A 115,343-nucleotide genomic window follows, 5' to 3' on the forward strand; every position below is an offset into this window, starting at 1 on the left:
CCTATATCGTTTCAGCTGAAGGTAAATTATACAACGGAGCTTCAATAACCATTAAATAAGCAGAACAGATGAAAGAAGGTTTAGCAGGAAAAATAGCCAAGAGCTTTATAGGCTCTAAGCTTACAGTGCTCCTTATGATTGTGTTTATGGTCATTGGGGTCTATAGTTCATTTTTAATTCCTAGGGAAGAAGAGCCACAAATTGATGTGCCTATGGCTGATATTTTTGTGGGGTATCCTGGCGCTAGCCCAACTGAGGTTGAGTCGCGTGTGATCAAGCCCTTGGAAAAATTGATTAGCAATATCAAAGGGGTAGAATATGTGTATTCTACGTCTATGAAAGAGCAGGGAATGGTGATCGTTCAGTTTTATGTGGGCGAGGACATCGAGCGTTCCTTTGTAAAGCTGTACAATGAGATTAACAAACATATGGATCAAATGCCACAGGGGGTAACCATGCCTTTGGTGAAAACGCGTGCCATAGACGACGTGCCTATGTTGGGATTGACCTTGTGGAGCGAAACTTATGACGATTACCAATTGGGACAAATGGCCCAAGAGCTTCGAAACGAAATTGAAAAGGTAGGAGATGTTGCCATTACCCATAAAATTGGAGGACGCGACAGACAGCTTCGTGTGGTTTTGGATAAAGATAAATTGGCAGCTAGTGGATTGGACTTTTTGGAAGTATCCAAAATGATTCAGGCCAATAATGCCCAAATGGGAGCAGGAAGCTTTGATAAGAACGATACCGAATTTTTGGTGAGCTCCGGAGATTTCCTAAAAACCGTGAGCGATGTTGAGAATTTGGTGGTAGGTGTTCAGGATAACAAACCTATTTACCTAAAGCAGGTTTCCAAGATCATCGACGGACCAGAAGTGCCAGTCAACTATGTGAGTTTAGGATTTGGACAGGGAAGTGAAAAGGCAGCTGAGTTTCCTTCGGAATATGCAGCGGTAACTATTTCGGTAGCCAAAAGAAAGGGTGCCGATGCCATGAAAATTGCCGATGTGATCCTCGACAAAGTATCGCATTTGGAAAGAACCTTAATTCCTGACGATGTGCATGTGGAAGTTACCCGTAACTATGGAGAAACCGCTTCACATAAAGTGTCGGAATTGTTATTGCACCTTATCGGTTCTATCATTGCTGTAACCTTTGTGGTAATGTTGGCCATGGGATGGCGTGGTGGTTTGGTGGTGTTTTTATCGGTGCCTATCACTTTTGCCTTGACCTTGTTGAGCTACTACATGCTGGATTACACATTGAATAGAATTACGCTTTTCGCTTTGGTATTCGTAACGGGTATTGTGGTTGATGACTCCATTATTATAGCAGAAAACATGCATAGGCATTTCAAAATGAAACGCTTGCCGTTTAAGCAGGCCGCCTTATATGCGATCAATGAAGTTGGAAACCCTACTATTCTAGCGACTTTCACGGTAATTGCTTCGGTATTGCCAATGGCCTTTGTATCTGGATTGATGGGGCCTTATATGGCACCAATGCCAATTGGGGCGTCCATAGCGATGATTCTGTCTCTGTTTGTAGCCTTGACCATCACACCGTATTTAGGGTACATATTTTTACGTGAAAAGGATAACAAGCAGCATAAAGAGAAAACTGAGAAGCCTCTGGAAGATACCTTTATCTTCAGAATGTATAACAAATTTGAGCGCCCCTTATTGGAAAACCGCTTCAAACGTTGGATGTTCCTAGGGTTTACCTTTGTCTTATTGCTAGGGTCTATGGGACTGTTTATGACCAATTCCGTAGCGGTGAAAATGTTGCCTTTTGATAACAAAAATGAATTTCAGGTGGTAATTGACATGCCGGAAGGCACCACTTTGGAGCGTACTGCTATAGTGGCTCAGGAAATTTCACAATATCTTTCTACTAGGCCGGAAGTGGTGAGCTATCAAAATTATATTGGGACTTCAGCGCCAATTACTTTTAATGGATTGGTAAGACACTACGATTTGCGTGGTGGTAGCAATATGGCTGATATTCAGGTAAACCTTATTGATAAAGGGGAGCGTAGTGCACAGAGTCATGATATTGCCAAGTTACTGCGTCCGGATATTCAAAAGATTGCGGCTAAGTACAATGCCAATGTGAAATTGGTGGAAGTACCGCCAGGGCCTCCAGTTTTGTCAACCATTGTTGCTGAGGTGTACGGTCCAGATTATGATGAGCAAATTGCTATTGCCGACAGCATTCAAACCATTCTTAAAAATACCGATGATGTGGTGGATATCGATTGGATGGTAGAAGCAGATCAGGTGGAGTATGAGTTTGTTATCAATAAGGAAAAGGCCATGTTGTACGGTGTGGCTCCGCAGCAGATTACACATACCTTGAATTTGGCTTTGTCCAATCGTGCGATTACCAATTTGTACGATGAGGATGCCTTCCGTCAAGTTGGTTTGGTGTTGAGTTTGGATGAAAAAGAAAAGTCCACCATTCAGGATATTGCCCAGTTGCAAGTGAAATCTCAAATGGGGAATATGGTATCCATTAGTGATTTGGTAGACATCAACCCGGTAACCCGAGCTAAGAGTATCTATAGAAAGAACCAAAAGCGTGTGGTATATGTATTGGCCGATATGGCTGGAACTTTGGAAAGCCCTGCCTATGCCATTTTAGGAATGGAAAAGAAACTGAAAGAGATCGATTTACCTGAAGGCTATGCTTTGGAGGAATTATACATCAACCAACCCGAGTTTGAAGATGACTATACTGTAAAATGGGATGGTGAATGGCAAATTACCTTGGAAGTATTCAGGGATTTGGGAATTGCCTTTATGGGAGCCATTATCTTGATCTACATCTTAATTGTAGGTTGGTTCCAAAACTTTAAAGCACCTGTGGTAATGATGGTGGCCATACCATTATCATTGATCGGGATTATTTTAGGACACTGGATTATGGGGGCATTTTTTACTGCGACCTCATTTATCGGAATGATTGCCCTTGCGGGAATCATGGTACGGAACTCGGTATTGTTAATTGATTTTATCAACCTAAGAGTAGCCGAAGGGGTGCCACTGAAACAGGCTGCCATTGAAGCGGGAGCTGTGCGTACCACGCCAATTTTGTTAACGGCAGGTACGGTAGTAATTGGAGCCTTTGTGATTTTGTTCGATCCTATTTTCCAAGGGTTGGCAATCTCCCTAATGGGAGGGACTATTGTGTCCACAGTATTTACCTTGCTGGTAGTGCCATTGGTATACTATATGATAGAGCGTAAAAAGCATAATTAAAAAACACAGGAAATGAAATTAGTAATAGTTACGGCTGTAGAAGACTTTCAAAAGGACGTCTTAAAACTCTTTAGGCAAGCCAATATTGAGAGTTTTAGTAGTTCGGATATTGATGGTTATAAAAACGTACCCGCTGTATTGGCAACTAGCAGTTGGTTTCCGGGAGAATCCAGCGGAAATGAGTCCATCTTGTTCTTCTCCTTTACAGAAGAAACCAATATAGACCTATTGTTTAAGTTGATAGAGGAATTCAACAGCCATATGGAAACCAATAACCCAATAAGGGCGATTGTTATTCCTATAGAAAAGAGTATTTAACACTAAAAATATAAAGTTATGATGAATAGATATATCCGTGTTATTGCAGGGACGTTTATAATTATTAGCGTATTGCTTGGCATGTTTGTAAACGAAAATTGGTTATGGTTTACCTTATTTGTAGGGGCCAACTTGTTGCAGTCTGGAATTACCAAATGGTGTTTGATGGAGGACATCCTTTCAAAGTTTGGTGTAAAGAAGGAAGGCGATTGTTGCGCTTCCAAATAAAGGTTGTTTTTGGTTACTGCAAAACGCCCACTGAACACAGTGGGCGTTTTTTCTTCGGCATAGAGCAATAGGGCAGATGACTATATGATATGCCTTTTTTATATATCTAAACCGTTTCAATTTTTAAAGAAGTCATAGTCAGCGATCCCGCAACCGGCTTATCATTAAAAAGAGTTACTTTTTCATTTTTGTCCTTTAGGGCCAAGGTGTAAAGCAACGGCAAATAATGTTCTGGGGTAGGGATGGCTAAATCAAAGGCCTTTCCTTGAAACCTGAAGTTGATAAGGTTTTGGTGATTGTCATCCAGAATATAGCTTTTCATTTTTTCATTAGCTTCAGTCGCCCAATCGTATGCAAATTCTTCATTAAGTTTATTCCAGGCCACCATACGAAGGTTGTGAACCATGTTTCCACTACCTATAATCAAAACGCCTTTATGGCGAAGTTTTTCTATTTCCTTAGCCAATTCATAGTGATATCTAGGAGATTGCGTATAATCAATACTCATTTGGATGACAGGGATATCTGCATTAGGGTACAGGTGCTTGATAACACTCCAAGCGCCATGGTCCAGTCCCCATTTTTCATCCAAACCAACATTTGTTTTGGTTATTAGATTTTTGGTTTCCTGCGCCAATTCTGGGCTGCCCGGTGCGGGATATTGCACATCGAACAACGCTTGGGGGAATCCACCAAAATCGTGAATGGTAGGTGGGGTTTGCATGGCCGTAACAAAGGTACCTTTAGTTTCCCAGTGGGCCGAGATACAAAGAATGGCATTGGGACGAATGAGCTCTTGACCTAATTTTCTAAAGGCCTGCACAAATTCATTTTCTTCAATGGCATTCATGGGGCTACCGTGACCTAGGAATAATACAGGCATTTTGCCTGTATTACTCATGGATGCGGTCATTTTATTTAAATCTTTTAAATTCATACTAGCACTTATTAAAGGTAATAACGCCAAGGATTTTAAGAATTTTGTTCTCTCCATTTCATAAACAATTTATGAAACTTGTTTTACAAATTGCACTTCTGCTAAAATTCTAACCTCTTCGCCAACCAGAACACCTCCTGTTTCCAAAGCGGCATTCCAATTTAATTCCCAGTCTTTACGATTTATTTTTCCTGTGATTTCCAAAGCCAATTTTTCATTGCCCCATGGATCTTTATTGGTTCCGCCGTAGGTGACATTTAAAGCTACTTCATTACTAATGCCTTTGATGGTAAGTAAGCCTTTCAGTTTGTATTCATCATCATCTACTTTATTGAAGGATTTGCCTTCAAAAGTAATGGTTTCGTGGTTTTCAACATCGAAAAAGTCAGCGCTTTTTAGGTGGGTGTCCCGTTCGGTGTTGTGAGTGGAAATAGAACCAGCCTGAATGGTTGCCGTTACTGGTGTGTTAAAGAAATCGTCTCCATTTACAGAGGCTTCAAACTCGGTGAAACTTCCTTTGACATTAGAAATCATTAAGTGTTTTACTTTAAAACCTATTTCGCTGTGTGTTGGGTCTATAACCCATGTTGTTGTTGCCATTTGATAAAAATTTTAATTACTGTTTCTAGTTTATTTGATATGTTTTTTGTGTTATTGAGCAAGTCCTATTTGTCTCATAAAATCTTGATTGTCGTAGAATAGGTATTCTTCAATCATTTTACCGTCTTTCCAATGACCTATGGTTGCCATTCTCAATTTGAATTTTTTGCCAGTTGGAGGTATGGTTTTTCCATCACCAATGGGCATTGGTTCTGAAAAAGTTCCTTCTAATTCGCCTATTACCGCGGTCCAATCGCCACTGCCAAAGCGTACAGGGTGCTTTTCGATTTTTGTATCGGGAGCAAAAATGAACATGGGTTTTAAATCGTCTATATGAGAAGGAAACAACCCTTTTGTAGTGCTTCCGTCTGCATTGTACACTACAATATCGTCAGTATGGCTATGGCTGAATTTGTCCCATTTTTGATTGGTAAAATACTCAAAGTCTAGTGTGTCAAAAGTAGCTAGCCGCTGCTTTATTAAAGCTTCATTGGCTTTATAGCCTTGCAACTCGGCTTCTAACTTGTCTAGTTTAGTTTGAAGCTCGTTGGTGTTGTTTTGGGAACAACTGCTAAACAATGTTACGGCCACTAGCGTAACGATTGTTAGAATTCTTGAATTTTTGAATGTTGTTTTCATGTGTAATCATTTTATTTATAGCTGATTAAATTGCTGATACAAAGATGAAAACAATAAGCGGTTTAGTTGTTACACTAATCGGAAATAGGATTGTAGATTTAGGAAACCAATATTTTTTTCATGTCGTCTCTAAATTCACTGGGGGATTGTCCTGACTTTTTTTTGAAGACATTAGAAAAGTATGAATTTTCATTGTAGCCCAAATCATAGGCTATTTCTGAAATGGTTTTGTCTGTGGAAATGAGCAAGTTTTTGGCCTCAATGAGTTTTCTGGTCTCAATAAGTTCCGATACGCTTTGCTCCATGATGTTTTGACATATCATGTTGAGGTTTCGTGAGGACATAAAGAGTTTTTCGGCATAAAATTCTACACCAACAGGGCGGTGGTAGTTTTCCTCCAGAATAGTGAGAAAGTTTTTAAAGGTTGTATTTTGTGTTTTTTCCAGGGGTTCGTTTGGGGTTTCCAGTTTTTTGCGTTCTACCTCAATCATTGTAAAGAGAACACTCAATAGCTGTCTTATAATAGCATAGTTAGGAGTACCTTGTTGGGTTTCTTCAAAGATCATTTGGCAGAGCTTTACCAAACGTTCTGTGCAATAGTCCTTGTTTAATTTTAAATTGGCTTGATTATGGTATAGCGAATAAAGTTGAAAGGTGCTTTCTGGGATAAACTCACTTTTAAAGCGAAGGCTCCAAATGTCGCACTTGCCATTGATAGCTTTGGGAATGACACGGTGCAATTTACCTTTGGTAATAAAGCTCACAAACGGAGCTTCGATAGTTTTGGAGTTAAAGTCTATAAAGTGTTCCAATTCACCTTCAAGGCCAATAAGCAGTTCCTCAAAATCATGATTGTGTGGTTCATCTGGTTGTGAGGCTATTTTTTCGGCCTCGGCGGCATCAACTTTAAAAATATGGAACAGTTTGTTCATTTTGGAACCAATTGAAATTAGCTTGAATTAATGTTTGATAGCTAACAGAAATATACAAAAAGGATTCCGTATCAGGAACCCTTTTTGTGTAATGTTTAAAGTGCTTGCTTAACCGATTGGGTCAAAGAAGTTGTGGGTCTTCCCAAAAGTTTTGACAATTGCTGTCCATCGTCAAATAAATCACCTCGTGATGCAGAAACATCCCAACTAGCTAAACCTTTGGCCAGTCCTTCTGGAGCTCCAGCTTCCAATAAAATAGCGGCGTATTCTTCTTCCGGTAGATTGTTATAGGAAATGGTTTTTCCTGATTGTTTCGATATTTCTTCGGCAAGGTCTGTTAAAGTGTAGCTTTGGTCGCCAGCAAGCTCCAATGTTTTACCCTTGTAGCTGTCATCTGTGATTACAATGGCCAAAGCTTCGGCATAATCCAATCTAGCAGCCGATGAAATTTTTCCATTTCCCGCGCTGCCAATAAAAGCCCCGTTTTCTAACGCATTTGGTATAGAAGCAGTATAGTTTTCAGAATACCAACCGTTGCGTAAAATTGTAGCATTAATACCGGAGTCGTTGAGTGCCTGCTCTGTGGAAATATGTTCGCCTGCCAAACTTAATGAGGAAGTGTCTGCGCGTAGCAAGCTGGTGTAGACAATCCAATTAACGTTCGATTTTTTTGCAGCGTCAATAACATTTTGGTGTTGGCGAGCTCTTTGACCTATTTCGTTAGCCGAAATAAAAACCAATCTATCAATGCCTTCTAGAGACTTTTCTAAACTTGAAGGATCATTATAATCGAATTTGCGTGTTTTGACACCTAAATTTTTGGCTTTCTCTGTGGACCGAACTAAGGCTACTAAATTCTCAGATTGTTCTCTTTTTAACAATTCCTGTACCACTAATCCCCCTAATTGACCAGTAGCACCTGTTATACCTATTTTCATAATGTTTGTATATTAAAGTTTCTGTTGTATATTTGATTTATAAAAGTATTTAACTAACTTTTAGTAAGTCAAATATACTATGTAAGTTTTTAATATGCAATAGGTTACGATTTCGTTAAATACTTACTTTGAAGTTAGTTATAGTAATAATCAGTCTTGTATGGAAAAAGAAAATTTGAAAAAATACAGTAATGTAGAAGAATGTCCGGTTAGAAATGTATTGGATAAGATTGGTAATAAATGGTCATTATTGATTCTGCTGATCTTGGAAGAAGAAAAAGTATTACGATTTAATGAATTGCATAGTTATATAGTGAGCATCTCTCAAAAAATGTTAAGTGTGACCTTGAAAAGTTTGGAAGCCGATGGGCTGGTAAAGCGCACTATTTACCCTCAAGTGCCCCCTAAAGTGGAATACGAGTTAACAGAAAGAGGCAGCTCTTTATTGCCACATATTCATAGTTTGGTAGCCTGGTCTAAAGACAATATTAGAGATATTAAGCAGTCCAGAAAAGACTATGAGGTAGTATCTCAAAAATAACAGCCCTTTTAAAATAGTTATTTTGTAATGTAGCCAATTGCTACAGGCTTTCTTTGGTAAAGAATGTAATTTAAATAGAGATTTACGACTCCTTATAAGAGCACAAAGGAATTTTAAGTGCAGTAATCACTATAAACCCCCGAATAAGAAAACGAATGAACACAAAACAAACCGCCTATTCTATTTTGGAATTAGCATTGATATCTAAAGGACAATCGGTGCAACAAACGTATAAAAATGCCGTGGCGCTGGCGCAAAAAGCGGAAGCCTTGAACTATACACGAATTTGGTTTGCCGAGCACCATAACATGATGGCTGTGGGTAGTAATGCTCCAACGGTGTTAATAGGGCATGTGGCCCAGCAAACTTCAAAAATACGCGTGGGGTCTGGAGGGGTGATGTTGCCTAACCATTCTCCTTTAATTGTAGCCGAGCAATTTGGTACACTCGGGAATTTATATCCCAATCGTGTTGATTTAGGTTTGGGGCGAGCTCCAGGAACCGATCGTGACACGGCTATGGCCATAAAATCAGATTTTTTGCAGGCCTCGCATTCCTTTCCTAAGGATATAGAACAGATTCAGGCTTTTTTTTCAAAACATAATGAATTGGCAAAAGTTAGGGCTGTGGTTGCGGAAGGAGTAGACGTACCTATTTATATTTTGGGCTCTAGTACGGATAGTGCTCATTTGGCTTCCAGAAAAGGGTTGCCATATGCCTTTGCTAGTCATTTTGCGACAGCACATTTAGATGAGGCCTTAGCTATCTACAGGGCGCAATTTGTGTCTTCCGAAGTTTTGGAACATCCATATGTCATTGCTGGAGTAAATGTAATTATTGCTGAAACAGATGAAGAAGCCAAGCGATTGCAGACCTCTTCCTTGCGCATGATTATTGGGATGTTTACAGGAAAACGCGATTATTTGAATGCGCCAACAGACATGACACCAGAATTAAAGGAAATTATGCAACATCCATCTATTCAAAACATGATTAAATATAGTTTTGTGGGAAGCAAGGCAACTGTAAAAAAACAGGTTGAGGCTTTTTTAAAGCAAACTCAAGCAGACGAACTTATAATATCTACAAATGTTTATGATATCAATGATAGATTATATTCGTTGGAAAAGTTTGCAGAGGTGATGCAAGAGGTAGGTGTGGTAGAGGTTGAATAGAAGATAGATGAAAACCTGTGGCTGAAATAAGGATATACAATTTACGTATTGTACCTCCAAATCCCATTTATGAGCGGGTTGTTGCTTTTAAAAAGCAATTTATAGATGCTTTTGGTCCGCTGCAATATTCCAAATCCAAACCTCATGTTACCTTGGTACAGTTTGAAATGGACGTGGACTATGAGCCCTTATTGATAAAGTATTTTTCCGCTCTGTCTGATATGGAGACGTTTAAAATGACTATTGAGGGGGTTGCTGCGTTTGAAAAAGGATCCAAGGTGTTACTTTTAAAGATAAGTCCCTCCAAAAATTTTGAGCAATTGCTAGCTCAAATCAAAGTGATATGGAGAAGGGATTTACATAGAGGGCTAACTGCATTAAAAGTATCCAATACACCACATATCACGATTTCAAAGACAAAAGATGTAACTACTCTCCATAAAAGCCTTGAACTATTTAAGGACATTGCTTATTTCAAGGAATTTGAAGTCAATGAACTTGTTTTATTGTCAAGGCCTCATGGAAAGACTTGGGATTGGGAATGTCATATACCATTATCTTAACACCTTTTTTAGGTGTTAATGATTGGTTGTGTGTGTCAGTTTACTGCTTTTTTAGGTCATGTTCCCAATATGCACCGCTTATGTCGGTCATTTTAATGGTGTATTTACCATTTGGTAGGTTGGCTAATATACTATCGCTCAAGTTTAAGGTTGCTTTCGCTCCCAAAGGAACAATTAGACTGTGGGCTCCCGGTTTTACTTTGGCTATATAGTAATTTGAAATTTGATAGTTCATTAGTAATGACAAATCTGTTTGAGATAATTGAAATACAGGTTTCTGCTGATCATCCAATAATTCTATACCAATAATCCAAGCGCCGTAAACATCGACCCCTTCAGTTCTAAAAACATCAAAAGACAGGGTTTGATTGTTCAGTTTTCCTTGGGTAATCTCAAGTTTTGGTTTTACTGATTTGTTATGGAGGGTGCCCCAAAGGCCTCCGTGAAATATCTGGTTGGTCATTAGGGTAATTCCCAAAACGCAAAGAGAGCCCATCAATACAAATCTTGAAAACACTTGCTCTCTAATAGGGAGGGGGCCTGAGCCTAACAAGGCGAACCATTTCTTTGTTATGAATGAAAATCGCTTCTTGAAAAAATAATGGTCTACAGAATATGTACCACTACCGGTAAGAAATAATACAAAGCCGGCAGCAATTCCTAAAACACCTATCTGCCATTCGTCTAAACAGGTTGTTCCTATCCAACCCGAACCAAGCAAAATTCCCATAGCAAGACCAAAAACCCCTATGCTCATTAATCGAGTAAATATGCCTAAAAGAATACCAAGTCCCACAATGCCCTCAATGATGGTAAATATTACCATGTTAATCCATAAAATATCTGGGTTTTCCACCAAATATTGAATTATGGGCTTTATTCCCAATGCATGGGGTAAAAAGTGGTTGAATTTCTCGCCAATGTAACCTGCTGCCTCAGGGTCAAGTTTGTCTGCAAGGATAGTGCGTCTCCAAAAGGCTGAAAAATAGGTCCAGCCAACCACAAGCCTTAACGCTAGTACTAAAAGGCCTGAATCGTTTTTTATAGTGATTTTATTCATATTATGAGCTTAAATAGTTAGTGTTATGAATCCTTGTTTAAGGAGTTGAAATCCATACAGAATTCCGTTTTCTACTATTGTTATGTTTTTAGGAAGTTTGGTGATGTCTACATTAAATTTTTTTAGGGAAATGCCACAGGCAAATACTTTTACGTTTTGAGATGAGGCCTCTTTTAAAAGTGCTTCAAATGCACTATTATTGGGAATGTCGCTTACCGTTTTTCCGCAGATTATCATATGAAAGTTGCCATAGGTTGGGCCGTCTTCCTGTTTTAGCTCATTGGCTGTTAATAAAACCGGTTTGAGCTGCTGCAGGTTTTTTGATAGGATTAAATAATTGTGTTGTTCTGAATTGTTGTCCTGAGCCTTCATTTTTGATGTGTTGAGGCTGAAAAGACAGATACTAAATAAATATAGAATTGTATGTTTCAATGTTTTTAAGTTTTGCGGATTTTGTTAAATACCATTAAGAATGACGAGCTCATAGGCTGTGAAATACATGAGCCTAGGCAGCAGTAGCGCTAGACTGTAGCTGCTCGTATAACCTTTAAAAGGTCATTCTTAATGTTTGATAATCAGTTTTGATTCCTGATTTAATAAATAGGAAAATGGTGTGGATTAAATATAATCCTTGAAGTTTCTGTATAAAATATAGAGAGGAACACCGTAGATGGAATGCGTCAAAGTGTAGCCTAATGTTAAAGGCTTGTTTTGAAGCGCAACTGAAGAGGTGAAACTAGAAGTGTTGCCATGTTCCAAATCTGGAGTGTACTTCTTCGAGACTTTCGTGCTGCTTGCAATTTTGAAATCTGTAGTGTAGGAGCTACAATGCGCATTGCTAAGCGTTGTTTTGCTTTTGTTGCTCACCTCGGTTTGAGGAAGTTTTAACTGCACCTGAACAAAGTTTCTGACCTTGCAAGGTGTTAGTAATAGCAAAAATGCCAATACCAACATTGGATATAGCGCACGGCCTGCTTTTGTATGTAATGGCTCACTCACATTACAAACATAGAAAATATTTATCTGGGAATTAGAGAGGAGTTTCTTAACAATTGTTAAAAGATAGTTTTAGTAGTATTTTCTTTAATGAAATTCACCCTTAAAACGGTTGTATATTGATTGCTAAAGAAAGATTATGTCTTCATGGTTTCTAAAGTAACAACTTTCCATTGAATTTTATGATATAGATTATAACGTGCTTTTGTTGCCTTCAAAATAGCCGTGAAAATAAAGTGAATACTCATATGGTGTTGTTTTTAAGATGTTGTATTTTAGAGTGTTGTTTTGGGGTTTTTGGGGTTCGGATGTTTGAATAGGAAGTTGGTTAAGGAGTGCGCTAAACTTTTGAATAGATCTTTTTGTAGAAATTTTCACAAATTTTTAATATATCAAATCACAATAATAATAGTAATACTATTAGATTTGTGTTTTTAACAATTATTGAAATGATTAATTTGCTGCAAAACTTTAAAATTGAAGTCCCCAAAGGCATCTATATTAAGGATCCTGAGACGTCCGATTTGGGAAAACGCATCGTTAAGCATAGCATTGAACTGATTGATGAACTAGGTTTTGAGCAGTTCAATTTTAAAAAGCTTGGAACGACTATCAATTCCAATGAAAGTTCTGTTTATCGGTATTTCGAGAGTAAGCACCATTTGTTGATGTATTTAACCTCTTGGTATTGGGTTTGGATTGAGTATCAATTGGTGTTGGAGACGTTTGCGTTAAAAGATCCAAAGGAAAGACTTGAAAAGGCTATTGAGGTATTAACAAGGACTACCGAGGAGGATAGTGATTTTGCACATATCAATGAGGTGCTGCTTAATAAAATAATCATTAAAGAAAATGCTAAAGCCTACTTAACCTGTGATGTCGATAGCGAGAATGAGGAGGGGTTCTTTATGCCCTTTAAGCGGGTGGTGAAACGCTTTGCAGAAGTGATTCAGGGCTATAACAACACTTACCAGTTTCCGTTGAGTCTGGCCAGTTCTACGGTTGAGGGAGCTTTGCATCAGCACTTTTTTACAGATCATTTTAAGACATTAACCAATAATACCGAGCCTACATCGGTAACCCAATTTTATACCAGCATAATCTTTAAAACACTAATGCATGAAGAATAATAACAGTTTGTCACCTTGGAAACGTTTTTTAGGTTTGGTTCAGTTAGAACGGGAAGACATTTTTAGAGTTGCTTACTTTGCGATTTTTGAAGGTATTTTGGCCTTGACATTACCTCTGGGGATTCAAGCCATCATCACGCTTTTACAAGGAGGTCAAGTGTCTACTTCATGGATTGTATTGGTGGTTTTGGTAACTTCTGGTGTGGCCTTTACGGGTATTTTAAGGCTTTTTCAAATACGAATTATTGAGAGCATCCAACAGCGGATTTTTGCTAGGGCTTCTTTTGATTTGGCATATAGATTTCCAAAAATAAAGATGAACCAGATGCGCAATTACTATTTGCCTGAATTGGCAAACAGATTTTTTGATACGCTAAGCATTCAAAAGGGGTTGTCTAAAATTTTAATTGATATCCCATCTGCATTCTTACAGGTTATTTTTGCCCTTATTTTATTGTCATTTTACCATCCATTTTTTATTGTATTCGGTTTACTGTTGATGGGGCTCATTTTTGTAGTGTTTAAATACACGGCCAAAAAAGGTTTGGATACCAGTTTGAAAGAGTCTAAATACAAATACAAAATGGCGCATTGGCTCGAGGAAATTGCCCGTACCGTAATTAGTTTTAAGTTGTCAGGCAAAACCAGATTGGCCCTTAATAAAACGGATGATTTGGTCTATGACTATGTAAAGTCAAGAGAGAACCACTTTAAAATTTTAATGCTTCAGTTTAAGCAAATGATTGGTTTTAAAGTTGTGGTTACCGCAGGATTGTTATTGGTAGGTGGATATTTAGTGCTTAACCAACAAATGAATATCGGGCAGTTTGTAGCCGCAGAAATTATTATCATTTTAATTATTGCTTCTGTCGAAAAACTCATTTTGGGCTTGGAGTCCTTTTATGATGTATTGACAGCTATCGAAAAATTGGGACAGGTGGTTGATAAGCCTGTTGAAAATCAATATGGAGAGGAAATTGGAGCGGCCAGACCATTTACTATCGAACTTAAGAACGCCGGCTACCGGGTAACCAATCGCACAAAACCAATTTTAGAACACATTTCCTTTAAGATTGAACCAACGGACCGTGTGTTAATTCAAGGGGAAAGTGGGTCTGGAAAGTCAAGTTTGTTACAGCTCATTTCTGGGGTATTGGCCCCAACAGATGGCTACATCTATATTGATAATTTGTCTATAGAAAGCCTGCATATTAATAAATACCGATCGCATTTAGGAATGGTGCTTTCTGAGGAATCTCCTTTTGAGGGAACCATTAGGGAAAATGTAACTTTTGGGGACACTGATATAACCGATGAATCCATTTTCGGGGTGTTTGAAAAATTAGGGTTGACTTCCTTTTTAAAACGACAACCTAAGGGATTGAATACGCTATTGAAACCTGAAGGGAAGCAGATTCCGTACTTTATTTCGGCTAAGTTGTTATTGGCTAGGGCTATATTAAAAGATCCTAAGGTTCTAATATTAGAAGAACCTTTAAAGCAATTTAATATTGAAGAATCAGAAAAAATCTTTGAATATTTATGTGATGCCTCCAACCCTTGGAGTGTAATTGTAGTGAGTAACCTAAATGTCTGGAAGCGTATGTGTAACAAACACATTATTCTTGAGGACGGTCATGTAATTAACCTGTAAGCGCTATGTTGAACATTTCAAATAATAAAGTCTCAGAATTTTTGGATCTGGAACAATTCAAGTCCGGTCAAGCTACCTTGCATAAAAGCCATCATAGACTGTTTAGAAGGGTGTTATTGGTGAGTACTATTTTGTTGATTATTATTTTGTTTCTACCATGGACACAAAATATTACCAGCAAAGGTTTGGTAACAACCTTAAAGCCCAACCAGCGGCCGCAGACCCTTCAATCGCCTATACCAGGTCGAATTGATGCTTGGTTGGTTCAGGAAGGTGATTTTGTAAAGAAAGGGGATACCATTCTTAAAATATCCGAAATCAAAAGTGACTATTTTGATGAGCAATTAACGGATCGTACAGGCGATCAAATAAGGGCTAAGTCAGCTTCTGTTCAAGCTTATAGGTCCAAAGTAGGAGCTTTGAAAAATCAATACACAGCACTACAACAAGAGCAAGTGTTGAAATTGGAACAGGCCAAGAACAAGTTGCTTCAATCCAAATTAAAGGTGGAATCAGACAGTATTGATCTGGAAGCTATAAAAATAAAAGCCAATATTGCCCAAACTCAATTTGAAAGAACTGTAACCCTTCAGGAGAAAGGTCTTAAAGCGGTGAAGGATGTGGAGGAATACCGAAACAAACTGCAGGAGGCTAATGCCAAGTTGATTTCTCAGGAAAACAAATGGTTGGCTTCCAAAAATGAAGTAATCAATTCCGAATTGAATATTTCTACAATAAGAGCTACTTATGGGGATAAATTGGCCAAGGCACAGAGTGATTTGTTTTCGGCCGAATCAAATGCACTTGATACCGAAGCGCAAGTATCCAAGTTGGAAAATAGTTTAGCCAATTACGAAAAACGTAATAGTTTGCAGTACATCACGGCGCCACAGGATGGTTATATCAATAAGGCTATAATATCTGGAATAGGGGAAACCTTTAAGGAAGGTGAGCCTTTGGTAGGGATTATGCCAGCTAATTATGAACTCGCTGTAGAAATGTATGTAAAGCCCATAGATTTGCCACTGTTGCACAAAGGAGAACATGTACAGGTAGAATTTGAAGGTTGGCCTGCTATTGTGTTTAGTGGATGGCCTAATGTTTCCTATGGTACGTACGGGGCGCATATAGTAGCTATTGAAAATTTTGCTAGTCCAAATGGTATGTATCGGGTATTGATTACTCGAGATCCAGATTATGGGCCTTGGCCGGAAGCCCTTCGGGTAGGTTCAGGAGCTAAAACAATAGCGCTTTTGGAAGATGTGCCAATTTGGTTTGAATTGTGGAGACAGATCAACAGTTTTCCGCCAAATTTTTATGCACCATTGGGTCCCGAAGCAGCACAAAAGAGCGATTTAAAAAATAACTCCAACAATTAAGAATTCATAATGGTTTTTAAAAATATACAATTTCCAAACGGCTCATCGGTACTCGTTACACTGTTCTGTATATTGGGGTTTACAGTTCAGGGACAGGTTGTTTCTGATAGTGTTTTTACCTTGGAAGAATATTTGGGTTATGTAAAACAGTACCATCCTATTGTGAAACAGGCGCAATTAATGGCGAGCGAAGGGGAAGCTAAACTTTTGAAGGCGCGAGGTGCCTTCGACCCTAAGATAGAAGTAGATTATAACACAAAGGAATTTACGGGGACCGAATATTATGATAAGCTCAATGCAGCCTTTAAAATTCCCACTTGGTATGGAATAGAACTAAAGGCCAATTACGAAAACAATGAAGGTTATTATTTAAATCCTGAAGCCACGGTGCCAGAAGATGGGCTGTATAGCGCAGGGGTGTCCATGTCTTTGGCTAAAGGATTTTTGGCTAATGAGCGCATGGCAACCTTAAAGCAAGCAAAGCTGTACAGGGACATTAGTTTAAACAAGCAGAGTTTGGCTGTAAATGAGGTTCTCTACAAGGCAGTGGAGACCTATTTTAGCTGGTTAAAGTACTACCAGGAATACCAAGTATATACCTCTTTTCAAGAGAATGCTCGGGAACGCTTAGCTAATGTAGTGGTTAGTTTTGAAGCAGGGGACAAGCCTGCTGTTGATACTCTGGAGGCAAGTATCAATTTTAAAAATAGAGCTCTGGATGTTGAAAAATCCAGAATCAACTATGTGAAATCCCAATTGGAACTTTCCAATTATTTGTGGTTGGAAAATAATATCCCTGTAGAATTGGATGCTAGTCTGCTGCCAGATGAAAACTCTTTTTTTATCGCAGATCAAGTTTTAAATAGTAGTTTATTGGAGGTTAACGAAGAACTTTTGGAAAATCACCCCAAAATACAGACAATCAATTTGGAAAAAGAGCAATTGATTTTAGAAAAACGACTGAATACAAATAACCTTTTGCCTAAAATAGACGTACAATATAATTTTTTAACAAGCGATTATGAACGGATTAATTCGTTGACTACCCATAATTACAAGGCAGGGCTTAATATAAGTATGCCGTTGTTTTTGAGAAAGGAACGCGGTGACTTGAAGCTAACTAAATTGAAACTACAAGATGTGGAGTTTAGTTTGTCGGCTACAAAGGTAAGTTTGCAAAATAAACTTAACGCGGTGCAACAAGAAATAAGCTCCTATGAAACTCAAAGCAATATAGCTCAAAATTTGGTAGATGATTATACCCAATTGGTAGCTTTTGAAGAAGAACGTTTTGAATTGGGAGAGGGCTCCTTGTTTTTGATCAATTATAGAGAGGCCAAATTAATTGAAACGGAATTAAAGCGTATTGATATTAATAATAAAGTATTGGTGACAAAGGCTAAGTTTGCCCAAATATTAAATACCTTGGAGTAGATTAGATAATGTTCCCGAGATAAAACAACTCTTACTATCTAATGGTTAATTATGCTTTGGAGCAGGTCATAGTTTAACCGCATCCTTTTTCAGTTATCTTTGTAAAGGTTTCGCATATGTTCATTTTGGGAATTTTGGGGCTGCGAAATCGGTAATCCATAAATAGTTCAGCTTTTCAATTAAAATGTAACCTTATTTGAATTGAGAATACATGCCAAAATATCTCAAATAAATTATGATTGTTATGGACAATTCTACAGGGGCTTCGCAGCACAGGCTTTTTGATTTTTTAATAGGAGACAATATTAATAAGTTGCCTGAAAACTTTTTGCAATATAAAAAAGAGGATACTTGGCTACATTATCCGCCAACTCAATTCAAGGAGAACGTCTTTAGTCTAGCAAACTCTCTATTAGTAAAAGGTATTAATGGCAATGGATCTACTGTAGAAGAAAGATCTAAAGTTGGATTGATTTGTTTTTCATCGCCAGATTGGCTTCTTATTGATTTGGCGGTACAAGTTACTGGGGCTGTTTTGGTGCCGTTGTACCCCAACATTTCAAAAACTGAATTAGTGGCCATTTTTAATGAGGCAGCTTTGGAAGTTTGCTTTGTAGAGGATATGGAATTGTACAATCAGCTAGATTCCATAAAACAGGATCTTCCAAAACTCAAAGAAATATATGTAATCAACACTTCGGAGGCTTTACTTAGCTGGAAACAGTTGATACTGCCTTTTTCCAAAACTATTTATGAGAATGTTTTAACCTACGCCAATAAAGTTGATGAAACGGATGTTTGTACCATTATTTATACATCTGGTACCACTGGGACTCCCAAAGGCGTGATGTTGTCACATAAAAATATCTATTCCAATATGGAAGCTGTTTCCTCTGAGGTGTTTGAACATTTAATTCTAGATAAAAAACAGGCCCTTAGCTTCTTGCCACTAAACCATGTTTATGAAAAAATGGCATTGTATGTTTACATCTATAATGGTTTTACAATTTCATTTGCCGAAAACGTTGGCAAAGTAGTTGAAAATCTGCAAGAAGTGAAACCTTATATGTTTTGTGCAGTTCCCAGACTTTTGGAAAAGGTTTATGAAAAAATAATTTCCGTTGGAGAAGCACAAAGAGGATTTAAAAGAAATATCTTTTTTTGGGCAGTTAAATTGGCTAATCGATTTGAATTCAATCAAAAATTATCCATTTCCTATAAGCTTCAACTTAGGCTTGCCGATATACTTATTTACAAAAAATGGCGGGATGCCCTTGGAGGTAATGTAAAAGCCATAATTATGGGCGGAGGAGCTTGCCAACAAAGGTTAATACGTGTGTTTGGAGCTGCAGGAATTAATGTTGTGGAGGGGTATGGGCTTACGGAAACATCTCCAATCCTTGCTTTTAATCGTGTTAATGATATACAACCGGGAACTGTTGGAATGCCATTGAAGTCCGTGGAAATTAAGTTTTTGGAGGATGGGGAAATCTGCTGTAAGGGTGATAATGTAATGCAGGGGTATTTTAAACGTCCTGAAGAAACCCAGAAGGTATTGAAGGATGGTTGGTTTTGCACTGGAGATATAGGTGAAATGATTAATTCAAAGTATCTCAAAATTACCGATAGGAAAAAACAAATGTTCAAGACTTCTGGAGGAAAGTATGTTGTGCCACAGCCTATTGAAAATAAAATGAAAGAAAGTTTTCTAATTGAACAGATTATGGTTGTTGGAGAAGGTCAAAAGTTTGTTTCAGCATTGATAGTTCCCAATTTTTCAGGTTTAGCAGATTGGTGTCGAAAACATGGAGTCCTGTATAAAGGAAAGGAAAGTGCTTTAAAATCTGAAAAAATACGAGCGCTTTATAAAAGTATTATCGACAGATATAATCCTTTATTTAATCATGTTGAACAAATTAAAAAGTTTGTATTGTTACCGGAAGAGTGGACGGTTGACAAAGGAGAGCTTACCCCAAGTATGAAAATAAAGAGAAAGGTCATTTTAAAAAATCATGAAAATGACATAGCTCAACTTTACGGTCTAGAGTAAAATGTATTGCTACATCAAAAAAAAGGTTTTTTTAGGTTAGGATTTATTTGCTAATTGTTTTTGAGCTTGTTTGCTGATATACAAAAGCATATAGTTATGTGGCTCACTGTTAAACTTGAGTTCCATTACAAATTTTCAAATTATTTAAAAATATTTTTACAAAGACTGTAACAAATTACTTACTTTAACTACAAATTAATAGAGCTAAGGAATAGCGCAGACGCCTCAAGTCTGTTAGGAATTAACCAACCAAATCAAGGCTTTATAATGAGCTTTTATATGGTATTCCCTTACAAACAATAAACGTCTTCACCCTTAACCAATTTACGATTCCATGCTGCTAGCTTGGGTGAAAATGCAGATTCCAATTTTTAACATGGTTTAAGTGTTATAGGCTCTATTTATAGACTTGTATTTCAATTTTAAATTTTCATACACCATGGACTGGTTTGCTGCTCTTGATGCTTTTAGCAAGTTTTATTGGATCATTGCCTTAATAGGCTCTTTAGTATTCCTTTTTATTATGGCTTCTACCTTTTTGGGAGCCGATGGTATAGATGATGTGGAGGACGTAGATGCAAGTATCGATACTGATACAGGTATTGAATTTCAGTTTATAACCTTCAAAAACCTTATTGGGTTCTTTACCATTTTTGGATGGAGCGGAATTGGCTGTATTGAAGCTGGTTTGTCAAAACCTCTCAGCATCATTATTTCCTTAGCCTGTGGACTGGCAATGATGACCGTTATGGCTGCCATGTTTTACTATATGAAAAAATTAACCGATAGCGGTACCCTTAATTATAACAATGCCATTGGAGCTGTTGGTGAAATTTACCTCACTGTTGGTGCTAATCGGTCTAGAATGGGTAAGGTAAGCATTAGAGTACAAGGGACATTGAGAGAATTGGAAGCTCTTTCCGATTCTTTATTCGAATTAAAATCAGGTACCATTATTAAAGTGGTGGATGTTACCAGCAATGGCATATTAATCGTAGAAGAAACCAAAAAACCTATACAACCAATAAAATCAGAAATTTATGAACTACCTTCTTCCTCTGCAAAGCTTTAATCTAGCTTTCCCCATGACAGTAGTATTTGCTGTCCTGTTTATTTTTGTCTTATTAATTATCTTAATAAAGCGTTACAAACGCTGTCCCTCAGACCGCATTTTAGTAGTTTACGGTAAAGTTGGAGGTGGCCAGTCTGCCAAATGTATTCACGGTGGAGCGGCCTTTATTTTACCGGTGATACAAGACTATGAATTCTTGGATCTTACGCCTATTTCCATTGAAGTTAACTTGGTTAATGCTTTGTCCAAACAGAATATTCGTGTAAATGTGCCATCACGCTTTACCATTGGTGTGTCTACAGAACCTGGAGTTATGCAAAATGCAGCCGAACGTCTTTTGGGGCTTGGCCTTCAGGATATCCAAGAATTGGCCAAAGAGATTATTTTTGGACAATTACGCTTAGTTGTGGCTTCCATGGATATTGAGGAAATCAATTCCGATCGTGATAAATTCTTGACCAATATTTCCCAGAGTGTAGAGTCCGAATTAAAGAAAGTAGGTCTTAAACTTATCAACGTAAACATTACCGATATTGTTGACGAATCCGGATATATTGAAGCCTTAGGGAAAGAAGCTGCAGCTCATGCAATCAATGCTGCTCGTAAATCGGTAGCCGAGAAAAATAGAGATGGATCTATTGGGGAGGCCAATGCAGTTCAGGATGAGCGCACCCAAGTGGCAGCCGCAAATGCCCAAGCGGTAGAAGGAGAAAACACCGCTAAAATTGCTGTAGCCAATTCCGATTCCTTACGCCGTCAGCGTGAAGCAGAGGCAGAGCGTGTTGCAATTGCAGCAGAAAAGGTACAGGCTGCAAAAGCTTTGGAGGAATCTTATGCTGCGGAGAAGGATGCTGAAATAGCCAGAGCAGAACGTGAACGTTCTTCACAAATGGCAGACATCATAGTTCCAGCTGAAATTGACAAAAGCAAAGTTGAAATCGACGCTGAGGCTGAAGCCGAAATGATTCGTCGTAAAGCAAAAGGTGAGGCGGATGCAATTTTGTTCAAGGCACAAGCAGAAGCTCAAGGACAGTATGAAATCCTTACAAAGCAAGCTGCCGGTATGGAACAAATTGTAAAGGCGGCCGGGAATAATTCGAAAGATGCTGTATTGTTGTTGATTGCCGATAAATTACCAGAATTGGTAAGACTGCAGTCTGAAGCAATTAAAAATATCAAAATCGATAAGGTTACTGTTTGGGAGAATGGAAGCAATAATGGAGATGGCAAATCTTCTACAGCAAACTTCTTATCTGGAATGTATAAATCAGTGCCACCTTTACAGGAAATGTTTAATATGGCAGGAATGGAACTTCCTGAATATTTAAAGGGGAAAGATCCAAAACCTTTAAACGGATCAGCTCCTGAAACAGCAGCTGTTAGTGAAGTGGAAACCACAGAAACAGAGTAAAAAAACAAAAAAAGATCCGCTCAATGAGCGGATCCTTTTGTTGTAGGGATGACTCTTTGGATACTTCAAAAAGACATTGAATTCCATATTACGTTCGGAAAAATTGAAAAAGCTATACAAAGTACAGTTTATGAAGGAAGAAGTGGCCTCTTAATTAATCCTCTTTTTTAAAGTATTTATTTAATTTTCTAAGAGGTAATGTTCATTTCCCGTTAGGTATAGAATTACAATATAGGATAGCATAAAGACAATCATGAAGATTGTGCCAACCAAAAGGAATATTGAAAACCGAAACATGAATTGCTTTAAATTCAATTTGAACAGTCTTATAAGGCAGTAAGAAATGTAGATGATTTGTAGCGGCAGGGATATAAACAGAGCAATATCATTGTAATGAATACCAAAAGAGGATAAAAGAATGATTAAAATAGCCCCATAGATAGACGTTTGGGATATTAGGTATAAGTAGATTACCAGATGTTCGGTGTAGTTGAAGGTTCTAACATTATAAAACACCACTCGGGATATGAGTGCGTGCATAGGAATGTAGAGTATGAAGACAAAGGATTGATGCTCCATCACAAAATCCGTATTCTTTTTTTGAAGTTCAGCAGAAGCTCCATGAGTTAAGGTGCCCAAATCAAAAACCTTTGGAAAAATATGAGCCAGTATAAAATATTGGATTCCTAAAACGGTCAGGGCAATGGCGAAATAGCTAATGACGTCCACATATTTTTTTCTTACACCATTTATGTAGCCAATAATGACATCTTCTGGCGCTCTAAAAAGAGTTAAAAAGGTTTGTATAAATAGATTGTCGTAGTTTAGGAAAGTCTCCGTAAAATACTCCAATAAATTTTTTATGGTCAGTCGATTTTTAATGACTTTTCCACCACATTGGTTGCAATATAAACTAGCCGAAGAAAGCGGTGTATGGCAGTTTTTGCATTCCATCGTCTATGCTAAGTCGCGTTTGAGCATATTTATTAAATCATCGGAATCTTTAAACATGATGAACTCCCCATTTTTAATGTAGGATATTTGTCCAGTTTCCTCACTTACTACCAAAGCCAAGGCATCGGTTTTTTCTGTGATACCTATTGCTGCTCTATGACGTAAACCAAAACGTTGGGGGATGTTTTTTTCGTTGTTTACGGGTAAAATAACACGTGTAGCTTTTACTACATTGTTTTCAATGATGATAGCACCATCATGTAATGGACTATTTTTAAAAAAAATACTCTCAATAATAGGTTGGGTTACGCCAATGCTCATGGAATCTCCAGTTCCTGTTAAAAAGTCTAGATTGTTATTGCGTTCCAAGACTATCAGGGCTCCTGTTTGTGTAGCGCCCATTTTGGTACAGGCATTGACAATGGCAGAAATATCTGTGTTGGTTTCCACTTCATTTTTTAGGAATTTCATCTTACTGAAAATTTTCCGTTTCCCTCCCAGATTTGTAGAACCTACCATCAACAAAAACTTCCTGATTTCTGGTTGGAATACGACAATCAATGCAATAATCCCCACTTTCATGAAACCATCGAAAATGTTGTGGAGCATTTTCATATTGAGTAAATCTGTGATCTTCCAAACAGAGTAAATAATGATAATCCCTATGAAAATGTTGATGGCTACAGTGCCTTTAACGAGTTTGTAAACATAGTAAAGTAGAATGGCCACTAGAAAGACGTCAATAAAGTCTACAATACTAAAATCCCAAAATTTTAAGTTCTCCAAGGCGTAGGTGTTTTTGTAAATTTAAAAAAATAAGATTAATAAATAAATTCTCTACGATCTATTGTAATAGGACCGTTTTCTGAGTAGGAAAGCACAGATTTTAATGAGATATAGTCCTGAAAGGTGTTATGCTTTTCAATTGCCAGGATTAGGGTTCTTGGGCTGTTTTGGGCGTATAAAGAATCTTGAAGCGTATTAGTGAGCTGTTCCAAATTGGTATTTAATAGGTCAACATTGGAACTTATAATTTCTATATGCTCTGTATCGTGGTATTTTAGCAGGGATATACTTTTAGTTTCAGAACTATCAGGAGTTCTAGGTACAATGGTGTCGTAAATTACTTCAGTGAAATCTATGAACCCTAAATTTTGAATGCTGGTATCATTACAGGTAAAGTAGTTCTTGGCATTTTCGTTTTTATGAAGCTCGGCATTACGCTTTTTATCTTGTAAAAACATGATTTTAGGAATGGCCTGTTCCAAAGTCAATCGCTTGTCTACATTAATCAGCCAATTGGTGGTGCTTATCAAATTTTTGCGGTTCAGTTCGATACTGTCGGGCAAAGTTTCATCATAAAATAGGTAAGCGGCAGATACATCATGGATTTTAGTGATGCTGGCATGTTCAATTTCCGGTAACATAACCAGTTTGTCATTGCCACAAGACAAGCATAGCAAAACGATAAGCAAGCTGAAATACTTCATATTGAGATTAAGAGTTTAGTTGATTAAAAAGTTGCACACATTCCATAGCTTCCTTGACATCATGTACACGCAAAATGGAAGCCCCTTTTTGTAGGGCAATGGTGTTTAAAACCGTTGTGCCGTTTAAAGCGTGTTCTGGAGAGGTGTCCAAAACTTTGTAGATCATCGATTTTCTGGAAATACCTACCAAAAACGGAATGTCCAAATTTTTGAAGAGTTCCATGTGTTGTAACAGCTCATAGTTTTGGGTTAAGGTTTTAGAAAACCCAAATCCTGGATCGGCAATAAGGTCGTGGATACCCAAAGCTCTTGCGGCGGCCATACGCTCTGCAAAATAGAACAGAATATCCTTGGTTAGGTTTTCATATTGGGTGTGCTGTTGCATGGTTTGCGGCGTCCCTCTCATATGCATCATGATGTATGGCACATGAAGTTTTGCCATGGTAGCTAACATGTTCTCATCCAATAGGCCCGCTGAAATATCATTGACCAAAGCGGCACCTGCTTCAATACAGGTTTTGGCCACCTCACTTCTAAAGGTATCTATGGAAATCAAGGTCTCAGGAAATTCTCTTAAAATCAATTCTACAATAGGAACGCTGCGTTGCAATTCTTCGGTTTCAGGAACATGCTCGGCATTGGGACGCGAACTGTAAGCACCCAAATCGATAAATGTGGCGCCATCCTCAAGCATGGAGGCCACTTTGTCCAGAATATCCTTTTCATTTTTGTAGCTCCCGCCATCGTAAAAAGAGTCGGGGGTTACATTTAAAATCCCCATTATTTTGGGAGTTGAAAGCTCTACAAGTTGTCCTTTGCAATTTATGGTCATGGTTTTTAACGAAGAATGAAGTGTAAAATTAAGGCGCTTATTTGAGAAAAAAGCAAATCCCGAGACATTTTTGGGCATGGCCCAAACTTTAAACCTTAAACTTTGATGTTTAAAGTTTTTTATGCGAAATTTACGGAAAATTAAATGTATTCAATGCAAGAAACTTCAAAACAATACGATGAAGTCATTGCCACTTGTAGAGCCCTTTTTATCAATAAAATGAAAGATTATGGGAGCGCGTGGCGCATTTTAAGACTTCCTTCCCTTACAGATCAAATTTTTATAAAAGCCCAACGCATTCGCGGATTACAGGAAAACGACGTAAGAAAGATTGACGAAGATGAAACCAGTGAGTTCATTGGAATTATCAACTATTGCACGATGGCTTTGATTCAATTGGAGAAGGGTGTGGTTGAAAAACCAGATCTATCTGTTGAGGAAGCCACTAAATTGTATGATGAAAAGATTGCTTTGACCAAACAACTCATGATGGACAAAAATCATGATTATGGTGAGGCTTGGAGAGATATGCGTGTGAGCAGCCTTACGGATTTGATCCTTCAAAAATTACTTCGTGTAAAAGAAATCGAAAACAATAAAGGCAAGACCTTGGTAAGCGAAGGCATTGATGCCAATTATCAGGATATGATTAACTACTCTGTTTTTGCCATGATTCATTTAACCCAATAAGCTTTTTATGAAATTTATAGTAAACATTTGCCGGCTCTTGGTAGGGGCACTTTTTATTTTTTCAGGATTTATAAAATTGAACGACCCACTAGGGTTTTCCTATAAGCTTCAAGAATACTTTAGCTACGACGTGTTGAACATCCCTTCCTTAGAGCCTTATGCCTTGGGGATTTCGGTATTCGTTGTGATTTTTGAAGTGGTTTTGGGAGTGTTCCTTTTGGTGGGCTACAAGCCTAAATTCACTGTATGGAGTTTGTTGGGCATGATTGTGTTCTTCACATTCTTGACGTTCTACTCAGCGTATTTTGATAAGGTTAAAGACTGTGGTTGTTTTGGAGATGCCATTAAACTAACCCCATGGGAATCCTTTACAAAAGACGTGATTTTGTTGGTGCTAATATTGGTGCTATTCTTCAATGTTAGGTATATCAAGCCAATCTTCAGTAAGTTGGGAGTGACCATGGTGTCGCTATTGAGCTTTATTGTGTGTATGTGGTTTGCCTATCATGTGCTTATGCATTTGCCTGCTATCGATTTTAGAGCCTACAATATAGGAAGCAATATTCAGGAAAAAATGAGTATTCCAGAAGGTGCTAAAGAGCCAGTTATGGAATGGAAATGGTTGTTTAAGGTGGATGGTGAAGAAAAAGAATTTGTGACCAACGGAAGTTACCCAAGCGTAGATGGGGAATACATCAGTGTGGAAACAACGGTGATTGAACCTGGTTACGAGCCAACTATTTTGGATTTCTCCATAGAGTCGGAAGAAGATGACTTCACGGCACATTTTCTTGAAGAAGACCATTTGGTAATGGTGGTAAGTTATAGCTTGGAAAGTGCCGAAAAAGAAGGGTTGAATGCCCTAAAAACAATTACGGATCAGGCTATTGAAAATGGCTATACCGTAATTGGATTATCGGCTTCGGGGACTCCTGTAAAGCAAAAGATAAAAGAAGACTATAAATTGGATTTCGATTTTTATTTGTGTGATGAAAAAGTGCTGAAAACCATCGTGCGTTCCAATCCAGGAGTGTTGGTATTGGAAAAAGGTACCATCATGCAGAAAGTACATTGGAACGATGTTGATGATTTAGACCTTCCTAAAGTCGCCCGCAAGCCAGAACCTAAGGTTGAAAAAGTGCCAGAAGAGCATATTGTGTATTTTATCAATGATGAACGTGCTACCAAGGAGGCTTTTGATGCTTTGGATTCTACTATGATCCAACAAATGGAAGTTATCAAGGACAGCACTTTGTTAAAAGAACTTGAGTTGGAAGCTGATGAGCAAGCCACAGGAGCTATAAAAGTGACCCTTAAAGACAACTAGCTGCTTGGTCAATTATCTGTTAAATAAAATATGGTATGCGCTGCTCACTTTGTTTGGAGTGGTAACCGTTATATTCTTTTTATTTAATGTATTGCCAGGCGATCCTGCCCAAATGATGTTGGGGCAAAATGAAGATAGTAAGCAATTGGCGGCCGTTAAGGCAAAATATGGTTTTGATAAGCCTATTTCTACCCAATATGCTTACTATTTAAACGATTTGTCTCCGGTGTCTTTCCATTCTACAAACCCAGAGGATTATACCTTTTTAAGACCTGGAAAATATTCGGCGATGCCACTTTTTGAAGTCGGTAAGACCGATGTTGTTTTAAAACTACCCTATTTACGGGAGTCCTTTACCAAACAAGGAAAAGAAGTCAGTCAAGTGATTGCTGAGACGCTCCCAAATACGTTTGTGTTGGCTATTTCAGCCATAATCATCGCTATAGGAGTGGGGATATTTTTAGGAATAGTATCTGCACTTTGCAAAGACCAATGGTTGGACAAGGTTATTCAGGTGTTGAGTACTTTGGGCATGAGTGTCCCTTCATTTTTCAGTGCCATTTTGTTCGCTTGGTTTTTTGGTTTTGTATTACATGAATACACCCATTTGGAAATGACCGGAAGCTTATATGAAATGGACGATTTTGGCGAAGGCATCCACATAAAATGGAAAAACTTGATATTACCTTCCATTGTTTTGGGGATTCGTCCGTTGGCAGTGGTCATTCAATTGATGCGAAATTCCTTGTTGGAAGTATTTAACCAAGATTATATCAGGACGGCTAGAGCTAAGGGACTGAGCGAATTTCAAATTATAAAAAAACATGCCCTCAAAAATGCCATGAATCCTGTGGTAACGGCTATTTCCGGTTGGTTTGCCTCGATGTTGGCAGGCGCTGTTTTTGTGGAATATATTTTTGGTTGGAACGGTTTGGGAAAGGAAATCGTAAATGCCCTAAACACTTTGGATCTCCCCGTTATCATGGGTTCGGTGCTGATTATTGCCACCCTCTTCGTAATTATTAATATTTTTGTAGATATTATTTATGCTTGGTTGGATCCCAAGGTGAAATTGGAATAGGGGCTGGGCAACAAAACAGTAATGTTATGAAAGCAATAAAAGTTTTAGTTCTGGTTCTTTTGGTGTGTATTGGCTGTAAAGCTCAAGATGACCCCGCGACATTTTCAGAAACGGCATTGAAGGACACATTTTTAACACTTGAAGGGCAGGAACTGGCTTTTGAAGAAATATTAGCAAAATACAAAGGCAAAACTATTCTAATAGATGTTTGGGCCTCTTGGTGCAAAGATTGTCTACAAGGCTTGCCTAAAGTGAAATCTTTACAACAGCAGAAAAAAAATGTGGTTTACTTATTTTTATCATTGGATAGGTCTGTAGAATCTTGGAAATTTGGAATTGAAAAATATGGCGTAGACGGAGAGCATTACTATATGCAATCTGGAAGGAAAGGGGATTTTGGGAATTTTGCCAATCTGGACTGGATTCCAAGGTACATGGTCGTGTCACCAAAGGGAGATATAAGACTTTTTAGAGCGGTGCAGGCCAACGACCCAAAGATTCTTAAAGCATTGAAATAAAAACAAAAGTTTAATTAATAAAAATCCTTCAGCAGAAGGTTAGTATTGAAATGAGAAAACACATTGTAGCAGGAAACTGGAAAATGAACAATGATTTGTCTATGACGGAGACATTGATTTCTGAACTGAAAAAACAAACTATTACATCGGATGCTGAAGTGATGATTGCTCCGGTATTTACCAACCTATGGCCAGCCTATCAAGCTTTAAAGGATAGCGATATAGGAGTAATTGCGCAAAACATGCACTTTGCAGAAAGTGGAGCCTATACAGGGGAGGTAAGTGCTGATATGCTTAAAAGTGTAGGGGTTAAAACGGTTATCCTAGGACATAGTGAACGAAGAGAGTATTTTAACGAAACAGACGAGCTGTTGGCCAAAAAGGTAGATGCCGCTTTAGCAAATCAAATGCGTGTTATTTTCTGTTTTGGAGAGGAATTGGCAGAAAGAAAGGCAGGCAAAGAGCAAGAGGTTGTAGGGTCTCAAATTGCCAATGCATTGTTCCATCTGGATGCTTCGGCTTTTAAACATATTGTTTTGGCCTATGAGCCTGTTTGGGCCATTGGTACAGGAGAAACCGCTTCGCCAGAGCAAGCTCAGGATATGCATGCCTTTATTAGAAAAACTTTAGCCGATAAATATGGCGCTGAGGTTGCCGATGAGGTTTCCATTTTATATGGAGGAAGCGTAAAGCCAGCTAATGCTCAGGAGATTTTTTCTAAGCCTGATGTTGACGGTGGATTGATTGGAGGGGCGTCATTAAAAGCAGATGATTTCTTTGCCATTGTAAACGCCTTTTAAAGACTAAATGATATTTACAAATAAAGAATCCCACAGCCGGTATAGAGACTGTGGGATTTTTTTTATGAAAACGTTAAAAAGTGTGGTGGCTATTCTAGGTTTCCTAAATTTGCAAAAATTTTAACTATGTCTGAAATATACATTGGGTATGAATTTAAGGTGGCTCCATTAAGTCCCGGTACCGAAATATTAATTGCAGAATTGGGCTATGCTGGTTTTGAGAGCTTCGTGGAAACCGAAGAAGGGGTGACTGCTTATATCCAAAAAGAGGAATGGAATGAAGACATCTTGGAGGATATACAGGTTTTGAAATCCGAGGAATTTCAGATTAGTTATACGTTTGAAGAAATTGAACAGACCAATTGGAACCAAGAGTGGGAAAAGAATTTTAGCCCTATTGTGGTGGACAGCAGTTGTGCTGTAAGAGCGCCTTTTCACGATACCTTTGATACAGAATATGATATTATTATAGAGCCGAAAATGAGCTTTGGTACAGGGCATCATGAAACCACGCACATGATGATCCAGCATCTGTTAAAAAATGATGTGAAGGACAAATCGGTATTGGATATGGGGTGCGGTACTGGTGTTTTGGCAATTTTAGCCGAAATGAAAGGCGCACATCCTATCGATGCCATCGACATTGATAATTGGTGTTACCTGAACAGTTTGGAAAATGTAGAGCGCAATAATTGCAAACACATCACCGTTTATGAAGGCGATGCGCAATTATTGGAAGGAAGACAGTATGATGTGATAATTGCCAACATTAATCGCAATATTCTTCTAAATGACCTGAAATATTACAGCAAATGTCTTAATCCGGGGGGGGGCATGTTTTTAAGCGGATTTTATAAAGATGACATAGAAGTCATTGAAAAAGAATGTGCTACCCATGGCTTGAAATGTGTTGAAATTTTGGAAAAAAACCATTGGGTTGCCCTAAAATTCTTAAATTAGGGATTAATTAGTCTTATTATCAATATATTACGTTTTTTGAGATTATGAGTGTTAGAGAAAAAACATCGGAAGATTTACTGTATGCAGAAGAAGTCCTAAAACAAAATGAGATAGTATTGTACAACGATGATGTCAATACCTTTGACCATGTTATCGAGACGCTTATGCATGCCTGCGACCATACACCTGAACAGGCCGAGCAATGTTCCATTATTGTTCATTACAATGGAAAATGTACTGTAAAAACAGGTGATTATGACGATTTATTGCCACGTTGCTCCAAGATGCTGGAGGCAGGCTTAAGCGCTGAAATTGTATAGTTTCTTTTAGTGAGGTAATCTATCTTTCAACTTCCCATAAACATAAGTGCCCAATGTGGCAGCTAGGATAACTATGAGCATAGAAAACACACCTGTACCTACCAATATGTACATGGGGCCAGGGCAGGCTCCAGAAAGTGCCCATCCCAATCCAAAAATAGTACCTCCAAGAATGTAGCGTATCAGTCCCTTTTCTTTTTTGGGAACATTTAGCAATTGGCCAGCTAAGTTTTTTAAGTGCATTTTTTTTGAGATCAATAGAATTAATACCCCAGTGGTAACGGCGCTCCCTATAATACCATACATGTGAAAGGATTCAAAACGAAACATTTCATAAATACGGTACCAAGACACAGCTTCCGACTTTACCAAAACAATCCCAAATAGGATTCCAACCAATAGAAACTTTATATATTTTGTCATAATGTATGTCTAAAAAATTAAGGGAAACAAAACGTGAATCATAATAAGCCCTCCAATAAAAAAGCCAATCACAGCAATTAACGAGGGGAGTTGCAAACTACTTAGCCCAGTAATGGCATGACCCGAGGTACAGCCACCAGCGTAACGGGTGCCAAAGCCTACAAGAAACCCTCCAATAATTAAAATGGCCAGTCCTTTAGTGGATAGTACAGCATCCCAACTAAAAAGCTCTTGAGGTAGTAATGATTTGCCTACGTTGTCGAAACCAAGTTGGTTAAGACTCTCTACGGTAGAAGGGTTTAAATCTATGTTGGTTGGGGCCGAAAGTAAAAAATGAGCAATAAACCCACCAATTACAGCTCCCGCCACCACTACCAAGTTCCATTTTTGATCTCTCCAATTAAAATTAAAGAAAGGTACTTTTTTTCCTGCACCGCCAATGGCACAAAATGTTCTTAAATTAGAGGACATTCCAAAGGTTTTGCCGAAATACAAAAGAAGGAACATCACGATTGCTATTAATGGGCCACTAACATACCAGGGCCAAGGTTGAAGAATATAATCCATAGAAATTTTTAAAAAGTCGCAAAAGTAAACAGTTTGTTTCATTTGCTATGTAATAAATGTTACTTAAAGATATTAAACTTTGTACTATGAAATATGCAAATGGAAAAACTATTGAAATTTTTTCTAGAAATGTTTGGATGTTTTTTAATAAATGCCTTATATTTGCACCCACAAAAAAACGGCCTCGTGGCGCAACTGAATAGCGCATCTGATTACGGCTCAGAAGGTTACAGGTTTGAATCCTGTCGAGGTCACTTTTGAAATGGAAATTAGTTCAAGAACCACTTAAATCCCAGGATTTAAGTGGTTTTCCTTTTTAAGGATGTTACTTCATTTTTTACCTAGGCAATTCTATAGGCATTCTTCGTACTATTTACTTTTTTAATCCTATTGTATACTATGTATATGGTTTGGGTGTTTTCAAGGTTTCTTCCGAATATTACAATACTTTTTCTTAATACTGTTAACCACTACTTTAAAAAGAATTGGACATTTGAAAATGAATAGATGTCTAATGTAAACAATATGAAAATGAAAAATAGAGTAGCAATTATTACAGGCGCCGCAATGGGGCTGGGTTTTGCAGCAGCAAAAGAACTGGCTTCAGAGGGAATGGATCTGGTTTTGGTTGACTATAATGACAAAAGTTTAAATGATGCTCAGGTAGAGCTTGAAAAAGATTTTCCGGCGGTAAAAATTATTACAATTGTAGCAGATGTATCAAATGAGGAGGCGGTAAAAAATTATGTAGATGAAACCGTAAAAGTATTTGGTAGAATTGATGCGCTTTATAACAATGCTGGTATTGAAGGGAAGCAGGCAGGCATGACCGAGTATGATGTGGATGTTTTCAAAAAGGTAATTGATATAAACTTGATGGGAGTTTATTATGGAATGCGTTACGTAATACCTGTAATGCAGGAGCAGAAGTACGGACGTATCGTGAATGTAGCCTCGGTTGGGGGTATTCGTGGAGTTCTTAACCAAACACCTTATGTGGCAAGTAAGCATGCTGTTTCTGGAATGACTAAAAATGCAGCTTTGGAGTATGGTAGAGATGGAATTCTTACTAATGCTATTGCCCCAGGAGCAATCCTTACGCCAATGGTTGCAGAAGCGTTCAAGCAGGTTAATCCAGAGGATCCTCAGGCAGCCGAAACAGAGTATGCACAACGAAATCCTACGAAACGTTTAGGGAAACCTGAGGAAGTAGCTAAGTTAGTAGCGTTCTTGTTGAGTGAAGATAATGGCTATGTAAGCGGTCAAACTATTGCTGTTGATGGGGGAGAATCCAATATTTATGGAAACTCCTAAAGGGAGCAACATTTGCCGTTAAGGCTAAAGTTGTTTTCAAGTAATTAATATTGGGCAAAGTTCCGGTGACTGTATAGACTTATGTAAAGCGGTCTATAAGTGATAGGAGGTTTGCCCAATTTTTGTTTTAGGAATTAAGACAGTTTTGAAATGAGAGGACGTAAAACTCGTTGTATGTCGATGGAATCTTTTTGGGGAATCAAAAAAGGTTCAAGGTCTTCTGGATGGACTATTTGTTCTTCTTTTTCTACAAATCCATAACCTTTGTAAGTACCATTTTGGATGAGGATAAAGGCATTTTCTTCTGGATGTCTACCTGGTTGTTCTATGATTAAATTTTCAGATTCGTTTTTAACTTGGTGGATTGCTTTTTGCACTCTTAGGTTGTATGCACTTACAGCTTCTTCTTGGCGACAAATACCATGACAGTTGTGGATGGCATAGTGGGAACATTGGGAGACTCCTTCTTGTAAATGGCAATATTTTGGACATAATTCGTAGGTTTTACACAGATTCTCCAGATAGTTTCTGCACTCTCTAATGCCGTGAAAGATCTGTATGGGATTAGGAGAGGATTTTAGTTGGTTATAGGCTAGGTGCATAATGCCTTGGCGGTCTATATACGAAAATATAGCATAGTTTTTAGGAGGGCGTTTTGCGGCTTGGTTGTATAAGGGAAAATGATGTTTGATAGCAGCATCTTCCATTAATAGAGCTATGGTCTCACTTCCTGATAGTTCAAAGTCTATATCGGCTGTTTCTCGGCAAAGGTTAAGCTCTTTGTTGGATTTGTTGTAAAAATGCCCTAAAACCCTTTTTTTGAGGTCTTTTGCTTTGCCGACATAAATAATCTTGCCTTTTTTATTTTTGAAGTAATAAATTCCTGCTGCATTAGGGATTTGGTTGAATACTTTACTGGGTAAATGAGGCGGTAGGGTAGCTTCTTTGGAGGATTTTTTAAGGAAGCTGTTAAAGATAGCCTCAGCATTATCTTGAGCAAGTAACATTTCAAACAATATTACTGTTGCATCGGCATCTCCCTTTGCTCGGTGGCGATCTTGAATATTTATATCAAGAGCTTTACAGAGTTTGCCTAAGCTGTAGGAGTGGTGTCCAGGCAATAGCTTTCTGGATAAACGTATGGTACAAAGCTTTCGTCTGTTGAAATCGATGCCAAGCGTTTTAAATTCGTTCCTGATGATATTGTAATCAAAATTGACGTTATGGGCCACAAAAATACACCCTTCGGTAAGTTCTATGACCTTATCGGCAATATCAGCAAACACAGGGGCGTTTGCAACCATATAATTGTCTATTCCTGTAAGAGCGGTAATATAATCTGGTATTAAAACTTCGGGGTTGACCAAGGAAGTGAACTCGTCAATAACATTGGTGCCATTATGTTTTAAAATGGATATTTCTGTAATCTTGTCCTTTCCTGTGGTTTCAATATCAATGATTGTATAGTGCATTATAGACTCTTTTTAAGGGCTTCCAATTCTACACCCAAACTGTTGAACATTTCAAGAATACTACTAATTTTTAGTTCGTGTGGGTCATATTCTTGGGTGTTGATGCTACAGGTAAACTCCCAAAGTTCCAGTACTTCTTCAATAGGCACTTCGTAGGGATGGTACTGTGGGTTGTCTGAAATCAACAGCAGGGTATTATTGTCTTTAATCTGGTCTTTTACCCGCTTGTATACCATCCCGTCATTTTGGGTTAATAATATATAAGAGCGTCCATCCATGATGTCACGTCTATCCTCAATAAATTTTCCAACTACATAACTGCCTGGTTTCAGAGGTAACATAGAATCTCCTTTAATGGGAAAGGCGCGATGTTTACCAGTGGGTAAAAAGGGAAGCTGTATTTTTTCCAGTTGTTCAATATACTCGGGGTCGTCATAGCCTGCTAAGTACCCAGCGGAAGTTTTTACAGGAACCACTTCAATCAAGTTGTTGTCTTCAGAATCTATTGTAATAGGAAATAGTACCCGTTGATTCCGTAGTTCGATAAAGGAATGATCACTTCCTTTAGTCAGGTCGTGGCGTACCAATACATCGATGGGTAACTTAAAGTAATCCGAAAGTTTGATTAGAACCTCGATGGGTGGGGCAGAACGCCCTTCTTCATACGAGCTCACACGGGATCTGGTAATGCCAAGGTCTTCTGCTAAAGTTTCTTGAGTAATACGCTTTAGTTCCCGTAAATGACTAATGTTTTTGGACAGTGTTTTCATGGTAAAATATAGAAAGAAAGACGATAGATTTTCTTTGCTACAAATATAAGCAATAACTGCTCAAATATGTAGCTAACTTTGCGGAATGAACAAAAATATTTTGCATCTAGACCTCGATACCTTCTTTGTGTCCTGCGAACGCCTCATGGATAGTCGGCTTAAAAAACGACCTTTACTGGTAGGCGGAACGGGAGATAGGGGAGTTGTTTCGGCCTGTAGTTATGAGACTAGGCGTTTTGGAATTCATTCTGGAATGTCTATGAAGGTGGCAAGGCGTTTATGTCCCGAAGCGGTAGTTATCCGTGGCGATGCATCCATCTATACCAAGCAGTCACAAATGGTTACCGAAATTATAAGGGAGAGGGTGCCTGTGTTTGAAAAGGCGAGTATTGATGAGTTCTATGCAGACCTTAGCGGTATGGATAAATTTTTTGGAAGTTATAAGTATGCAACGGAGTTAAGGAATACCATTATAAAGGAAACGGGGTTGCCTATTTCTTTTGGACTTTCGGCCAATAAAATAGTTTCTAAGATGGCTACAGGTGAAGCAAAGCCTAACAACCAATTGCGTATAGAGCATGGATTCGAAAAGCCTTTTTTGGCACCTTTGTCTATTGATAAAATTCCCTCGGTAGGTAAAAAGACGTATCACACTTTACGGAATTTGGGTATAGATAAAGTAGCTACGGTACAGCAAATGCCCCTAGAGATGATGGAAACCGTATTGGGGGCCAATGGAAGAACCATTTGGAGAAGGGCACAGGGCATCGATAATCCGCCGCTTATCCCATTTTATGAGCGTAAATCTATTTCTACAGAGCGGACCTTTAATAGGGATACTATCGATATGCTGAAGCTAAGAACCACCATTTTTGCAATGACAGAAAATCTAGCCTTCCAGCTTAGGAAAGGAGAAAAATTAACAGCTTGTATAGCGGTTAAGATTAGGTACTCTGATTTCAATACCCATACCAAACAGTTGAAGATTCCCTATACCAGTGCAGATCATGTCATTATTCCTAAGGTTATGGAGCTGTTCGATAGGTTGTACGAGCGGCGTTTGCTCATCAGGTTGGTAGGGGTTAAGTTTAGTGATTTGGTATCTGGTAACTACCAGATCAATCTGTTTGATGATACTGAGGAAATGCTAAGACTCTACGGCGCTATGGATCATATCCGTAACCGCTTTGGTGAACTCAGTATCCAAAAAGCAGCTGCTATGGGGGCCAAAACCATAGGGCGTTTCAGTAATCCATTTAATGGTGAACCGCCTATTGTATTGGCGCACCGCAACCAATAGAGTTTAATCGTGTATATCAATTGTCATACATACTATTCCCTGCGTTTCGGAACATTCTCTGAAGAGGAACTGTTGAAATTGGCCTCTCAAAATGGCGTGGAGGCTATGGCTTTAACCGATATCAATAATACGTCGGCTTGTTTAAATTTTATTCGTACGGCTAAAATATATCATATCAAACCAGTTGTGGGCATCGATTTTAGGAATGGTGTGTCGCAGTTATTTGTGGGCTTGGCTAGAAATAATGAAGGTTTTAGGGAGCTCAATAGTTTTTTGTCTCAGCATACTCATCAAAACAAAGCACTTCCTGAACAGGCGCCAGACTTTCCCAATGCTTTTGTAGTGTATCCTTTTGAACAGATTATGCAAATGGAGAAGGAAACCTTTGCGGCTAATGAGTTCATAGGCATTAGTATTCAGGATTTGAGAAAACTTCCCTTTAGTCATTATAAGGATTATAAAGATAAATTGGTCATTCAGCAACAGGTGACTGTGCGGAACAAGAAAGATTTTAATGCTCATAGATTACTAAGGGCTATTGATAACAATACGCTTTTGAGTAAACTATCAAAGTCTGAAGAATGTAGTGAAAACGATAAAATGTTGCACTTGGACCAGTTATGCCAAGCGTATCAAGAGTATTCTTATATCATTCAAAATACACGAAAGCTTTTGGAAGAGTGTAGCATAAACTTTGAATTTGGTAAGCAGCGTAGCTCCCAAAACCTAAGTCTGTATCTGGAAAGCGCTGAAAAGGACTTTGAAATGCTCAGGGACCTCAGCTATCAGGGGCTCTCAAGGCGTTATGGTGCGCCTTCCAAGAAAGTACTGGAACGCTTGGAAGTAGAGCTCAATACCATTAGGAATATGGATTTTGTGTCCTATTTTTTAATTAATTACGACATTGTAAATTATGCCAAGAAACAAGGGTATGTCCATGTGGGTAGGGGAAGTGGAGCCAATAGTATCGTAGCCTATTTAATAGGAATTACTGATGTAGATCCTATTGAGCTAGATCTTTATTTTGAAAGGTTCATCAATCCCTACCGTGCTTCTCCACCAGATTTCGATATCGATTTTTCGTGGAAGGAACGCGAAGATGTCACAGCTTATATCTTCCAAAGGTTTCCGCATACTGCTTTGTTGGCTACCTACAATACTTTTAAATACCGAGGGGTGGTAAGGGAAATAGGAAAGGTTTTTGGTTTGCCCAAAGAAGAGATTGATAAGTTGAGCGAAGGTAAAGTGCCGCAAGGCCAATTGGACGATATGGCAAAATTGGTCCTGAAGTACGGGCAATTGATAAAGGGATTTCCCAATCACCTAAGTGTTCATTCCTGTGGTATTTTAATTTTGGATGCCCCTATTCATTATTATTCTGCTACCAATATGCCTCCAAAGGGGTTTCCAACGGTACAGTTTGATATGATTATTGCAGAGGATGTGGGTATTTTTAAATTCGATATTTTAGGTCAACGAGGCCTTGCCAAGATCAAGGATGCCTTGGAGCTCATCAAACAGAACAATCCTAATATACCTCCCATAGATATCACTGATGTAGAAAAATTTAAAAAGGATCCTAATGTTAATAACCTTCTCAGACAAGGAAAGGCTATTGGGGCTTATTATGTAGAATCACCAGCTATGAGAGGGTTGATGCAAAAATTGCAGACACAGGATTATTTGGGGTTGGTGGCTGCTAGTTCTATTATTAGGCCAGGAGTGTCCGGTTCTGGAATGAAACAGGAATATATTATCCGTCAGCGTAACCCAGAAAAACGAAAAGAGGCTAATCCTATGCTGCTTAAAATTATGCCAGAAACTTATGGTATTATGGTTTATCAGGAAGATGTTCTTAAAGTAGCTCATCAATTTGCGGGTCTTAATTTTGGAGAGGCTGATGTGTTAAGGAGAGGTATGAGTGGTAAGTTTCGCTCTAGAGCAGAGTTTTTGGGAGTGGAGCAAAAGTTTATTGCTAATTGTAAGGAGAGAGGGTATTCGGATACACTCACAATGGAGGTTTGGGAGCAAATAAAGAGTTTTGCGGGCTATGCTTTTGCTAAAGGGCATTCTGCTTCGTATGCAGTAGAGAGTTACCAAAGTCTATATCTTAAATGTTACTATCCGTTGGAGTTTATGGTAGCTGTACTTAACAATGGAGGTGGTTTTTACAGTACGGAGCATTACATTCATGAGGCCAAGATGTGTGGAGGGAAAGTGCTTCCTCCGTGTGTTAATACTAGTGATCATCCTACTATTATCAACGGAGAGGATATTTATTTGGGTTTGGGGTATATAAAACAACTGGAGCATTATACCATAAAACGAATTCTTTCGGAGCGTCAACTTCACGGAGTCTATAAATCTTTGGATGACTTTATTGACAGGGTGCATATTGGTGTAGAACAGTTGTCTATTTTGATTAGGATTGATGCTTTTAGGTTTACGGGACACTCTAAAAAAGAACTTTTATGGCAAGCAATGTTCAAACTCAATAAAAATAAGTTGAATTCGTCTCAGGCATTATTGTTTAGGACAGAACATAAAACCTATAAGCTTCCAAAGTTAAATAGTAGTTGTTTGGAAGACGCTTATGATCAAATTGAGTTTCTAGGGTTTCCTCTTTGTGGATATTTTGCTTTGATAGGAGAGACTTTGCAACCCCATATTTTAGCTAAAGATTTTAGTGAGCACATCAATCAAAAAGTGTTGTTGTATGGCACATTGGTGCATACAAGGTTTCATAAAACATCCCAAGGTAAGCGTATTAGGTTTTGTACCTTTGTTGATGAGGAGGGACAGTATTTTGATACGGTGCATTTTACGAAAGTAGTCGAGTTGTATCCCATTCATGGTATTGGTGTGTATGCCTGTTACGGAACGGTTACGGAAGATCATGGCTTTTGTAGTCTGGATATTAATTGGAGCAGAAAGTTGGGTTTGAGGCAAAGCCTAAAAGGCGCTTAGTTTTTTGTGAAGCACGCAAAGAGTATATTTTTTTTGTAATAGTTATACTCTATATTTTTAATAAACTTAATTACGAGTAGTAAAAAGATATGTTGGAGGGGGGGTATAAAAAAAGCCTTGCAATAAATGCAAGGCTTTTTGCGGAGAAAGAGGGATTCGAACCCCCGGAGGTGTGACCCTCAACAGTTTTCAAGACTGCCGCATTCGACCACTCTGCCATTTCTCCTTGAGTGTCTCATCAGGTATTTCCTGATTGCGGGTGCAAATATAGTGACCTTTTTCATTTCTATCAAAGAAAATTCTATAAAAAAATTAAAATATTTTCATCTTCATGAATATAAAATTGATTTTCTGTTGGTTAAAGGTATTTTCTAATAGTACATTTGTGGAGTGATTACAAAATATACCTATGGAAATCCTTGAATTTTTAGAATGGCGTTATGCCACAAAAGCCTTTAACCCTAATAAGGAAGTGTCTTCTGAAAAAATGGACATCTTAAAAAAAGCATTCAATCTAACGGCAACCTCTTATGGTTTACAGCCTATAAAATTAGTTGTAATCAAGAATAAAGTTTTGCAACAGGAGCTTTTGGAGCATTCCATGAATCAAAAGCAAATTGCAACAGCGTCTCATGTATTGGTGTTCTGCATTCAGACTAATATTGATAAGGCTTTTGTTAAGGATTATTTTAAGAGAGTTCATGATTTGAGACAAACTCCGAAGGAGGTTCTAAAGCCTTTTGAGGATTTCTTGGTTCAGGATTTTCAACAAAAATCTCAGCAGGAGATTGAAGAATGGGCCACCAAACAGGCCTATCTAGCCATGGGCAATATCATGACTGTTTGTGCTATGGAACAAATAGATTCTTGCCCTATGGAAGGGTTTCTTTCCGAGGAATATGATAGAGTATTAAAGTTGAACGATCATAACCTCAAATCGGTGTTGTTGTTACCTGTTGGCTACCGTTCTGAAAATGATATGTTTGCTGGTATGAAAAAGGTGAGAAAGCCCGTGGAAGACGCTGTTTTGGAGCTTTGATTAATTCTTTTTCTTTTTTTTGGACAATACATCGAATAGCTTATATTTGTTTCTTAACATAACTTTTTAACTTTTTAATTTATTCCTGATGAAAAAACTATTACTAGTGATTATTTGCTTATTTAGTGTAGGCATTTATGCGCAAGATGCACAATGGACTTCAGATTTTGAACAAGCTGTAAAAATAGCTCAAGATCAAAACAAGCCTATTTTGGTGTATTTCAAGGATTCCCAAAATTGCGATGCGTGTAAAAAAATTGAAACTACCGTAATCAACAATTCAAACTTTTCTCAAATTGCAGATAGAGTAGTGTTGGTTAGTATTGATAATGCCAATGATGATGATGCTACGCAACGTAAGATCATTCACTATAACAATACAAAAACATTTCCTTCATTCGTAACTTTAGATTCTAAAGGAAGCCCAATTAATGTGGTAAATGAATTTAGTGATCAAAGTATCGAACAGTACATTGGATTTTTAAAACAACTATAGTTTATTGATATATGCCCGGATTTGAGCACTTCGGTGATGCCGAAAGAAAAGAAGTTAATGATGTTTTGGAAACTGGAGTGTTAATGCGATATGGCTTTGATGCCATGCGCATGGGCCATTGGAAAGCCAAACAACTAGAGCATGATTTACAGGAATATTTCCAAGTGAATCATGCTCAGTTGGTTTCTAGTGGTACGGCAGCAGTGTCGGTTGCTTTGGCTGTTGCAGGTGTTGGGGCAGGTGATGAAGTCATCATGCCTACGTTTACATTTGTTGCCAGTTTTGAAGCGGTTATGATGCTGGGAGCTATTCCCGTGTTGGTGGATATTGATGATACGCTTACCTTGGACCCTAAGGCAGTTCAGTTAGCTGTTACTTCAAGAACAAAGGCTATTATGCCTGTACACATGTGTGGTAGCATGGCCAATTTGGATGCTTTACAGCAGATATGTAAGAAGCATGATTTATTACTTATTGAAGATGCGTGCCAGGCGATAGGGGCAACCTATAAAGGCAAGACTTTGGGAAGTATAGGCGATGCAGGGTGTTTTTCCTTCGATTTTGTTAAAACCATTACTTGTGGAGAAGGAGGGGCTGTCCTAACCAACAATGAAACCTATTTCAAAAATGCGGATCATTTTAGCGATCACGGTCATGACCATATCGGTAGCGATCGTGGAGCTGAAGGCCATCCGTTTTTAGGTTATAACTTTAGAATTTCCGAGCTTAATGCAGCCGTTGGAGTAGCCCAGTTAAAGCGTTTACCTGAAATTTTGAAAATTCAGAAACAGCACTTTGCGATTTTGCGAGATGCTTTATCCGCGATTCCTGAAATTACTTTTAGAAGTGTACCTATAGGAGGCGAGGAAAATTATTCATTTTTAAGTTTCTTTTTACCGGATACAGAAACTTCCCTTAAGGCAGCCGCGGCTCTTAAAGAAGCTGGAATAGATGGCTGTTTTCAGTACTACAACAACAATTGGCATTATATTAGAAAGTGGGGGCACCTCAAGGATTTAAAGACACTCTATCCATTATCCCAAGAGGTTAAAGATGGATTGGCTTATCTTCAAACCAAAACTTTTGAACAGTCCGATCATTATATTGGGAGAAATATTTCCTGTTTGATCAAGTTGTCATGGACAGAGAACGAGGTCAAGGACAGGGCTTCAAAAATGGTTAAGGTGATTACGGACGTCTTGAGTTAAAACTTTTTATTTTTTCTACAATTTCCTGTATTTAAGAAAATCTTATTTCAACCCTATTTGTCTGGGTTCTATGGTATTAGTCGCTAATTTAGTATCTTTAAAGGGTAACCAATTAAAATATAGTGAATTATGAAGGCTAATCGCAGTACGTTTTTTGGAGTTTTATTTGTCGCTCTTTTATGTATAAGTTGTAAAGGAGATAAGGAATCAAAGGAGGTTGAGGAAGAAAAAGTTGCCATTGAGGCCGAAAAGCCAAAAGATCAGGTAGCAGAGTATTACACGGAAAGTATGGAATTTATTGGTCCGGATTCGCTGTCTTCTGGTTGGACCACTTTTAAGTATACAAATAAATCATTCGAAACCCATTTGTTTTTATTAGATAAATACCCAGAGGGAAAAACGATAGCAGACACGAAGAAAGATATTTTCCCACCTTTCGACAAAGGGATGGATTTAATTAACGAAGGGAAAGTAGAGGAGGGGTATGCAGCCTTTGGAGCCTTGCCAGAATGGTTTCAAAAAGTGGTATATACAGGTGGAGCGGGATTGATTTCTCCTAACCAAACTACCGAGCTAACCATTAAGTTGGAACCAGGATATTATATTATGGAATGTTACGTAAAGATGTCCAATGGAAAATTTCACACTTCAATGGGGATGGTAAAACCTATAATAGTGACCAATGAAGTATCTAATCATTTACCGCCAATTCCTACTGTAAATATAGCGATTTCTAGTACTGAAGGTATCGTGTTTGACGATGCTATTAAAGCAGGAGAAAACACCTTTAAAGTCAGTTTTGTAGATCAAAAAAAACACGAACATTTTTTAGAGCACGATGTTAATCTTGTAAAATTGGACGATACAGCCGATTTAACAGCTTTGGAAGCTTGGATGGACTGGTCCAATCCTAAAGGTCTTATTAATCCTGGACCGGCTGGAGTAACCTTTTTAGGCGGTATGCAAGAAATGCCAGCGGGCAGCGAAGGGTATTTTAAAGCTACACTTACAAAGGGCAAATATGCATTCATTTCCGAAGTGCCTAAAGCCAGCGATAAAAATATGTTGAAGGTGTTCGAAGTAACCGACTAATAGTTTACATAATCCATAATCTCTAAACCATAGCCGATCATTCCAACACGCTTTGTTTGTTCGCTATTGGAAATTAATTTCAATTTATGGATGTTCAAATCATGAAGTATTTGGGCACCAATTCCGAAGTCTTTCGAGTCCATTTGGATACTAGGGGCTTTGATGACATCCTTTTGGTTTTGCTGCTCTTTTAGAATGGATAATCTATTCAGTAAATTGGTAGACTGGTTTTGCTGATTTATAAATATGATGGCTCCTTTTCCGGCTTCATTGACCAATTTGAACATATCGTCCAATTTTTTATCGGCATTATTGGTTAAGGTGCCAAGAATATCATTGTTTACCAAGGTTGAATTTACACGTGTCAATACATGTTCATTGGTGTTCCATGTGCCCTTTGTAATAGCTATGTGCACTTGGTTGTTCGTGGTTTGCTGATACGCACGTAATCTGAATTTCCCAAAGCGGGATACAATCTCAAAGTCCTCCTTCTTTTCTATTAAGGAATCGTGTTGCATACGGTAAGCAACCAGATCTTCAATAGAAACAATTTTAAGGTCAAACTTTTTAGCTACCTCCATTAATTGTGGAAGACGTGCCATGGTACCATCTTCATTCATGATCTCAACAATCACACCGGCTGGTTCTAAACCAGCTAAACGTGCAAAGTCTATGGCTGCTTCGGTATGCCCCGTACGTCTTAATACTCCGCCTTCTTTTGCTACTAGTGGAAATATATGCCCCGGACGCGCCAATTCAAATGGTTTTGTATCCCTGTCAACTAAGGCTTTTACGGTTTTGGCTCTGTCGCTAGCCGAAATTCCCGTAGTAACACCATTACCTCGCAGGTCAACAGATATGGTAAATGCTGTTTCCATTGGATCGGTATTGTTGTTTACCATCATACCAAGGTCAAGCGCTTTACAACGAGTTTCTGTTAGTGGTGTACAAATTAAGCCTCTACCGTGAGTGGCCATGAAATTGATCATTTCTGGGGTTACCATTTCGGCTGCAGCAAGAAAATCACCTTCATTTTCTCTGTTTTCATCATCCACAACAATAATGACTTTTCCTTGACGGATATCGTTTATGGCGTCCTCAATGGTATCTAACTTGAATTCAGTTGAATTGTTAGCGGTTTTAAGCGTAGACATAGTAGCATTTTGTATTATGCTGCAAAGATATAGCTTATTTTATATTTTCTATACTAGTTTTATACAACTCTTCCTTAACCCTATTTTTTAACAAAAAGTAGGTGATTGGATAGAAGGGGAGTCCTATTAAAAGGAGAAAATAATTGATGGTTTTATTGCTTTCCGGCAAGGATTTGTAAAACTTGGAAAGTACAATAGACGAAACCGTAAAATAGATGGCTACAAATACAAATGAAATAATTCCCAACTGCAGTACGATATGTGCTAATTCTGGTAGTTTATTGTTTCTAAAAATGAAATAGGATAGTATCAATACGGCGCCAATACCATAACTTATTATTGTGGTAAGTGAATAATCTTTGAAATCGGTAGCTATTTTTTCTGATTTAAGAAGTGCGTCATTCACCACCACGCCTTTATCATGGATATCATTTGTACTTAACCCTCGATCCAGTAGAAGTTGATAAGCAACAGGTTTTACGGTTTTGTCGTACTCGTAATGCGCATAATTTTTAATCACATCAATGAGTTTGTCGTTATCAAAACCGTCCAGGCGTTTGTAGGTTTTATCAAAGGCCTCTTTTTTGGCTTTAAAAGAAAACAGTTTTTTTAGAGGTTCCAGAACAGTATCAAATTCAAACAACCCTCTGTCTTTTGTGGCTCTTTGGGTTAAAAAGATACTAAGTGGAAGCATAATCAAGGTAGAAAGCCAAGTGGCAAAAATTGGATTTAAAGCCCCGTTTTTCGAACTGTTTTGTGAGAAAATACCAATAAAGTGATAGGATAAAAATAGCACTATTGCTATTACCAACGGCAGTCCAATACCTCCTTTTCTAATTAAGGCTCCAAGGGGGGCGCCAACAAAAAATAGAATAATGCAGGCAATACCCAATACGTATTTTTCATTGAGGGAAATAATGTGTTGGTTAAGGTACCTTTTTTGGGCCCCTAGAGTATGCTTTTTTGTTTTGATAATTTGCGCAGTACTGTTGACCGTATTGGCAGCTAAATTAACTATTTGTAATTTGGTTCTGTTATCAAATAAATTTAGCACTTCATCAATATAAAGAGAGTCCTTTTTGGGTTTGATATTGGCACTTAAGGAACCAACAGCTGTTCTGTCATAAAGCGATTTGGAAAAATTATTGTATTCGGTTTTTTCTTTTTCCCGAAGACTGTCAATGGTATAACTGAGATCGGAAACATTCAACATGTTGTACCTGCCTTCATAACTCTTTTCTTCGTAATCTACATCATTTAAGCCTTCAAGGTCTACATTGATGATGTATTTTTCAAAAGCACTTCTTACATGAGGCTTTTTGGCATTTTGCTTAGGATCTTTGCTGTATATTTCTTCATAATAGTTACCGTCATAAAGAACCAGTTGCAGAATATTGGAGTCTTCGCTACTTATCAATTCTCCTGTATTGGCAGTAATAACCGTGTAATTTCCCGTTCTGTTGGGTGTTTTTTTGTGAATATATACCCTTTCTAAAAATTCACCTTTTTCACCAGTTTTCTTGTCTACCTTTATATTGTAATCTGCTATTTCATTAAACTGTCCTGCCGCAATGGCCATAGCAGGTTGGGTTTTGGCTATATTTTTTCTGAGGTTATAAAAATTATAATTGGCCCACGGAATGACATTGTTTGCAAAAAAGAAAGTTACCACGGCAAGCCCTAAAATAAAAACGCTTAAACCTCTCATGGCTCTTTGTAGGGAGATACCCGTAGATTTCATGGCAGCGAACTCATAGTTTTCGGCAAAACTACCAAACACCATGATCGATGCCAGCAAAATGGTAAGGGGTAAAATTAAGGGTATCAGAGTAGGTGTAACATACAGTAAAAACTTCAGAATGACCGAAAGGGACAAATCTTTACCTGCAAGTTCGCTTATGTACAACCAAATGGACTGTAAAACAAAAATGAGCATGAGTATAATAAACACGCTCAAAAATGTTTTTAAGTAGGTTGTAAGTATATACCTATCTAATATTTTCATTTAATGTCTTTAATTAGTCCAACCTATTAATGTAGTAGTTTTTGTATTTGGACTGGTCAAAAGTAAAAAGTGTTTTTGAAATAGGTTCATTTGTTTTAAACATATTAACGGTTAAAGTGGTTTTTGTTCCGTTTTTTCCTATTTCAATTAAATTATAGATGTGTTTGGTTTGAGCGTCAATACCCAATAGAACATATTTGATTTCAGAGTGAGTATCTATAGGGGTTAATTTTACATACTGAATTTTACGGCCATTTACATTTTGAACAATGTCCATGGCATATCTATAACCATCTTCGTAAAAGGACAGCATCTGGCTAGGCGTAATGGTATCTTCGTCTTCGGTGTTGTTTGAGGAAATGGTTACTTCTTCATCATCGGGACTAATAGTGTATAGGGTTTTTCCATCGTAAATTCGAGTAGCTCCTAAAATGTTTAATTTATATTTTTCCCCTTGAAGCACTACGTTACCTCGCGTTTCTTGACTAATGTTTTCACTCATATTATTGAGTGAATATTTAAAGTCTATACTAATATTGTTATAGCTTTTTATTTTGGCACTTACTTCATTCAATAAGGCTTTTGCTTGCGAAGAGGTATCCTGAGCTAAACCATGGAAGCCTATAAAAAGTGTAATTGCTATCAATAATTTTTTCATTGTAATTTGTGTTTAAAATCGCTATATATTTTCATTTTCCAATAATTGGTCCAGTGCGGCGAGATCTGGAACAAGAACTTGTCTGGCTTTACTGCCTTCAAATCCGCCCACAATGCCAGCTGCTTCAAGTTGGTCTATCAAACGGCCTGCTCTGTTATAACCCAATTTTAGTTTTCGTTGGAGTAAGGAGGCTGAGCCTTGTTGTGCAGTGACAATTATTTCGGCGGCTTCACGGAATAAAGCATCTCTATCAGAAATATCTATATCAAGACCTGTGCCATTGCCGTCTTCTCCCACATATTCTGGCAGTAAATAGGCGTCTGGATAAGCTTTCTGTCCACCTATAAACTCTGTAATCTTTTCAACTTCAGGGGTGTCAACAAAAGCACATTGTATCCTAATAATATCGTTTCCTTGAGTGTAAAGCATGTCCCCGCGACCAATTAATTGGTCTGCTCCAGGACCATCCAAAATAGTTCTGGAATCAATTTTAGAGGTTACCCTAAAAGCAATTCGGGCCGGGAAGTTAGCTTTTATGATACCGGTGATAACGTTTACCGAAGGACGTTGCGTGGCAATAATTAAGTGAATTCCAATAGCACGGGCCAATTGAGCTAGACGTGCAATTGGGGTTTCTACTTCTTTTCCAGCAGTCATAATCAAGTCGGCAAACTCATCTACTACCAACACGATATAAGGTAAAAACTGGTGTCCATCGTTAGGGTTCAGTTTTCGTGACTTAAATTTTTCGTTGTACTCCTTGATGTTACGACACATTGCATTTTTAAGCATCTCGTAACGGTTGTCCATTTCAATACAAAGGGAATTCAAGGTGTTGATTACTTTTGTGTTGTCTGTTATAATGGCATCTTCGCTATCAGGAAGTTTGGCCAAATAATGGCGTTCTATTTTATTGAATAAGGTTAATTCAACCTTCTTGGGGTCTACCAATACAAATTTTACTTCGGCAGGGTGCTTTTTATACAGCAATGATGTCAATACAGCATTCAAACCAACAGACTTTCCTTGACCTGTTGCACCAGCCATCAAAAGGTGGGGCATTTTTGCCAAATCTACCACCATGGTTTCATTGCTAATGTTTTTTCCAAAAGCAATAGGTAGTTCCATGTCCGATTTCTGGAATTTTTGCGAAGCAATTACCGAACGCATGGAAACTATGGTTGAACTCTTGTTTGGGACCTCAATACCAATAGTCCCTTTACCAGGAATGGGGGCAATAATACGAATACCCAATGCAGAAAGCGAAAGGGCTATATCGTCCTCTAGGTTTTTAATTTTTGAAATTCGTACTCCCGCTTCAGGAACAATTTCATACAAGGTTACGGTAGGACCAATAGTGGCCTTAATACTGGAAATCCCTATTTTATAGTTGCTAAGGGTATCAACAATACGGTTTTTGTTCTCTTCAAGCTCTTCTTGGTTAATTGTGATTCCTTCCGAGTCGTATTTTTTGAGGAGGTCTAGAGGAGGAAATTGGTATTTGCTCAATTCCAAAGTAGGGTCAAATTGCCCAAAATCGGCAACCAATTTGTTGGCTAGATTATCGTTTTCAGATTCTTCCTCTTCAACCTGTTCTATTTCAATTTCAAAATCGTCATTACCACTTTGATTTACTTCTACCTGAAGACTATCGTTGGGTTTAGAAGTATTTTGAGGTTCTTGTGTTATTTTAGGTTCAAGCTCCACAGGGGAGTTGTCTTCTTTTTGTTCTTCAGAATTTTCTAGTGAAGCAGTTGCTTCCGTTTCCTTTTTAGTATGGTTGAAAAGTGCTGCAATTGAAGGTGATGTTTCATCTTCGTCCACATTAAAGGCCGATTTAATTTCTTCAGCTTCCTCAGTTAAATTGTTGTCAACAGGCACGGCAGCAGCATTGGTGGCTAATATCGGGCCATCTGTAGCAAACTCGGTTTTAATATCTTTCTGGGCACTTTTAAACAAGTTGACAAACGTATGTCCTGTCACGTTAAATCTAAGAGCTAAATAGGTGATTAAACCAAAAAGTAGAAGTAGGGCAGTACCAATTTTTCCGATGTAATCTTGGAAGAAACTATTCATCTCAAAACCTACCGTACCTCCCAAAGCATCATATTTATGAGTGAAAAATCCGAAGAGTACGGAACACCATATAACTATGAGTGTGCCCCAAATCCAATGCGACCGAAGTTTAGCTTTGTTTATATCCAAGGCAATGTAAACCCCAGACAAAAAGGCGAGTCCGGCAAAGATAAATGAAGCCACACCAAAGCCTTTCAAGATGAATAAATCACTTACCCATGCACCAAGTTTATTGAGCCAGTTTTGAGCTTCAACGTCTCTTGTTCCAAGGGCATCCAAAGTACTTTGGTCTACTTTTCCAGTGAAGAAAAAAGACAAAAAGGCTATGCTTAGTAAAATACCAAGAATCATTAACAAGCTCCCATAAATCAACTTTTGTTGACTTGTTAATTTGAATGAGGGTTTGTTAAAGTTAGAGGTTTTACTGTCTTTGGTTTTAGTTTTCTTCTTCGCCATCAACGCTTAGTTAGATTGAAACAAAAATACAAATTACTAACGTTTATCCTAACGGAAAAAGTATTAAAACAGCTTCGGGAAATAAATGACCATGGCGCCAATTATAGCCGCGATTGCAGCCATAAAGACGGCTCCTGCCGAAATGTCTTTTATATGGCCAATGGTTTTATGGTACTCGGGGTGTATAAAATCTGCAATGTATTCTATTGCCGTATTAATGCCTTCGGCAGTCATTACCAAACCAATAAATACAATTTGGAACAACCATTCGGTATTTGTGATTTCGAAATAGAACCCCGCTATAGTTACGGCGATGGCGATACTTAGTTGTACCTTGATACTAGCTTCGGTTTTGATTAAGTATAGGGCTCCTTTATAAGCAAACCCTATACTTTTTATTCTGTTCTTTGCAAAAGATTCTTTCTTGGTCATGTTTGGGGCAACAATCTATAGTGCTTTTAAAGCTGCTTCGTAATTTGGTTCGTCAACAATTTCTGGCACTTGTTCGGTATAGCTTACCTCGCCTTCCGGGTTTACAATCACAATACATCTCGAGAGTAACCCTTCTAAAGGGCCATCTACAAAGTCCAATCCGTAGCTTTTACCAAAATTTCCGTCTTTAAAATCTGATAAGTTTACGACGTTATCCAGTCCTTCTGCACCGCAAAATCTAGCTTGCGCAAAAGGAAGGTCTTTGGAGATACAAAGTACTTTGGTATTTTCTAGGCTGCTGGCCTTTTCGTTAAAAGTTCTAACAGACTGTGCGCAGGTGCCAGTATCTACACTAGGAAAGATATTAAGGATTAGGTTTTGCCCCTTGAAATCTTCTAGTGTTTTTGAGCCTAATTCTGTGGTGGTTAAAGTGAAATCGGGTGCTTTTGAGCCTACTTTTGGTAGTTCCCCCGAAGTGTGTATCGTATTGCCTTTTAAAGTTACTGATGCCATAATAATGTGGTTTTAATTAAATGAATTTTAAAATTAGTAATTATTTAGGGTTGCGAGGTATGAATTAAGTAATTTTTATTCACGATAGGGATTTGGTTCATGATTGAATTGAAAATAACCAATAATAGGTATTTTTTGAAGATGTAATTAAAAATTAACAGGTAATTACTATATTTATTAATAGTTTAATCAACAAGTCTTCAAATCATGAGAAAATCACAATTAAAACTTAGCGCTTTTATGATAGTACTACTGCTTTTTGCTTCCTGTGGAAGTGATGATGATGGTGGTGGATGGAATTGCGGTGATACTATTACCGACGCCGATGGTAATGTATATGCAACTGTTAAAATAGGAGAGCAATGTTGGACGGTGTCCAATTTAAATACTTCAAAGCTTAATGATGGTACAAGTATTCCTAACGTAACTGTGCAAGATGATTGGTTTGATTTAACAACTCCTGGATGGTCTTATTATAACAATGATGCCGCTTTTGGGACTGTTCATGGTAAATTGTACAATTGGTATGCTATTGAAACCGCAAAGCTATGTCCTGAAGGTTGGCATGTGCCCAGTATTTCGGAATGGAGTGTTTTGGTTAGTGAATTAGGAGGAGCTAGTGTGGCAGGAGAGGCAATGAAGTCTATTTCAGGATGGGATAATTCACCGGAAAATGCCACTAACAGTAGTGGTTTTTCTTTAATGCCTTCCGGGAATAGAGATACTTGGTCATCTTTTTTGGGCCTAGGTGAGGATGCTTGGGTGTACTCTTCTACTGAAAATGTTGATGATGCAACTAAAGTAGAATTGATCCATGTTGATTTAGGAACAGAAGCTACTACTTTAATGACAATTAAAACAGATGGTTTGCCATGCCGTTGTATTAAAGATTGATATACCATTGAAATATGACATAAAAAAAGCCTCTTTATTAAGAGGCTTTTTTTTAGTTTTACCTTAAGGTGGCTCCAAGTTGTTTCTCAAAATTAGCTTGAAGCTTATTCATTATTTTATCAATTTGCTTGTCAGTAAGCGTTTTGTGTTCGTCTTGAATAGTAAAGCTTACGGCGTAACTTTTCTTTCCTTTAGGAAGATTGTTTCCTTGGTACACATCGAAAAGATCAACATCTTTTAGGAGTTGTTTTTCGGTTTGCATGGCAATAGTGTCTATTTGCTCAAAGGTAACTGCTTCATCCAATAATAGCGCAAAATCTCTACGAACCTCAGGGTATTTAGGGATGTCTTTGAAAGAAACAGAATTTTGTTTGGCGGCTTCAATGATGTTATTCCAGTTAAAATCTGCAAACAAGACATCTTGAGAAATTCCAAAATGCTTTAATACCGATTTTTTCACCAATCCAAAGTTTACCAATTGGAATTTTCCTCCAGAAAGAGAAATGCCTTCCGCAATCATATCGTTTTTGGTAGGAGCAACAGTGGTGCTATTGATTCCTAAACGTTGCAGGATGGTAGAGATGATACCTTTTAAGTAGAAAAAGTCGCTTTGCTGGTTGGTAGCATTCCAACGTTCTGCATTGCGTCTACCCGTAACAAATACAGAAAGGTGCTTATGTTCTTCTCTGTTGCCATTAAAATTGTGGTAAGAAGACCCAAATTCAAATAGCTTTAAGGCATCGCGCTTTCGGTTGATGTTGTGGCTAATGGCTTCCAAACCAGAAAACAATAAGCTTTGGCGCAAAACACTTAAGTCATTACTCAATGGGTTTAAAAGTTCAATATTGTGGTCCTCTTTTAGTTGTTCGCTGAGTGAAATATATTTTGGAGAAGACAATGAATTTGCCATAATCTCATAAAACCCCTGAGCGACCAATTGGTTGGCGATTATATTTTGAAGTTTATAATCTTCAAACTTAGAGGAATTAGAAATTGAGGCGTTTAACTTCTCGGTTGTTTGAATGTTGTTGTAACCGTAAACCCTTAGGATTTCTTCAATAATATCTGCTTCTCTTTGAACATCATTTCTGTAGGCCGGAACCGTGAGGCCAAGACCTGTTTCGGTAACATTATTGATTTTTATTTCCAAAGAAGTCAAAATGCTCTTGATGGTATCCTTTGGAATTTCTTCGCCAATTAATTTTTTCGCATTTTCGAAACTCAAGCGAACTTGAAAATCCTCAATTTTCTTTGGATACATATCAACAAGGTCGCTAGTAATTTCTCCTCCAGCAATATCTTGGATTAAGAGTGCCGCTCTTTTTAAAGCGTATTCTGTAATGTTGGGGTCGATGCCTCTTTCGAATCTGAATGACGCATCGGTATTCAATCCATGTCGCTTAGCAGTTTTTCTTATGGAAACGGGATTAAAATAGGCGCTTTCCAAAAAGATACTGGTAGTGTTTTCTGTTACTCCAGAATCCAAGCCTCCCAGTACCCCTGCGATACACATTGGTTTTTCAGCGTCACAAATCATTAAATCTTCCTCGTGAAGTTCGCGTTCAATGCCATCCAAAGTTTTGAATTTTGTTCCTTGAGGCAAGGTTTTAACAGCTACCTTATGACCTTTAATTTTTGCGGCATCAAATGCGTGCAGTGGTTGCCCTAGCTCATGTAGTACATAGTTGGTGATATCTACCACATTATTTTTTGGGGTAAGGCCTATTGCTTTTAATTTATTTTGAAGCCATTTAGGTGATTCCTCAACTGTAATTCCCGATATAGATACTCCACAATAACGAGGAGCCAATTCTTTATTAAGAACTTCTACATCTATTTTTTGGGTTCTGTTATCAACGTGGAATGCACTTACAGATGGTGTAATGAATTCTAAGTGAATGTCTTTTTGAATCAAACCGGCCCTAAGGTCTCTGGCAGTTCCAAAATGGCTCATGGCGTCAGCTCGGTTAGGCGTGAGGCCTATTTCAAATACATGATCGTTTTCTACTTTGAAGATATCTGAAACCGCGGCACCAACCTTAACTTTTTCATCAAGCACTAAAATACCGTCATGCGATTGGCCTAATCCCAATTCGTCTTCGGCACATATCATACCATGGCTTTCTTCTCCTCGAATCTTCCCTTTTTTAATTTTCCAAGCTTCACCTTCTGGGGTGTAAAGTGTGGTGCCAATAGTGGCTACCGGAACTTTTTGTCCAGCTGCTACATTAGGAGCGCCGCATACAATTTGTAATGGTTTTTCTGCTCCAATATTTACCGTGGTTACCTTCAAGCGGTCGGCGTTAGGATGTTGTTCACAGGTTAATACTTCTCCAACAACAATTCCTTTAAGTCCTCCTTTTACAGATTCAAATTCTGAAATGCCTTCTACTTCAAGTCCTAAATCTGTAAGTAATTCTCCTGTTTTTTCAGGAGACCAATCTGTTTTGATGAATTGTCGTAACCAGTTGTATGAAATCTTCATTTTCGTTCTTTAATAAAGGCGCAAACCTACAATTTTTTTCGTTCTTCCGATTGTCAAAGTTGTGTAAAAATACAACTCCAACGGGGGTAATTTAGGGCACAAAGATAAATATTTGCGACTAAAAATGTTAGTGATACCTTTACTCTTTTTGGGTATTGTTGTCGTTCAGTAAACTTTCTTGAAAAAGGTTGAAAATCCGTGTATATTCATCGGTCCAACTACTAGGTTCAACGAAGCCGTGTCTTTCCAGTGGATAAAGGACCATTTCCCAGTCGTGTTTTTCCAACTCTATCAAGCGCTGGTTAAGGCGAACCATATCTTGAAAATGAACATTATCGTCTACCATTCCGTGTAAAATCAATAAATCTCCTTTTAGGCCATCAGCAAAATAGATAGGGGAGCTTCTTCTGTAGGCCAAACTATCGGTTACAGGTGTGTTAAGGATACGTGCCGTATAACCATGGTTGTAGGCAGCCCAATCACCAACAGAACGAATTGCCGCTCCAGCTTTAAAGGTGTCGGCTTCGTTGAACATGGCCATAAGAGTGATGAATCCACCATAGGAGCCACCGTAAATTCCCACTTTGTCCTTGTCGATGCCGTAATTGTTGATTAAATATTGAACACCATCTACTTGGTCTGAAAGGTCTTTGCCTCCCATGTGTCTGTAGATTCCTGTGCGGCAATCTCTACCGTAGCCAGCACTGCCTCTGTAGTCGATATCTAAAACAGTATAACCGTTGTCGGCTAAAATATTATGGAACATGTATTCTCTAAAATAGACGCTCCACCAGGAATGAGCATTTTGTAGGTATCCTGCACCATGCACAAATACAATAGCAGCATTGTTTTTGGTAGCGGCGGAAGGTTGATAAAGTCTAGCTTGGACGGTGGCACCGTCTTCTGCCTTGAAGGTGATAATTTCTGGGTCTCTCCAAGAATATGCCTCAAAAGCCTCTGTTGTGGAATGGGTGATTTGCTTAGGTTGATCAGACGTTTTTCCGAATAAAGGATTTTTTTGAACATAAAGCTCTGTTGGTTTGTTGGAGTAGGAGTGCAATATGGCTAAGTATTCTTCGTTTGGCGATAGTACCACGTCATTATTACCGGTCATGGTTGTTAGTTGGGTGAATTTACCTCCCTTCAACGGCATGCTGTAAAATTGGCGATCTCCCGGGTGTGTTTTGTTGGAGGTGAAGTACCAATGTTTGTTGTCATTGGAAAGGTAGACGTCGTACACTTCAAATTTCCCTTCTGTCAGTGCTTTGGTTTTTCCTGAGTTGACATTAGTGGTATTTAAATGAGCAAATCCAGTAGCTTCAGACATGTACCAAATGGTTTCGTTGTCTGGCAACCATCCAAGGGCACTGCCTCCAAAACTGCTGATACCGGGGCCATCGATCCAAGCTTCGTCACGTTGTCTCACTAAGTTTTTAACCGAGCCATCGTCGTAGTTCAAAGACACAATCCAACGATCTTTAAAGTCGCTGCTGTTAATGTCTAATACGGCATGTCTGCTGTCTTCACTCCAGTTTGGTCCAGTTACATAAGAGATTCTGTTGTCGTTGTTGTACTCTTTGTCTGGGTAGTCTTTGGTGTATTCAGGGATGTCGTCAAGACCTTCCAAATTATCTAAAACAACGGGATAATAAGTTTTAGCTTCAATGTTGTAAATAAACATTTCATACGTGCCTTGTTCGCTGCCAACTTTGGTGCGTGTGTGTTGGTCTTCGGTGTAGCCCGACTCTGTAACGTAATGCGGTACAATGGTTCCTTTTGCCTCCTTTGGCGATTGATATAATTCGTAGGTTACAAATTTTCCATTCGGACTTATTTTGATGTTGGTAACAGTTTTGCCTTCAGTATAAATTTCAAGAGGTCTTTTGTTGAGATTTCTTTTGTTGAGCTCTTCTTTTGCGTCATTCTTGGCTTTACGTTCGCTAAGCACCTCAAAAATGTCCAATTGGTCTTGGTGTAACCATTCGTCTTGTTGGCTTCTTTTAGTGTGGTCTTCTTTCTTGTTGGTGAAATTTGTAATCTGTTCTGTAATACCCGTTTCCAAAGACCAGGTGAATAGGTTGTTATTTTTTACATAGGCGATTTTGGAATCGTTTGCCGTAAACTGAATATTCCTTTCGGAATCAACAGTATTGGTGATTTGGGTTACCGCATAGTTGCTTTGGTCAACAAGGTATATATCTCCATGTTTTGTATAAATGCTTTTAGACTTATCACTGTTAAAGATGATATGAGCGTATGGGTTTACGTAGGTTGATTTGTTGGTGATATTACTGCTCCCACTTGGTTGTGGCAAGCTATAGGAGGTTTCAAAATCCACTTTTTCTGTGATACCATTGGAAATGGTGTAGGCATAAAGAGAATCGCTGAAAGCTCCTTCGGGGTTCCAACTGAAATAAATAGTTTTACCATCGGTAGACCAATGAGCATTTGAGGGGAGGTGACCAACGAAATTGTTGCCTTGCATGATGGTTTTTATGTTTAATGGTGACTGGTTGCCAGTTTGGGAAATTCCAAGGGAAGTAATGAAAAGGGATAGGGTAAGCGCTAAAATTAGTTTCATACGTTGTGTATTGCAGTTTTATAAATAGAAGCCTAGAGGGCGATAATATTAAATGTTTGCGAATGTACTTTTTTGTAGGGATAAAGGCAATTCTTTTAATAAACCTTTATCAGTTTATTTTATATCAATTGCTTAAGGAATAGTTAATTAACAATGAGCTAAAACCTTTTAACATAGCTCTAACAGGTGTGAGCTGTAATAGCGGTTAATTTTAGGTAATTAATTTTAAATCAATACATTATGAAGAATCTAGACTCTTTGGGAGAAGTCTTCGATTTCTTAACTTCTTTAATTGTATTCATTTCAGGACTTCGTATTTCTTTAACTTTTTTCGGAAATCCTCAATTGAGTTTGTTGTTCAGGCAAATATACTTAGGGCAAAGCGATATAAAGGTTGTTGCAACTTGATGCCTAATGATTCTAATACATCAATCAATCGATCATAAAACGTACAGTTATGTTTTAGGCCCAACCGAAAGGTTGGGTTTTTTATGGTCTTAGCTAATGTAGTTCCAAATATTTTTGTATTTGCTAAGCTGTTGGTAGGTGTGTAGGATAACTTGGTTTTCTTCCAGTTTTAGGGTAGGGTCCTTCTTTAAAAGTTCCTTGGCAATGTATCTGGCGTGTTGTAATATAGTACTGTCCTTGATTATGTCGGCTATTCTTAGGTTGAGAACCCCACTTTGCTGAGTGCCCATAATGTCCCCGGGCCCTCTTAATTTTAGGTCTACCTCGGCAATTTCAAAACCATCATTGGTTCTGGTCATGGTTTCTAAGCGGACTTTGCTGTCGTCGCTGAGTTTGTGACTGGTCATTAAAATACAGTAACTCTGTTCGGCGCCCCTACCAACACGACCTCTAAGCTGGTGTAATTGGGAGAGTCCAAAACGTTCGGCACTTTCAATAATCATCACAGAAGCGTTGGGTACGTTAACGCCTACTTCAATTACCGTTGTGGCAACCATAATTTGGGTTTCACCTTTAATGAAGCGCTTCATCTCGTAATCTTTGTCGGCAGGTTTCATTTTACCGTGGACGATGGAAATTTGATATTGAGGAGCAGGGAAGTCCCTTGCTATACTTTCGTAGCCATCCATAAGGTCTTTGTAGTCCATTGCGGCACTTTCCTGAATGAGGGGGTAAACGATGTAAATCTGACGTCCTTTTTGGATTTCGTCCCGAATGAATTTAAAAACGTTCAGACGGTTTTTGTCGTAGCGATGCACGGTTTTTATTTCCTTTCTTCCGGGAGGTAATTCGTCGATAACGGAAACATCCAAATCGCCATAAACAGACATGGCTAAAGTTCTAGGAATTGGTGTTGCTGTCATGACCAAAATGTGCGGAGGCGTAGAATTTTTCCGCCATAATTTACTGCGTTGGGCTACTCCAAAACGGTGCTGCTCATCGATGATGGCGAGTCCCAAATTTTTGAATTTCACCTTGTCTTCAAGGAGGGCGTGTGTACCAATTAAAATTTGTAAATCACCACTTTCTAGGGCTTTATGAATCTCTTTTCGTTCTGAAGTATTGGTTGAACCTGTTAATATTTTTATATTGATATTCAGGTTTTTACATAGTTCAGATAATCCGTTGAAGTGCTGGACTGACAAAATTTCAGTAGGCGCCATAAGGCATGCTTGAAAACCATTATCCAAAGCGATGAGCATGGACATTAAAGCGACGATGGTTTTACCCGATCCAACATCGCCTTGAAGCAATCTGTTCATCTGCGCATTGCTTCCCAAGTCCTGACGAATTTCCTTGATTACGCGCTTTTGGGCATTAGTTAAATTGAAGGGTAAATGTTCCTTGAAAAAGGAGTTGAAAAGCGGGCCGACATTCTCAAAAGGAAGGCCTTTTATCTTAGTTTTGTTTACCAGGTTTTTGATGACCAATTGCAGTTGTATATAGAAAAGTTCTTCAAATTTTAGTCTGTATTGTGCTTTGGCCAATAGCTCTTGACTTTTTGGAAAATGAATATTGAAGAGGGCTTCTCTTTTTGAAACGAGTTGCAAATTTGTGAGGATGGAAGTTGAAAGCGTTTCGGCAAATCTGCCTTGTGTTTCCATGAACAGCTCTTGCATCATTTTCGTTATGACCCTATTGGTGATACCCTTGGTGGAAAGTTTTTCGGTAGAGGGGTAAACTGCCTGCATGGCCGAGCGAAGGTTATTTTTATGATCGCTCAAGAGCTCCATTTCAGGATGCGGCATACTAAATGTACCGTTGTACCAATTGGTCTTCCCAAAGATAACATAGTCCTTATTCGGTTTTACGCTTTCTCTAATCCATTTCTGCCCTCGGAACCAAACCAATTCCATAGAGCCGGTATCGTCCCTAAACGTAGCTACCAATCGTTTACCGCGTTTTTGCGACACTTCTTTAAAGCTTGTTATGCGTCCAACCACCTGTACCTCTGATGAGTTTTGTTGCAGTTGGTTGATTTTGTAGTAACGTGTGCGATCAATATAACGATTGGGGAATAGGTTCAATAAATCCTGATAAGTGTGAATGCCAAGCTCTTTTCGCAATAAATCGGCACGGCTGGGGCCGACGCCTTTTAGATAGTCTATGGGAGTTTGTAGTTTGGAATTCATGAAGACGAATATAATTGTTATCCATGAAACATAAAACCCGAATTTTTGTAAATTGGGAAACCATAACTTAACTTAATACAAAATTACATGCGCGCATTGGTTATATCCGGAGGTGGGAGCAAAGGTGCTTTTGCTGGTGGAGTTGCACAATATCTTATTGAAGAACTTGGTAGGGATTATGATATGTATCTTGGAACCTCTACGGGGAGTTTATTGGTCCCTCATTTAGCGGTTAACAAGATTGATAAATTGTACAATCTTTTCACTAATGTACAGCAGCATGATATTTTTAGTATAAGTCCTTTTGTACAGCGAAAAAAAGGGGATAGGGAGTTTGTTTCGATTGATTTTGTGAACTCTTTATGGCAGTTTATTAAAATGAAGCGCACCTTTGGAGAGAGCAAATCCCTAAAGCGTCTTATTAGAAAGAATTTTACAAAAGAAGAGTATTTTCAAATTTTGGAAACCAAGGAGGATGTGGTCGTCACAGTTTCCAATTTATCTGCAAATTCGGTGGAATATAAATCCATTCGGGATTTCAGCTATGAGGAATTTTGCCACTGGATCTGGATTTCTTGCAACTATATCCCTTTTATGTCGCTTACCGAAGTAAATGGTAACGAATATGCCGATGGTGGTTTGGGCTGTGTAGTACCGATTAGGGAAGCGATTCAGCGTGGGGCAACAGAGATTGATGCTGTTATCTTAAAATCGGAAAAACTGGAAGGGAAAAAGGTTTTGGGGAAGAATCCGTTTTCTTTGATGATCAGTTTGTTTGGGCATTTAATGGATCAGTTGGAAAGCCATGATATCCTTATTGGTAAATTGGCGGCAAGCAATAAAAATGTAAAGCTCAATCTGTATTACACTCCTACAGATCTAACTGAAAATTCCTTGATATTTAGTCGGAAATTAATGGTAAAATGGTGGCAGCAAGGCTATGAACATGCTGCCAAGAAACATGGAGCTGATTCTGTTTTAAACGACGTTTAAAACAGAATTACCATAATTCGCTTACCTCATGTTTAATAAAGGATAATGCCGCATCACTTGGTGCACGATGATCCATCATTTCAGTTAAAAGGACTTCTCTTAATTTATTGGCTGTATTAGTTTTTTCAAGCATACTAGCTTTTCTTATCAGTTGAATTGTAGAGTTTTTTGCAGCTCCAATAATGTTCCAACATTCGTCTGTTATGTAGATTTGTTGCGAGATATTGTGTTCGTATTCTTGTTCAATTGTAGCTATAAGTAAAGATTCGTAACTTTCTTTATTTGAAGATGTTGGCTGTACTCTTATTAGGAGTTTTGAAGGGCTTATGCGTTCTAAATATAGCGCCATACGCTCATAGGCTTGTAAACGAATTGGTAAGGTGTTAACCTGAATGTCTTTATGGAGTAAAAAACGTCTTCTGCCATCTTCGTTTTTTGTGTGTTCCTTAAAAAAATAGTAGGCGATTAGCCCGGTAACCAATGCAGGTATTGTAAATAAAAGTAAGTCGATAATTCTTTCAGAATCCATATCTAAAGAGTGATTAGGGTTATTTTTTTTGGTAATGTCCGCCCAAATATAGGCAATCTTTTAAATCTTGCATACTTTTAAAAGGAACGGGTGTTTTTTCGTAGTGGTAGGTGTATTTCAACTCTTCCGATAGGTTGCGGTCATCTACATTTACATCTACATCACTCATTTTAAACTGGCAGGGGTGTTCGTAACCCGCTGCATGGGTAATTTCGATAAATTCCTTTCTGAAGGTTTTAAAATACTGTGCTAAACGTTCTGATTTTAAAGGCACATTAATACCGCTTTGTAACCATTTGTTTTGGGTTGCCACTCCGCTAGGGCATCGATTGGTATGACAAATTTGAGCTTGGATACAGCCAATACTCATCATGGCTTCCCTGGCTACATTAATACAATCTGCGCCCATGGCAAATGCCATGGCAGCTTTGGCTGGAAAACCTAATTTGCCACTGCCGATAAATACAATACGATGGGTAAGACCTTTACTTCTGAAGAGTTTGTATAGGTCGCTAAAGCCGTATACCCAAGGTAGGGAAACGTGGTCGGCGAAACTAGGAGGAGCTGCTCCTGTACCTCCTTCACCGCCGTCTACTGTGATAAAATCAGGTCCATGGCCTTTTGTTAACATGAGCTCTGCCAGTTCTTCCCATTGTTCCAATTTACCAATAGCAGCTTTAATGCCAACAGGAAGGCCTGTAGCTTCTGCGATGGTTTCAATTAAATCGTAAAGTTCAGGAACATTGGAAAATGCCGAGTGATTAGGAGGGGATAGGACATCTTTGCCCATTTCTACATGGCGTATTTCAGATATTTCCCTAGATATTTTGGCAGCCGGTAAAACACCACCTTTGCCTGGTTTGGCACCTTGAGACAACTTGATTTCAATGGCTTTTATGTGTGGGTTGTCGTTGACTAATTGGACTAATTTTTTCAATGAAAAATTACCTTCTTTATCGCGAACACCAAAGTAACCTGTTCCAAAATGAAAAATAACATCTCCTCCTTGACAATGGTAGGGAGAGAGACCTCCTTCGCCCGTGTTGTGATATGCTCCTGCAATATGTACGCCTTTGTTGAGTGATTCTATAGCCTTTGCAGAAAGAGAGCCAAAACTCATAGCGGAAACATTGATAACCGAAGCAGGTCTGTAGGGCTTTTTTCGTTTGTTATAAGCGCCCATAACCTTGGCACAGGGCAAAAATGTTTTATCAATAGCATTTGGGTGATCCTTTTGGATTTTAAAGGGAATCATGGCGTTATTGATAAAGATATGTTGATGGGCGTATATGTCGCGATCGGTTCCAAAACCTTCATAGTTGTTTTCCTTTTTTGCAGAAGCATAGATCCAGCTTCTTTCAATTCTGTTGAAAGGAAGTTCTTCTCTATTGTTGGCTACAAAGTATTGCCGCATCTCTGGGCCGATGCTTTCCAAAAGATACCTTAAATGCCCAACAATAGGAAAGTTGTGGCTTATGGTATGTTTTTTTTGAATAATGATATCTCGAAAGGCAACAAGAAACAGGGCAAGAACAATCCACATCCACCAACGAATGTCGGCAAGGGCAAACAATTGAAAAATCATATAGGCTTTTTTGTAAAGATATTTAAAAAAATATTGTTCTAAAGTGATATCTTTAACATATGGGTAAGGGTAAGAAAATCAGGTTGATAGTTCTTTTGGCTATTGTTGTTATAACTGCTTTGGCGGTTAGTAAAGTGAATTCGGTTGTAAAGAGCAAGGTTGAAAATTACCTTTCTGCATCTCTCCCGGAAACCCTTAAGCTTGAGTATGCCAATTTGGATTTGAACGTCTGGAGTGGCAATGCTACGTTAAAAGATGTAAAGCTGCAGAATTTTCAAAAGGGCGGTAATAAACTTATTTCGAAGGTAAACCTGGAGACCTTGGCAATAAAGGATGTTGGATATTTGGCGTATCTGTTTAATGATAATATAGCTATTGACCACATTCAATTGACCCGTCCTAAGTTAACTTTCTTTAGTGATCAGAATCGAGATAGTTTGGTTGACACCTCAAAGGAGTCTAAACCTTTTAAGTATAAACTTAAGGTTAAGAAGGTTCAAATAGAACAAGCAGGGATTGATATAGTGGAGGCGAAAACAGATTCTATACTATTGCAAGTTACCAATCTTGATTTGGGTTTGGATAAGGTGTTTTTAGATGAGGAGGTGCTAAAGCAAAAAATACCTATTGATTATGAAGCTTATCAGGTGGCTTTCGATTCTTTGTTTTATGTTATCGGTCCTTATGAAAACATGACTATTGGTGCTTCTCAATTATCAGAAAAGGACATGGTGTTTAAGGATTTTAGGATATTTACGAAATATTCCAAATACGACCTTTCCAATCATATATCTATTGAAAGAGATTTTGCCGATGTCGTCTTTGATTCGGTGGTTTTGAAGGATTACCAGGTTGGTTTTTCTGAAAGTGGTAGGGTGTTGTTTGCCAGTCCTAAAATGGAGCTCCTGAATCCGCAAGCAGAATTCTTTAGGGATAAATTGGTGGCCGATGATCCAAAAATTAAACCTCTTTACAACGAAATGCTTCGGGATTTGAGTTTTGATTTGAATATTGATTCACTTTTAATAAAAAATGCATCTGTAGCTTATGCTGAAAGAGTAAAACAAGACAATTACGGAGGGAAGATTACCTTTTCTAACCTAAACGCCAAGATTTCCAATGTAAGTAACACCTATAGATCTCCTGAAAAAACAGAGATAAAAATAGAAGCCAATTTTATGGAGCATGCCCCATTAAAAGTAGATTGGTCTTTTGATGTGAATGATCCTCAAGGAGCATTTGTGTTTCAGGCAGAATTGGATCGATTGAAAGTGCATGATATCAATAAGTTTTCCGAGCCTAATCTAAGAGTGAAGTTTGAAGGGGAGATAGAGCAGTTGTACTTTACGGTTGGGGGAAATAATAACTTCTCGCAGGTGGATATGCGTGCCAAATACGAGGACTTTCATATTGTAGTTTTAAAAAAGGATGGATCTGCGCCTAACAAGTTTTTGTCTGGAGTGCTAAATGCCTTGGTGGCTAATAATAGTGATAGGTTGCCGGATCATTTCAGGGAAGGCCATAAATCGGGAATTGAACGCGATAAAACCAAATCGGTATTCAATTATTTTTGGATCAATGCTAAGGAAGGTTTGTTAAAAACCATGGTAAACCACAAGCGAAAGCATAAAACCTAGAAATTATTCCTCATTGTTTATAATTATTAATAAATCAGACCAACTAAAACTTAGACATTGGTTAATTTCACGGCGGAAAAAAATCAGAAACTTTGGAGAAGTATTTAAGTCAGCTGAATGAAGCGCAGTTAGCCCCAACCATTCAAAAGGATGGGCCTATGATAGTGATTGCAGGAGCGGGATCTGGCAAAACCCGAGTGCTAACCTATAGGATTGCCTATTTAATGAGTCAGGGGGTAGATCCTTTCAATATATTGTCCTTGACGTTTACCAACAAGGCAGCGCGCGAGATGAAAGAGCGTATTGCAACTATTGTAGGACAAAGTGAGGCCAAAAACCTTTGGATGGGAACATTCCACTCCATATTTGCCAAAATTCTACGTTTTGAAGCTGATAGATTGGGGTATCCAAGTAATTTCACTATTTATGATGCTCAGGATTCTGATAAACTGATTGGTTCCATTATAAGGGAAATGGGATTGGATAAAGATGTCTATAAGGCCAAACAGATTCGTTCCAGAATTTCTTCTTATAAAAACAACCTTATTACGGTTAAGGCCTATTTTAATAATCCAGAGCTTCGGGAGTCCGATGCTGCTGCAAGAAGACCTAAAATGGGAGAAATCTATAGAAATTATGTAGAACGCTGTTTTAAGGCGGGCGCTATGGATTTTGATGATTTGTTGTTAAAAACCAATGAGCTTTTAACCAGGTTTCCTGATGTGTTGGCTAAGTATCAAGATAGATTCCGTTATATTTTGGTAGATGAGTACCAAGATACCAACCACTCACAGTATTTGATAGTAAGAGCCTTGTCTGATCGTTTCCAAAATATCTGTGTGGTTGGTGATGATGCCCAGAGTATCTATGCTTTTAGGGGCGCCAACATCAACAACATTTTAAACTTCCAGAAGGATTATGACGGTGTGAAAATGTTCCGTTTGGAACAGAACTACCGTTCCACAAAAAATATCGTTAACGCCGCCAATTCCATCATCGATAAAAACCAAACAAAATTGGATAAAGTAGTTTGGACAGCCAATGATGAAGGGGGGAAAATTAAGGTCAACCGTTTAATGACGGACGGTGACGAAGGGCGTTACGTGGCGAGTTCTATTTTTGAAAATAAAATGAATGAACAGCTTAAAAACAGTGATTTCGCCATTTTATATCGTACCAATGCACAGTCCAGAGCGATGGAGGACGCCTTGAGAAAACGTGATATCCCTTATCGTATTTATGGAGGCCTGTCTTTCTATCAACGTAAAGAAATTAAGGATATCCTTTCGTATTTAAGATTGGTAATCAATCCTTCCGATGAGGAAGCTTTAAAAAGAGTCATCAATTTCCCGCCAAGGGGAATTGGTCAAACCACCGTCGATCGGTTATTGGTAGCGGCCAACGGTTATAAGCGTTCTATGTTTGAGGTGATGCAAAACCTAGATAAGGTTGATTTGAAAATCAACTCAGGAACTAAAGGGAAATTGCGTGATTTCGTTTTAATGCTGGAGAGTTTTCAGGTGATGAACCAAACTGCTAATGCCTTTGAATTGGCAGAGCATATTACCAAGGTAACAGGATTAATTAAGGAGTTCAATAAGGATGGCACACCAGAAGGGGTTGCCAAAATGGAAAATATTGAGGAGCTCTTGAACGGTATTAAGGATTTCGTAGAAGGTCAAAAGGAGTTGGCTGATGCAACGGGATCGTTAACCGAGTTTTTGGAAGATGTTGCTTTGGCAACCGATATGGATAAGGATAACGAGGACGATGACAAAGTCGCTTTGATGACCATTCACTTGGCAAAAGGACTGGAATTCCCTTATGTGTACATTGTGGGAATGGAGGAAGATTTGTTTCCAAGTGCTATGAGTTCAAATTCCAGAAGTGATTTGGAAGAAGAACGCCGTTTGTTTTATGTAGCATTAACGCGCGCTGAAAAACAAGCCTATTTAACTTATACAGTTTCTCGTTACCGTTGGGGAAAATTGATAGATGCAGAGCCTAGTAGGTTTATTGAAGAAATTGATGAGCAATATTTGGAGGTCTTAACGCCGGTTCAAGAGCAGCGTTTCAATCCTATGTTGGATGCTGATATTTTTGGAGACGTACCGCCTAATAAAGTAAGGTTTAAGAAGCCTCCAATAAAAAAGAAAATGGAGAAAACACCGCCTAAATTTGTACCGCCTGCGAAATTAAAACCAATGGCCAAAGCAAAAGAGAGCGAGGTAACCAATCTATTTGATGGCGAACTTGGCGTAGGCAATATTGTAGAGCACATGCGATTTGGAAAAGGAGAGGTGCTCAAAATTGAGGGGCAAGGAGCCGATACCAAAGCGGAAATCAATTTTGAAATAGGAGGCGTTAAAAAACTATTGTTGCGTTTTGCTAAACTAAAGGTGTTAGGATAGTTATTTTACCATCATTACGGAATTGATGTAGCCATTACTGTCGTATTCCTTCACGGGGTTGTTGGGATCTACCATCCAATTTCCGTCAACAATATATTTGTAGTGGTGTTTTCCACCAGATAGAAGAATGGTTTTAGTCCATCCGGTGTCAGTTTTGGTCATTTCAATTTGATGTTCGTTCCAATCGTTAAACGAGCCTGTTAAAATGACCGTCTCAGCATTATGGTAGCCTTTAAGGGTAAAAGTCACATTGTCCTTTATGCTAATGTGCGAATTGTATTCGCCAAACTCATTGGAAACTTTATCGGGGTTGGAGGGGTCTTCCATCCACAGTCCATCAACAATGTAGCGGTATTGGTAGTCGTTTGGTCTTAGTTGAAGGATAATTTCCCAGCCACCATCCATTTTATACATTTTGAAAGCGTGCTCGTTCCATTTGTTGAAGGAGCCTGATACAATCACTTCTTTGGCATCTTCATGGCCTTTTAGTCTAAACCTAACATTGCCGTCTTTGGAAGGGTAGGCGCCAGTAAAAAGGTTTAGGTTGAGGACGTTTAAGTGAAGGCCATCTTTGGTGGCTTGAACCGTGTTACTTATTTGTGGAGAAGGTTCTGCCCAATATTCATGGTTGACAATAAATTTGAATTCCCATGAAATAGCATCGGTAAAGTCGCTAAGTTTTTTTCGGAGTTCATAGGTGTCCTCATCTATCTTGTGCATTTTCCAACGGTGCTTAGACCAGTTGTTGAACTGGCCTGCAACTACTACATTATCAATGCTGAGATTTTCAAAAGGTATGGCGGGTTCAAAACCGTCGGGAGAAACGGTTTGGTAATCATCTCGATTAAAAATGAACACAATGTCGTCTCCATCAATTCTGTATCCTTTAACATTTGGATTTTGAGCAACACCAAGACTGCCCACTAAAATGAGCAGGATAAAAATGGTATAATGAACAATGTTTCTCAATGTGCTTGCAAAGGATATGGTACAAAGTAAAGTTTTTCTTTTTTATAATTGATAATTGTTCGTTTTTGTTTGAAAAATTCATACCCCAAAATGCCATCCAAACTAGTTCCGAAAGCCTTGTTGAGGTTGTCTAAATTGGTTAATATGGTATGCATTGGACCTAAGTAAACGGTTTCACTTAGTTTAACCCGATGCAAATTTCCTGCCAAAACTTCAATCTGTTTGTTGCTTGCTCCCGTGAGGAGAATACGATTGTTTGGAATGAAATATGTTAAGGCTTTGCGATGGGTTTTGTTATTGATTTGGTTTACTTCGGCAGCAGTGTCAATGCCAAAAGTTAAGGAGTGTCCATTAATAGAGGCGCTAACCACTATGGTGTGATTTTTTAACTGAAAAGCTACGCTGTCCACAACTTTCTCTAAATACCCCCGAGGGTCTAATTTTCTCCCTTTATGATCGGTTTTGGATAAGGTAATTTGGTTAAGGTATAGGTCGACAAAAACTTCATAATCTTTCAAAATGCTATAACCTATTACGCCTAAGAGTTTAATTTTTTTTGAAGTTTCAATATGGGATAAATCAATGACATCTGAATTTTTGTTTTCCAGAACAAGGTTTTCGATTGTAAAGGAGCTAAGCTTTCTTTCCAATGGATTGTCAATAATGCTTACAACACCTGTCATTTCCTGATTTTTTTTGTGATGGGCATATTTCAAAGGAAAATGGACTTTATTTAGAATAAGAGCTTCAGAGCCAGTATCGATAATGAAATTTCCTTTTCTTCCGAGTAACTCGGCCTTGACTACAATAAGGTTGTCGATAAGTTGAAACGGAATACGAGCGGTGTATTGATTCAGGATTTCTGCCTGAGGAAATGCAACCTGTTTGATACTTGCGCTTGGTGAAGCTGTTTGAAATGCAAAAATAAAACTGAATATAAAAAAGAAATTCCTCATATATTTAAGACTCTAAAAACCAAAATATGTTACAGAATTTGAGTGGATTAAAGATGAATTTAATGAAACCAAGGACTGGTGACTTGTGTATTTTTAATTTTTGGGTTTAAGAATCAATGGTTAATGAGGAATTGTTTTTGGAGTTAACAAAATACATTTTCATAATGCCTCGGTTTTTTACTTCAACCTTTCCGCGGTATTCGCACTCAAATTCGTTTTTGACAATTTTATAGGTGTTATGTGAAATGTTGATTTTTCCGGGAAGGGAGCAGGACTCCATTCTGGAAGCCACATTAACGGTGTCACCCCAAATGTCATAAGCAAATTTTTTGGTTCCTACCACACCGGCCACCACAGGTCCTGTGTTGATGCCTATCCGGATGTCGAAATTGGAAGAAAGTTCTGTGTTTGACGATTTAGTGTGGTTAACAAAATGAATAATATCCATTGCAGCCAAAATCATGTTGTTCGTGTGATCCTGACTATGATTGTGCAGACCGCTAGCGCACATGTAGGCATCCCCAACTGTTTTTATTTTTTCCAGCTGGTAGCGACTTATAATTTCATCGAATTTTGAAAAATAATAGTCAATACTTTCAACTAATTGCTGAGGTGGCAGGTGTTCTGAGTATTTTGTGAAGCCAACAAAATCGGTGAACAATACGGTGGCATTTTTGATTTTTTGAGCTTTTACCTTACCGTGTTGCTTAAGTTCCTCCGCAGTTTTTTCTGGGAGAATGTTTTTTAGTAAGTCATCTGAGCGTTTTTTCTCATTTTCAATAATGATTTTGGTTTTATTGATGAATTTATAGCGCCTGTAAAGTCCCCATGCCAAAAGTGAAATTAAAAATATAATAGCGGCAGTGGCGTAAATGGCGGCCTTTTGCCTACGATCTTTGAGTTGGGATATTTCAGCTTCTTTCTGGAGGATATTAACCTCTGCCTCTTTTTTTGAAACCTCATAATTGGTTCTTAGAGCAGACATTTTTTGAATATTTTTTAAGTTTGCGATACTGTCTCTGTATAGGATATGCTGTTTATAATTAAAATGGGAGTCCTTGAAATTTCCTTGTGCTTCATAAAGGTTTGACAATTTTAAATAGGTTTCACTTAGTTGGTCATCGAGATGGTATTTTTTAGCGAGGTTTAAACTTTTATTGGCATAGGTTAACGCTTTTTTTATATCTCCTTTTTTTACATAGATGTCGGACATATAAATAAGGAATTCAGGTATGGGGTAATAGTCTTCTAATTTTTCGAGAGTTTCTATAGCAGATTTTATTTTTTCTAAAGCAAGCTCATACTTTTCCTTTTCAGCGTAAGCCCTTCCAAGATTCCCATCTACATAGGCCATAGCTCTAATGTCCTTGAGGTTTTTAAAAATACTGCCAGCTTTATTTGTGTAGCTGAGAGCATCATTGGTATTTCCGGTTTTTAAATAGTTGTCGCCAACATTGTATAGGGCATTTCCCAATTTCAATGAATCTTTTGTAAGCCGTAATTTTTCAATTCCTTCCAGGTAATATTTTTGGGCGTTGTGTGGATTGTCTACATTAGAGTACGTGTCTGCTATCCCAATGAGTGCGGCTCCGATAAACGCATCGGTTTTGGTTTTTTCTGCATATTTTAAACTCGAAAAATAACATTCTAGTGCTTCAGGAAAGTCTGCTTTTTCGCTCAAGGCATTGGCTTTTTGCAGGTAGCCAGAATACTGCAGTATTAAAGAGTCTTTTGGGGCTTTTTCGATAAGAAGGTTTGAGAATTTTAGTTTGGTATCTGCGTTTATAGTTTCATTTATAATTTTGAAAATTAGAGATAGGTTGTTTTGGTTGGACACATGAGTTTCGTAGACAGTAATTAAACTATCAGCGGTTTTTTGGTTTTGAGAAAACCCCTTTGTGAAGAATATTGCAAAGTAAATTATGACCGTGCAAATTCTCAATTCTCTAAAGTGCATATTACATGTTGAAAATAGATTATATTTTGTCCGTCATTTTTAGTTTTGGATCCAGGATATAGGGGTTTGTGAAGTCGTAGTTCACTGTAAATACGATATAATAGTTTTCGTTTTCTTCATCCTTTTCCTTTTTTTTATCCCTGATTTTTCCGGACACCGTACTCATGTCTTCAGTTTCAAGTATGCCATGTTTTAAAAATTTTGCTCCACCGTTATCACCCGGTTTTCTGGCAATCAATATAATTTGTACGCTATCATTTGGATTGGTAGTAGGTTCTTTGACGATGCCTTGCCATGTCACACTTTTATCTCTATCGACTGCTGTAGTAAAATTTGTAGGGTCTCCGGGTTGTTCTGGAGAATCATTTCGGTTATCTGATAGTATAGCAGTAAGTTTTACATTTCCGGGGTTAATGTTTGCCGTGTCTACCGTAAGGAAAACGGTGGAGTCTATTCTTTCATTATTGGAGTTCATATTTCAATTATTTAATGGTTACCTTAATGTTAAACGCTATTAAATAATGAAATGAGGCAATTATCTGTCTTAAGGGTGTTTGAATGCTATTAAAGATAGTGAAAAATTTTATATAGCTGATTTTTAGGTCTTTAATTATGGTTTTTAAGCAGTGTTGGAAGCAATTATTTAACTACTTTTATAGTGCATTAAGACATTTGTGAAATGGCCCAGTTGATAAGAATTTACGAGGAAAATCCGAACCCCAGAGAGATTGACAAAGTGGTTAAGGTTTTGAAGGGTGGGGGATTGATAATTTACCCAACCGATACGGTTTATGGTTTGGGGTGCGACATCCAAAACTCCAAGGCCTTGGAACGTGTTGCAAAAATTAAGAATGTGAAATTGGAAAAGGCTAATTTTTCATTTATATGTGAAGACCTCAGTAATTTAAGTGATTACGTAAAGCAAATAGATACCACTACATTTAAAATTCTAAAAAGAGCTTTGCCCGGGCCTTATACCTTTATTCTACCGGGAGCCAAAACACTTCCTTCGGTTTTTAAGAAAAAGAAAACTGTTGGGATAAGGGTGCCAAATAATAATATTGCTCTCGAAATCGTGAGGCAGTTGGGGAACCCTATCATTTCAACCTCTATTCGTGATGAGGATGAAATTTTAGAGTATACTACCGATCCCGAATTGATCCATGAAAAATGGGATAATTTGGTGGACTTGGTTATAGATGGTGGCTACGGTGATAATGAAGCCTCTACAGTCATTGACCTTTCGGAAGAAGAGCCATTAATTGTCCGTGAAGGAAAAGGATCTCTGGAAATTTTTTAGGCTTACATCGTAATAGAGCAAGCTGGCTGAGCAGTTAATAATTTAACGGACAACTAAGGGCTTTTCGATGAGAAAAAGAAAACTGAAAATTTTCAAAATACACTGTTGTGTTTGAAGCTTTTGGATGAATTGGACATTTTATTAAAAGTATGTTCTACTATAATAGATTCGGCTTCATAGTATTTTTCAGATTTGATAACATTTAACAACCAATCGAAATGGTTTTTAGAACGTCTTTTAAAACGGTAAGGTAATGCATGTTCCATGGGTTAAATATTTTAGAAGCAGGCAATTAAAGTATCGTTCTTAAAAAAAAAGAAAGGTAGTTTTGGGTTACATAAATATAAGTGTTGCGTTTTTATAACGTGCTGTTTTTCTTTTAATTACCATTTTTATTCGATTAATGGGAAAAAAATAAACTAACTCGTAAGACTAACTTCACAAAAAGAAAGATAAGTGCTAAAGCATTGCTTATCTGATTCTTAAGTTAGTTGTTTTTTTGAATATTAGCAAAAAAAAACCCGCTAGCAGCGGGCTTTTTAATTTATGGTGTTTGAGTTTTAACCTTCGTTGGAAAGGTTTTTCATTTCTTCCTCAATCATGTCGTAGAATTGGTCAATTTTAGGAAGTACTACAATTCTAGTACGTCTGTTTTTAGCTCTGTCTTCAGCGGTATCATTAGAAGCCAAAGGTACAAATTCAGCACGACCAGCAGCGATAAGCTGTTGCGGGCTTACATCTAAACTTTCCAATACTCTCACTACCGATGTAGCACGCTTAACACTTAAATCCCAGTTGTCCAACAATACACCTCTTTGGTAAGGTACATTATCGGTGTGAGCTTCTACCATGGCTTCAAAGTTTGGTTTACTGTTAATAACCTTAGCTACCTTTGCCAACACTTCTTTAGCTCTGCTAGTCACATTGTAGCTGCCACTTTGGAATAACAATTTATCAGCGATAGAGATGAATACAACACCTTTTTCCACGTTGATTTCTATATCTGGATCGTTGATACCAACTTCTTTCTTCAAACTTGAAACAATGGCTAGTGTTACACTGTCCTTTTTGGTTAAAGCTTCTTGAAGACGCGTAATTTTTAAATCTTTTTCTTTAAGGCTCTCTAATGATTTTTCAAGGTTTTCAGCTCCTTTTTGGGTAAGGGTCGTCAAATTTCCCTTAGTATCGATCAAGTCTTGGTTGGTTCTGCGCAAATCTGCAAGTTGTTCTTGCATACCCTCCAAGCGAGCCGTAGCGGCTGCTTTATCTGATAGACAACTGTTAAGTTTTACGGTAGCGCTATTTAATAAGTCCTGAGTTTCTTTGTGTTTGGCTTCAAGTGCAGCATATTCTTTTTTAGACACACAAGATCCAAAAAGCAACATGGCAGAAGCACTCAATAACATTAGTTTTTTCATAATTATCCGTGATTATTCGTTATTCTTTTAACGTTCCAAAATTATAGAAAAGAATTGTCGTTTGGGAATAAGTTAACAAAAAGTTTAACAAAAATTATAAACAAAAAAATAGGACACAAAAAAAGCCAAACCAATATCAAATCATGAAGTGGTTTGGCTAAAAAGCAAGGTTGGTTGAGTTGTTACTGCTAAGATTAAACTTTTGTAATATCCCTGCTTGTGTTAAGGGTAAGGTAACTAGATTGAACCTAAATAGGTTCTGTTAAAATTGAACCTATATTATACCTTGATTGTTAAATAAATGAGCAAAAAAACATTTAAATGTGTTATGTACACTTAAAAATGGATTTCGAAATTAGATATAAAAAAAGGCTTGAAAGTTAAATTAATGTTAATGGAGTTAATTTTATTCAATATGTCTAACTTTTTAAATGTTTTGTTGAACATATTTTGGTTTTATTGTCTTAAGCCTAGTTATAGTTAAAAATGTGAGCTTTTCATTGACTATTCTTTTACAAATTGCTTTGTAAAGTTTCCTTTATCGGTAGTCACTTTTAAAATGTACACTCCAGGGCTAAGTGCTTCTACATGGATTTCTGAAGCAGCATTACGCAATACCAATTGCCCTAAGCTATTAAAAACTTCGGCTGAAGTGATGCCTGTAATCCCCGTAATATGTAATGTAGAAGACGTTGGGTTAGGATAAAGCGCTATTTCCTCCATTGCTATTTCAGAAGTGCTTAAAGTAGCATTTTCTACAATTAAGTTATCAAATATGGCAAAAGTTATAGGTGAAGTGACTGTAAAAGAAGTTACATTTTCCCAATTTAAAGTGGCCGTAGCTGAGTATTCTGAGTTTTCTACGGTTACAGCTTCATTTTCCTCTCCTTCTGGAGTTAATGTAAATGGGAAATCTTCTTCAGTGTAAAAGCTAACTAAGACCATTGATGTAATATTCACAGGAGTGTCAAATGTAAATATGGTGGAAGAAGTATAGCATTGAAGTGATTTGCCTGAAAGGCCAGGAAAAACAGCAGAGCCGACAGTCATGTTGGTGGTTCCTCCAGGTGTTGTAGCAGTTAGGGTAATTCCATCAATAGTTTCAGATTTAGAGGTAGAAGCACTTGTTTGAAGGGTTTCCCATCCAAAAGTGGTTTGTCCGAAAGTGTTGATAGTTCCTAATGCTGCAAAGCAGCCTAAAAGTAAAAGTTTTTTCATGGTTATTTGTTAATTAAATTTAGACCATGAAACTAAAAACTACTTTTATTTTTGGAGTTAAACGAAAGTTAATGTAGGAAATTATCTATATGTTTTTTGTCCTTTCAAATAATATCTTACAAGAATTGAAGCGTATTTATAATAGTGCTTTTGTTGTGTGATGTGTTCGCGTTGTTTTAGTAATTTAGGTAAGTGAGCATAATAACTAAAATGCGCCTTTAAAATGGAAAGAATATGTTTGAATTTTAATTCAAACAAAAATTTAAGCGCTGCAATGCCGTCCAAAATCAATCGTGTTAATATTAAAAAGAAAATTGGCCCACAGGCATTTTTGGTAAGGGTATAGAGGCTGTTCCTAAAATTAAGATAAGTTTTTCTTGGGTTGCTGGATTGCAATGTCGCTCCACCAACATGATAAACAGTGGAAGCACCTATATATTTAGTAGTGTAGCCTAAATTAAAGGCACGCCAACACAGATCAATTTCTTCCATATGGGCAAAAAAGGACTCATCAAAACCATTTAGGGAATTGAAGGCGTCTTTACGTATAAAGAAACAGGCTCCTGAGGCCCAAAATATGTTAGCGTTGTCATTGTATTGGCCGGTATCGGTTTCTAGAGTGTCAAAGATTCTGCCTCGGCAAAAAGGATAGCCAAATTTGTCTATAAAGCCGCCGCCGGCCCCTGCGTATTCAAAGTGATCCTTTCGCTTGTAATCTAGAAGTTTTGGCTGTACAATGGCGGTGTTGGGGTTATTGTCAAACTCATTAATTATGGGGGAAAGCCAATTTGGACTCACTTCAATATCACTATTCAGTAAGCAAAAAATATCAGCGTCTACCTGTTTAAGAGCATCATTGTAGCCTTTGGCATAGCCACCATTTTCCTGATTTTGAATAACGATGATTTCTGGATAGGCAACTTTTACAAAGGCAATGGAATCATCTGTAGAGGCATTATCGGCTACGTAAATGGCGGCTCCTTGGGAATGCGATACCACAGAGGGCAGGAATTGTTCCAAAAGTTGTTTTCCGTTCCAGTTTAAAATGACAATAGCTATGCGTGTGCTCACAAAAATAGTTTCAAAGGGTTGATGGATTTGGGTAGTAGGAGGGTAAATCTCTTAAAAACGTATAGCGCTCCTCTTCAAAATCCATTTGACAATAATAATGATTAATTCCGTTGGTCACCATTAAAAAAGCAGCATCCAAAGTTAAATTGTAACGGGCTATCTGGTCGAAAGTGCTTTGGCTAATCGGTACAGAAGGAGCCTTGCATTCTACGATAAGGTGAATACTGCCATCGGTATTAAATATAACAATGTCGTAGCGTTTTTTTAAGTTGTTAACAGTTAGTTCTTTTTCAACATTGATGAGCGGTTTTGGATATTTTTTCACCTCCATAAGGTAATGCACACAATGCTGGCGTACCCATTCCTCGGGTTGAAGGATGATGAATTTTTTACGAATCTCATCGAAAATAGAAATTTTATTTTCGCTACTTTTGAAACGGAATGAAAACTTAGGAAAGTTTAGGTTTTGCATGTGCACCACTTGAATTTTTTCAAAAATACACTACATAAAATAAATACCAAATGTGGATTCTGGTTTTTCCATAGCATTTGGATACATGAAATTTTTACGCTTTTGGACGAGGTTAAACAGATAGTTACAGATATTAGGAACGGAAATTTAAAACCTATCTACTTTTTGATGGGGGAAGAACCCTATTATATAGATAAAATATCCGATTATATTGAAGACAATGTACTCGCGGAAGAGGAGAAAGGCTTTAACCAAATGGTGTTGTACGGGCGTGATATTTCGGTAGAAGATATTGTTAGTAATGCCAAGCGTTTCCCGATGATGGCAGAACGTCAAGTAGTGATTGTTAAAGAAGCTCAAGATTTGGCGCGACAAATAGAAAAGTTGGCCTCTTATGCTGAAAATCCACAGCCTTCAACCGTCCTGGTGCTCAATTATAAGTACAAGAAAATTGATAAGCGTAAAGCACTTTATAAAAGTATTAAAAAGACAGGAGTAGTCTATGAAAGTAAAAAGCTTTACGAAAACCAAGTAGCCGATTGGATTAGACGGGTGCTTTCAGGACAAAACTATAGCATTACACCAAAGGCGGCCCAAATGCTAGTGGAGTTTTTAGGAACCGATTTAAGCAAGATCAGTAATGAGCTGGATAAGCTTAAAATTATTCTGCCTAAAGGTACCGAGATTTCAGCTGAGCAAATAGAGCTAAATATTGGAATTAGTAAGGACTATAACAACTTTGAGCTTAGAAAGGCGATTGGAGAAAAAAATACCTTGAAGGCCTTTCAGATTGTCAATTATTTTGCCGATAACCCAAAGGATAATCCTATGGTGGTTACCGTGTCCCTTTTGTTTAGTTTTTTCTCCCAACTCCTACAACTACATGGACTGAGCGACAAAAATCCTAGAAATGTGGCTTCTGCCTTAAAAATCAATCCTTATTTTGTAAACGAATACATTTTGGCTGCGCGTAACTACCCAATGAGAAAAGTGAGTGCCATTGTGGAAACCTTGCGTACTTTTGATGTCAAAAGTAAAGGGGTGGGGGCGAACGCTATTCCCCAGGGAGATTTATTAAAGGAGCTTCTGGTTAAAATCTTCAATTAACAACAATTTTACAAAGGTTAATCAAGTGTTAATGGTACACTTATTTTAAAGGCCGGAAAAGGCCTTTTGGTTACCTTTGCAACGTAGTTTTATAAATAAATTGACGATCGGGATAAAGCTGTTATTTACTTTAAATACAGGCTTTTGAAGGTCGGAAGGTTTTTTTATTAAGTTAAGTTTTTAGTTGATTAAACGAATTCAAATTTTAGGTTGGTAGTTAGCCTCAAAATTTGACCGCAAAAAGGCTGTTACAGTCTTATGCAAATTGTGTTATGTTATGAAAAAAGTCAATCCTTTTTGGGTTGGCTTTTTTTTGTTTTTGAATTTTAATTATGCAGCTGACTATTAGTCTGTTGTAGTTTTTTAAGTTAAATTAAAGTTAATAACAGCTCTTGGTTTAATGTAGTGTAATGTGTGCTATAAATTTAAAAAACAACTAAAATTTAACAATTATGATAATAAAATTACACAAAAAAATGTTTTTTACTGTATGCTTTATGGTGTCTGTGTTAACTTTTAATGCGCAAAGTGCATTGAATTTTGATAAGGTCAATGATTATATCCAAACACCTTATGCAGGCGTGCTTGGATCAGCTAACAGAACCTTTGAAGCTTGGATTTATGTGCCTTCCTCTGCACCCGCATCTAATTTGGCAATATTGGATTATGGATATAGTCAAGTTGGGGGTAGGAATACATTTGTGGTTGGCGGTGATAGAAGTTTGAAGTTTATTGCCGGAGCAGCCAATGTTTCTACCGATGCAGATACGGTGCCGTTGGATATCTGGGTTCATGTAGCCTTTGTTAAAAATGGTACTACAGGTTATTTGTATATAAATGGAGATGAAATGGGGTTCGCTTCTGTGACTGCACTGAATACGCCTTCTTGGGGAGATGATGTGAAAATTGGAGAGCGTGTTGCAGGTGGTTCCATTTTGTTTCAAGGAAATATCGATGAAGTTAGGATATGGGATATTGCAAGAACCGAAGCGGAAATCCAATCTACTATGAATACTGGAGTATGTGAAGATGCTGCAGGATTGCAAGCATATTTTAAATTGGATGAAGGAATTGCCGAAGGAGATAATACTGGAGTCACCACAGCTGTAGATGCAGCCAATGGGAATAATGGTACCTTAATGGGATTCGATTTGTCTCCGGGAACTGTTTCTAACTATGTAGGAGGTCATGGTTTGGTAACTCAAGAAGGTGCTACCCTTACAGCCGCCCAGACAGGAGCTACTTACCAATGGGTGGACTGTGACAATGCCAATACTGCAATTGCAGGAGCTACAGAACAGGTTTATACACCTGAAGTTTCTGGTAGTTTTGCGGTAGAAGTTACTGTGGATGGTTGTACTGTTACTTCTGAATGTGTGGAAGTGGCTTCATTAGGAGTGGAAGATACCTTATTTGCCAGCAATCTTAAATTGTATCCAAACCCAACGTCTGGAAATGTAAATGTGACTTTGAATGGTGTGTATCAAACTGTAGATGCACAATTGGTGTCTATCACAGGAAAGGTAGTAGCAACCTACCAATTTAGCAATACCAATGAATTTTCATTAGATCTAAACAAGTTCAATTCGGGGCTTTATTTCTTAAACCTTAAGGCAGATCAATTAGATGCTGCGACGGTTAAAGTGGTAAAGATGTAATTGTGTAATGTGTTTATGTTGAAAGCCAACCTGAAAAGGTTGGCTTTTTTTTTTTTTTTTTTTTTTTTTTTTTTTTTTTTTGCTCTGAAAATCAAATAATTGAGATTTATTAAGTTAAATTAAGGTTAATGAGCATGTTTGGTAAGATATTTCTGTAGGTCTTAAATAATTTTAAAAACAACTAAAATTTAACAATTATGATGAAAAAACTACACAGAAAAGTGATTTTGCCTGCATGTTTTGCGGCTTCTATGTTTACTGCCAATGCTCAAAATGCTTTGGAGTTTGATGGCTCTAATGACTATATTACTACTACGGCTCCTTCCATTGAAGGCAATGCGTCGAGAACCGTTGAAGCATGGATTAATGCCTCTTACGATTCTGGGCAACGATTTATAGTAGGAATGGGAACTATGGATGCAGGGACCCGATTCTCATTTAAAATTAATCCTGGATCTTCCTATATCCGCGTTGAAATAGGCGGTGGCGGATTAACCGGAAGCGATTACATAACAAATTCTCAATGGCACCATGTAGCCGTGGTATATGACAATTCCTTGACCTCCAATAAGTACAAATTATATGTGGATGGTGTGTTGGATACCCAGGGCAATATTGGTAGTAATGATTTAGCCATAGGAAGCAATAACATGGCTATAGGAGCGAGAAATGATTTGGATCCAGCAACATATTTTGATGGAAAAATAGCTGAGGTACGTGTTTGGAATGTTGCGAGAACCGCCACAGAAATTGCCAATAATAAAGATGTAACCCTTTGTGGAAATGAAGATGGTTTGGTGGCTTATTACCAATTCAACGAAGGAACTGCAGGAACTGATAACTCAGATATTACTACAGTGTCCGATCTTAAAAATGGCTACAATGGAACATTGCACAACTTTTCTTTAAGTGGCGGGTCTTCTAATTATGTGGCAGGACCTACGCTTACAAGCTCAGTAGATGATACGGTGACATTGGATGCTTCTACACTTATGGCTACTGAGACGGGAGCTACTTACCAATGGTTTAACTGCGCCGATGGAAATGTAGCGGTAGATGGCGCTACGGGTCAGTCCTTTACCCCAGAAGTATCGGGAACCTATGCGGTTGAGATAACAGATAGTGAAGGATGTATGGTAACCTCAACTTGTATGGCGGTAGAGGTTGAGTCATTAGGAGTGGAAGATACTTTGTTTGCTAACAGTTTAAAAGTGTACCCTAATCCAGCGTCAGGAAATGTAAATGTAACGTTGAATAGTGTATATGAAACTGTAGACGCGCAATTGGTGTCTATCACTGGAAAAGTGGTAGCTCAATATCAATTTAGCAATACCAATGAATTTTCATTAGATCTAAACAAGTTCAATTCGGGGCTTTATTTCTTAAACCTTAAGGCAGATCATTTAGATGCTGCGACGGTTAAAGTGGTAAAGATGTAATTCAATAAAGCGTTTATATTGTAAGCCAGCCCAATAGGGCTGGCTTTTTTTGTTTGGTATATGGGTGTCAGTAATTTGTGGTTTTAAGGCGGTTAAATTAAGGTTAAACGAATTGTTTTGTCCGGCATTTCTGAATGGCTAAGATATTTTTGTGTCAACTTAAATTTAACATTTATGATTAAAAATCTACACAAGAGAATGATTTTGCCTGCATGTTTTGCAGCGACTCTGTTAACAGCTAATGCGCAAACAGGACTGAATTTTGATGGTACAGATGATTATATCCAAACGTCATATGCAGGTATAATTGGTACGGCTGATAGAACCTTTGAGGCATGGATTTATGTGCCTTCAACTGCGCCGGAATCTAACTTGGCAATTCTGGATTATGGTAATCAAACTCAAAGAAATACATTTGTGGTTGGTGGCGAGAGAAATTTGAGATTTATAGGAGGTGGGCTACCGGGTACCAATATTGCCTCTGCTGCAGAAACAATTCCTTTGGACACTTGGACGCATGTAGCTGTTGTAAAGGATGGGGGGACAGGTTATCTCTATATTAATGGTGTGGAGTCAGGCTCTGGTTCTTTAACAGGTGTAAATACACCAACATCTGGAGGGCAAATGGTCACTATTGGGCAACGAGTTTTAGGGGGGAGCATTCCATTTAACGGCACTATCGATGATGTTAGAATTTGGAGTGTAGCCAGAAGTGAGGCTGATATTGCTGCCAATATGAATGCTGAGTTTTGCGAATTGCCTACAGGATTGGAAGCCTATTATAAATTAAACGAGGGTATGGCAGGAGCTGATAATACTGATGTGGAAGTTAATGACGTTGTTAATGAAGTAAATCCTTCGGCTTTTAATACATTGCATAATTTTGCTTTAACGGGAGAAGCTTCTAATTATGTGGCTGGAAATATAGATAGCGGATTAGATCTTACCGTGGCTACAGAAAACAATGTTTTAAGTGCTAACCAAGCTGGTGCTACATACCAATGGGTAAATGTGGACAATGATAATACTGCTATTGATGGGGCTACTAGTCAAACGTTTTCACCCTCTGAAGATGGTAATTATGCAGTACAAATGACATTGGGCAGTTGTGTTGCCTTATCAGAAACAGTTAATTATGTTGGGGGAACTTTAGGGTTGGATGACAACTTGTTTGCTAATAACCTAAAAGTGTATCCAAACCCAACGTCTGGAAATGTAAATGTGACTTTGAATGGCGTGTATGAGACAGTAGATGCACAATTGGTATCTATCACCGGAAAAGTAGTGGCGCAATATCAATTTAGCAACACCAATGAATTTGCAGTAAACCTAGAAAATATCAATTCGGGACTTTATTTCTTAAATCTTAAGGCAGACAATTTAGATGCTGCTACAGTTAAAGTAGTAAAGATGTAATTGTGTAATGTGTTTATGTGAAAAGCCAACCTGAAAAGGTTGGCTTTTTTTGTTGTGCTTTAGTTATCAGTTTGTTGTGATTCGTGTAGGTTAAATTAAGGTTAAAAAGGGTTGTTTTTATACTATTTTTTAGGCTTCAAAATATTTTTAGCGCAACTAAAACTTAACATTATGATAAAAAAACTACAGACAAAAATGCTGTTGCCTGCGTGTTTCGCAGCAACTATGTTAACTGCTAATGCACAAACCGGACTTCATTTTGATGGGGTGGATGACTATGTGCAGGGAACAACAATTCCTGTTTCCGGAAACGGTGCCAGAACTATTGAAGCTTGGATTAGAACTACGAAAGATTCTAATGGAAATCAAAGTGTGATCTGTGATTGGGGGCATTCCAGCACATGGACTACAGGTAATCGATTTACATTTAATATTTTATGGAGTAACACCTTGCGTTTAGAGGTTGCTGGAGGAGGAATCAATGGGAATACAGCTGTTAATGATGGCTTATGGCATCATGTAGCGGTAACTTTTAATAATTCGGCGACCTATAAGGTTAAATTATATGTAGATGGAGTTTTGGATGCTGAAGGGAATATGGGAAATAACCCTACAGTTAATACCGCGACTAATACAAAACTTCGATTAGGTATGAGAGTTGATGGCGTTAATTTATTTGAGGGAGATATGGATGAAGTACGTGTATGGGACTATGCCTTGACGGAAGCTGAACTTCAAAGCAGAATGAACGTGGAGCTTTGTGGTGATGAAGCTGGACTTGTAGCGTATTTTCCTTTAACTGAAGGGACTCCGGGAGTAGATAATACAGGAATTACGACTACTAGTGATATGAGTCCTACAAATGATACAGGAACCTTAAATAATTTTGCGCTTACAGGAGATACTTCTAACTGGGTAGAAGGCCATGGATTGGTATCTTTGTCTGAAACCACTTTAACGGCAGCTCAAACAGGAGCTACTTACCAATGGGTGGATTGTGATAATGATAATGCTGTATTGGATGGAGCTACTGCTCAAACCTTTACACCGGAGGCTTCTGGTAACTACGCTGTGGAAATAACAGTGGATGGTTGTGTGACTACCTCGGGCTGTATGGCGGTAGAAGTTGAATCTTTAGGCGTAGAAGATACCTTGTTTGCTAATAACCTAAAAGTGTATCCAAACCCAACGTCTGGAAATGTAAAAGTGATTTTGAATGGCGTGTATGAAACAGTAGACGCACAATTGGTGTCAATTACAGGAAAAGTGGTAGCGCAATATCAATTTAGTAATACCAATGAATTTGCAATCGATCTTAACAATATCAATTCAGGACTTTATTTCTTAAACCTTAAGGCGGATCAGTTAGATGCTGCCACGGTTAAAGTAGTGAAGATGTAATGGTGTAATGTGTTTATGTGAAAAAGCCAGCCTGAAAAGGCTGGCTTTTTTGTTTTAGTGTCGCGTTGTGCTATTTAGTATTTTATATTTTTTTGGGGTTAAATATAATTATACATCCTATTTTTTGAGGTGTTTATAGGTTTCAATTTAGGGTATAAAACGCTATGCTTTTATTGCAGCACCTTAGTCATATGAATAATCAAAAAGGGTTCTGAATATTAGCGTTAGCTCCTCCGATTTATACTATTCTTATTTTAAACTAGATAAACAATGGGAGGGACTTCTGTACCTAGTGAAACAAACCTATAGATTTTTAGTTCATAGTGGTTTAGTTCTCGCTTATTTCGGGTAAGGTAAAATTACCATTAAGAACAGATTCTCCTGGTCGGTATATCCTAAATAAAATATTCCAACCATCTGGAGCATCAAGTCTGTTTGGTACATTTCCACAGGCCTTTACCGTTCCATAATAGGCAGTAAATGTTTTGTCATTGTTCAGTTTTACGTTGGAACCATTCAATAAACAGTTTTCGGATTTAATATAGCCATCATCACCATATACGGTGATTGACCAAAAACCATCATTTTCCGGAATTTTGTAGGTTGCAGAATAGCATTTATCTTTATTGCTTTCCTTTGGTTTGTAGTTTAAGTATGTAGCTGCTTCTTCAGGTAACAATCCCCAGGCCGCCGCCGCTGCAATATGTCTGGTCTTTTCATTTACTTTGCCTCGTTTCCCCATCATGCCTTTCCAACTTCTATAGTTAGCACTTTCTTTATTGTAAACGGCTCTTAAAGAATCTAAAGACTGTTTATCCCATTTAAATTCAGGAAATTCTTCATTTGTTTCAGATTTGACAACAAACTTATTTTGTAGATTATTAACCATTCTTATCTCATCGGAATCTTTTGCATCGAAAACTTGAATCCGAACAATTACATATAAAAACCTAGTATTACCTTTTACACTATATTCCCCCGGTTGGTAAATAATTTCCTGAACATAGTGGTCGTTATCAAGAATATAGATGGAAGCATAGCGAGTATCAGGAATTTCGGGGAAGCTTATTTTAAGTCCCTCTTTAGCATCAAAAACACCACCAGAATATAAAACATCACGATTCATTCTAATAACAGTTTGGTTGTTTAATGGTGTTGGAGTTTTAAAATGAAAAAATTGGTTTGTTCCACCTGCATTTTTAATCATTTGGGAAAACATGTTATCGGTCTCGGCTCTAATAAATGTTTCTGGAGTTACTTTTATAGGAGATTCTTTGTTAGTTTTTTGGCTATTTTCAGTATGAGCAAATGAGGCCAGTGTAAGTGCGAATATTGTAATAAAGGAAATAATACTGTTTTTCATAATCTAGTGCTTTCGTTGTTTTCAATGTACTAATATACAGTGTTTTACAGTGTGTTGCAACAATGGTTTAAATTCCCTGTTTTATGTTTGCTAAAATTTTAGTAACACCAATGAATTTGCAATCGATCTTAACAATATCAATTCAGGACTTTATTTCTTAAACCTTAAGGTAGATCAGTTAAATGCTGCCACGGTTAAAGTAGTGAAGATGTAATGGTGTAATGTGTTTATGTGAAAAAGCCAGCCTGAAAAGGCTGGCTTTTTTGTTATGATTTAATACTCAATTTGTTGTGATTTTTATAGGTTAAATTAAGGTTAAACATCGGTTTTTTACAGGTGTTTCTTGATGTCTGAAATAATTTTAAAGACAACTAAAATTTAACAATTATGATAAAAAATCTACACAGAAAAGTGTTTTTACCTGCGTTTATTGCAGGATCTGTATTGGCTGCCAAGGCCCAGACGGGCTTGAATTTTGATGGCACCGATGATTACGTGCAAACATCTTATGCCGGTATACTTGGCGCGGCTGATAGAACTTTTGAAGCATGGATCTATGTGCCCTCAACCTCGCCGGAGTCTAATTTGGCAATTTTTGACTATGGTAATGGTACTGTAGGGGCCAGAAATACCTTTGTGGTAGGTGGCGATAAAAGCCTAAAATATCTTGGAGGCGGTTCAAATACTAATATTACTACAGCGGCAGAGGCTATTCCTTTGGATGTATGGACTCATGTAGCTGTTGTAAAGGATGGGGGAACAGGTTATCTCTATATTAATGGTGTGGAGTCAGGCTCTGGTTCTTTGACGGGTATAAATACACCAACATCTGGAGGGCAAATGGCTACTATTGGACAACGTGTTTTGGGGGGGAGTATCCCGTTTCATGGCTCTATCGATGAGGTCAGAATTTGGAGTGTGGCAAGAAGCGAAGCTGAAATTGCAGAAAATATGAATGCAGAGTTTTGCGAATTGCCTACAGGATTGGAAGCCTATTATAAATTGAATGAAGGTGTTGCTGGAGCTGATAATACTGAGGTAGAAGTTGTTAATGAAGTGAATCCTTCGGCTTTTAATAATCTCCATAATTTTGATTTAATGGGAGAAGCTTCTAATTATGTGGCAGGAAATATAGATAGTGGCTTAGATCTTACGGTTTTGGCAGAAGAGACAATGTTAACGGCTAACCAAGCTGGTGCTACATACCAATGGGTAGATGTAGATAATGATAATACAGCGGTTGATGGAGCTACAGAGCAAACCTTCTCACCTTCGGTAGCGGGGAACTATGCGGTAGAAATTACGCTTGGCTCTTGTGTTGAAATGTCTGAAACTGTTAGTTTCGTTGAACCAGGTCCTTCAATAAACGTGAAAACAGGATTGAATTTTGATGGAGTTGATGATTACGTGCAGAGTCCAAGTATTCCTGTTTCTGGTAACAACCCCTGTACTGTAGAGGCTTGGGTACGTACTACTAAAAATTCCTTGCCTTCCGGAGACGGAGGCGATGGACAAAGTGTGATTTGCGATTGGGGAAATCCATCTCCTGCTCAACGCTTTACTTTAAATCTATTTTGGAGTAACAGTGTGCGTTTGGAAGTTGGGCAAGGTGGTGTATCTGGAACTACGCCTGTGAACGATGGAGAATGGCATCATGTGGCTGCTGTATATGATCCAACAGGTTCGCCTCATAGAGTTGCTGTTTATGTTGATGGTGAATTGGATGCAACAGGGAATTTTAATAATACCTCGATAAATATACCGCAATATGGAACGGGAATTAGATTGGGAAAAAGAATACTAGATGATAATTTATTTGAAGGTGATATAGATGAGGTTCGTGTTTGGGATTACGCATTAACTGAAGCTGAGCTTCAAAGTAGAATGAATATAGAGCTTTGTGGCGATGAAGATGGGCTTGCAGCGTATTTTCCACTTGGGGAAGGCGTGGCAGGAACTGACAATGCAGGCATGACAACTGTATACGATATGAGTCCTTCAGGAAATGATGGCGTGTTAAACAATTTTACCTTATCTGGCGATACTTCCAATTGGGGAGAAGGTCATGGATTGGTGTCATTAATGGATGCTACACTAACAGCAACCCAAACAGGTGCTGCTTACCAATGGGTAGATTGTGATAATGACAATGCGGTTGTAGATGGAGCGACTGCTCAAACCTTTGCACCAGAGACATCTGGTAACTATGCTGTAGAGATTACGGTGGATGGTTGTGTGACTACGTCGGCTTGTATGGCGGTAGATGTTAATTCATTGGGAGTGGAGGAAACCTTGATGGACAACATGAAGGTGTATCCAAACCCTACTTCGGGAGATTTGAACGTAAACTTAAATGGAGTTTATGAAAATGTCCAAGTGCAATTGGTGTCTATCACAGGAAAAGTGGTTGGACAATACCAGTTTGATAATACTAATGGATTTGCAATCGATCTTAACAATATCAATTCAGGACTTTATTTCTTAAATCTTAAGGCAGATAATTTAGATGCTGCTACAATTAAGGTGGTAAAGATGTAATTGTGTAATGTGTTTATGTGAAAAGCCAACCTTTTTAGTTTGGCTTTTTTTGTTTTTTAAGTAATTAATTATGTGGGTTAATTTAAGGTTAAACAGTACGGTTTTTCTGAATAGTTTATGTGTAGTTGATACATTTATTGTCAACTAAAATTTAACAATTATGATAAGAAATTTACACAAAAAAATGATTTTGCCTGCGTTTTTTGCGGCATCTATGTTAACGGTCAATGCGCAAAATGCTTTGGAATTTGATGGTGAAGATGATTATATAACTACAACGGCACCTTCTATTGCGGGAGATTTGTCTAGAACTGTTGAGGCATGGATTAATGTAGGCTACGAATGGAATGCCCCTCAAATGTTTATTGTTGGTATGGGGACCATGGATGGGGGAGGAACCCGTTTCTCATTTAAAATAAATCCAAATTCTACTAAAATAAGGATTGAAGTTGGCGGTGGTGGTGTTACAGGCAATGCTAATATAAAAGATTCTCAATGGCACCATGTAGCGGTAGTATATGATAATTCTCTGACTTCCAATAAATATAAACTATATGTGGATGGGGAGTTGGATGCTCAGGGTGATATAGGCCAAAATTTAAATATAGGAAGTAATAATATAGTAATCGGAGCTAGAAATGATGAAAATCAACCATTTGATGGAACGATAGCTGAGGTACGTGTTTGGGATGTGGTAAGGACAGCTGCAGAAATTGCTGACAATAAAGATGTGACCCTTTGTGGGAATGAAGATGGTTTAGTGGCTTATTACCAATTTAACGAAGGAACTGCTGGAGCCGATAATGCAGATATTACTATGGTAACCGATCTTAAAAACGGCTATAATGGGACCTTGCATAATTTTGCTTTAAATAATTCAATTTCCAATTTTGTTGCGGGACCAACGCTAACAAGTGCTGTTGATAATACAGTGACATTGGATGCCTCTACACTTATGGCTTCTGAGACGGGAGCTACCTACCAATGGTTTAACTGTACAGATGGTAATGTTGCTGTAGATGGCGCCACAGAACAATCATTTACTCCAGAAGTATCGGGAACTTATGCAGTTGAGATAACAGATAGTGAAGGATGTATGGTAACATCAACTTGTATGGCGGTAGAGGTTGAGTCATTAGGGGTGGAAGATACTTTGTTTGCCAACAGTTTAAAAGTGTACCCTAATCCAACGTCAGGAAATGTAAAGGTTACCTTGAATGGAGTATATGAAACCGTAGATGCGCAATTGGTATCTATCACAGGAAAAGTGGTAGCGCAATATCAATTTAGCAATACTAATGAATTTGCAATCGATCTTAACAATATCAATTCGGGGCTTTATTTCTTAAACCTTAAGGCAGATCATTTAGATGCTGCTACTGTTAAAGTGGTAAAGATGTAATTGTGTAATGTGTTTATGTGAAAAGCCAACCTGGAAGGGTTGGCTTTTTTTGTTTTTAGAAATCAAGACGTTAGTTTTTTTGTGGTTAAATGGGGGTTAATGCGATGTAATCATTCAATGAGTTTCTAACATTTTTAATTTTTTTGAAAAAAACAACTCAAATTATGATTAAAAAAATACACAAAAAGTGGTTATTGTCTGCGGGATTTGCAGCAACAATGCTAACGGTAAATGCACAAACAGCGTTGAATTTTGATGGTTATGGTGATTATATCATCACAGATTTATATGGGCCTCAGGGGAACTCTGCCAGAACGGTTGAAGCTTGGGTGGATCACTCTGGTAGTGGTCAGGATATTATTGTAGAATGGGGTGGTGGCGATGTAACTCCGGAGGGAGGACCTCGCTTCACTTTTAAATTTCAGGACAGAAAGTTACAGATAGAAACAGGGGGAGGGGCAACCAATAGGCTTACAGGTACCACTTACAACCCTTTGGGATGGCATCATGTTGCGGTAACTTACGATCCTTCTTTAGAGAGCAATCAATATAAACTTTATCTGGATGGCGAAATAGAAGCTCAAGGGAATTTTACAGGTACAGGAACTAACACGTCCAATGTGGCTCCTATTCAAATTGGCGCTAGAGCTGGAAACCCAGAGAATACAGGATATAACGGAACTATTGATGATGTGCGAATTTGGAATGTAGCGAGAACCCAAGGTGATATTCAGGAGAACATGAATAGTGAACTTTGTGAATACCCAGAAGAATTAATAGCTTACTATAAATTAAACGAAGGCGTACCTGGTGCGGATAACTCTGCTGTTACAACGGTTATAAATGAAGTGTCGCCTTCAGATGTAAATGAACTGCATAACTTTGGAATGAATGTAGCTTGGACCTCAAATTTTGTAGAAGGATATGTAACTAATGACATCGATATTACAATTACTCAAGGGGAAACCTCATTTACAGCCAACCAAGCAGATGCTTCTTACCAATGGGTGGATATAGATAATGGACATGCGCCAATTGAAGGGGCAACTGGTCAGACATTTTCGCCTTCAGAAGAGGGTAATTATGCGGTTGAAATTACCGTTGGGGGATGTGTGGAAATGTCTGTGACGGTTTATTATGAAAATGATTCCTTAGGGATAGATGATGAGGTTTTTGCACAAGGTCTGCAATTGTATCCTAACCCAACCTCAGGGGACTTAAATGTTTCTTTAAATGGTGTTTACCAAACCGTAGAGGCACAATTGGTGTCTATTACAGGGAAAGTAGTTGGACAATACCAATTCAGCAATACCAATGGGTTTTCATTGGGTCTTAACAATGTTAATTCAGGAGTGTATTTCTTGAATTTAAAAGCTGGGCAGTTGGAAGCTGTAACCTTAAAAGTTGTTAAAATGTAATTGAGAGAATTTACATTTTACAAAGAAGCCAATGCGTAATGCATTGGCTTTATTTTTTGTAGTTGGAATCCCTATATAATTTATGAAGTGGTAAGATCTACGATAAAACAGTCGGGATATTTTTTCTCAAAATGATCTCTAAAATTTTCAGCTTTACTACGGGTGTTGAATTTTCCAAGAATCAGGGAATAGATTTTTACACCATTAATGGTTTTTACCTGCACAGTAACTTCTTTTTGGTAGCTAATCTTTAAATTATCTGCCAAGCGAATAAGATTGGCCAATTCTTGAAAACTTCCTATCTGAACACCTATCCAATCTGGTTTTACTCTGTCTATGGCAAGTTCATAAAATTCCGATTCTACAGGTGGTGTTGTAATAGTATTTGAAGAATTATTGGCAGTTTCCGAAACGGAAGCAATAGGCTCTTCAATATTAGGTGCTGATAAATCATCGGTTTCCAATACTTCTATAACTACGTCGGCGACGCCTGCAGCTACAAAATCCAATTTATGAGCAATGGATTTAGAGAGGTCTATAATGCGTCCGCTTACAAAAGGACCTCTGTCATTCACCTTTACATAGGCTACTTTATTATTAGCAAGGTTAGTGACCTTTAGCATAGTGCCAAAAGGTAGGTTTCTGTGCGCGGCTGTGGCATTTTTGTGATAATAAGGCTCGCCACTGGCGGTAAGCCGTCCTTCAAACTTGTCGCCGTAAAACGAGGCTTTACCTGTTTGAACTTGAGCGGAAAGCAATGTGGTAAACAATGAGAGAATAAGTAGGGTAAAAATTTTCATAGGGTTTTGGGGCGTTGATTAGTTAAACAGACCGGCAATATACATAAAGTTGATAAGAAAATTCAAACAGGAAAGGGCCGATAAAAGTCAAGTTTTAAAATACGTATTGTACCGCATGAAAACACTAATAGTCATGAATACCATAATATTGAGAAGTATCAACATTTTCAAGGTTAATTATGGGTTAATCCGGCTACATATGGCGAAAGACTTAATGGGAAAGTATTTTTTTTGCTAAAAATTAATAGAAGTTATGATGAAACAATTACACAAAAAATTAGTGTTGTCTGCTTTGGCTGCAGGCTCATTTTTAATATCCAATGCCCAAACTGGAATTAATTTTGATGGTGTCGATGACCATATTCAAACAACGGTACTTCCTGTAACAGCTACCAATCCAAGAACTGTTGAGGTTTGGATTAGAACTACTAAAAATTCGATCCCTACCAATCAAGGAGGAGATGGACAAAGTGTGATTTGCGATTGGGGAAAGGATAATACAGGTAATCGGTTTACATTTAATATTTTAGGGAATAATGCGTTGAGGATCGAAGTAGGTGGCGGAGGTGTAAATGCAACTACCGCGGTAAATGATGGTTTATGGCACCATGTGGCTGTGGTTTTTGAGTCTTTTGCTTCAACGAATCATTCAGTGAAATTTTATGTGGACGGAAATTTGGATGCAGAAGGGATTTTAGATAAGTATGCCTACATTCTTTCTACAGGTACCAACCTTAAAATAGGTGAGAAGATTACTGGAGATAAGAATTTTGAAGGCGATATGGATGAGTTCCGAATCTGGAATAGAGTATTGACCCAAGAAGAACTTCAAAGCAGAATGTACAGAGAACTTTGTGGAGATGAAGAAGGCTTGGTGGTATACTACCCTTTTAGTGTGGGGACGCCTAATGGAGATAATACCGTAATCAATGAAGCGATCAATGAAGCAGATATGGAAGATATTGGTACTTTAAACGATTTCGCTTTAACAGGAACATCTTCAAACTGGGTAACTGGCCGTCCTTTGGTGGCGCTTGAAGAGAATACTTTGTCTGCAATGCAGGAAGGTGTTAGTTATCAGTGGGTGAATTGCAACAATGCTAGTGAGGCTGTTAGTGGTGCTACTGAGCAAAGCTTCACACCAGAGGTGTCTGGAACTTATGCGGTTGAAATGACTGTTGAAACGGCAGAGGGAACCTGTGTTACTACTTCAGAATGTATGGAAGTTGAGGTAACCTCTTTAAGTGTTGAAGATAATGTATTGGAAGGTTTAAGAATTTTTCCAAACCCAACGTCTAACAACATAAATGTAGATTTGAACGAAGTATACGAAACAGTAGAGGCGCAATTGGTTGCCATTACAGGAAAAGTAGTGGGAGAATACCAATTTAACAACACCAACGGGTTTGATATTGCTTTAGACCAATTAAATTCGGGAGTGTATTTCTTAAACTTAAAGGTGGACCAATCGGAAACCGTTACAATAAAAGTTGTTAAGATGTAATCGAAGGATTACGCCTTTAGTGATGAAGCCAATGCATTTGCATTGGCTTCTTTTGTTTTAGTTGTAAGTAGTTGATTGTAAGTCGATAGAGGGTTTACTAGGTTAAATATAGGTTAAATACTGTGTATTTTTTGCTTTTTAAAAGTGTTGTTTAATAAATTTTTAACAACAAAACACATTATTTATGATAACAAAACTACCTTTTAGATTACTAAAAACTTTTTTGATTTTTATGACTCCCATTGCGATAGTAGCGCAAACGGGACTCAATTTTGATGGCGTTGATGATTATGTGCAATCAGAGGCGACTCCAGTTACAGGAAGTGCAGAACGCACTATTGAAGCTTGGATTAAAACGACTAAAAATTCTTTGCCCATCAACCAAGGAGGAGATGGCCAAAGTGTTATTAGTGATTGGGGCTATGCTTCAACTGGAGCAAGATTTACATTTAATGTATTGTGGAGTAACGCAATCCGTCTGGAGGTTCAAGGAAACGGGGTGAGTGGAAGCATTCCGGTAAACGATGGAGAATGGCACCATGTTGCCGTGGTGTATAACCCCTCGGCACCCTATGAAATAAGCCTCTATGTAGATGGGGAATTAGACACTCAAAACAATTTATCTGTGGGTGTTAACACGTCAACAATTACTAAACTGCGCTTGGGTAAACGTGTTGATGATAATGGGCTGTTTCAAGGAGAAATGGACGAATATCGTATTTGGGATATAGCGCTTAGTCAAGCAGAAATTCAGGAGCGTATGAACACCGAATTATGTGGTGATGAGACCGGCTTATTGGTCTACTATCCTTTTAACGAAGGAATACCGCAAACCGATAATTCAGCGGTTGATACCGTAACCGATTTAGGGAGTCTGGGAGAGAGCGGTACCTTGAATAATTTCGCCTTGAATGGTTTATCTTCCAACTGGACAATGGGTGCTGATATTACTGGTGGTATAGATAACGAAATTACTTTAGCTGCAGGTGTCCTTACCGCAACAGAAACAGGAGCAACATACCAGTGGTTTAATTGTGGTGATGGCAATAGTGCTGTAGAAGGTGCCACAGCACAAACATTTACTCCTGAAACTTCGGGAACCTATGCTGTTGAAATTACAAGTGAAGGATGTGTAACCACCTCTACTTGTATGTATGTGGATGCCTCATTGGGTATTGAAGACACCTTGTTAAATGCAACAAAACTCTATCCAAACCCAACCAAAGATATGTTAACATTAGAGTTGGCCAATACTTATGAAACGATAGAAATGGAATTGGTATCGGTTACGGGAAAAATTATTGCTAAATACCAGTACTATAATGACAACAAGTTTCTGGTAGATCTTCAGGGAGTTGCTACTGGTTTGTATTTTCTTAGGATTGAAGTAGATGGGCATGATTCAGTTGCATTTAAGGTAATCAAAGAATAAATTGGTTTTAATTAGTTGAAGTCTCCCGTTGCTGCATTTGTGACGGGAGATTTTTAGTTTGGTCATAAATAACTTAAAATCTATCCATGGTTATCCTGATTGTTTTGGTGGTTGCCATACTGCAGTATGTCCTACTGCGGAAATTTAGCCATATTCGATATATTCAAAACTTGGTTACCGCATTGGTGTTGTGTCTTTACATTCATGTTTTTCCTACATTTCTTACCGATGTGTTAACGGACGGGAAGGAAATTAAATGTGGACTCCCAACAATGGGAATTTATTTAGGGTTTTGGATGTTTGGAGGCGCAACAGCAATAACCATTTATTTGGTGCAAATTGTAAAAGTTCAGTCAGGTAATTAGTTGTTATTGTTGAAGGGAGTCTAATTCTATGTTATAATCATATTGTAAGTCTTCGTGCAAAACCGATATTTTTTTCCTGAGGCCATTTATTTGTCGGTCAAATAAGTTTTTAAGAGTGATATTGTTGTTTATGGATGGAGAGAATTCTTTTAGTTTTTTACAAAAATAGAGGAGCAATTCCACTTCAGTTTCTTTCTTTAAGGAATACCGAATGTATTTTTGAACACCTCTTAAAATTTTCCGTACACTTTTTTTGATGTAGAAATAACTACTGGTATTAATTTCTTCAAATTGGCTGTCCATAGTCATTTTTACGGCGTCGATATAGCCTTGTTCGTCATGAGACTCAAAAAGAAGGTAGGTAAGCAGTTCTTTATTTTCCTTTTTAAAGCGTGAAAGACGCAGGCAGAGGGTGATTAATTCTTCTTGACTTAGGTGCTGTAATTCTTTTTTTATGTTGGAAACAGATTCTGTATGCATATAGTATCAAATCAAACATTGTAGTGTTTTCTAATCAATCGTCTCACGTAAATTAATCTAACAATGCCAATGGTAAGTATAATGGGGGTAATGGCAATAAGAATAACGCCAAAGGGTTTCATACTGTTGAACAACTCTATTTTTAAAATAGTGATGCCCGTTCCCAAAAAGACGATTGCCGTTCTAAAATAGGCCAAAAAGGTGCGCTCGTTGGCTAGTTTGGTGCGCTCAATGGCCAACCAGTCTCTCGTAATTAATTTAGGTTTATCTTCCGTAGTGCTCATTTTTTTAATCGATTGTCCAATGAGTAGCCGCCTGGTCCCATCAAAAATATAGCCAGATATCCAGCAAGATACAAAAGGGCTTTTTCTTTAGTGCCAATAGGATCTTGAAGGTGAACTACAAAGGCTGCAACGGCCATGGTAATGATTATGGGAATGGAGCTTATTTTGGTCTTTAGCCCTAAAATTACAGCAATGGGGGCCAATACCTCGGCTATTAATGTGAGTATTAGCGAAGTGGTGGCGCCAAGGCCTATAGGGTCAGCAAATTCAATTGGTGATGCAAACAACCGTGGTATTTTTGGGATGCCATGGGTTAGCATTAACCCTGAAAATACGACTCTTAAAATTAGTAAGGCGAAATCTGATTGTTGTTTTTTCATAAAATTAGGATGAAACTCCTTTAAATAAGTTAATACTAACACTGGCAAGTTCATTATTGGGAAACTTAGAAGCGTATTGCGTTACGGGAACCAAACCGGCCTCTTTTGCCAGGGCTATAAAGATATCAATTTCCAAAATATATTGGTCGCTAAAACCATGGGTAGCATCATAAGCTGTAGCAGGTGTTTTGCCTAGGTTGTTCGCTATGAGTTCTGGAGCTATAGTATGAAGCTCTATGATTAGAAGTCCAAAGCGTTCTACATAAGGTTTCCAGCGTTGAAAATGTTCTAGAAGAGAATCTTCTACCAAACTGTTTTTGAGGCGTTCTCCTTTATAGGCAAAAGCGCCAGAAGAGGTGCTGGATGTTTTTTGGGGATGTTTTGGTGTGGTCCAGATTCTATTGTGGTCCAAAAATGTTCTTACATTTAAGAGATCTTTTAAATCAATGTTGTAATTATCCTTCAAATCTTTTGCTAAAAGGTCGGGTCTGCCCACGTCTCCCCATATTAGTTTGGCCCATATGTCGGCGGCAATTAAATTGGCTCTGGTAACTTTTAGTGCTGCTTGATTGAGGTCGGCTCCTACCAATAATAAGGGGTGCTCTTCCAACATAGTGCCTCTTAGGGTTTGGTGTTCTATAACATCAAAAATGTGTTGTAGGAAAGCCCCATTACCACATCCCATGTCCAAAATGCCTTTGGGCTGTTCGGTGATAGGTTTGTTAAACAGGTCTATAATAACCTGGTCTATAACTTTGAAATAGGTAGAATGGGCACCACCGCTTCCCCAGACATTCATTTCCCTGTGGACATGTTTTTCGGGCTCGTTTGGACTTTCTGTTTTTAAAATTAAAGGATCTCCAAATATAAGTTCTTCGAGATTGGTAAAGGTGGGAAGGTAGGAAACGGTCACTCCATAAGCGCTGGCTCGCTTGGCAAAAAATAAGCCTTTATCGGTAAATTGATAGGTGTTTTTCTTTTTGGTAAACCATCCTAGGAACGCAAAGAAATCAAGAATTTTTTTAAAGCTTTCAGGGTTTTTGTGGTACTCCTCTGCGGTAAAGGAGGCTTCCATAAAATATTTGTGAAAGAGGCCATTTACGCCTAAAAGGACTATTATGGGGGCTACTATAACCCCTTCAATATGTTTTAGTATTTGAAATTCAAGGGAGTTTTCCTCAGTAGTGGGTAGTCCATATTGCTTTTCGAAATTTTTAAAAACCCGTTCCAGCACTAAAAAGGCATCGGCACCAATACGCTCTTCAGGAAATTTTACTGAATAGGATAGGAGTTGGACGGCCTCTTGATACAAAGGAATCAGCTGAAATGCATTATGGCTTTGCTCGTTGGTGGAAAATTCAATGGTGTTGTGTTCAGGCTTTGGTACTTGGTATAACCAGCCTTGGGCACAGAGAATTCTTAAGGCAACATTGAGGTAGCCTTCGTTGGCTTTGAAGTGTTGGGACAGGTCCTGTAAAGTTGCTTTTTGGTGTGTTAACAGGTATTCAAGGACACCTTTTTTATGTAAGGTAAAAGCGGTGGTAGCTGTAGCAATGCCATCCAAATGTCTAAAAATAGTGCTTCTTAACTGTTGTTTTTCCTTTTGGGTTAGCATACCGACGAAAATGAGTTTCTTATAAATATAAAAAAACCTTCTAGGAAGTCCTAAAAGGTTTTGTATATAAAAGATTCTTAGTGTTTATCGGATACTAGGAAAACTAGTAGGATCTGTTTCATGAATCATGGTGTAGACCGCTTCAAAAATATCTTCTGCCGAAGGCTTTGAAAAATAATCACCATCGGTACCGTAAGCAGGTCTGTGTTGCTTGGCCGTTAAGGTTTGAGGTTGACTATCTAAATACTGATAAGCATTTTGTGTATTCAAAATTTCATTCAATATATAAGCTGAAGCCCCTCCAGGAACGTCCTCGTCAATCACCATTAAACGATTCGTTTTTTGTACACTTTTTACAATGTCGTGATTCAAATCGAACGGTAGTAGGGATTGTACGTCGATCACTTCTGCATCAATACCAACTTCCAATAAATCTTTAGCAGTTTGAGCTACAATGTTTAAAGTGGATCCGTAAGATACCAAAGTGATGTCTTTACCTTCCTTAACGGTTTCTACCACACCTATTGGTGTTTTGAACTCTCCTAGGTTTTCAGGCAGTTTTTCTTTAAGTCTGTAACCGTTTAGGCATTCTACAATCAAGGCTGGCTCATCGCTTTCCAATAATGTATTGTAGAAACCTGCTGCCTTGGTCATGTTGCGAGGTACTAACACATGCATACCGCGAACTAAGTTGATGATGCCTCCCATTTGAGAACCGGAGTGCCAAATACCTTCAAGTCGGTGACCACGAGTTCTAACAATTAGAGGCGCTTTTTGCTTCCCAACCGTACGGTAGTGTAGAGTGGCCAAATCATCACTCATAATTTGTAACGCGTACATTAGGTAATCCAAGTATTGGATTTCAGCAATAGGTCTTAAACCTCTCATGGCCATTCCAATTCCTTGCCCTAAAATAGTAGCTTCTCTAATTCCGGCATCTGAAATACGAAGCTCTCCATATTTTTCCTGTAAACCTTCCAAACCTTGGTTAACATCTCCAATGTTTCCAGAATCTTCACCAAAAATCAAGGCATTTGGATATTTGCTGAAAATAGCATCGAAGTTGTCACGGATTACTACACGGCCATCCACTTCGGCAGCAGTATCATCGTAACTAGGCGCTACTTCCTTAACGTTTAAAGCTGATTTTTCAGTTTCCGAATAAAGGTGTGAGCTATATTTAGGTTGTACGTCTTCAAAGAAGTTGTTAATCCAATTTTGAAGGGCTCGCTTTTCAGAAGTATTTTCTGAAAGTACATAGCGTAATGCCTTTCTTGCAATGGAGATCACATCTTTTCTTATAGGTTCTTTAACAGCTGACAGGTCATTGGCCAATTTGGCGATAAAAGCCTTGTTGTGGCTTGAATTTGCTAATTGGTTTAGCAATTGTATTGCTTCCTGTTGCTCTTCTTTTATTGGTTTTAAGTACGCGTCCCAAGCTGCATTTTTAGTAGCTCTTACGTCTTTTTTTATGGTCTTTTCAATTTCGCGCAATTCTTCCTCAGTAGCCACGTTGTTGGCTAGCATCCAGTCGCGCATTTTTGCAATACAGTCATGTTCGCTTTCCCACTCCAAACGTTCTTTACTTTTGTAACGTTCGTGTGATCCAGAAGTAGAATGACCTTGTGGCTGCGTTAATTCCAATACGTGCACTAGTACAGGCACATGTTCTTCTCTGGCAATTCGGGCTGCTTCTTGATAGGTTTCAATTAAAGCCACATAGTCCCAACCGTTCACTTTAAGAATTTCGTAACCATTACCGTTTTCGTCTCTTTGGAAACCTTTCAAAATTTCGGAAATACTTTCCTTGGTTGTTTGGTATTTGGCGTGTACAGAAATCCCATATTCATCATCCCAAACGCTTATTACCATAGGTACTTGCAGTACACCAGCAGCATTGATGGTTTCAAAAAACAGGCCTTCACTGGTACTGGCATTACCAATGGTACCCCAGGCAACTTCATTTCCTTTTACCGAAAAATTGGTGGTATCTATACCTTCAACATTTCTGTAGATTTTGGAAGCTTGTGCCAATCCTAACAAACGTGGCATTTGCCCAGCGGTAGGAGAGATATCGGCGCTTGAGTTTTTTTGTTTGGTTAAGTCTTTCCAATTTCCTTGGTCATCCAAACTATGGGTTCCAAAATGGCCTCCCATTTGGCGACCGGCAGACATTGGGTCGGCTTCAAGGCTAGGGTGGGCATACAAACCGGCAAAAAATTGTTGAACGTTTAATTGGCCAATAGCCATCATAAACGTTTGGTCCCTGTAGTAGCCAGATCTAAAGTCTCCATTTTTGAAGGCTTTGGCCCAAGCTAGCTGAGGAACTTCTTTTCCGTCTCCAAAAATTCCAAACTTTGCTTTTCCGGTAAGTACCTCTCGTCTTCCTAGCAAACTACACTCTCTACTGGTAACAGCAGTTTTATAATCGTTGATAACTTCTTGTTTAAAATCATCAAAGGTTATGTCTTGTATAGTGTTTGTTTCAGTTTGCATAGTGTCGATTTTTTAGTTGTTGCAAATTTAGGTAATCTTTCCAATCTTTACAACCATAGAATGTGTTATATTTTTGGTAATTTGATAAAGAAAAAGTTGTTTTTGTGTAAAATAATTAAAATAATGCAAAAAATAGCATTTTGATTAAGAATTCATCAAAACCATCGTCTACGGAACAGGCCTAAGAGCGCTTGTGGATCTACCGTGAACTTAAAGCGTATTTTTTGGTCGTACCGAGGTTGTCCTACTTCCCACCCCAAATTGGAATATATGGGGAAATATATTTCGAAATAATCGGTTACCAAATCCAGTTTAATCCCCGAATCGTAAACAAATTCAGCATTTTGATATTTGTTTTTTACAAGCCCAATATCACCATAGCCTTCAATATAGCGCCAAAGGGTCGTGCTAAAATTCATGGTTGTCATCCATTGGTTGGAGAAGGCCGGCGTTAATTTGGACTTGAAGCCTCCTTCGGCAATGATTATTTGCTGGCTAAAAATCCCAGATTCTTCTGAACGCCCCAAATAGTCATAATCAAAAAGGTAATCGGTGGGTCGGTCCAATGCAAAGTTGAAATAATTGGAGCCTGGTTCGTTGTTGTTGTAAAGGAAGGTTCCGGCAAAGAACCTTACATTAAATTGCCGGTTGTTTTCGTAGAGTTTTCTAAACTCATAGTTTACGGATATTTTTCCAAATTTATCGGCTAATTGAAAGTCCGTATACCATTTGGAATAATTCACCAACCCTGGGTTAGCGTAGATATAGCGTATGTTGAACACACCATAATCTGGTTCCTCAGTCAATACGAGGGTTGGATCTTCCTGTGTTCTTGAAATGTCTATATAGCGAAGATTGATGTATTGGTATTGATTGGATCTAAAATTTTTATCGTCCCTAAAACTAAAGGTTAGGGAAGGGGTGAAAATGGTTACAAAGGCATCCTGGGCAAATGAGGAATAACTGGAATATAGGCCGTAAGTGATATTGTACAGGTCCTGGTTTTCCAGATTGTGGGTATAGAAAATGGATGCAGACCCCGTTAAAGTATTGGAATGGGTGGCATATTTTGGTGAAAACTTATAGTTAAGGCGTTTGCGCAATAGTGTTTTGTTGTAGAGTTTGGTGCCTAGGGTTAAACCATCGTAAATGTTACGGTATTCAATAATGGGCATTACAAACACCTGATTGTAATTGGGGTCTTCAATATCCTTGAACAAGCGAACTTGTAATGGCTTGTTATTGAAGAACCAACCTTTAGGGGATTTCCAATTGTCTCTAAGATTGATTTCTGGAATAACTTTATCGTAATTAAGAACAAGTTTATCAATATTGTCTTCTGGAATTTTAAAGGTTCTATTGCCGTGTATGTTCTCAATCCAGGTCTTGGAAAGAATGCTGTCATCAGACAAGGTAAAAAGCGAAACGGGCATCATATTATGACGCTTATTCTTAATGGTAAGTGTTATGGAGTCATTATCACGTTTTACTTTTTTGATCTTGAAATCTAATTTTTTCCGAGTAATGATGTAGTCGTCAAAAAACCAATCAATATCCTTTGATGTATTGTTTCTTAATAGGCTTTCAAAATCTTTGGAAGTAGAAAGTTTTAACTGATACTCTTCAAAATACTGTGAAATAGTTTGTTCCAAGACTTCTGGTTGCATGAAATCGCCTAGATATTTAAGTCCCACACCAGCTTTATACTTACTTGCAATATTGGCGTTAAACTTTAAAAGCGAATCTTTGGGCATTGTCAAAGGTTGATCCCGATTGGTGCGAGCCATTTGCATAAAGAACAAATTGTACTGCTCATTGTATTTGAGGTCTGAAGCATGGAAGGCACGTATCCCCCAAATATCAGCCAACATGCCCAAAAATTTCATATCAGGGTAGTGTTCTTCTATATACTTCATAAGGAAATACACTTGAATCCCATCCTTTAACCAATAGTCATCTCTAGGGTTGACCAGTAAAGTGTTTTCAAGGTAATTATTAAGGGCGGTTTTTAGCAATTTTAATTCATATTGAAAACCATCTGGGAAAGGCCTGATAAAATTAGGAAGCTGGTTAAGGCCATATAGAGGGTTTTTTTTGTATTCAATTTCTGTGAGTAGAAGACGTTCATGGGGGTAGGGTACCATGTTGTTGTTCATAAAGCTGACAATTTTGTCAACAATCAAGGCTCTTTCATGCGGTTTTAAGCCTCCATCTTCTATGTTGGTTACTACGGTAACATTTTCGGTTTTTACGTATTTGTAATTGGGGAATTTGGTTAATACAAAACTAGTGTTGACCCTGTCTTTACCGTTCAAAACAACTGTTTGTGTGCTGTCTGTTTGTTGCAGGGAAATGGTGTTTAGTTCGGAAATTAAGGCGTAATTTCTTGGGTGGACCACTTCTAAGGTTATTTCGGCTGGAGGCGTGTAAAAATCATCTAAATTTTTATTGCTATAGTAATGCCATTCTCCATCGTACACCGCAGGGGCCAAATACCAATACTTGAGGTTAAAATCCATAGCATCAGAGATGCCATAGCCCGTAAAGGTGTTGTTGGGCGCCAACAGGTTGTAGTTTAATACAATATGATAGCTTTCGCCAGGAGGCAGAGGTGTGTTAAGGTCTATTTTTACGACATCAAGGTGATCTTTTATCCTGTCATAGGTTAATGCTACACCACTGGAGTCTTTAACCGAGGTTACAGTAGTATAACCGCGCTCTTCGTTCTTTGCAAAATGAAACTTATTGTTGAATTCTTCCGTAAAGCGTGTGGCCAATGGAGTTGTTTTGGTAGAATAACTATTGTTCCAATCGTTTAAATAGATGGTTTTTAAAGAATCGTTTGAGGTGTTTTGCCAAGTAATGTATTGCTTAACCTTAATCGTTTTGTTGGGAACATCGAAAACGGCTTGCATCTCAATTTTGTTTTGAGAAAAAGCAACGGTGCTTAACAGAAGCACAAGAATGAGGTTTAAATGTAGTTTCAATGTATTATTACAAACATTACAGGGTTACTAAAGTCTTAAATCCTATTCTTGGATTTGTTTCTTTTGTAACGTCATTTTTTTAATTATAGTTTTGAAACAATAGCAAAAAGCCCTGTGTCCTTTCGTATAAAACATAATATTACAAAGTTTTAAGGGAAAAGAAAATCTTTGAGTAAATAGATTTTTAAAGCAAGATATCGGCTTGATGTATCTTGCTTTGGTACAAGTGTTTAGTGCTGTTAGAAATTTGGACTGAGGTTAAATTCTTTATAGAATTCATCCAAAATTTGGACTACTTCATCAGAAGTATCAACAATATGGATAAGATCCAAATCTTCAGGGCTTATGTTGCCAGCTTCCAAAAGTGTAGATTTAACCCAATCAATCAATCCATTCCAAAATTCACTAACCACTAGAATAATAGGGAACCGTTCAATTTTATGGGTTTGGATTAGGGTGATGGATTCAAAAAGTTCGTCCAAGGTACCAAAGCCCCCGGGCATTACCACAAAGCCTTGGGAGTATTTTACAAACATGACCTTTCTAACAAAGAAATAGTCAAAATCTAAGCTTTTATCAGAGTCTATATATGGGTTGTCATGTTGTTCAAACGGTAACTCTATATTTAAACCTACCGAAGTACCTCCAGCAATATGGGCTCCTTTGTTTCCTGCTTCCATTATACCTGGGCCTCCACCTGTAATGATACCGTAACCTTGGTTAACAATTTTTTCGGCAATTTCTTCTGCCAGTTGATAGTATTTATGATTAGGTTTGGTTCTGGCCGAGCCAAAAATAGATACGCATGGTCCAATGAGGCTTAATTTTTCATAACCATTTACAAACTCGCCCATGATTTTGAAAATGGCCCATGAATCGTTAGTCTTTATTTCATTCCATCGTCTGTGATGTTGTTCTCTAGTCATATTTGTGTTTTAAAATTAGGCCGGTTTATCCAAAAAAGATGGGTATGGCGGCCTTTGTAACGGATTTCAAGATACAAATTTTAATTTGCTAAGTGAGTTAAAAATCCTTCACTTTAATGTAAAAAAATAGGCAGATGTAAATCTGCCTATTTAAATTTTATGAGGTGTAGTTTAATATCTTGTTACAATGGTTTTCTACCAGATATGATATTGTAGAGGATTGCAATAACGGCGATAACGAGCAAAATATGAATTAAGCTACTGGTTCCAATTCCTTCCACGATTCCGAAAAAGCCTAGAATCCAAACCAAGATACAAATTACGGCAATTAGCCAAAGTATACTTCTCATAATAGTTGTGGTTTTGATGTTATGATACTAATATACTAAAGATATTGGCTAAATAATATTAAAATGTTAGTTTTTAAGCTTTTGAAGTGTTTATTATTAAATTTTACACAAAAATATTATTCCAATTCCTTCTTCAGAAATCTCGCTGTATGGCTTTTTTTGTTTTTAATGATTTCCTCAGGAGTTCCTTCGGCAATGATTTGTCCTCCACCTTTTCCGCCTTCATAACCCACATCGATAATGTGATCTACTGTTTTAATAACATCCAGATTGTGTTCTATAATTACTACGGTATTTCTTTTATCCACCAATTTGTTGAGCACTAACATCAATACCCGAATATCTTCAAAATGCAACCCTGTGGTAGGTTCGTCCAAAATGTAAAAGGTGTTACCGGTATCTCGTTTACTTAATTCGGTAGCCAATTTAATACGTTGGGCCTCGCCCCCAGAAAGCGTGGTGCTCTGTTGTCCAAGAGTGATGTATCCCAGACCTACATCCTTTATTGTTTTTAGCTTTTTATGGATTTTAGGAATATGTTCAAAAAACTCGGCTGCTTCATTAATGGTCATGTTCAGGACGTCACTAATGGATTTGCCTTTATAGCGAATTTCAAGGGTTTCCCTATTAAAACGTTTCCCTTGGCAGGTTTCACATTCTACATAAACATCTGGTAAAAAGTTCATTTCAATCACGCGAACACCTCCTCCTTGGCAGGTTTCGCAGCGCCCTCCTTTAACATTAAAACTAAAACGACCAGGTTTGTAGCCACGGATCATAGCCTCCGGTACTTTGGCAAACAAACTGCGTATTTCACTAAAAGTTCCAGTGTAGGTGGCAGGGTTGCTTCTTGGGGTACGCCCAATTGGTGATTGGTTGATGTCGATGACTTTATCAATATGCTCCAAGCCTTTAATGCTTTTGTAAGGCATTGGTTTTTTTACCCCGTTAAAGTAATGTGCATTCATAATAGGGTAGAGGGTCTCGTTAATCAAAGTCGATTTTCCACTTCCTGACACCCCAGTAACACCAATCATTTTTCCAAGAGGGAAGGTTACAGACACATTTTTTAGGTTGTTCCCCGTACAGCCTTTTAATACAATAGATTTACCATTGCCTTCACGACGTTTTTTAGGAACTTCAATCTCCTTACAACCGTTAAGGTAGTCGGCGGTAAGTGTATGATGGGTTTTGAGTTCTTCGGGACTTCCAATACTTATAATTTCTCCGCCATGTTTTCCTGCTTTAGGACCAATATCGATGACGTAATCGGCACGTTCTATCATGTCCTTATCGTGTTCAACCACAATCACAGAGTTTCCTATATCCCTCAGGGATACCAAGGAATTGATTAATTTTTCGTTGTCTCGTTGGTGCAGTCCAATACTGGGCTCATCCAAAATATAGAGAACACCAACCAATTGCGATCCAATTTGAGTGGCTAAACGAATACGTTGTGCTTCACCTCCAGAAAGCGATTTTGAGCTGCGGTTTAAGGATAGGTAATCTAACCCTACATCCAATAAAAACTGAAGACGGGCTTTAATTTCCTTAATGATTTCTTCTGAAATTTTAAGCTGTTTAGCACTAAGGTGGTGGTGTAAATCTGCAAACCATTGGGACAAATCAACAATGTCCATATGGGCCAAATCGGCAATGCTCAACTCGTTTACTTTGAAGTATAGAGATTCTTTTCGTAGTCGAGACCCCTCACATTCGTTACAAACTACCTTATCCATATATTCCTTAGCCCATCGTTTTAGGGATGTTGAATCGGAATTGTGGTACTGGCTTTCTATAAATTTGGCAACCCCTTCGAAATCGATTTTATAATCGCGGGTCACGCCTAAAGTTTTACTTTGAACAGAGAATTTTTCATTCCCTCCATAAAGGATCATTTGTTTTGCCTCTTCGGGAATGTCCTTGTAAGGTGTATTAAGGTCAAAGTTGAAACGTTGCCCAATAATTTCCAATTGTTTGAAAATCCAACTGTTTTTCTGTGGTCCATGAGGCGCTAAAGCACCATTTTTAATGGAAAGTGTATCGTCTGGAACAATCTTCTTTTCATTTACTTGGTACAATCTACCAATGCCATTGCACTTTGGACAGGCGCCTTTGGGCGAGTTGAATGAAAAGTTGTTGGGTTCCGGATTTGGGTAGGAAATTCCAGAGGAGGGACACATTAAATTTCTACTGAAATAACGCGCTTCTTGGGTGTCTTGATCTAAAACCATCAATACATCATCTCCATGGTACATGGCTGTATTTATGGTTTCTGTTAAGCGTTTATCGTTATCTGTACTGTCATCTATTTTAAGTCTGTCAATGACAATTTCTATATCGTGGGTTTTGTAGCGGTCAAGTTTCATGCCTTTAACAAGGTCCTTGATTTCTCCATCGGTACGGACTTTTACAAAGCCCTGTTTGGCAATTTGTTCGAAGAGCTCGCGGTAGTGTCCTTTACGAGACCTAATTACCGGGGCAAGTATGTTAATGCGCTTGTCTTTGTAGCTTTCGGTGATGAGTGCTTTAATCTGTTCATCGCTGTAGCTCACCATTTTCTCACCAGTATTGTAGCTGTAGGCGTCGCTAGCCCTTGCAAATAGTAACCTAAGGAAATCATAGATTTCAGTAATGGTTCCTACGGTAGATCGCGGCGATTTACTAGTGGTTTTTTGTTCGATGGCAATTACAGGAGATAGGCCATCGATCTTATCAACGTCTGGACGTTCCAGACCCCCCAAAAATTGACGGGCATAGGCCGAAAAGGTTTCGATATAGCGGCGCTGTCCTTCAGCGTAAATGGTGTCGAAGGCCAAAGACGACTTCCCACTTCCAGAAAGTCCTGTAATGACTACCAGTTGTTCCCTGGGGATGGTAACATCGATGTTTTTTAAATTGTGCACACGGGCACCCTTAACTTCTATATGTTCTTCAAATGCACTCATAAAATTGGCAAAGTTGCAAAGGTACAGATAATGCTGTGAAAAACGAAGTTTCAGGAGTTTTCAGTAATGTTAATTGTTGTAAAAGTGATATTTATAGTTGTGGCATTTTATGCAGATAATAGGAAAGACGATAGCAGGATTTATAATTTGTAGTGTTCATAATTGCTCTAAAAATTATTATACTTGTGAATGGCGTTGAAATCACGCCAATAAAGATTTTGAATTGATTGAAATAACCAGATAAAAAAGATACAGCATATGAAATTATTAGGAATAGGGTCTAGAATTGACCATCCGGAATTGGGTAAAGGGGTTGTAACCAACGTAACCTCCAAGCATTATTGGGTGACTTTCATTGAAAATGGTTTGGAAACCATAGACTTGGATAGCGAGTTTGAAATCATAGAAGCTACCGAAGATGATGTGGATACGGTTAGTTTTGCAGAAGTTGAAAGTAGTCTGGTGCAAATTTTAAAGCGTTGGAGCGATGTCACGGAAGTCGTCCCAATTGCTGATAAATGGAAGGGAGGTACCATGATTTTACAACCCGAGGATAGTTCGTTACAAAGCAAAGAAATCCCGATAGATAGTTTTTTTCATAAAATTACCATGGTCCGTGACCGCTTAAGGGTAATGGAACAAAAAATTAACAGTAGTGATCTTGGAGAGAGTGAAAAAATAGACTTGCAACAATATATTACTAGAATATATGGTAGTTTGACGACGTTTAATGTATTGTTCAAATTAAAAACGCAGCAATTTGTGGGGCAGAAATCCAAAAAATAAAGTTTGTTTTTCTATTTGGTTCCCACAACATCATTAAGCTGAATGCCAAATACCATAAATTTGTGAAAAGTAGGAAGTTGGGCCCCACTTTCGGTGGTGGTCCAATCGTTCCAAGACATTTCAATGCCTCCAAATGGAAGTTGGTCTGTCCACATTTTTAGGCTTTTGGGAAACCCATTGGCATCTAGTTTCCATACATAAGCCTCTTCTGGAGAATAGGTAACCAAAAGACCTTTACTGCCGTCTTCCAATGTAGCAATGTGACGTGTTACTCCTTCGTCAAAAACAGTGTAGGGGGCCACCAACCAAAAAGAGTCATTTTCATAAAAAGATATCGCTTCGTTTAATAATTCATCACCAGTATCTCCTTCAACTCTAAAATTATGAACGTAGCATTTACTTTTGTTGTAGTCGGATAAATCAAGGTCTACTTTGTATTCTTGCCAGTACACAGTGCACGTGTGTTCTTCCTTGTTCCATTTATAGTGTCGTCGTCTTTTATGGGTCCATTCAATAATGTTTGTGTTTTGAAAGGCCTCATAATTTAATGCTTTAAGCATATTTTTAGCCATGGCATCGCCAGCTTCACTTTGAGTAGCGGCAGGAAGGGGTTCACCATATTTAAAATAGGCAAAACCAAAAAGTAGGAGACTTGGTAACGTGAAAAAGATGATGACACCGATGATTATTTTTAAGGGTTTGCTCAATCGCATATAAGTTGATATTTGTTCAATTATGGAGACTCCATTGTTTCGGGGCTGGTCTCGAGTTCAACATTCTTGGGGATTTTCCTGCCAAGGTAGTTTCCTTTAAATGTAATGGTTTTTTTTTATTGAAATAAATTAATACGCTCAGCATCAAAATGTGTCGACTAATAGCCGAGTGCTGTATCGTCACCTCTATGGTCGGCGCCACCTTCTAAAGTGCCGTTGTCAAGCACTAAAATGGCATCAACCCTAGCGGAAATAGGAGGCGCTGTTTCATTGATAGGGTAACCTTGGGCTTCCAATTGGTTTTTCAGGGAATCGGGAAATAAATTAACTTCCATTCTAATTTCGTCAGGTAGCCATTGGTGGTGGAAACGCGGTGCATCTACGGCTTGTTGCATACCCATCCCAAATTCTTCAACATTCAAAATGGTTTGCAATACCGAAGTGATAATGGTAGAGCCCCCTGGTGTACCTAGCACCATAAAAAGCTTTCCATTTTTCTCAACAATGCTTGGAGTCATGGCACTTAACATGCGTTTTTGTGGGGCAATGCTATTGGCTTCGGCTCCTAAAAGACCATAGCTATTGGGGACTCCTGGTTTACTGCTAAAGTCATCCATTTCGTTGTTTAGGAAAAAGCCAAGCTCTTCAACATACAGTTTGGAACCATAAGCGCCATTAAGGGTTGTGGTCACAGAAACAGCATTTCCAAAGCTGTCTACAATAGAATAATGCGTGGTTTCATTGCTGCCAAACCCTACAATATTTCCATAGGAAAGGGTCTTTGAATCCGTAGGGGCTTCAAAAGAAAAATTAGCCATACGTTGGTTTAAATAGTCAGTATCTAGAAGTATTTTTGTTGGAATATCCACAAAATCAGGGTCTCCTAAATAGAAACTTCTGTCGGCATAGGCACGTCGTTCGGCCTCTACCAAAACTTGAATGGTTTTTAGGGAATTATGGCCATAAGATTTGAGATCGAAGGGTTCCACCATTTTCATGATTTGTCCCAAACAAATGCCGCCACTGGAGGGAGGCGACATTGATGTAATTTGCAAATCGCCGTATTGAAATGTAATAGGGGCACGCCACTTGGCCTGATAAAGCGCCAAATCTTCCATTGTTATCACGCCTCCTTTGTCTATTAAGAAATTGACTATTTGTTGAGCTGTTTGTCCCTTATAGAATTCTTCTGGCCCATTTTGTGCAAGTCGCTCCAAAGTATGGGCTAGGGCCAAATTTTTAAGGGTGTCTCCAACTTTAAGAGTAGAAGAAAATAAAATTTCCTTTCCATTTACAGTTTTAAAGATACTATCGTAGGTGTCGAAGCGCTCCTTTTGGTATTGGGTAATTTTAAATCCTTTTTTAGCTAGGTCTATTACAGGGGTAAGAATGTCTTTTACGGGAAGAGCCCCAAATTTTTTATGGGCACTAAAAAGTCCTGCAACAGTGCCTGGCACCCCTACGGCAAGCGGGCCTACGGTGCTTTTGTTGGGAATCACATTCCCTAAAGAATCCAAATACATATCTCTGTAGGCTGCTAAGGGCGCTTTTTCCCTAAAGTCCAGAGCGCCTTTGTCTCCGTTGTTTAACCGGTAAACCATAAATCCGCCTCCGCCCAAATTTCCAGCATACGGAAAAGTGACTGCCAAGGCCATTTCGGTAGCCATCATAGCATCAAAAGCATTACCACCTTTTTGGAGAATTTCTACTCCTATTTTAGAAGCTTCTTCTCTTGCAGAGACTACCATAGCATTTTCGGTAATAAGGCCTCTGTGAACTTTGGCAGCATCATCTGTACAGGAAAATATACAAATCCCCAAGAGTAGAAAAGGCAAAAGATGTTTCATGAAGAAGGATGGTGTTGGCGTTGTAGTTGTATAAGTTTGTCCTTTGAAAACACTCTGAGCTGTTCAAAAAAATCAGTGAATTCAGTTTCAAATTCAGTGTAATACAATTTCAATTCATAAGTTGCAGCATGCATTCCGGATTTGTGGTTGGTACGTCTGTTCATACCATTCAGCACCCGTTGTATGCCTTCTATTTCGGCATAGCTCACCAACCAATTGTCTGCAATCATGTAGGGCATAAGGTGTTTGGTCCTAGAAGTAAGCAATGCTCCGTGAGTAGTAAGGCTATCATAAAAGTCCTCTACATATTCATGGAGCGGTGTGTTGGAATACTGTGACCAATTTTTTGCCAAAAAATGATCATAGAGGATGTCTACAATAACACCACTATAATGGCTATAGTTGGGATGCAAACGCTTGGTGCTTTGCCTTACAATGGGGTGTGCGTCTGTAAAAGTGTCGATTTCCCGATGCAATAAAATGCCTATTTGAATATCCAAGGGGTAAGTTTTGTACTGGGACCCTTTTATACCATCGGCCATAAAATTACCTATACGGACAAGTTCGTCGTCTCCAGAGAGATAGATGTGAGCAAGAAAATTCATTAGGGTAATTTACAAATTAGATGCGATACTTTGCAGATAGTTTTAAGAATTTGAATTGTTATCTTTGCTGAAATCAACAATACAAACATATGACACTTATAAAATCAATTTCAGGAATTCGCGGTACTATAGGCGGTGCAGTTGGTGATAATTTAACACCAATTGACGCTGTAAAATTTGCTTCGGCTTATGGTACTTGGCTCAAACAACAACGTCAAAAAGACCAGCATACGGTGGTGGTTGGTAGAGATGCCAGAATTTCGGGAGACATGATTCAAAATTTAGTTATGAATACTTTGGTTGGGCTAGGAATTCATGTGGTGGACCTTGGCTTGTCTACAACGCCAACGGTAGAGGTAGCGGTACCTATGGAACATGCCGACGGAGGAATTATCCTAACAGCCAGCCATAACCCAAAACAATGGAATGCCCTAAAATTATTGAATGCCAAAGGTGAATTTTTAAGTGGTGCCGAAGGTGCTAAAATTTTGGAAATTGCAGAACAGGATCGTATGACTTTTGCCGCTGTAGACAGTCTTGGGTACATTAGTAAGAATGGCGCTTACATCGATTTGCATATCGACGAAGTTCTAAAATTGGACTTGGTGGATGCCAATGCTATTAAAGCGGCTAAATTTAAAGTGGTTGTGGATGGCGTGAATTCTACGGGCGGAATAGCAGTCCCTTTATTATTGGAGCGATTGGGCGTAGAAACCGTAAAATTGTATTGCGAACCTAATGGGCAATTTCCGCACAATCCCGAACCCTTAAAGGAGCATTTAACCGATCTTTCCGAGGCAGTGGTAAAAGACCATGCCGATTTGGGGATTGTAGTAGATCCAGATGTGGACCGCTTGGCTTTTATGGATGAGCGCGGAGAGATGTTTGGGGAAGAATATACCCTAGTGGCCTGTGCTGACTATGTGTTGGGGAAAACACCAGGAAATACGGTGAGCAATATGAGTTCTACGCGAGCCTTGAATGATATTACCAAACAACATGGCGGTAGCTATGAAGCCAGCGCTGTGGGAGAGGTCAACGTTGTAGCCTTGATGAAGCAGAATAATGCCATAATTGGAGGTGAGGGTAATGGTGGCATCATTTATCCTGAACTGCATTACGGAAGGGATGCCTTGGTAGGAATTGCTTTGTTCTTGAGTTTGTTGGCAGGAAAGAAACAATCTGTTAGCGAATTGAGAGCGTCTTATCCAAACTATTTTATGAGCAAGAAGAAAATAGAGTTGACTCCAGAATTGGATGTGGATGCTATTTTAAAAACCATGGTAGCAACCTATGCTCAAGAAAACATCACAACCATAGATGGTGTTAAGATTGATTTTGCTAACTCTTGGGTACATTTAAGAAAGAGTAACACGGAGCCTATCATTAGAATTTACACGGAAGCACCTTCTCAAGGAGAAGCCGATACCCTAGCGGATAGGTTTATTGCTGAAATTAAAGCAATCGCGAACAGTTAGAAAACCATAAAACTTACTATAAAAAAGAGCTCCAAATTTGAGCTCTTTTTTTATGTTTAGGACTGAAATTCCTGAGGGACTTTATCTCTATGTTTCCAACGTTTGTGGGTCCATAAATAATACTCTGGAGCTTCTTCTATTTGCGCTTCTACCAATTTGAAATATAGATCGGTAATGGTATAATTGTCATATTCCTTCGGATTTAAAGTAATTGTTTCAAATGTGGTTTGGTAAAACCCTCTTTTTAGACGCTTCGTTTTAAAGAATATAACAGCTAGATCCAAACGTTTGGCTAACATCTCAGCACCGGTATGCATTGGTACTCGAATCCCCATAAAGTCACCCCAATGAAATGCCTTATTGGGTTTTGGGGTTTGGTCGGCTACAAAACCACAAATAATCTGTTGCTTATTGGTTTTGGCCTTCATCAATACAGGAATGGTTTCCTTAGTAGTAATTAAATAACTATTGTATTTGGCTCTAATTTCTTTGATTAATTCATCAAAGTATTTGTTGTTTAAGCGCTTGTATATGGCATATCCTTTTACATCTACAAAGGTTTGCAGTACAAAAATCCACTCCCAACTTCCGTAATGAGCACACATTAGTGCAATGCTCTTACCGTCCTTTACCGTATTTTGAATGAGGTCTACATTGGTGAAGGTGAAACGTTTTCTCATTTCTTCCTCGGTAATCGACATCGATTTAAGAGCCTCCACAATCATATCGCATAAATGATGGTAAAACTTTTTGGTGATGGTATTGATCTCTTCATCGGATTTATTCGGGAAGACCAAATTCAGATTTTCTTTAACAACTTTTTTTCTGTAGCCCACAATGTAGTATAACAGAACATAGATACAGTCGGAAAGGGCATAAAGCAGTCTGAAAGGTAATTTGGAAATTAACCAGATAAATGGGTAAACCAAAATGTAGACAAGAAATTGCATTTTTTAGTATTAGATTTGCAGCAGCAAATATATGTTATAATATAAATATACCTCTTGAGTTTATGGATTTAAGTTTAGTGACCATCATCATTATTGCGGCCAATGTAATAGTATCCTATAAAGGTTTTGGCGATTATGGCTTTTTTGAACGCTATAAATTTAATGTAGGAGGCATCAAGAGGGGAGAGCAGATCAGGATGTTCAGTTCTGGGTTTTTGCATGCGGATACGATGCATCTTTTCTTAAATATGTTTACCCTGTACTTTTTTGCTGATACTGTTATCAAAGAGCTCGGGAATTTACATTTTATCATAATTTATATTTGTAGTTTGATTTTGGGAAGCTTGTTTTCCTTGTTTTTTCATAAGGATGAATATTATTATAGTGCCGTTGGTGCCAGTGGAGCGGTAACTGGTGTGTTGTATTCTTCAATTTTATTGGATCCTACTGAACCTCTTTATTTGATGTTTATTCCCATTCCTATACCAGGTTATATTTTTGGGATTGGTTATTTGCTATATTCAATCTATGGAATGAAAAATCGTGTAGGTAATATTGGTCATGATGCCCATTTTGGTGGCGCTGCAGGAGGTTATTTGGTGACACTTATTTTGGCACCTTATTTATTGCAGACCAGTTTATCGATGGTGTTGCTTTTGGCAGTCCCAATTATTATTCTGTACGTCATGCATAAAACAGGAAAGCTATAAAACAAAAAAAAGTCTTCAATATTGAAGACTTTTTGTTTGTTAATGTTTGATGAAAGAACTTAATCTAAAAGCTCTGCAATTTTAGCTTCCAAAGCAGGTCCTCTCAAGTTTTTGGCAACGATGATTCCGTTTTCATCCAAAATATAGGTAGAAGGAATTGATCTGATATTGTACTGCTGTGCCACGGGATCTTGGAAATATTTTAAATTAGATACATGGTTCCAAGTTAAGTTGTCTGTTTCAATGGCTTTTAACCAACGATCTTTTTGACCTTCTTTATCCAAGGATACTCCAATAATCTCTAAGCCTTTATCATGGTATTTTTCATATACTTTAACCACATTAGGGTTTTCTCTACGGCAAGGACCACACCAAGAGGCCCAAAAATCGATAATGGTAGCTTTACCTCTTAAATCCTTTAAAGCAACAACATTGCCGTTAGTATCGGGAGCTGAAAATTCTGGTGCAGGTTTTCCTATTTCCAAATATGCTGTTTTAGCAGTTTCTTGTTCCTTTTGTTTTATTTTACCCCCAACAACTACACCGTATTCTGAGTTTTTGATGTCGGCATCCAAAGCGTTGTAAGCCTTGGTGATCTTGTCTAAATCGCTATCTCTTCCTTGAATTAAAGATTCAATCAATAAAAGAGAGAAAAAAGTAGGCTCTTCGGTTTCAAGAAAATTATATGGGTAGTCCTGCATTTTGGTTGTCAGCTTTGCAAGGTCTTTTCTTGCCTTGGCAATAGCTGCAGTATCTTTTGTTTGACTGGCTTTTCTAAAATCGGAAGTGATGCTCTGGCGCTCCAATGACATGGTTTTCATAACCTCATTATAGTTTGAAAACACTTCGTTGGAATGGCTTCCCGTTACTTTGGAGGCATGCAAGCTGTCTTTGTAAACGGTAGCTTCAAAAAGGGCATTTTCCATTAGGATTGGTTTTAAACCATTCACGTTATCTATGGAAAGGAACCACAATTTAGGAGAAGCGATAGTACCTTCAAATTTAAATTTACCATCCATTACAACCGCAGTATCCTGAGGCGTTGGTCTGCCGCGGTCATCCATGGTATTTAAGTAAACACGAATACCGTTAACAACACCATCGGCGGTTCCGTCAATGACATAACCATCGTGTTTCTCTGGCGATTTACATGCTGTAATAAGTAGGGAAAGAGATAATACACTAAGTATTTTTTTCATTGTTCTTTATATTTTTGAGTTGCACAAATATAATAAGTCTCACTACAGAAAGGCAACCATTTTAAGTAGAAACCCTAAAGAATTGGTTTGCTTTTGGGCAGAAACAGCAATTTTGCAATACATTTGCCTAAAAATTATTTGTCATGTCTCATAATGATACTATAGTAGCTTTGGCTACACCATCAGGAAGTGGCGCTATTGCTGTGATACGTTTGTCTGGTCCAGAAGCCATTAGTGTTGCTTCCGGGGTGTTTAGATCTGTTTCTGGAAAGGAATTGTCCAAACAACGTACCCATACGGTTCATCTAGGTCATATTGTGGACAATGACAAAGTGGTGGATGAAGCTTTGGTAACCATTTTTAAAAACCCGAATTCCTATACGGGAGAGGATGTTATTGAAGTGTCTTGCCATGGTAGTGTCTACATTCAGCAGGA

General features: G+C 38.2%; 101 protein-coding genes, 2 tRNA genes and 1 pseudogene (2 of these 104 running past the window's edge). 51 read left to right on the top strand and 53 right to left on the bottom strand.

Going from position 1 to position 115,343, the window contains the following annotated elements; all coding sequences use genetic code 11:
* The 4 genes in view from RBH95_RS07315 to RBH95_RS07330 are tightly spaced (at most 18 nt apart) and all read left to right on the top strand, a layout consistent with a single transcriptional unit that may run on beyond the window.
* Positions 1 to 59, top strand: the 3' end of a protein-coding gene (locus RBH95_RS07315; protein WP_307902028.1) for an efflux RND transporter periplasmic adaptor subunit. The gene continues 1,018 nt to the left of window position 1, outside the view; 59 of the gene's 1,077 nt are visible here — the last part of the coding sequence; its start codon lies off the left edge, out of view; its stop codon occupies positions 57 to 59.
* A gap of 9 nt (positions 60 to 68) precedes the next feature.
* Positions 69 to 3,263 carry an efflux RND transporter permease subunit gene (locus RBH95_RS07320; RefSeq protein ID WP_307902029.1) on the top strand — a complete coding sequence of 1,065 codons (3,195 nt, stop codon included), beginning with the start codon at positions 69 to 71 and terminating at the stop codon, positions 3,261 to 3,263.
* A 12-nt stretch (positions 3,264 to 3,275) separates the two neighbouring features.
* Positions 3,276 to 3,581, top strand: coding sequence for a hypothetical protein (locus RBH95_RS07325; RefSeq protein ID WP_307902030.1), 306 nt, complete (start codon positions 3,276 to 3,278; stop codon positions 3,579 to 3,581).
* Positions 3,582 to 3,599: 18 nt separating this feature from the next.
* A complete protein-coding gene (locus tag RBH95_RS07330) occupies positions 3,600 to 3,809 on the top strand; it encodes a DUF2892 domain-containing protein (RefSeq protein ID WP_053977237.1) in 210 nt (69 codons plus the stop codon).
* A 106-nt stretch (positions 3,810 to 3,915) separates the two neighbouring features.
* Here the strand turns inward: RBH95_RS07330 and ygiD are convergent, their stop codons facing one another.
* From ygiD to RBH95_RS07355, 5 genes are all read right to left on the bottom strand, one after another.
* Complete coding sequence (gene ygiD / locus RBH95_RS07335) at positions 3,916 to 4,803, bottom strand: 4,5-DOPA dioxygenase extradiol (RefSeq protein WP_374047819.1); 888 nt, start codon at positions 4,801 to 4,803, stop codon at positions 3,916 to 3,918.
* Positions 4,804 to 4,815: 12 nt separating this feature from the next.
* A complete protein-coding gene (locus tag RBH95_RS07340) occupies positions 4,816 to 5,346 on the bottom strand; it encodes a YceI family protein (protein WP_307902031.1) in 531 nt (176 codons plus the stop codon).
* Positions 5,347 to 5,397: 51 nt separating this feature from the next.
* Positions 5,398 to 5,985, bottom strand: a complete 588-nt coding sequence (locus RBH95_RS07345; protein ID WP_307902032.1) for an ester cyclase — start codon at positions 5,983 to 5,985, stop codon at positions 5,398 to 5,400.
* 98 nt (positions 5,986 to 6,083) lie between these two features.
* Positions 6,084 to 6,917 carry an AraC family transcriptional regulator gene (locus RBH95_RS07350; RefSeq protein ID WP_307902033.1) on the bottom strand — a complete coding sequence of 278 codons (834 nt, stop codon included), beginning with the start codon at positions 6,915 to 6,917 and terminating at the stop codon, positions 6,084 to 6,086.
* Between the two features lie 95 nt (positions 6,918 to 7,012).
* Complete coding sequence (locus RBH95_RS07355) at positions 7,013 to 7,855, bottom strand: SDR family oxidoreductase (protein ID WP_307902034.1); 843 nt, start codon at positions 7,853 to 7,855, stop codon at positions 7,013 to 7,015.
* A gap of 160 nt (positions 7,856 to 8,015) precedes the next feature.
* Here RBH95_RS07355 and RBH95_RS07360 point away from each other — a divergent pair, with 160 nt between their 5' ends.
* The 3 genes from RBH95_RS07360 (at position 8,016) to RBH95_RS07370 (ending at position 10,134) form a co-directional block, all read left to right on the top strand.
* Complete coding sequence (locus RBH95_RS07360; RefSeq protein ID WP_307902035.1) at positions 8,016 to 8,396, top strand: helix-turn-helix domain-containing protein; 381 nt, start codon at positions 8,016 to 8,018, stop codon at positions 8,394 to 8,396.
* A gap of 155 nt (positions 8,397 to 8,551) precedes the next feature.
* Positions 8,552 to 9,571, top strand: coding sequence for an LLM class flavin-dependent oxidoreductase (locus RBH95_RS07365; RefSeq protein ID WP_307902036.1), 1,020 nt, complete (start codon positions 8,552 to 8,554; stop codon positions 9,569 to 9,571).
* 17 nt (positions 9,572 to 9,588) lie between these two features.
* Positions 9,589 to 10,134 carry a 2'-5' RNA ligase family protein gene (locus tag RBH95_RS07370; protein ID WP_307902037.1) on the top strand — a complete coding sequence of 182 codons (546 nt, stop codon included), beginning with the start codon at positions 9,589 to 9,591 and terminating at the stop codon, positions 10,132 to 10,134.
* Positions 10,135 to 10,174: 40 nt separating this feature from the next.
* Here the strand turns inward: RBH95_RS07370 and RBH95_RS07375 are convergent, their stop codons facing one another.
* The 3 genes from RBH95_RS07375 to RBH95_RS07385 all read right to left on the bottom strand — a co-directional run bounded on the left by RBH95_RS07375 (position 10,175) and on the right by RBH95_RS07385 (position 12,088).
* Positions 10,175 to 11,194 (bottom strand): TQO small subunit DoxD, encoded by a 1,020-nt coding sequence (locus tag RBH95_RS07375; protein ID WP_307902038.1) that lies wholly within the window; start codon positions 11,192 to 11,194, stop codon positions 10,175 to 10,177.
* Positions 11,195 to 11,203: 9 nt separating this feature from the next.
* Positions 11,204 to 11,626, bottom strand: a complete 423-nt coding sequence (locus tag RBH95_RS07380; protein ID WP_307902039.1) for a sulfur reduction protein DsrE — start codon at positions 11,624 to 11,626, stop codon at positions 11,204 to 11,206.
* A 186-nt stretch (positions 11,627 to 11,812) separates the two neighbouring features.
* Positions 11,813 to 12,088, bottom strand: coding sequence for a hypothetical protein (locus RBH95_RS07385; protein WP_307902040.1), 276 nt, complete (start codon positions 12,086 to 12,088; stop codon positions 11,813 to 11,815).
* 551 nt (positions 12,089 to 12,639) lie between these two features.
* Between RBH95_RS07385 and RBH95_RS07390 the strand changes: the two genes are divergently transcribed.
* The 7 genes from RBH95_RS07390 to RBH95_RS07420 all read left to right on the top strand — a co-directional run bounded on the left by RBH95_RS07390 (position 12,640) and on the right by RBH95_RS07420 (position 22,320).
* Positions 12,640 to 13,320 carry a TetR/AcrR family transcriptional regulator gene (locus RBH95_RS07390; RefSeq protein WP_307902041.1) on the top strand — a complete coding sequence of 227 codons (681 nt, stop codon included), beginning with the start codon at positions 12,640 to 12,642 and terminating at the stop codon, positions 13,318 to 13,320.
* Positions 13,310 to 14,974 carry a peptidase domain-containing ABC transporter gene (locus RBH95_RS07395; protein ID WP_307902042.1) on the top strand — a complete coding sequence of 555 codons (1,665 nt, stop codon included), beginning with the start codon at positions 13,310 to 13,312 and terminating at the stop codon, positions 14,972 to 14,974. The genes RBH95_RS07390 and RBH95_RS07395 overlap by 11 nt, the downstream gene beginning before the upstream one ends.
* Before the next feature lie 5 nt (positions 14,975 to 14,979).
* Positions 14,980 to 16,353, top strand: a complete 1,374-nt coding sequence (locus RBH95_RS07400; RefSeq protein ID WP_307902043.1) for an HlyD family secretion protein — start codon at positions 14,980 to 14,982, stop codon at positions 16,351 to 16,353.
* Between the two features lie 9 nt (positions 16,354 to 16,362).
* Complete coding sequence (locus tag RBH95_RS07405) at positions 16,363 to 17,787, top strand: TolC family protein (protein ID WP_307902044.1); 1,425 nt, start codon at positions 16,363 to 16,365, stop codon at positions 17,785 to 17,787.
* A gap of 244 nt (positions 17,788 to 18,031) precedes the next feature.
* Positions 18,032 to 19,837, top strand: coding sequence for a long-chain fatty acid--CoA ligase (locus tag RBH95_RS07410; protein ID WP_307902046.1), 1,806 nt, complete (start codon positions 18,032 to 18,034; stop codon positions 19,835 to 19,837).
* 439 nt (positions 19,838 to 20,276) lie between these two features.
* Positions 20,277 to 20,909, top strand: coding sequence for a hypothetical protein (locus tag RBH95_RS07415; RefSeq protein WP_307902047.1), 633 nt, complete (start codon positions 20,277 to 20,279; stop codon positions 20,907 to 20,909).
* On the top strand, positions 20,878 to 22,320 hold the full coding sequence (locus RBH95_RS07420) for a flotillin family protein (RefSeq protein WP_374047820.1): 1,443 nt from the start codon (positions 20,878 to 20,880) through the stop codon (positions 22,318 to 22,320). Before RBH95_RS07415 ends, RBH95_RS07420 begins: the two co-directional genes overlap by 32 nt.
* Before the next feature lie 180 nt (positions 22,321 to 22,500).
* On the opposite strand, the gene RBH95_RS07425 is transcribed toward RBH95_RS07420, so the two are convergent.
* Genes RBH95_RS07425 through folP form a run of 4 tightly spaced genes read right to left on the bottom strand, consistent with a single transcriptional unit; the run spans position 22,501 to position 25,596 of the window.
* Positions 22,501 to 23,274 carry a DUF3667 domain-containing protein gene (locus tag RBH95_RS07425; RefSeq protein WP_307902049.1) on the bottom strand — a complete coding sequence of 258 codons (774 nt, stop codon included), beginning with the start codon at positions 23,272 to 23,274 and terminating at the stop codon, positions 22,501 to 22,503.
* 3 nt (positions 23,275 to 23,277) lie between these two features.
* Entirely contained in the window at positions 23,278 to 24,060 is a 783-nt protein-coding gene (locus RBH95_RS07430; protein WP_307902050.1) for a diadenylate cyclase, read from the bottom strand.
* A 35-nt stretch (positions 24,061 to 24,095) separates the two neighbouring features.
* Positions 24,096 to 24,764 carry a hypothetical protein gene (locus tag RBH95_RS07435; RefSeq protein WP_307902051.1) on the bottom strand — a complete coding sequence of 223 codons (669 nt, stop codon included), beginning with the start codon at positions 24,762 to 24,764 and terminating at the stop codon, positions 24,096 to 24,098.
* Between the two features lie 7 nt (positions 24,765 to 24,771).
* Positions 24,772 to 25,596 carry a dihydropteroate synthase gene (gene folP / locus RBH95_RS07440; RefSeq protein WP_307902053.1) on the bottom strand — a complete coding sequence of 275 codons (825 nt, stop codon included), beginning with the start codon at positions 25,594 to 25,596 and terminating at the stop codon, positions 24,772 to 24,774.
* A 153-nt stretch (positions 25,597 to 25,749) separates the two neighbouring features.
* On the opposite strand from folP, the gene RBH95_RS07445 reads away from it, so the two are divergent.
* From RBH95_RS07445 to RBH95_RS07475, 7 genes are all read left to right on the top strand, one after another.
* The gene (locus tag RBH95_RS07445) at positions 25,750 to 26,286 is read left to right on the top strand and encodes a DUF1599 domain-containing protein (RefSeq protein ID WP_307902054.1); all 537 of its coding nucleotides are present in this window, start codon (positions 25,750 to 25,752) and stop codon (positions 26,284 to 26,286) included.
* A gap of 7 nt (positions 26,287 to 26,293) precedes the next feature.
* Entirely contained in the window at positions 26,294 to 27,613 is a 1,320-nt protein-coding gene (locus tag RBH95_RS07450; protein WP_307902055.1) for a BT_3928 family protein, read from the top strand.
* Between the two features lie 4 nt (positions 27,614 to 27,617).
* A complete protein-coding gene (locus tag RBH95_RS07455) occupies positions 27,618 to 28,694 on the top strand; it encodes an ABC transporter permease (RefSeq protein WP_307902056.1) in 1,077 nt (358 codons plus the stop codon).
* A gap of 26 nt (positions 28,695 to 28,720) precedes the next feature.
* The gene (locus RBH95_RS07460; RefSeq protein WP_307902057.1) at positions 28,721 to 29,212 is read left to right on the top strand and encodes a thioredoxin family protein; all 492 of its coding nucleotides are present in this window, start codon (positions 28,721 to 28,723) and stop codon (positions 29,210 to 29,212) included.
* A 50-nt stretch (positions 29,213 to 29,262) separates the two neighbouring features.
* Positions 29,263 to 30,012, top strand: coding sequence for a triose-phosphate isomerase (gene tpiA, locus RBH95_RS07465; protein WP_307902058.1), 750 nt, complete (start codon positions 29,263 to 29,265; stop codon positions 30,010 to 30,012).
* A gap of 126 nt (positions 30,013 to 30,138) precedes the next feature.
* Positions 30,139 to 30,972 (top strand): 50S ribosomal protein L11 methyltransferase, encoded by an 834-nt coding sequence (gene prmA / locus RBH95_RS07470; RefSeq protein WP_307902060.1) that lies wholly within the window; start codon positions 30,139 to 30,141, stop codon positions 30,970 to 30,972.
* 44 nt (positions 30,973 to 31,016) lie between these two features.
* Positions 31,017 to 31,292 (top strand): ATP-dependent Clp protease adaptor ClpS, encoded by a 276-nt coding sequence (locus RBH95_RS07475; RefSeq protein WP_307902061.1) that lies wholly within the window; start codon positions 31,017 to 31,019, stop codon positions 31,290 to 31,292.
* 6 nt (positions 31,293 to 31,298) lie between these two features.
* Here the strand turns inward: RBH95_RS07475 and RBH95_RS07480 are convergent, their stop codons facing one another.
* Positions 31,299 to 31,715, bottom strand: a complete 417-nt coding sequence (locus tag RBH95_RS07480) for a DUF6691 family protein (protein WP_307902062.1) — start codon at positions 31,713 to 31,715, stop codon at positions 31,299 to 31,301.
* A 9-nt stretch (positions 31,716 to 31,724) separates the two neighbouring features.
* Positions 31,725 to 32,282, bottom strand: a complete 558-nt coding sequence (locus tag RBH95_RS07485; protein WP_307902063.1) for a YeeE/YedE family protein — start codon at positions 32,280 to 32,282, stop codon at positions 31,725 to 31,727.
* Between the two features lie 180 nt (positions 32,283 to 32,462).
* On the opposite strand from RBH95_RS07485, the gene RBH95_RS07490 reads away from it, so the two are divergent.
* Positions 32,463 to 32,536 (top strand) — tRNA-Arg (locus tag RBH95_RS07490).
* A 277-nt stretch (positions 32,537 to 32,813) separates the two neighbouring features.
* Positions 32,814 to 33,596 carry an SDR family oxidoreductase gene (locus tag RBH95_RS07495; protein ID WP_307902064.1) on the top strand — a complete coding sequence of 261 codons (783 nt, stop codon included), beginning with the start codon at positions 32,814 to 32,816 and terminating at the stop codon, positions 33,594 to 33,596.
* A 134-nt stretch (positions 33,597 to 33,730) separates the two neighbouring features.
* On the opposite strand, the gene RBH95_RS07500 is transcribed toward RBH95_RS07495, so the two are convergent.
* Entirely contained in the window at positions 33,731 to 35,068 is a 1,338-nt protein-coding gene (locus RBH95_RS07500) for an exonuclease domain-containing protein (RefSeq protein ID WP_307902065.1), read from the bottom strand.
* Positions 35,068 to 35,838, bottom strand: a complete 771-nt coding sequence (locus RBH95_RS07505; RefSeq protein WP_307902066.1) for a LexA family transcriptional regulator — start codon at positions 35,836 to 35,838, stop codon at positions 35,068 to 35,070. The genes RBH95_RS07500 and RBH95_RS07505 overlap by 1 nt, the downstream gene beginning before the upstream one ends.
* An 85-nt stretch (positions 35,839 to 35,923) precedes the next feature.
* Here RBH95_RS07505 and dinB point away from each other — a divergent pair, with 85 nt between their 5' ends.
* The gene (gene dinB, locus RBH95_RS07510; RefSeq protein ID WP_307902067.1) at positions 35,924 to 37,138 is read left to right on the top strand and encodes a DNA polymerase IV; all 1,215 of its coding nucleotides are present in this window, start codon (positions 35,924 to 35,926) and stop codon (positions 37,136 to 37,138) included.
* Between the two features lie 9 nt (positions 37,139 to 37,147).
* Positions 37,148 to 40,105, top strand: coding sequence for a DNA polymerase III subunit alpha (locus RBH95_RS07515; RefSeq protein ID WP_307902068.1), 2,958 nt, complete (start codon positions 37,148 to 37,150; stop codon positions 40,103 to 40,105).
* A gap of 141 nt (positions 40,106 to 40,246) precedes the next feature.
* Here the strand turns inward: RBH95_RS07515 and RBH95_RS07520 are convergent.
* Positions 40,247 to 40,331: transfer RNA gene (locus RBH95_RS07520), tRNA-Ser, on the bottom strand.
* Positions 40,332 to 40,514: 183 nt separating this feature from the next.
* Here RBH95_RS07520 and RBH95_RS07525 point away from each other — a divergent pair.
* The 4 genes from RBH95_RS07525 to RBH95_RS07540 all read left to right on the top strand — a co-directional run bounded on the left by RBH95_RS07525 (position 40,515) and on the right by RBH95_RS07540 (position 43,940).
* Positions 40,515 to 41,144 (top strand): NAD(P)H-dependent oxidoreductase, encoded by a 630-nt coding sequence (locus RBH95_RS07525; protein ID WP_307902069.1) that lies wholly within the window; start codon positions 40,515 to 40,517, stop codon positions 41,142 to 41,144.
* An 88-nt stretch (positions 41,145 to 41,232) separates the two neighbouring features.
* Positions 41,233 to 41,640: a thioredoxin family protein gene (locus RBH95_RS07530; protein ID WP_307902070.1), complete on the top strand. Its 408-nt coding sequence runs from the start codon at positions 41,233 to 41,235 to the stop codon at positions 41,638 to 41,640.
* An 11-nt stretch (positions 41,641 to 41,651) separates the two neighbouring features.
* Entirely contained in the window at positions 41,652 to 42,848 is a 1,197-nt protein-coding gene (locus RBH95_RS07535) for a DegT/DnrJ/EryC1/StrS aminotransferase family protein (protein WP_307902071.1), read from the top strand.
* Positions 42,849 to 42,977: 129 nt separating this feature from the next.
* Positions 42,978 to 43,940 (top strand): hypothetical protein, encoded by a 963-nt coding sequence (locus RBH95_RS07540; protein WP_307902072.1) that lies wholly within the window; start codon positions 42,978 to 42,980, stop codon positions 43,938 to 43,940.
* Here RBH95_RS07540 and ribB read toward each other — a convergent pair.
* The 6 genes from ribB to tpx all read right to left on the bottom strand — a co-directional run bounded on the left by ribB (position 43,937) and on the right by tpx (position 51,234).
* Positions 43,937 to 45,094: a 3,4-dihydroxy-2-butanone-4-phosphate synthase gene (ribB, locus tag RBH95_RS07545; protein ID WP_307902073.1), complete on the bottom strand. Its 1,158-nt coding sequence runs from the start codon at positions 45,092 to 45,094 to the stop codon at positions 43,937 to 43,939. The genes RBH95_RS07540 and ribB overlap by 4 nt on opposite strands.
* Before the next feature lie 34 nt (positions 45,095 to 45,128).
* Positions 45,129 to 47,099, bottom strand: a complete 1,971-nt coding sequence (locus RBH95_RS07550) for an LptF/LptG family permease (protein WP_307902074.1) — start codon at positions 47,097 to 47,099, stop codon at positions 45,129 to 45,131.
* 13 nt (positions 47,100 to 47,112) lie between these two features.
* A complete protein-coding gene (locus RBH95_RS07555) occupies positions 47,113 to 47,757 on the bottom strand; it encodes an outer membrane lipoprotein carrier protein LolA (RefSeq protein ID WP_307902075.1) in 645 nt (214 codons plus the stop codon).
* Between the two features lie 21 nt (positions 47,758 to 47,778).
* Positions 47,779 to 50,289 carry a DNA translocase FtsK gene (locus RBH95_RS07560; RefSeq protein WP_307902076.1) on the bottom strand — a complete coding sequence of 837 codons (2,511 nt, stop codon included), beginning with the start codon at positions 50,287 to 50,289 and terminating at the stop codon, positions 47,779 to 47,781.
* Positions 50,290 to 50,352: 63 nt separating this feature from the next.
* The gene (locus RBH95_RS07565) at positions 50,353 to 50,721 is read right to left on the bottom strand and encodes a diacylglycerol kinase family protein (protein ID WP_307902077.1); all 369 of its coding nucleotides are present in this window, start codon (positions 50,719 to 50,721) and stop codon (positions 50,353 to 50,355) included.
* 15 nt (positions 50,722 to 50,736) lie between these two features.
* Entirely contained in the window at positions 50,737 to 51,234 is a 498-nt protein-coding gene (gene tpx, locus RBH95_RS07570; RefSeq protein ID WP_307902078.1) for a thiol peroxidase, read from the bottom strand.
* Between the two features lie 240 nt (positions 51,235 to 51,474).
* Between tpx and RBH95_RS07575 the strand changes: the two genes are divergently transcribed.
* Positions 51,475 to 52,128, top strand: a complete 654-nt coding sequence (locus tag RBH95_RS07575) for an FISUMP domain-containing protein (protein ID WP_307902079.1) — start codon at positions 51,475 to 51,477, stop codon at positions 52,126 to 52,128.
* A 58-nt stretch (positions 52,129 to 52,186) separates the two neighbouring features.
* Here the strand turns inward: RBH95_RS07575 and pheT are convergent, their stop codons facing one another.
* Both pheT and RBH95_RS07585 read right to left on the bottom strand, forming a co-directional pair.
* The gene (pheT, locus tag RBH95_RS07580) at positions 52,187 to 54,613 is read right to left on the bottom strand and encodes a phenylalanine--tRNA ligase subunit beta (RefSeq protein WP_307902080.1); all 2,427 of its coding nucleotides are present in this window, start codon (positions 54,611 to 54,613) and stop codon (positions 52,187 to 52,189) included.
* Between the two features lie 139 nt (positions 54,614 to 54,752).
* The gene (locus RBH95_RS07585) at positions 54,753 to 57,194 is read right to left on the bottom strand and encodes a prolyl oligopeptidase family serine peptidase (RefSeq protein WP_307902081.1); all 2,442 of its coding nucleotides are present in this window, start codon (positions 57,192 to 57,194) and stop codon (positions 54,753 to 54,755) included.
* Positions 57,195 to 57,434: 240 nt separating this feature from the next.
* Between RBH95_RS07585 and RBH95_RS07590 the strand changes: the two genes are divergently transcribed.
* Positions 57,435 to 57,602 (top strand): hypothetical protein, encoded by a 168-nt coding sequence (locus RBH95_RS07590; protein WP_307902082.1) that lies wholly within the window; start codon positions 57,435 to 57,437, stop codon positions 57,600 to 57,602.
* 89 nt (positions 57,603 to 57,691) lie between these two features.
* On the opposite strand, the gene recG is transcribed toward RBH95_RS07590, so the two are convergent.
* Positions 57,692 to 59,794 carry an ATP-dependent DNA helicase RecG gene (gene recG, locus RBH95_RS07595; RefSeq protein WP_307902083.1) on the bottom strand — a complete coding sequence of 701 codons (2,103 nt, stop codon included), beginning with the start codon at positions 59,792 to 59,794 and terminating at the stop codon, positions 57,692 to 57,694.
* Positions 59,795 to 59,881: 87 nt separating this feature from the next.
* Between recG and RBH95_RS07600 the strand changes: the two genes are divergently transcribed.
* Positions 59,882 to 60,787: a patatin family protein gene (locus tag RBH95_RS07600; protein ID WP_307902084.1), complete on the top strand. Its 906-nt coding sequence runs from the start codon at positions 59,882 to 59,884 to the stop codon at positions 60,785 to 60,787.
* 7 nt (positions 60,788 to 60,794) lie between these two features.
* Here the strand turns inward: RBH95_RS07600 and RBH95_RS07605 are convergent, their stop codons facing one another.
* Both RBH95_RS07605 and RBH95_RS07610 read right to left on the bottom strand, forming a co-directional pair.
* Complete coding sequence (locus tag RBH95_RS07605; RefSeq protein ID WP_307902085.1) at positions 60,795 to 61,316, bottom strand: hypothetical protein; 522 nt, start codon at positions 61,314 to 61,316, stop codon at positions 60,795 to 60,797.
* Positions 61,317 to 61,335: 19 nt separating this feature from the next.
* A complete protein-coding gene (locus RBH95_RS07610; protein WP_307902086.1) occupies positions 61,336 to 62,901 on the bottom strand; it encodes an FMN-binding glutamate synthase family protein in 1,566 nt (521 codons plus the stop codon).
* 59 nt (positions 62,902 to 62,960) lie between these two features.
* Between RBH95_RS07610 and RBH95_RS07615 the strand changes: the two genes are divergently transcribed.
* Together RBH95_RS07615 and RBH95_RS07620 are read left to right on the top strand one after the other, a co-directional pair.
* Positions 62,961 to 64,538, top strand: a complete 1,578-nt coding sequence (locus RBH95_RS07615; protein ID WP_307902087.1) for a DUF748 domain-containing protein — start codon at positions 62,961 to 62,963, stop codon at positions 64,536 to 64,538.
* 92 nt (positions 64,539 to 64,630) lie between these two features.
* Positions 64,631 to 66,949, top strand: coding sequence for an ATP-dependent helicase (locus tag RBH95_RS07620; protein ID WP_307902088.1), 2,319 nt, complete (start codon positions 64,631 to 64,633; stop codon positions 66,947 to 66,949).
* Here RBH95_RS07620 and RBH95_RS07625 read toward each other — a convergent pair whose 3' ends face one another.
* The 4 genes from RBH95_RS07625 to RBH95_RS07640 form a co-directional block, all read right to left on the bottom strand.
* Entirely contained in the window at positions 66,950 to 67,918 is a 969-nt protein-coding gene (locus RBH95_RS07625; RefSeq protein ID WP_307902089.1) for a hypothetical protein, read from the bottom strand.
* Complete coding sequence (locus RBH95_RS07630) at positions 67,915 to 68,874, bottom strand: hypothetical protein (RefSeq protein ID WP_307902091.1); 960 nt, start codon at positions 68,872 to 68,874, stop codon at positions 67,915 to 67,917. The genes RBH95_RS07625 and RBH95_RS07630 overlap by 4 nt, the downstream gene beginning before the upstream one ends.
* Positions 68,875 to 68,980: 106 nt before the next feature.
* Positions 68,981 to 70,831 carry an adenylate/guanylate cyclase domain-containing protein gene (locus RBH95_RS07635; protein ID WP_307902092.1) on the bottom strand — a complete coding sequence of 617 codons (1,851 nt, stop codon included), beginning with the start codon at positions 70,829 to 70,831 and terminating at the stop codon, positions 68,981 to 68,983.
* Between the two features lie 19 nt (positions 70,832 to 70,850).
* The gene (locus tag RBH95_RS07640) at positions 70,851 to 71,306 is read right to left on the bottom strand and encodes a hypothetical protein (RefSeq protein WP_307902093.1); all 456 of its coding nucleotides are present in this window, start codon (positions 71,304 to 71,306) and stop codon (positions 70,851 to 70,853) included.
* A gap of 204 nt (positions 71,307 to 71,510) precedes the next feature.
* Here RBH95_RS07640 and RBH95_RS07645 point away from each other — a divergent pair, with 204 nt between their 5' ends.
* Positions 71,511 to 72,131, top strand: a complete 621-nt coding sequence (locus RBH95_RS07645; RefSeq protein WP_307902094.1) for an L-threonylcarbamoyladenylate synthase — start codon at positions 71,511 to 71,513, stop codon at positions 72,129 to 72,131.
* Positions 72,132 to 72,223: 92 nt separating this feature from the next.
* On the opposite strand, the gene RBH95_RS07650 is transcribed toward RBH95_RS07645, so the two are convergent.
* The 5 genes from RBH95_RS07650 to RBH95_RS07670 form a co-directional block, all read right to left on the bottom strand.
* Positions 72,224 to 72,397 (bottom strand): hypothetical protein, encoded by a 174-nt coding sequence (locus RBH95_RS07650; RefSeq protein ID WP_307902095.1) that lies wholly within the window; start codon positions 72,395 to 72,397, stop codon positions 72,224 to 72,226.
* Positions 72,398 to 72,691: 294 nt separating this feature from the next.
* A complete protein-coding gene (locus RBH95_RS07655; protein WP_307902096.1) occupies positions 72,692 to 73,549 on the bottom strand; it encodes an OmpA family protein in 858 nt (285 codons plus the stop codon).
* A gap of 504 nt (positions 73,550 to 74,053) precedes the next feature.
* On the bottom strand, positions 74,054 to 74,767 hold the full coding sequence (locus RBH95_RS07660) for a T9SS type A sorting domain-containing protein (RefSeq protein ID WP_307902097.1): 714 nt from the start codon (positions 74,765 to 74,767) through the stop codon (positions 74,054 to 74,056).
* A gap of 81 nt (positions 74,768 to 74,848) precedes the next feature.
* Complete coding sequence (locus RBH95_RS07665) at positions 74,849 to 75,838, bottom strand: glycosyltransferase family 2 protein (RefSeq protein WP_307902098.1); 990 nt, start codon at positions 75,836 to 75,838, stop codon at positions 74,849 to 74,851.
* Between the two features lie 10 nt (positions 75,839 to 75,848).
* Positions 75,849 to 76,310 carry a type I restriction enzyme HsdR N-terminal domain-containing protein gene (locus RBH95_RS07670; protein WP_307902099.1) on the bottom strand — a complete coding sequence of 154 codons (462 nt, stop codon included), beginning with the start codon at positions 76,308 to 76,310 and terminating at the stop codon, positions 75,849 to 75,851.
* A 102-nt stretch (positions 76,311 to 76,412) separates the two neighbouring features.
* Between RBH95_RS07670 and holA the strand changes: the two genes are divergently transcribed.
* The 5 genes from holA to RBH95_RS07695 all read left to right on the top strand — a co-directional run bounded on the left by holA (position 76,413) and on the right by RBH95_RS07695 (position 83,331).
* On the top strand, positions 76,413 to 77,417 hold the full coding sequence (holA, locus tag RBH95_RS07675; RefSeq protein ID WP_307902100.1) for a DNA polymerase III subunit delta: 1,005 nt from the start codon (positions 76,413 to 76,415) through the stop codon (positions 77,415 to 77,417).
* 452 nt (positions 77,418 to 77,869) lie between these two features.
* On the top strand, positions 77,870 to 79,075 hold the full coding sequence (locus RBH95_RS07680; protein ID WP_307902101.1) for a LamG-like jellyroll fold domain-containing protein: 1,206 nt from the start codon (positions 77,870 to 77,872) through the stop codon (positions 79,073 to 79,075).
* A 197-nt stretch (positions 79,076 to 79,272) separates the two neighbouring features.
* Entirely contained in the window at positions 79,273 to 80,514 is a 1,242-nt protein-coding gene (locus RBH95_RS07685) for a LamG-like jellyroll fold domain-containing protein (RefSeq protein WP_307902103.1), read from the top strand.
* A gap of 174 nt (positions 80,515 to 80,688) precedes the next feature.
* A complete protein-coding gene (locus RBH95_RS07690; protein ID WP_307902104.1) occupies positions 80,689 to 81,930 on the top strand; it encodes a LamG-like jellyroll fold domain-containing protein in 1,242 nt (413 codons plus the stop codon).
* A 171-nt stretch (positions 81,931 to 82,101) separates the two neighbouring features.
* On the top strand, positions 82,102 to 83,331 hold the full coding sequence (locus tag RBH95_RS07695; protein WP_307902105.1) for a LamG-like jellyroll fold domain-containing protein: 1,230 nt from the start codon (positions 82,102 to 82,104) through the stop codon (positions 83,329 to 83,331).
* 328 nt (positions 83,332 to 83,659) lie between these two features.
* Here RBH95_RS07695 and RBH95_RS07700 read toward each other — a convergent pair whose 3' ends face one another.
* On the bottom strand, positions 83,660 to 84,694 hold the full coding sequence (locus RBH95_RS07700) for a DUF1254 domain-containing protein (protein WP_307902106.1): 1,035 nt from the start codon (positions 84,692 to 84,694) through the stop codon (positions 83,660 to 83,662).
* 109 nt (positions 84,695 to 84,803) lie between these two features.
* Here RBH95_RS07700 and RBH95_RS16690 point away from each other — a divergent pair.
* The 4 genes and pseudogenes from RBH95_RS16690 to RBH95_RS07715 all read left to right on the top strand — a co-directional run.
* A pseudogene (locus RBH95_RS16690) lies at positions 84,804 to 84,908 on the top strand (hypothetical protein); the annotation flags it as partial.
* A 173-nt stretch (positions 84,909 to 85,081) separates the two neighbouring features.
* Positions 85,082 to 87,232, top strand: coding sequence for a LamG-like jellyroll fold domain-containing protein (locus RBH95_RS07705; protein WP_307902107.1), 2,151 nt, complete (start codon positions 85,082 to 85,084; stop codon positions 87,230 to 87,232).
* Positions 87,233 to 87,392: 160 nt separating this feature from the next.
* Complete coding sequence (locus RBH95_RS07710; protein ID WP_307902109.1) at positions 87,393 to 88,634, top strand: LamG-like jellyroll fold domain-containing protein; 1,242 nt, start codon at positions 87,393 to 87,395, stop codon at positions 88,632 to 88,634.
* Positions 88,635 to 88,798: 164 nt separating this feature from the next.
* Complete coding sequence (locus tag RBH95_RS07715) at positions 88,799 to 90,052, top strand: LamG-like jellyroll fold domain-containing protein (RefSeq protein ID WP_307902110.1); 1,254 nt, start codon at positions 88,799 to 88,801, stop codon at positions 90,050 to 90,052.
* Positions 90,053 to 90,132: 80 nt separating this feature from the next.
* Here RBH95_RS07715 and RBH95_RS07720 read toward each other — a convergent pair whose 3' ends face one another.
* Positions 90,133 to 90,852 carry a septal ring lytic transglycosylase RlpA family protein gene (locus tag RBH95_RS07720; protein ID WP_307902111.1) on the bottom strand — a complete coding sequence of 240 codons (720 nt, stop codon included), beginning with the start codon at positions 90,850 to 90,852 and terminating at the stop codon, positions 90,133 to 90,135.
* A gap of 253 nt (positions 90,853 to 91,105) precedes the next feature.
* On the opposite strand from RBH95_RS07720, the gene RBH95_RS07725 reads away from it, so the two are divergent.
* The 3 genes from RBH95_RS07725 to RBH95_RS07735 all read left to right on the top strand — a co-directional run bounded on the left by RBH95_RS07725 (position 91,106) and on the right by RBH95_RS07735 (position 94,153).
* Positions 91,106 to 92,356, top strand: a complete 1,251-nt coding sequence (locus tag RBH95_RS07725; protein WP_307902112.1) for a LamG-like jellyroll fold domain-containing protein — start codon at positions 91,106 to 91,108, stop codon at positions 92,354 to 92,356.
* 184 nt (positions 92,357 to 92,540) lie between these two features.
* Entirely contained in the window at positions 92,541 to 93,788 is a 1,248-nt protein-coding gene (locus tag RBH95_RS07730; protein ID WP_307902113.1) for a LamG-like jellyroll fold domain-containing protein, read from the top strand.
* 86 nt (positions 93,789 to 93,874) lie between these two features.
* Complete coding sequence (locus RBH95_RS07735; protein WP_307902114.1) at positions 93,875 to 94,153, top strand: hypothetical protein; 279 nt, start codon at positions 93,875 to 93,877, stop codon at positions 94,151 to 94,153.
* A gap of 3 nt (positions 94,154 to 94,156) precedes the next feature.
* On the opposite strand, the gene RBH95_RS07740 is transcribed toward RBH95_RS07735, so the two are convergent.
* The 9 genes from RBH95_RS07740 to uvrA form a co-directional block, all read right to left on the bottom strand.
* Positions 94,157 to 94,633: a hypothetical protein gene (locus RBH95_RS07740; RefSeq protein WP_307902115.1), complete on the bottom strand. Its 477-nt coding sequence runs from the start codon at positions 94,631 to 94,633 to the stop codon at positions 94,157 to 94,159.
* An 11-nt stretch (positions 94,634 to 94,644) separates the two neighbouring features.
* The gene (locus tag RBH95_RS07745; protein WP_307902116.1) at positions 94,645 to 94,917 is read right to left on the bottom strand and encodes a DUF202 domain-containing protein; all 273 of its coding nucleotides are present in this window, start codon (positions 94,915 to 94,917) and stop codon (positions 94,645 to 94,647) included.
* Positions 94,914 to 95,297 carry a DoxX family protein gene (locus tag RBH95_RS07750; protein WP_307902117.1) on the bottom strand — a complete coding sequence of 128 codons (384 nt, stop codon included), beginning with the start codon at positions 95,295 to 95,297 and terminating at the stop codon, positions 94,914 to 94,916. Before RBH95_RS07750 ends, RBH95_RS07745 begins: the two co-directional genes overlap by 4 nt.
* 4 nt (positions 95,298 to 95,301) lie before the next feature.
* Positions 95,302 to 96,912, bottom strand: coding sequence for a class I SAM-dependent methyltransferase (locus RBH95_RS07755; RefSeq protein ID WP_307902118.1), 1,611 nt, complete (start codon positions 96,910 to 96,912; stop codon positions 95,302 to 95,304).
* A gap of 84 nt (positions 96,913 to 96,996) precedes the next feature.
* Complete coding sequence (locus RBH95_RS07760; RefSeq protein ID WP_307902119.1) at positions 96,997 to 99,408, bottom strand: thiamine pyrophosphate-dependent enzyme; 2,412 nt, start codon at positions 99,406 to 99,408, stop codon at positions 96,997 to 96,999.
* A gap of 155 nt (positions 99,409 to 99,563) precedes the next feature.
* Positions 99,564 to 102,368: a metalloprotease gene (locus RBH95_RS07765; RefSeq protein ID WP_307902120.1), complete on the bottom strand. Its 2,805-nt coding sequence runs from the start codon at positions 102,366 to 102,368 to the stop codon at positions 99,564 to 99,566.
* A 266-nt stretch (positions 102,369 to 102,634) separates the two neighbouring features.
* Positions 102,635 to 103,321, bottom strand: a complete 687-nt coding sequence (locus RBH95_RS07770) for a TIGR00730 family Rossman fold protein (RefSeq protein WP_307902122.1) — start codon at positions 103,319 to 103,321, stop codon at positions 102,635 to 102,637.
* A gap of 182 nt (positions 103,322 to 103,503) precedes the next feature.
* On the bottom strand, positions 103,504 to 103,671 hold the full coding sequence (locus RBH95_RS07775) for a lmo0937 family membrane protein (RefSeq protein ID WP_307902123.1): 168 nt from the start codon (positions 103,669 to 103,671) through the stop codon (positions 103,504 to 103,506).
* 116 nt (positions 103,672 to 103,787) lie between these two features.
* Entirely contained in the window at positions 103,788 to 106,619 is a 2,832-nt protein-coding gene (gene uvrA / locus RBH95_RS07780; protein WP_307902124.1) for an excinuclease ABC subunit UvrA, read from the bottom strand.
* 258 nt (positions 106,620 to 106,877) lie between these two features.
* Here uvrA and RBH95_RS07785 point away from each other — a divergent pair, with 258 nt between their 5' ends.
* Positions 106,878 to 107,405, top strand: coding sequence for a hypothetical protein (locus RBH95_RS07785; protein WP_307902125.1), 528 nt, complete (start codon positions 106,878 to 106,880; stop codon positions 107,403 to 107,405).
* Between the two features lie 11 nt (positions 107,406 to 107,416).
* On the opposite strand, the gene RBH95_RS07790 is transcribed toward RBH95_RS07785, so the two are convergent.
* From RBH95_RS07790 to RBH95_RS07800, 3 genes are all read right to left on the bottom strand, one after another.
* Positions 107,417 to 108,118 (bottom strand): hypothetical protein, encoded by a 702-nt coding sequence (locus tag RBH95_RS07790; RefSeq protein WP_307902126.1) that lies wholly within the window; start codon positions 108,116 to 108,118, stop codon positions 107,417 to 107,419.
* Positions 108,119 to 108,276: 158 nt separating this feature from the next.
* A complete protein-coding gene (gene ggt, locus RBH95_RS07795) occupies positions 108,277 to 109,965 on the bottom strand; it encodes a gamma-glutamyltransferase (RefSeq protein WP_307902127.1) in 1,689 nt (562 codons plus the stop codon).
* Positions 109,962 to 110,570: an acyl carrier protein phosphodiesterase gene (locus tag RBH95_RS07800; RefSeq protein WP_307902128.1), complete on the bottom strand. Its 609-nt coding sequence runs from the start codon at positions 110,568 to 110,570 to the stop codon at positions 109,962 to 109,964. Before RBH95_RS07800 ends, ggt begins: the two co-directional genes overlap by 4 nt.
* 89 nt (positions 110,571 to 110,659) lie before the next feature.
* On the opposite strand from RBH95_RS07800, the gene glmM reads away from it, so the two are divergent.
* Entirely contained in the window at positions 110,660 to 112,048 is a 1,389-nt protein-coding gene (gene glmM, locus RBH95_RS07805; protein ID WP_307902129.1) for a phosphoglucosamine mutase, read from the top strand.
* Between the two features lie 56 nt (positions 112,049 to 112,104).
* Here the strand turns inward: glmM and RBH95_RS07810 are convergent, their stop codons facing one another.
* The gene (locus tag RBH95_RS07810; protein WP_307902130.1) at positions 112,105 to 112,998 is read right to left on the bottom strand and encodes a lysophospholipid acyltransferase family protein; all 894 of its coding nucleotides are present in this window, start codon (positions 112,996 to 112,998) and stop codon (positions 112,105 to 112,107) included.
* A 62-nt stretch (positions 112,999 to 113,060) separates the two neighbouring features.
* Between RBH95_RS07810 and RBH95_RS07815 the strand changes: the two genes are divergently transcribed.
* Positions 113,061 to 113,708 carry a rhomboid family intramembrane serine protease gene (locus RBH95_RS07815; RefSeq protein WP_307902131.1) on the top strand — a complete coding sequence of 216 codons (648 nt, stop codon included), beginning with the start codon at positions 113,061 to 113,063 and terminating at the stop codon, positions 113,706 to 113,708.
* A gap of 59 nt (positions 113,709 to 113,767) precedes the next feature.
* Here RBH95_RS07815 and RBH95_RS07820 read toward each other — a convergent pair whose 3' ends face one another.
* Positions 113,768 to 114,907 carry a TlpA disulfide reductase family protein gene (locus RBH95_RS07820; protein ID WP_307902132.1) on the bottom strand — a complete coding sequence of 380 codons (1,140 nt, stop codon included), beginning with the start codon at positions 114,905 to 114,907 and terminating at the stop codon, positions 113,768 to 113,770.
* Positions 114,908 to 115,050: 143 nt separating this feature from the next.
* Here RBH95_RS07820 and mnmE point away from each other — a divergent pair, with 143 nt between their 5' ends.
* Positions 115,051 to 115,343, top strand: partial view of a tRNA uridine-5-carboxymethylaminomethyl(34) synthesis GTPase MnmE gene (gene mnmE, locus RBH95_RS07825; protein ID WP_307902133.1) — the beginning only. It continues 1,096 nt past the right edge of the window; 293 of the gene's 1,389 nt are visible here — the first part of the coding sequence; its start codon is at positions 115,051 to 115,053; its stop codon lies beyond the right edge, outside the window.

This window comes from Mangrovimonas sp. YM274, from assembly GCF_030908385.1.
In the GTDB taxonomy this organism is placed as follows: domain Bacteria; phylum Bacteroidota; class Bacteroidia; order Flavobacteriales; family Flavobacteriaceae; genus Mangrovimonas_A.

What these genes read in the sequence shown, in the direction of transcription:
- RBH95_RS07680 (WP_307902101.1), top strand. Translation starts at nt 77,870, where the DNA reads ATGATAATAAAATTACACAAAAAAATGTTTTTTACTGTATGCTTTATG.
- ggt (WP_307902127.1), bottom strand. Translation starts at nt 109,965, where the DNA reads ATGAAACATCTTTTGCCTTTTCTACTCTTGGGGATTTGTATATTTTCC.
- RBH95_RS07715 (WP_307902110.1), top strand. Translation starts at nt 88,799, where the DNA reads ATGATTAAAAAAATACACAAAAAGTGGTTATTGTCTGCGGGATTTGCA.
- RBH95_RS07350 (WP_307902033.1), bottom strand. Translation starts at nt 6,917, where the DNA reads ATGAACAAACTGTTCCATATTTTTAAAGTTGATGCCGCCGAGGCCGAA.
- RBH95_RS07610 (WP_307902086.1), bottom strand. Translation starts at nt 62,901, where the DNA reads ATGATTTTTCAATTGTTTGCCCTTGCCGACATTCGTTGGTGGATGTGG.
- RBH95_RS07575 (WP_307902079.1), top strand. Translation starts at nt 51,475, where the DNA reads ATGATAGTACTACTGCTTTTTGCTTCCTGTGGAAGTGATGATGATGGT.
- RBH95_RS07815 (WP_307902131.1), top strand. Translation starts at nt 113,061, where the DNA reads ATGGATTTAAGTTTAGTGACCATCATCATTATTGCGGCCAATGTAATA.
- RBH95_RS07495 (WP_307902064.1), top strand. Translation starts at nt 32,814, where the DNA reads ATGAAAAATAGAGTAGCAATTATTACAGGCGCCGCAATGGGGCTGGGT.
- RBH95_RS07770 (WP_307902122.1), bottom strand. Translation starts at nt 103,321, where the DNA reads ATGACTAGAGAACAACATCACAGACGATGGAATGAAATAAAGACTAAC.
- RBH95_RS07450 (WP_307902055.1), top strand. Translation starts at nt 26,294, where the DNA reads ATGAAATTTATAGTAAACATTTGCCGGCTCTTGGTAGGGGCACTTTTT.
- RBH95_RS07640 (WP_307902093.1), bottom strand. Translation starts at nt 71,306, where the DNA reads ATGAACTCCAATAATGAAAGAATAGACTCCACCGTTTTCCTTACGGTA.
- RBH95_RS07650 (WP_307902095.1), bottom strand. Translation starts at nt 72,397, where the DNA reads ATGGAACATGCATTACCTTACCGTTTTAAAAGACGTTCTAAAAACCAT.
- RBH95_RS07775 (WP_307902123.1), bottom strand. Translation starts at nt 103,671, where the DNA reads ATGAGAAGTATACTTTGGCTAATTGCCGTAATTTGTATCTTGGTTTGG.
- RBH95_RS07505 (WP_307902066.1), bottom strand. Translation starts at nt 35,838, where the DNA reads ATGAAAACACTGTCCAAAAACATTAGTCATTTACGGGAACTAAAGCGT.
- RBH95_RS07420 (WP_374047820.1), top strand. Translation starts at nt 20,878, where the DNA reads ATGAACTACCTTCTTCCTCTGCAAAGCTTTAATCTAGCTTTCCCCATG.
- RBH95_RS07415 (WP_307902047.1), top strand. Translation starts at nt 20,277, where the DNA reads ATGGACTGGTTTGCTGCTCTTGATGCTTTTAGCAAGTTTTATTGGATC.
- RBH95_RS07660 (WP_307902097.1), bottom strand. Translation starts at nt 74,767, where the DNA reads ATGAAAAAACTTTTACTTTTAGGCTGCTTTGCAGCATTAGGAACTATC.
- RBH95_RS07525 (WP_307902069.1), top strand. Translation starts at nt 40,515, where the DNA reads ATGGAAATCCTTGAATTTTTAGAATGGCGTTATGCCACAAAAGCCTTT.
- RBH95_RS07685 (WP_307902103.1), top strand. Translation starts at nt 79,273, where the DNA reads ATGATGAAAAAACTACACAGAAAAGTGATTTTGCCTGCATGTTTTGCG.
- RBH95_RS07630 (WP_307902091.1), bottom strand. Translation starts at nt 68,874, where the DNA reads ATGAGGAATTTCTTTTTTATATTCAGTTTTATTTTTGCATTTCAAACA.
- RBH95_RS07800 (WP_307902128.1), bottom strand. Translation starts at nt 110,570, where the DNA reads ATGAATTTTCTTGCTCACATCTATCTCTCTGGAGACGACGAACTTGTC.
- RBH95_RS07330 (WP_053977237.1), top strand. Translation starts at nt 3,600, where the DNA reads ATGATGAATAGATATATCCGTGTTATTGCAGGGACGTTTATAATTATT.
- RBH95_RS07750 (WP_307902117.1), bottom strand. Translation starts at nt 95,297, where the DNA reads ATGAAAAAACAACAATCAGATTTCGCCTTACTAATTTTAAGAGTCGTA.
- RBH95_RS07705 (WP_307902107.1), top strand. Translation starts at nt 85,082, where the DNA reads ATGATAAAAAATCTACACAGAAAAGTGTTTTTACCTGCGTTTATTGCA.
- RBH95_RS07360 (WP_307902035.1), top strand. Translation starts at nt 8,016, where the DNA reads ATGGAAAAAGAAAATTTGAAAAAATACAGTAATGTAGAAGAATGTCCG.
- RBH95_RS07460 (WP_307902057.1), top strand. Translation starts at nt 28,721, where the DNA reads ATGAAAGCAATAAAAGTTTTAGTTCTGGTTCTTTTGGTGTGTATTGGC.
- RBH95_RS07605 (WP_307902085.1), bottom strand. Translation starts at nt 61,316, where the DNA reads ATGGATTCTGAAAGAATTATCGACTTACTTTTATTTACAATACCTGCA.
- RBH95_RS07410 (WP_307902046.1), top strand. Translation starts at nt 18,032, where the DNA reads ATGGACAATTCTACAGGGGCTTCGCAGCACAGGCTTTTTGATTTTTTA.
- tpiA (WP_307902058.1), top strand. Translation starts at nt 29,263, where the DNA reads ATGAGAAAACACATTGTAGCAGGAAACTGGAAAATGAACAATGATTTG.
- RBH95_RS07740 (WP_307902115.1), bottom strand. Translation starts at nt 94,633, where the DNA reads ATGCATACAGAATCTGTTTCCAACATAAAAAAAGAATTACAGCACCTA.
- RBH95_RS07405 (WP_307902044.1), top strand. Translation starts at nt 16,363, where the DNA reads ATGGTTTTTAAAAATATACAATTTCCAAACGGCTCATCGGTACTCGTT.
- RBH95_RS07355 (WP_307902034.1), bottom strand. Translation starts at nt 7,855, where the DNA reads ATGAAAATAGGTATAACAGGTGCTACTGGTCAATTAGGGGGATTAGTG.
- RBH95_RS07345 (WP_307902032.1), bottom strand. Translation starts at nt 5,985, where the DNA reads ATGAAAACAACATTCAAAAATTCAAGAATTCTAACAATCGTTACGCTA.
- tpx (WP_307902078.1), bottom strand. Translation starts at nt 51,234, where the DNA reads ATGGCATCAGTAACTTTAAAAGGCAATACGATACACACTTCGGGGGAA.
- folP (WP_307902053.1), bottom strand. Translation starts at nt 25,596, where the DNA reads ATGACCATAAATTGCAAAGGACAACTTGTAGAGCTTTCAACTCCCAAA.
- dinB (WP_307902067.1), top strand. Translation starts at nt 35,924, where the DNA reads ATGAACAAAAATATTTTGCATCTAGACCTCGATACCTTCTTTGTGTCC.
- RBH95_RS07535 (WP_307902071.1), top strand. Translation starts at nt 41,652, where the DNA reads ATGCCCGGATTTGAGCACTTCGGTGATGCCGAAAGAAAAGAAGTTAAT.
- RBH95_RS07690 (WP_307902104.1), top strand. Translation starts at nt 80,689, where the DNA reads ATGATTAAAAATCTACACAAGAGAATGATTTTGCCTGCATGTTTTGCA.
- RBH95_RS07725 (WP_307902112.1), top strand. Translation starts at nt 91,106, where the DNA reads ATGATGAAACAATTACACAAAAAATTAGTGTTGTCTGCTTTGGCTGCA.
- RBH95_RS07530 (WP_307902070.1), top strand. Translation starts at nt 41,233, where the DNA reads ATGAAAAAACTATTACTAGTGATTATTTGCTTATTTAGTGTAGGCATT.
- RBH95_RS07475 (WP_307902061.1), top strand. Translation starts at nt 31,017, where the DNA reads ATGAGTGTTAGAGAAAAAACATCGGAAGATTTACTGTATGCAGAAGAA.
- RBH95_RS07760 (WP_307902119.1), bottom strand. Translation starts at nt 99,408, where the DNA reads ATGCAAACTGAAACAAACACTATACAAGACATAACCTTTGATGATTTT.
- RBH95_RS07755 (WP_307902118.1), bottom strand. Translation starts at nt 96,912, where the DNA reads ATGCTAACCCAAAAGGAAAAACAACAGTTAAGAAGCACTATTTTTAGA.
- RBH95_RS07615 (WP_307902087.1), top strand. Translation starts at nt 62,961, where the DNA reads ATGGGTAAGGGTAAGAAAATCAGGTTGATAGTTCTTTTGGCTATTGTT.
- RBH95_RS07600 (WP_307902084.1), top strand. Translation starts at nt 59,882, where the DNA reads ATGCGCGCATTGGTTATATCCGGAGGTGGGAGCAAAGGTGCTTTTGCT.
- RBH95_RS07375 (WP_307902038.1), bottom strand. Translation starts at nt 11,194, where the DNA reads ATGAATAAAATCACTATAAAAAACGATTCAGGCCTTTTAGTACTAGCG.
- RBH95_RS07445 (WP_307902054.1), top strand. Translation starts at nt 25,750, where the DNA reads ATGCAAGAAACTTCAAAACAATACGATGAAGTCATTGCCACTTGTAGA.
- RBH95_RS07810 (WP_307902130.1), bottom strand. Translation starts at nt 112,998, where the DNA reads ATGCAATTTCTTGTCTACATTTTGGTTTACCCATTTATCTGGTTAATT.
- RBH95_RS07820 (WP_307902132.1), bottom strand. Translation starts at nt 114,907, where the DNA reads ATGAAAAAAATACTTAGTGTATTATCTCTTTCCCTACTTATTACAGCA.
- RBH95_RS07550 (WP_307902074.1), bottom strand. Translation starts at nt 47,099, where the DNA reads ATGAAAATATTAGATAGGTATATACTTACAACCTACTTAAAAACATTT.
- RBH95_RS07400 (WP_307902043.1), top strand. Translation starts at nt 14,980, where the DNA reads ATGTTGAACATTTCAAATAATAAAGTCTCAGAATTTTTGGATCTGGAA.
- RBH95_RS07485 (WP_307902063.1), bottom strand. Translation starts at nt 32,282, where the DNA reads ATGGATTATATTCTTCAACCTTGGCCCTGGTATGTTAGTGGCCCATTA.
- recG (WP_307902083.1), bottom strand. Translation starts at nt 59,794, where the DNA reads ATGAATTCCAAACTACAAACTCCCATAGACTATCTAAAAGGCGTCGGC.
- RBH95_RS07390 (WP_307902041.1), top strand. Translation starts at nt 12,640, where the DNA reads ATGATTAATTTGCTGCAAAACTTTAAAATTGAAGTCCCCAAAGGCATC.
- ygiD (WP_374047819.1), bottom strand. Translation starts at nt 4,803, where the DNA reads ATGGAGAGAACAAAATTCTTAAAATCCTTGGCGTTATTACCTTTAATA.
- RBH95_RS07325 (WP_307902030.1), top strand. Translation starts at nt 3,276, where the DNA reads ATGAAATTAGTAATAGTTACGGCTGTAGAAGACTTTCAAAAGGACGTC.
- RBH95_RS07395 (WP_307902042.1), top strand. Translation starts at nt 13,310, where the DNA reads ATGAAGAATAATAACAGTTTGTCACCTTGGAAACGTTTTTTAGGTTTG.
- RBH95_RS07565 (WP_307902077.1), bottom strand. Translation starts at nt 50,721, where the DNA reads ATGACCAAGAAAGAATCTTTTGCAAAGAACAGAATAAAAAGTATAGGG.
- RBH95_RS07555 (WP_307902075.1), bottom strand. Translation starts at nt 47,757, where the DNA reads ATGAAAAAATTATTGATAGCAATTACACTTTTTATAGGCTTCCATGGT.
- RBH95_RS07790 (WP_307902126.1), bottom strand. Translation starts at nt 108,118, where the DNA reads ATGCGATTGAGCAAACCCTTAAAAATAATCATCGGTGTCATCATCTTT.
- RBH95_RS07670 (WP_307902099.1), bottom strand. Translation starts at nt 76,310, where the DNA reads ATGCAAAACCTAAACTTTCCTAAGTTTTCATTCCGTTTCAAAAGTAGC.
- ribB (WP_307902073.1), bottom strand. Translation starts at nt 45,094, where the DNA reads ATGTCTACGCTTAAAACCGCTAACAATTCAACTGAATTCAAGTTAGAT.
- RBH95_RS07745 (WP_307902116.1), bottom strand. Translation starts at nt 94,917, where the DNA reads ATGAGCACTACGGAAGATAAACCTAAATTAATTACGAGAGACTGGTTG.
- RBH95_RS07735 (WP_307902114.1), top strand. Translation starts at nt 93,875, where the DNA reads ATGGTTATCCTGATTGTTTTGGTGGTTGCCATACTGCAGTATGTCCTA.
- RBH95_RS07365 (WP_307902036.1), top strand. Translation starts at nt 8,552, where the DNA reads ATGAACACAAAACAAACCGCCTATTCTATTTTGGAATTAGCATTGATA.
- glmM (WP_307902129.1), top strand. Translation starts at nt 110,660, where the DNA reads ATGACACTTATAAAATCAATTTCAGGAATTCGCGGTACTATAGGCGGT.
- RBH95_RS07585 (WP_307902081.1), bottom strand. Translation starts at nt 57,194, where the DNA reads ATGAAACTAATTTTAGCGCTTACCCTATCCCTTTTCATTACTTCCCTT.
- RBH95_RS07695 (WP_307902105.1), top strand. Translation starts at nt 82,102, where the DNA reads ATGATAAAAAAACTACAGACAAAAATGCTGTTGCCTGCGTGTTTCGCA.
- prmA (WP_307902060.1), top strand. Translation starts at nt 30,139, where the DNA reads ATGTCTGAAATATACATTGGGTATGAATTTAAGGTGGCTCCATTAAGT.
- RBH95_RS07645 (WP_307902094.1), top strand. Translation starts at nt 71,511, where the DNA reads ATGGCCCAGTTGATAAGAATTTACGAGGAAAATCCGAACCCCAGAGAG.
- RBH95_RS07560 (WP_307902076.1), bottom strand. Translation starts at nt 50,289, where the DNA reads ATGGCGAAGAAGAAAACTAAAACCAAAGACAGTAAAACCTCTAACTTT.
- RBH95_RS07590 (WP_307902082.1), top strand. Translation starts at nt 57,435, where the DNA reads ATGAAGAATCTAGACTCTTTGGGAGAAGTCTTCGATTTCTTAACTTCT.
- RBH95_RS07435 (WP_307902051.1), bottom strand. Translation starts at nt 24,764, where the DNA reads ATGAAGTATTTCAGCTTGCTTATCGTTTTGCTATGCTTGTCTTGTGGC.
- RBH95_RS07340 (WP_307902031.1), bottom strand. Translation starts at nt 5,346, where the DNA reads ATGGCAACAACAACATGGGTTATAGACCCAACACACAGCGAAATAGGT.
- RBH95_RS07500 (WP_307902065.1), bottom strand. Translation starts at nt 35,068, where the DNA reads ATGCACTATACAATCATTGATATTGAAACCACAGGAAAGGACAAGATT.
- uvrA (WP_307902124.1), bottom strand. Translation starts at nt 106,619, where the DNA reads ATGAGTGCATTTGAAGAACATATAGAAGTTAAGGGTGCCCGTGTGCAC.
- RBH95_RS07635 (WP_307902092.1), bottom strand. Translation starts at nt 70,831, where the DNA reads ATGCACTTTAGAGAATTGAGAATTTGCACGGTCATAATTTACTTTGCA.
- RBH95_RS07655 (WP_307902096.1), bottom strand. Translation starts at nt 73,549, where the DNA reads ATGAAAAAACTAATGTTATTGAGTGCTTCTGCCATGTTGCTTTTTGGA.
- RBH95_RS07320 (WP_307902029.1), top strand. Translation starts at nt 69, where the DNA reads ATGAAAGAAGGTTTAGCAGGAAAAATAGCCAAGAGCTTTATAGGCTCT.
- RBH95_RS07425 (WP_307902049.1), bottom strand. Translation starts at nt 23,274, where the DNA reads ATGGAATGCAAAAACTGCCATACACCGCTTTCTTCGGCTAGTTTATAT.
- RBH95_RS07710 (WP_307902109.1), top strand. Translation starts at nt 87,393, where the DNA reads ATGATAAGAAATTTACACAAAAAAATGATTTTGCCTGCGTTTTTTGCG.
- RBH95_RS07720 (WP_307902111.1), bottom strand. Translation starts at nt 90,852, where the DNA reads ATGAAAATTTTTACCCTACTTATTCTCTCATTGTTTACCACATTGCTT.
- RBH95_RS07700 (WP_307902106.1), bottom strand. Translation starts at nt 84,694, where the DNA reads ATGAAAAACAGTATTATTTCCTTTATTACAATATTCGCACTTACACTG.
- pheT (WP_307902080.1), bottom strand. Translation starts at nt 54,613, where the DNA reads ATGAAGATTTCATACAACTGGTTACGACAATTCATCAAAACAGATTGG.
- RBH95_RS07540 (WP_307902072.1), top strand. Translation starts at nt 42,978, where the DNA reads ATGAAGGCTAATCGCAGTACGTTTTTTGGAGTTTTATTTGTCGCTCTT.
- RBH95_RS07730 (WP_307902113.1), top strand. Translation starts at nt 92,541, where the DNA reads ATGATAACAAAACTACCTTTTAGATTACTAAAAACTTTTTTGATTTTT.
- RBH95_RS07785 (WP_307902125.1), top strand. Translation starts at nt 106,878, where the DNA reads ATGAAATTATTAGGAATAGGGTCTAGAATTGACCATCCGGAATTGGGT.
- RBH95_RS07480 (WP_307902062.1), bottom strand. Translation starts at nt 31,715, where the DNA reads ATGACAAAATATATAAAGTTTCTATTGGTTGGAATCCTATTTGGGATT.